The sequence below is a fragment of the Telluria sp. AIW5 genome (assembly GCF_056680575.1).
The window spans coordinates 5259666-5375008 of sequence record NZ_CM155289.1 but is presented as its reverse complement, the minus strand read 5'-3'; the positions used below and the strand labels follow the sequence as shown (position 1 = coordinate 5375008).

Annotated in this window: 95 protein-coding genes, 1 other RNA gene and 2 pseudogenes (2 of these 98 cut by a window edge); 62 read left to right on the top strand and 36 right to left on the bottom strand. The window is 63.5% G+C overall.

The features are described 5' to 3' along the window. Positions 1–2071, bottom strand: partial view of a hypothetical protein gene (locus AC1MEM_RS23615; protein ID WP_499474519.1) — the 5' portion only. It extends 197 nt beyond the left edge of the window; 2071 of the gene's 2268 nt are visible here — the first part of the coding sequence; the start codon lies at positions 2069–2071; the stop codon falls past the left edge of the window. Positions 2072–2417: 346 nt separating this feature from the next. Between AC1MEM_RS23615 and AC1MEM_RS23610 the strand changes: the two genes are divergently transcribed. From AC1MEM_RS23610 to AC1MEM_RS23580, 7 genes and pseudogenes are all read left to right on the top strand, one after another. Beyond that, positions 2418–2735 (top strand): H-NS histone family protein, encoded by a 318-nt coding sequence (locus tag AC1MEM_RS23610; protein WP_499474518.1) that lies wholly within the window; start codon positions 2418–2420, stop codon positions 2733–2735. Positions 2736–2869: 134 nt separating this feature from the next. After that, positions 2870–4297, top strand: a pseudogene (locus AC1MEM_RS23605) (IS1182 family transposase); the annotation flags it as partial. Between the two features lie 763 nt (positions 4298–5060). Then, positions 5061–5354 (top strand): DUF7684 family protein, encoded by a 294-nt coding sequence (locus AC1MEM_RS23600; RefSeq protein ID WP_499474517.1) that lies wholly within the window; start codon positions 5061–5063, stop codon positions 5352–5354. 135 nt (positions 5355–5489) lie between these two features. Further along, positions 5490–5855 carry a hypothetical protein gene (locus AC1MEM_RS23595; RefSeq protein ID WP_499474516.1) on the top strand — a complete coding sequence of 122 codons (366 nt, stop codon included), beginning with the start codon at positions 5490–5492 and terminating at the stop codon, positions 5853–5855. A gap of 648 nt (positions 5856–6503) precedes the next feature. Then, positions 6504–6911: a hypothetical protein gene (locus AC1MEM_RS23590; protein ID WP_499474515.1), complete on the top strand. Its 408-nt coding sequence runs from the start codon at positions 6504–6506 to the stop codon at positions 6909–6911. A gap of 239 nt (positions 6912–7150) precedes the next feature. After that, positions 7151–7672, top strand: a complete 522-nt coding sequence (locus AC1MEM_RS23585) for a hypothetical protein (RefSeq protein WP_499474514.1) — start codon at positions 7151–7153, stop codon at positions 7670–7672. A gap of 322 nt (positions 7673–7994) precedes the next feature. Beyond that, complete coding sequence (locus AC1MEM_RS23580; protein WP_499474513.1) at positions 7995–8525, top strand: GNAT family N-acetyltransferase; 531 nt, start codon at positions 7995–7997, stop codon at positions 8523–8525. A 239-nt stretch (positions 8526–8764) separates the two neighbouring features. Here AC1MEM_RS23580 and AC1MEM_RS23575 read toward each other — a convergent pair. Then, positions 8765–9647: pseudogene (locus AC1MEM_RS23575) on the bottom strand (dienelactone hydrolase family protein). Between the two features lie 128 nt (positions 9648–9775). Between AC1MEM_RS23575 and AC1MEM_RS23570 the strand changes: the two are divergent. The 3 genes from AC1MEM_RS23570 to AC1MEM_RS23560 are packed head-to-tail and all read left to right on the top strand — an operon-like array spanning position 9776 to position 12467. Then, the gene (locus AC1MEM_RS23570) at positions 9776–10174 is read left to right on the top strand and encodes a GntR family transcriptional regulator (RefSeq protein ID WP_499474512.1); all 399 of its coding nucleotides are present in this window, start codon (positions 9776–9778) and stop codon (positions 10172–10174) included. Further along, positions 10171–11043 carry an ABC transporter ATP-binding protein gene (locus tag AC1MEM_RS23565; protein ID WP_499474511.1) on the top strand — a complete coding sequence of 291 codons (873 nt, stop codon included), beginning with the start codon at positions 10171–10173 and terminating at the stop codon, positions 11041–11043. The genes AC1MEM_RS23570 and AC1MEM_RS23565 overlap by 4 nt, the downstream gene beginning before the upstream one ends. Beyond that, positions 11040–12467, top strand: coding sequence for a hypothetical protein (locus AC1MEM_RS23560; RefSeq protein ID WP_499474510.1), 1428 nt, complete (start codon positions 11040–11042; stop codon positions 12465–12467). The genes AC1MEM_RS23565 and AC1MEM_RS23560 overlap by 4 nt, the downstream gene beginning before the upstream one ends. Here AC1MEM_RS23560 and ggt read toward each other — a convergent pair whose 3' ends face one another. Continuing rightward, a complete protein-coding gene (ggt, locus tag AC1MEM_RS23555) occupies positions 12468–14225 on the bottom strand; it encodes a gamma-glutamyltransferase (RefSeq protein ID WP_499474509.1) in 1758 nt (585 codons plus the stop codon). It lies immediately after the preceding gene. Between the two features lie 17 nt (positions 14226–14242). Further along, positions 14243–14728 carry a hypothetical protein gene (locus tag AC1MEM_RS23550; protein ID WP_499474508.1) on the bottom strand — a complete coding sequence of 162 codons (486 nt, stop codon included), beginning with the start codon at positions 14726–14728 and terminating at the stop codon, positions 14243–14245. Between the two features lie 74 nt (positions 14729–14802). Here AC1MEM_RS23550 and pstS point away from each other — a divergent pair, with 74 nt between their 5' ends. Further along, positions 14803–15846: a phosphate ABC transporter substrate-binding protein PstS gene (gene pstS, locus AC1MEM_RS23545; RefSeq protein ID WP_499474507.1), complete on the top strand. Its 1044-nt coding sequence runs from the start codon at positions 14803–14805 to the stop codon at positions 15844–15846. A gap of 143 nt (positions 15847–15989) precedes the next feature. Here pstS and AC1MEM_RS23540 read toward each other — a convergent pair whose 3' ends face one another. The 9 genes from AC1MEM_RS23540 to AC1MEM_RS23500 form a co-directional block, all read right to left on the bottom strand. Next, positions 15990–17381, bottom strand: a complete 1392-nt coding sequence (locus tag AC1MEM_RS23540; protein ID WP_499474506.1) for a T6SS immunity protein Tli4 family protein — start codon at positions 17379–17381, stop codon at positions 15990–15992. After that, positions 17356–20394 carry a phospholipase D-like domain-containing protein gene (locus AC1MEM_RS23535; RefSeq protein WP_499474505.1) on the bottom strand — a complete coding sequence of 1013 codons (3039 nt, stop codon included), beginning with the start codon at positions 20392–20394 and terminating at the stop codon, positions 17356–17358. Before AC1MEM_RS23535 ends, AC1MEM_RS23540 begins: the two co-directional genes overlap by 26 nt. A gap of 33 nt (positions 20395–20427) precedes the next feature. Then, complete coding sequence (locus AC1MEM_RS23530; RefSeq protein ID WP_499474504.1) at positions 20428–23697, bottom strand: type VI secretion system Vgr family protein; 3270 nt, start codon at positions 23695–23697, stop codon at positions 20428–20430. A 376-nt stretch (positions 23698–24073) separates the two neighbouring features. Next, positions 24074–24967 carry an RNA polymerase sigma factor RpoH gene (gene rpoH, locus AC1MEM_RS23525; RefSeq protein WP_499474503.1) on the bottom strand — a complete coding sequence of 298 codons (894 nt, stop codon included), beginning with the start codon at positions 24965–24967 and terminating at the stop codon, positions 24074–24076. Positions 24968–25496: 529 nt separating this feature from the next. After that, on the bottom strand, positions 25497–26417 hold the full coding sequence (gene ftsX / locus AC1MEM_RS23520; RefSeq protein WP_499474502.1) for a permease-like cell division protein FtsX: 921 nt from the start codon (positions 26415–26417) through the stop codon (positions 25497–25499). Beyond that, the gene (locus tag AC1MEM_RS23515) at positions 26414–27088 is read right to left on the bottom strand and encodes a cell division ATP-binding protein FtsE (protein ID WP_499474501.1); all 675 of its coding nucleotides are present in this window, start codon (positions 27086–27088) and stop codon (positions 26414–26416) included. The genes ftsX and AC1MEM_RS23515 overlap by 4 nt, the downstream gene beginning before the upstream one ends. A gap of 20 nt (positions 27089–27108) precedes the next feature. Next, the gene (ftsY, locus tag AC1MEM_RS23510; RefSeq protein ID WP_499474500.1) at positions 27109–28218 is read right to left on the bottom strand and encodes a signal recognition particle-docking protein FtsY; all 1110 of its coding nucleotides are present in this window, start codon (positions 28216–28218) and stop codon (positions 27109–27111) included. 209 nt (positions 28219–28427) lie between these two features. After that, entirely contained in the window at positions 28428–29189 is a 762-nt protein-coding gene (locus AC1MEM_RS23505) for a DUF4261 domain-containing protein (RefSeq protein ID WP_499474499.1), read from the bottom strand. Between the two features lie 962 nt (positions 29190–30151). Further along, positions 30152–30544, bottom strand: a complete 393-nt coding sequence (locus AC1MEM_RS23500; protein WP_499474498.1) for a hypothetical protein — start codon at positions 30542–30544, stop codon at positions 30152–30154. Between the two features lie 315 nt (positions 30545–30859). On the opposite strand from AC1MEM_RS23500, the gene AC1MEM_RS23495 reads away from it, so the two are divergent. The 5 genes from AC1MEM_RS23495 (at position 30860) to AC1MEM_RS23475 (ending at position 35269) form a co-directional block, all read left to right on the top strand. After that, the gene (locus tag AC1MEM_RS23495; protein WP_499474497.1) at positions 30860–31480 is read left to right on the top strand and encodes a FapB/FapC family functional amyloid domain-containing protein; all 621 of its coding nucleotides are present in this window, start codon (positions 30860–30862) and stop codon (positions 31478–31480) included. Between the two features lie 97 nt (positions 31481–31577). Further along, complete coding sequence (locus tag AC1MEM_RS23490) at positions 31578–32339, top strand: FapB/FapC family functional amyloid domain-containing protein (RefSeq protein ID WP_499474496.1); 762 nt, start codon at positions 31578–31580, stop codon at positions 32337–32339. Between the two features lie 73 nt (positions 32340–32412). Next, on the top strand, positions 32413–33114 hold the full coding sequence (locus AC1MEM_RS23485) for a C39 family peptidase (protein WP_499474495.1): 702 nt from the start codon (positions 32413–32415) through the stop codon (positions 33112–33114). A gap of 13 nt (positions 33115–33127) precedes the next feature. Next, positions 33128–33913, top strand: a complete 786-nt coding sequence (locus tag AC1MEM_RS23480) for a hypothetical protein (protein ID WP_499474494.1) — start codon at positions 33128–33130, stop codon at positions 33911–33913. Between the two features lie 63 nt (positions 33914–33976). Further along, on the top strand, positions 33977–35269 hold the full coding sequence (locus tag AC1MEM_RS23475; RefSeq protein ID WP_499474493.1) for a transporter: 1293 nt from the start codon (positions 33977–33979) through the stop codon (positions 35267–35269). 124 nt (positions 35270–35393) lie between these two features. Here the strand turns inward: AC1MEM_RS23475 and AC1MEM_RS23470 are convergent, their stop codons facing one another. Next, positions 35394–37094, bottom strand: coding sequence for a thiamine pyrophosphate-binding protein (locus AC1MEM_RS23470; RefSeq protein WP_499474492.1), 1701 nt, complete (start codon positions 37092–37094; stop codon positions 35394–35396). Positions 37095–37245: 151 nt separating this feature from the next. Here AC1MEM_RS23470 and rnpB point away from each other — a divergent pair. From rnpB to AC1MEM_RS23455, 3 genes are all read left to right on the top strand, one after another. Continuing rightward, positions 37246–37598, top strand: an RNA gene (rnpB, locus tag AC1MEM_RS23465) — RNase P RNA component class A. A gap of 37 nt (positions 37599–37635) precedes the next feature. Next, positions 37636–39123, top strand: a complete 1488-nt coding sequence (gene glpK / locus AC1MEM_RS23460) for a glycerol kinase GlpK (protein ID WP_499477751.1) — start codon at positions 37636–37638, stop codon at positions 39121–39123. Beyond that, complete coding sequence (locus tag AC1MEM_RS23455) at positions 39124–39651, top strand: PH domain-containing protein (protein ID WP_499474491.1); 528 nt, start codon at positions 39124–39126, stop codon at positions 39649–39651. A 31-nt stretch (positions 39652–39682) separates the two neighbouring features. Here the strand turns inward: AC1MEM_RS23455 and AC1MEM_RS23450 are convergent, their stop codons facing one another. Then, positions 39683–40384 (bottom strand): fumarylacetoacetate hydrolase family protein, encoded by a 702-nt coding sequence (locus AC1MEM_RS23450; protein ID WP_499474490.1) that lies wholly within the window; start codon positions 40382–40384, stop codon positions 39683–39685. Between the two features lie 78 nt (positions 40385–40462). Then, complete coding sequence (locus AC1MEM_RS23445) at positions 40463–41419, bottom strand: AAA family ATPase (protein WP_499474489.1); 957 nt, start codon at positions 41417–41419, stop codon at positions 40463–40465. Between the two features lie 444 nt (positions 41420–41863). On the opposite strand from AC1MEM_RS23445, the gene mraZ reads away from it, so the two are divergent. From mraZ to ftsZ, 15 genes are all read left to right on the top strand, one after another. Continuing rightward, on the top strand, positions 41864–42292 hold the full coding sequence (gene mraZ / locus AC1MEM_RS23440) for a division/cell wall cluster transcriptional repressor MraZ (RefSeq protein WP_499474488.1): 429 nt from the start codon (positions 41864–41866) through the stop codon (positions 42290–42292). A 7-nt stretch (positions 42293–42299) separates the two neighbouring features. Continuing rightward, positions 42300–43262, top strand: coding sequence for a 16S rRNA (cytosine(1402)-N(4))-methyltransferase RsmH (gene rsmH / locus AC1MEM_RS23435; RefSeq protein WP_499477749.1), 963 nt, complete (start codon positions 42300–42302; stop codon positions 43260–43262). Then, positions 43259–43531: a cell division protein FtsL gene (gene ftsL, locus AC1MEM_RS23430; RefSeq protein ID WP_499474487.1), complete on the top strand. Its 273-nt coding sequence runs from the start codon at positions 43259–43261 to the stop codon at positions 43529–43531. The genes rsmH and ftsL overlap by 4 nt, the downstream gene beginning before the upstream one ends. Further along, positions 43528–45318 carry a peptidoglycan D,D-transpeptidase FtsI family protein gene (locus AC1MEM_RS23425; protein ID WP_499474486.1) on the top strand — a complete coding sequence of 597 codons (1791 nt, stop codon included), beginning with the start codon at positions 43528–43530 and terminating at the stop codon, positions 45316–45318. Before ftsL ends, AC1MEM_RS23425 begins: the two co-directional genes overlap by 4 nt. Continuing rightward, positions 45318–46877 carry a UDP-N-acetylmuramoyl-L-alanyl-D-glutamate--2,6-diaminopimelate ligase gene (locus AC1MEM_RS23420; protein WP_499474485.1) on the top strand — a complete coding sequence of 520 codons (1560 nt, stop codon included), beginning with the start codon at positions 45318–45320 and terminating at the stop codon, positions 46875–46877. Before AC1MEM_RS23425 ends, AC1MEM_RS23420 begins: the two co-directional genes overlap by 1 nt. Position 46878: 1 nt before the next feature. After that, positions 46879–48249: a UDP-N-acetylmuramoyl-tripeptide--D-alanyl-D-alanine ligase gene (locus tag AC1MEM_RS23415; protein WP_499474484.1), complete on the top strand. Its 1371-nt coding sequence runs from the start codon at positions 46879–46881 to the stop codon at positions 48247–48249. Then, positions 48250–49419: a phospho-N-acetylmuramoyl-pentapeptide-transferase gene (gene mraY / locus AC1MEM_RS23410; RefSeq protein WP_499474483.1), complete on the top strand. Its 1170-nt coding sequence runs from the start codon at positions 48250–48252 to the stop codon at positions 49417–49419. 3 nt (positions 49420–49422) lie between these two features. After that, positions 49423–50919, top strand: coding sequence for a UDP-N-acetylmuramoyl-L-alanine--D-glutamate ligase (murD, locus tag AC1MEM_RS23405; RefSeq protein WP_499474482.1), 1497 nt, complete (start codon positions 49423–49425; stop codon positions 50917–50919). Continuing rightward, positions 50919–52136: a putative lipid II flippase FtsW gene (gene ftsW / locus AC1MEM_RS23400; RefSeq protein WP_499474481.1), complete on the top strand. Its 1218-nt coding sequence runs from the start codon at positions 50919–50921 to the stop codon at positions 52134–52136. Before murD ends, ftsW begins: the two co-directional genes overlap by 1 nt. Positions 52137–52156: 20 nt before the next feature. After that, a complete protein-coding gene (gene murG, locus AC1MEM_RS23395; protein WP_499477748.1) occupies positions 52157–53227 on the top strand; it encodes an undecaprenyldiphospho-muramoylpentapeptide beta-N-acetylglucosaminyltransferase in 1071 nt (356 codons plus the stop codon). Positions 53228–53229: 2 nt separating this feature from the next. Further along, positions 53230–54624 carry a UDP-N-acetylmuramate--L-alanine ligase gene (gene murC / locus AC1MEM_RS23390; RefSeq protein WP_499474480.1) on the top strand — a complete coding sequence of 465 codons (1395 nt, stop codon included), beginning with the start codon at positions 53230–53232 and terminating at the stop codon, positions 54622–54624. Positions 54625–54698: 74 nt separating this feature from the next. Continuing rightward, positions 54699–55577: a D-alanine--D-alanine ligase gene (locus AC1MEM_RS23385; RefSeq protein ID WP_499477746.1), complete on the top strand. Its 879-nt coding sequence runs from the start codon at positions 54699–54701 to the stop codon at positions 55575–55577. Positions 55578–55581: 4 nt separating this feature from the next. Then, complete coding sequence (locus tag AC1MEM_RS23380) at positions 55582–56409, top strand: cell division protein FtsQ/DivIB (RefSeq protein WP_499474479.1); 828 nt, start codon at positions 55582–55584, stop codon at positions 56407–56409. A gap of 11 nt (positions 56410–56420) precedes the next feature. Then, complete coding sequence (gene ftsA / locus AC1MEM_RS23375) at positions 56421–57653, top strand: cell division protein FtsA (RefSeq protein WP_499474478.1); 1233 nt, start codon at positions 56421–56423, stop codon at positions 57651–57653. A gap of 182 nt (positions 57654–57835) precedes the next feature. After that, complete coding sequence (gene ftsZ / locus AC1MEM_RS23370; RefSeq protein WP_499474477.1) at positions 57836–59035, top strand: cell division protein FtsZ; 1200 nt, start codon at positions 57836–57838, stop codon at positions 59033–59035. A gap of 198 nt (positions 59036–59233) precedes the next feature. Here the strand turns inward: ftsZ and AC1MEM_RS23365 are convergent, their stop codons facing one another. Both AC1MEM_RS23365 and sigJ read right to left on the bottom strand, forming a co-directional pair. Then, on the bottom strand, positions 59234–59698 hold the full coding sequence (locus tag AC1MEM_RS23365; protein ID WP_499474476.1) for a carboxymuconolactone decarboxylase family protein: 465 nt from the start codon (positions 59696–59698) through the stop codon (positions 59234–59236). 64 nt (positions 59699–59762) lie between these two features. Beyond that, positions 59763–60653 carry an RNA polymerase sigma factor SigJ gene (gene sigJ, locus AC1MEM_RS23360; protein WP_499474475.1) on the bottom strand — a complete coding sequence of 297 codons (891 nt, stop codon included), beginning with the start codon at positions 60651–60653 and terminating at the stop codon, positions 59763–59765. Positions 60654–60799: 146 nt separating this feature from the next. Between sigJ and AC1MEM_RS23355 the strand changes: the two genes are divergently transcribed. The 4 genes from AC1MEM_RS23355 to lpxC all read left to right on the top strand — a co-directional run bounded on the left by AC1MEM_RS23355 (position 60800) and on the right by lpxC (position 63705). Beyond that, positions 60800–61303 (top strand): peroxiredoxin, encoded by a 504-nt coding sequence (locus AC1MEM_RS23355; RefSeq protein ID WP_499474474.1) that lies wholly within the window; start codon positions 60800–60802, stop codon positions 61301–61303. 68 nt (positions 61304–61371) lie between these two features. Continuing rightward, positions 61372–61821, top strand: a complete 450-nt coding sequence (locus tag AC1MEM_RS23350) for a GNAT family N-acetyltransferase (RefSeq protein WP_499474473.1) — start codon at positions 61372–61374, stop codon at positions 61819–61821. A gap of 44 nt (positions 61822–61865) precedes the next feature. Then, positions 61866–62708, top strand: a complete 843-nt coding sequence (locus tag AC1MEM_RS23345; protein ID WP_499477745.1) for a DMT family transporter — start codon at positions 61866–61868, stop codon at positions 62706–62708. A gap of 61 nt (positions 62709–62769) precedes the next feature. Beyond that, on the top strand, positions 62770–63705 hold the full coding sequence (gene lpxC / locus AC1MEM_RS23340) for a UDP-3-O-acyl-N-acetylglucosamine deacetylase (RefSeq protein ID WP_499474472.1): 936 nt from the start codon (positions 62770–62772) through the stop codon (positions 63703–63705). A 132-nt stretch (positions 63706–63837) separates the two neighbouring features. Here lpxC and AC1MEM_RS23335 read toward each other — a convergent pair whose 3' ends face one another. Then, the gene (locus tag AC1MEM_RS23335) at positions 63838–64308 is read right to left on the bottom strand and encodes a DciA family protein (RefSeq protein WP_499474471.1); all 471 of its coding nucleotides are present in this window, start codon (positions 64306–64308) and stop codon (positions 63838–63840) included. A 253-nt stretch (positions 64309–64561) separates the two neighbouring features. Between AC1MEM_RS23335 and secA the strand changes: the two genes are divergently transcribed. The 5 genes from secA (at position 64562) to AC1MEM_RS23310 (ending at position 71718) form a co-directional block, all read left to right on the top strand. Next, positions 64562–67342 carry a preprotein translocase subunit SecA gene (secA, locus tag AC1MEM_RS23330; protein ID WP_499474470.1) on the top strand — a complete coding sequence of 927 codons (2781 nt, stop codon included), beginning with the start codon at positions 64562–64564 and terminating at the stop codon, positions 67340–67342. 236 nt (positions 67343–67578) lie between these two features. Next, on the top strand, positions 67579–68817 hold the full coding sequence (gene argJ, locus AC1MEM_RS23325; protein WP_499474469.1) for a bifunctional glutamate N-acetyltransferase/amino-acid acetyltransferase ArgJ: 1239 nt from the start codon (positions 67579–67581) through the stop codon (positions 68815–68817). Next, a complete protein-coding gene (locus AC1MEM_RS23320; protein ID WP_499474468.1) occupies positions 68817–69707 on the top strand; it encodes an ATP-binding protein in 891 nt (296 codons plus the stop codon). The genes argJ and AC1MEM_RS23320 overlap by 1 nt, the downstream gene beginning before the upstream one ends. Positions 69708–69973: 266 nt before the next feature. After that, positions 69974–70384, top strand: coding sequence for an NUDIX domain-containing protein (locus tag AC1MEM_RS23315; protein ID WP_499474467.1), 411 nt, complete (start codon positions 69974–69976; stop codon positions 70382–70384). Positions 70385–70416: 32 nt separating this feature from the next. Beyond that, positions 70417–71718, top strand: a complete 1302-nt coding sequence (locus tag AC1MEM_RS23310; RefSeq protein WP_499474466.1) for a D-amino acid dehydrogenase — start codon at positions 70417–70419, stop codon at positions 71716–71718. Between the two features lie 255 nt (positions 71719–71973). Here AC1MEM_RS23310 and AC1MEM_RS23305 read toward each other — a convergent pair whose 3' ends face one another. From AC1MEM_RS23305 to AC1MEM_RS23290, 4 genes are all read right to left on the bottom strand, one after another. Continuing rightward, positions 71974–72165 (bottom strand): DNA gyrase inhibitor YacG, encoded by a 192-nt coding sequence (locus AC1MEM_RS23305; RefSeq protein ID WP_499474465.1) that lies wholly within the window; start codon positions 72163–72165, stop codon positions 71974–71976. Positions 72166–72183: 18 nt separating this feature from the next. Further along, on the bottom strand, positions 72184–72939 hold the full coding sequence (gene zapD, locus AC1MEM_RS23300; RefSeq protein ID WP_499474464.1) for a cell division protein ZapD: 756 nt from the start codon (positions 72937–72939) through the stop codon (positions 72184–72186). A 64-nt stretch (positions 72940–73003) separates the two neighbouring features. Continuing rightward, the gene (coaE, locus tag AC1MEM_RS23295) at positions 73004–73651 is read right to left on the bottom strand and encodes a dephospho-CoA kinase (protein ID WP_499474463.1); all 648 of its coding nucleotides are present in this window, start codon (positions 73649–73651) and stop codon (positions 73004–73006) included. Between the two features lie 3 nt (positions 73652–73654). Continuing rightward, positions 73655–74518, bottom strand: a complete 864-nt coding sequence (locus AC1MEM_RS23290; RefSeq protein WP_499474462.1) for a prepilin peptidase — start codon at positions 74516–74518, stop codon at positions 73655–73657. A 251-nt stretch (positions 74519–74769) separates the two neighbouring features. Between AC1MEM_RS23290 and AC1MEM_RS23285 the strand changes: the two genes are divergently transcribed. The 3 genes from AC1MEM_RS23285 to AC1MEM_RS23275 all read left to right on the top strand — a co-directional run bounded on the left by AC1MEM_RS23285 (position 74770) and on the right by AC1MEM_RS23275 (position 77277). Then, on the top strand, positions 74770–75444 hold the full coding sequence (locus tag AC1MEM_RS23285; protein WP_499474461.1) for a hypothetical protein: 675 nt from the start codon (positions 74770–74772) through the stop codon (positions 75442–75444). Between the two features lie 67 nt (positions 75445–75511). After that, positions 75512–76000, top strand: coding sequence for an RES family NAD+ phosphorylase (locus AC1MEM_RS23280; RefSeq protein ID WP_499474460.1), 489 nt, complete (start codon positions 75512–75514; stop codon positions 75998–76000). Between the two features lie 98 nt (positions 76001–76098). After that, positions 76099–77277 carry a pyridoxal phosphate-dependent aminotransferase gene (locus AC1MEM_RS23275; RefSeq protein WP_499474459.1) on the top strand — a complete coding sequence of 393 codons (1179 nt, stop codon included), beginning with the start codon at positions 76099–76101 and terminating at the stop codon, positions 77275–77277. A 37-nt stretch (positions 77278–77314) separates the two neighbouring features. On the opposite strand, the gene AC1MEM_RS23270 is transcribed toward AC1MEM_RS23275, so the two are convergent. The 8 genes from AC1MEM_RS23270 to AC1MEM_RS23235 are packed head-to-tail and all read right to left on the bottom strand — an operon-like array spanning position 77315 to position 86221. Further along, positions 77315–78892 carry an aldehyde dehydrogenase (NADP(+)) gene (locus AC1MEM_RS23270; protein ID WP_499474458.1) on the bottom strand — a complete coding sequence of 526 codons (1578 nt, stop codon included), beginning with the start codon at positions 78890–78892 and terminating at the stop codon, positions 77315–77317. 14 nt (positions 78893–78906) lie between these two features. Next, on the bottom strand, positions 78907–79839 hold the full coding sequence (locus AC1MEM_RS23265; RefSeq protein WP_499474457.1) for a dihydrodipicolinate synthase family protein: 933 nt from the start codon (positions 79837–79839) through the stop codon (positions 78907–78909). Between the two features lie 25 nt (positions 79840–79864). After that, a complete protein-coding gene (gene araD1 / locus AC1MEM_RS23260) occupies positions 79865–80863 on the bottom strand; it encodes an AraD1 family protein (RefSeq protein WP_499474456.1) in 999 nt (332 codons plus the stop codon). An 8-nt stretch (positions 80864–80871) separates the two neighbouring features. Next, a complete protein-coding gene (locus tag AC1MEM_RS23255) occupies positions 80872–82047 on the bottom strand; it encodes an L-rhamnonate dehydratase (RefSeq protein WP_499474455.1) in 1176 nt (391 codons plus the stop codon). Between the two features lie 28 nt (positions 82048–82075). Beyond that, positions 82076–83095, bottom strand: coding sequence for a 4-hydroxythreonine-4-phosphate dehydrogenase PdxA (locus AC1MEM_RS23250; protein ID WP_499474454.1), 1020 nt, complete (start codon positions 83093–83095; stop codon positions 82076–82078). Between the two features lie 13 nt (positions 83096–83108). Beyond that, entirely contained in the window at positions 83109–84626 is a 1518-nt protein-coding gene (locus AC1MEM_RS23245) for a tripartite tricarboxylate transporter permease (RefSeq protein ID WP_499474453.1), read from the bottom strand. Between the two features lie 12 nt (positions 84627–84638). Then, positions 84639–85163, bottom strand: a complete 525-nt coding sequence (locus AC1MEM_RS23240; RefSeq protein ID WP_499474452.1) for a tripartite tricarboxylate transporter TctB family protein — start codon at positions 85161–85163, stop codon at positions 84639–84641. Between the two features lie 53 nt (positions 85164–85216). Continuing rightward, positions 85217–86221 carry a tripartite tricarboxylate transporter substrate binding protein gene (locus tag AC1MEM_RS23235; RefSeq protein ID WP_499474451.1) on the bottom strand — a complete coding sequence of 335 codons (1005 nt, stop codon included), beginning with the start codon at positions 86219–86221 and terminating at the stop codon, positions 85217–85219. A gap of 125 nt (positions 86222–86346) precedes the next feature. On the opposite strand from AC1MEM_RS23235, the gene AC1MEM_RS23230 reads away from it, so the two are divergent. Beyond that, positions 86347–87315: a LysR family transcriptional regulator gene (locus AC1MEM_RS23230; RefSeq protein ID WP_499474450.1), complete on the top strand. Its 969-nt coding sequence runs from the start codon at positions 86347–86349 to the stop codon at positions 87313–87315. A gap of 394 nt (positions 87316–87709) precedes the next feature. On the opposite strand, the gene AC1MEM_RS23225 is transcribed toward AC1MEM_RS23230, so the two are convergent. Then, positions 87710–88717 carry a porin gene (locus tag AC1MEM_RS23225; protein WP_499474449.1) on the bottom strand — a complete coding sequence of 336 codons (1008 nt, stop codon included), beginning with the start codon at positions 88715–88717 and terminating at the stop codon, positions 87710–87712. A gap of 276 nt (positions 88718–88993) precedes the next feature. Here AC1MEM_RS23225 and AC1MEM_RS23220 point away from each other — a divergent pair, with 276 nt between their 5' ends. From AC1MEM_RS23220 to AC1MEM_RS23185, 8 genes are all read left to right on the top strand, one after another. After that, positions 88994–90187: an MFS transporter gene (locus tag AC1MEM_RS23220; protein ID WP_499474448.1), complete on the top strand. Its 1194-nt coding sequence runs from the start codon at positions 88994–88996 to the stop codon at positions 90185–90187. A 140-nt stretch (positions 90188–90327) separates the two neighbouring features. Then, entirely contained in the window at positions 90328–91755 is a 1428-nt protein-coding gene (locus AC1MEM_RS23215; RefSeq protein ID WP_499474447.1) for a homoserine dehydrogenase, read from the top strand. Between the two features lie 54 nt (positions 91756–91809). Then, positions 91810–92817, top strand: a complete 1008-nt coding sequence (locus tag AC1MEM_RS23210) for a tripartite tricarboxylate transporter substrate binding protein (protein ID WP_499474446.1) — start codon at positions 91810–91812, stop codon at positions 92815–92817. Continuing rightward, the gene (gene otnK / locus AC1MEM_RS23205; protein ID WP_499474445.1) at positions 92818–94104 is read left to right on the top strand and encodes a 3-oxo-tetronate kinase; all 1287 of its coding nucleotides are present in this window, start codon (positions 92818–92820) and stop codon (positions 94102–94104) included. After that, positions 94101–94763, top strand: coding sequence for a 3-oxo-tetronate 4-phosphate decarboxylase (gene otnC, locus AC1MEM_RS23200; protein WP_499474444.1), 663 nt, complete (start codon positions 94101–94103; stop codon positions 94761–94763). Before otnK ends, otnC begins: the two co-directional genes overlap by 4 nt. A gap of 13 nt (positions 94764–94776) precedes the next feature. After that, complete coding sequence (gene denD / locus AC1MEM_RS23195; RefSeq protein ID WP_499474443.1) at positions 94777–95751, top strand: D-erythronate dehydrogenase; 975 nt, start codon at positions 94777–94779, stop codon at positions 95749–95751. A 116-nt stretch (positions 95752–95867) separates the two neighbouring features. Continuing rightward, positions 95868–98252 (top strand): glucose/quinate/shikimate family membrane-bound PQQ-dependent dehydrogenase, encoded by a 2385-nt coding sequence (locus tag AC1MEM_RS23190; protein WP_499474442.1) that lies wholly within the window; start codon positions 95868–95870, stop codon positions 98250–98252. A gap of 86 nt (positions 98253–98338) precedes the next feature. Beyond that, the gene (locus AC1MEM_RS23185) at positions 98339–99673 is read left to right on the top strand and encodes a carbohydrate porin (RefSeq protein WP_499474441.1); all 1335 of its coding nucleotides are present in this window, start codon (positions 98339–98341) and stop codon (positions 99671–99673) included. A gap of 145 nt (positions 99674–99818) precedes the next feature. On the opposite strand, the gene AC1MEM_RS23180 is transcribed toward AC1MEM_RS23185, so the two are convergent. Further along, positions 99819–100154, bottom strand: a complete 336-nt coding sequence (locus AC1MEM_RS23180; RefSeq protein WP_499474440.1) for a hypothetical protein — start codon at positions 100152–100154, stop codon at positions 99819–99821. A 696-nt stretch (positions 100155–100850) separates the two neighbouring features. On the opposite strand from AC1MEM_RS23180, the gene AC1MEM_RS23175 reads away from it, so the two are divergent. Then, positions 100851–101471 (top strand): phasin family protein, encoded by a 621-nt coding sequence (locus tag AC1MEM_RS23175; protein ID WP_499474439.1) that lies wholly within the window; start codon positions 100851–100853, stop codon positions 101469–101471. Between the two features lie 565 nt (positions 101472–102036). Further along, positions 102037–103569 carry a DUF3943 domain-containing protein gene (locus tag AC1MEM_RS23170; protein ID WP_499474438.1) on the top strand — a complete coding sequence of 511 codons (1533 nt, stop codon included), beginning with the start codon at positions 102037–102039 and terminating at the stop codon, positions 103567–103569. 24 nt (positions 103570–103593) lie between these two features. Here the strand turns inward: AC1MEM_RS23170 and AC1MEM_RS23165 are convergent, their stop codons facing one another. The 3 genes from AC1MEM_RS23165 to AC1MEM_RS23155 all read right to left on the bottom strand — a co-directional run bounded on the left by AC1MEM_RS23165 (position 103594) and on the right by AC1MEM_RS23155 (position 107425). Next, positions 103594–104829, bottom strand: a complete 1236-nt coding sequence (locus AC1MEM_RS23165; RefSeq protein WP_499474437.1) for a type II secretion system F family protein — start codon at positions 104827–104829, stop codon at positions 103594–103596. A gap of 20 nt (positions 104830–104849) precedes the next feature. After that, positions 104850–106535 (bottom strand): type IV-A pilus assembly ATPase PilB, encoded by a 1686-nt coding sequence (pilB, locus tag AC1MEM_RS23160; RefSeq protein WP_499474436.1) that lies wholly within the window; start codon positions 106533–106535, stop codon positions 104850–104852. A gap of 332 nt (positions 106536–106867) precedes the next feature. Then, a complete protein-coding gene (locus AC1MEM_RS23155; RefSeq protein ID WP_499474435.1) occupies positions 106868–107425 on the bottom strand; it encodes an ATP-dependent Clp protease proteolytic subunit in 558 nt (185 codons plus the stop codon). Positions 107426–107784: 359 nt separating this feature from the next. On the opposite strand from AC1MEM_RS23155, the gene xdhA reads away from it, so the two are divergent. The 5 genes from xdhA to AC1MEM_RS23130 all read left to right on the top strand — a co-directional run. Further along, positions 107785–109302, top strand: coding sequence for a xanthine dehydrogenase small subunit (xdhA, locus tag AC1MEM_RS23150; protein WP_499474434.1), 1518 nt, complete (start codon positions 107785–107787; stop codon positions 109300–109302). Next, positions 109299–111638: a xanthine dehydrogenase molybdopterin binding subunit gene (gene xdhB, locus AC1MEM_RS23145; protein WP_499474433.1), complete on the top strand. Its 2340-nt coding sequence runs from the start codon at positions 109299–109301 to the stop codon at positions 111636–111638. The genes xdhA and xdhB overlap by 4 nt, the downstream gene beginning before the upstream one ends. Further along, positions 111638–112828, top strand: a complete 1191-nt coding sequence (gene xdhC / locus AC1MEM_RS23140) for a xanthine dehydrogenase accessory protein XdhC (RefSeq protein ID WP_499474432.1) — start codon at positions 111638–111640, stop codon at positions 112826–112828. The genes xdhB and xdhC overlap by 1 nt, the downstream gene beginning before the upstream one ends. After that, complete coding sequence (gene guaD / locus AC1MEM_RS23135) at positions 112828–114147, top strand: guanine deaminase (RefSeq protein ID WP_499474431.1); 1320 nt, start codon at positions 112828–112830, stop codon at positions 114145–114147. Before xdhC ends, guaD begins: the two co-directional genes overlap by 1 nt. A 223-nt stretch (positions 114148–114370) precedes the next feature. Further along, positions 114371–115343 carry the 5' portion of an adenosine deaminase gene (locus tag AC1MEM_RS23130; RefSeq protein WP_499474430.1) on the top strand. The gene runs 542 nt beyond the window's last position, so the window shows 973 of its 1515 coding nt (coding positions 1–973); it begins with the start codon at positions 114371–114373; the stop codon falls past the right edge of the window.

Genomic DNA, 115343 nt, shown 5'->3' with positions numbered 1-115343 from the left:
CAAAATAGAGAAATATCTGTACTTTAAAATCCCAGAATGAGGAGATAGTATAAAACTTGTCAAATATATAGCCGGAACAACCTACCCCTGCGGCAGATACGCCCATAAGCACAGCAAGGCGATAATCCCATTTCTTCTGAATGGCAGGAAATTGCGCCGCTAGATTTTTCATTATATCAATCCGCTCTTTTAAACGAGCTTCTGACAATGCACGTAACTGCGCGTTTAGTCGTGTCTGCTCTTCGGCAGCCAAATCCTGCTCTTCTTTAGCCCGGCGTTCTTTTTCTAAGGACTCGGCTTTACTCGCAAGCACCTCATCTGCTGTAGCACTGAATTTTACTTCTAACTCTGTGATCTGCTGAGCTTTACGCAAAAGCTCCGCTTCATGAGCCGCTGCTTGTGACTCAAGCTCAACTTTCTTTCGATTTCTTTCAGCCTCAGCAGCTTCGTCCCCCGCTGCCATCTTCACCTGATCGATAAATTCGCGAAGGTTATCGACTTGGATTAGACTTGGATCGCCGAGCGTACCCTGCACCATGACCTCCGCACCGCGAGGTGTTCTGGACCAGATATTAAATGATTTGGCAAGCTCAGAACCCTCATCAGAAAGCAGAGACACCACTCGCTCTCTGATGGCCTGGTCGGTCTGCGGAATTGCTGCACAGTTAGCGAGAAGTCGGTAGTACGGCAGATTAGATGCTGCGTCTGAGCCCAGAATTAGCCAAAGAATCGCAGCAAGTGCACTATCAGTTATCGCGGCAGGCATGTCGGTCTCGGAGTAAATCCGTTGGCTTATCAAAAAGCGCTCAGACAATACAGCGAGCCGATTGTTTCTAGTTACAAAAACGTATTTAGTCTTTGCGATATATTGTCGTTCAGACTTGTGGTTTCCGCGAAAGCGGACCACTCCTGCGATCGAGCTTGCATCTCTCAATCGTGCAAAGTCACTGGTATATCCACCAATATTATTGGAAAGATGATTCTCCATATCTTCGGAGAAGAAGGTCAGGGCTTGAACGGACTCAGGTGTTTCAAAAATGTTGAAACCTAGTTCTCGCACTTCGGTCTTAATGTTTTCCTTAACTAGGGAAATGCGCTTAACGAAGTCTGGACTCGATATCATTCGAATTCCAATGGCCCCGTGGCTATTCCTTTCTTCGTAAGACCGAAGCGCAGCCTTAATATTGTTCGCTGCCTCACGCACCGAGTGCTCAAAGACAGCGATTTTAGCACCGGCTTTCTTAAGCTGTGTCGTTAACTCTTTTGCGTAGAGGTGTCGCTCTGGAGAATCCAAGTCGAGCAGGTCCATAAGCAGAGGCGAATCAAGCATAAACCAAGTATTTTTGAGATCCTGGTCACGCTTTGGACCGCAGAAATTCAAAACAGCTTCGGTTACGATAGTCGCAGTAGCGATTTTATGGAAGGCGTTTAGTTTATCTTGATCCGCAGTGGCACTACTGATAACATAATTTGAAAAAATTGTGTTTAGCCATTGCTTTTTTCGCTCAGCTTCCGCTTTACTTGAAGTCTCGTTTCCAAAGCGGGGTAAAGCTAGCGTCTGACGGCCTGCTTCCTCTTGCCCTGTTCTTGGGTGATGCAGATTCGGCAAGGGCAGAGTCTGAAGTCTACTGATGAACGCCTCGTCTAGCTCGGTATCTCCTAAGGCCGCCAGGTCATGTTTTCGCAACTCCGAATTAACATAGTCGCGAAATGAAATAAACAACTGTTCCACAGAATCCTCGTTCACGCCCACGTGCATGTCGACGGGCGCTGCAACTGAATATAATGCCGAGTGAGTACGGGGGTCTTTTCCCGATGCGATTAGTGCACCGGTTGCCGCGAGCTTTGGGGCGATAGCGGCGATTGCATAGGGGTGTATTCGTAGACCATATCTGGTCCTGAAAGAGTCGGCAACCTTTTTGCAATCAAATATCTGGCCCACATGCTCTTTAAGCACAGGATTGAACATTGGAAGAAGACCGTCTAGAGTACTAATACCTGTGTCAAAACGGGTTTGTACCCCTATCAAGTATGAGAATGCAATTTTATTTCCAAATTCTTTATCACCCACTTATGCCTCCAAGAAATTTTCTGATATTATTGGCTATTTATTAGCTTGGGTCAAATAATATGCTGCTGTTGTGCGTTTTCGCGGTTTGGACTAGGACGTAGGCAAATTCGTGCGGTTTCACCGAATTGCTAGCGCTGTGTCGTGTAGGTCCGCAATGGGTCGATTGCAGTCGCCGGAGCCCGCCTGCTCGAAAACGTTACGTCCTTGCGCCATGCCGGCGTATCACCGCGATGTTCTATCAGCCTACGGCTCCAAGATACCGTGCGCCGCAACTTGCCTGGTGAGCTGACATTGGTCCTTCGTTCATGGTAGGGTGCGGCTCCATCCACAGAAGACACTACGCAAAATGCACGACCTATCCAAATATTCGCTTGCTCAGCTTCGTACCCTAGAAGTGCAGGTGATCGATGAGCTAAAAACGCAACATTTCCTTAGTATCAGTAAAGCGCGTGAGCAAATTCTTCACATTGCTCGGAACGCCGGACTGTCCGAAAAGCAGCTCCGCGCCATTAAAGTCGCTAAAACGCCAAAACAAGGCGACGTGCAGGCCAAGTACCGGAATCCAGAAGATCCGAACCAGCAATGGAGTGGTCGGGGACGCCAGCCGGCATGGGTCAAGGCATGGGTCGCATCTGGGAAGTCCCTCGAGGACGCGAAAGCGTAATTGAAAACTGTGGCGGCGGATTCAGGCATCTGAGTTAGGTCTGCAGTCGGCCCAGCCTGTGTAAAAACGTCAGGTCATGTAAACGAAACCGTGTCGGTAAACGTTGAGCCAGTATCTCATCCAACGGGTGCCATATGAAGCGCTTTATCGAAGGCGAAGAACGGGGACAAGGCACGTTGCTGCCTGAGCACCTGGACGATTACGTGACTGAGAATAATCCGGTCCGTGTAGTCGATGTGTTTGTCGAAGAGCTCGACCTCGCCGGCCTGGGATTCGCCCGCGTGCTACCGGCAAAGACGGGTCGACCTGCTTACCACCCAGCATTGCTGCTCAAGCTCTACATCTATGGCTATCTCAACCGTATCCAGTCGAGCCGGCGGCTTGAGCGCGAGGCGCAACGTAACGTCGAGCTGATGTGGCTGACAGGACGCTTGGCGCCCGATTTCAAGACGATAGCGAACTTCCGAAAAGATAACGGCAAGGCGATCAGTAAGGTCTGCCGGCAGTTCGTCGTATTGTGCCAGCAGCTCGATCTTTTCTCGGATGCGGTCGTCGCGATCGACGGCAGCAAGTTCAAGGCCGTCAACAGCAGCGACCGCAATTTTACCGATGCAAAACTCAAGCGCAGGATGGCAGAGATCGAGGCGAATATCGGTCGCTACCTGGCAGAACTCGATACTGCGGACCGACAGGAACCGACCACTGCAAAATCGAAAAGCGTTCGTCTGAACGACAAGATCGCAGCGATGAAATCTCAGATGGCGACGCTCAAGGAAATCGAAGCGAAGCTGATAAAGACTGGCGAAACGCAAATTTCATTGACTGACCCGGACTCGCGTTCGATGATGACACGTGGTTCAGGAATCGTTGGCTACAACGTGCAAACCGCCGTCGACGCCAAGCATCATTTGATCGTTGAGCACGAGGTAACCAATAACGGCAGCGACCGTGACCAGTTGTCGGGTATGGCCAAGAAAGCCCGCGCAGCAATCGGCACGACGACATTGACGGCAATTGCTGATCGCGGCTACTTCAAAGGCGAAGAAATCCAGGCCTGTCATGAGGCGGGCATCTGCACTTTGGTACCACCTACGAAAACCTCCGGCGCCAAAGCCGACGGCCGGTTCGACAAGGCCGACTTCATTTACGACCCCTCGACAAACGAATACCGCTGCCCAGCAGGCGAATCTCTCATCTGGCGCTTCGCGAGCGTCGAGAAAGGCATGACGAACCATCGGTACTGGAGCTCGAACTGCAAAGGCTGTGCTCTCAAGGACAAGTGCACGCCGAGTTCACAGCGGCGAGTGACCCGCTGGGAACATCAGGACGTGCTCGATGAGATGCAGGCGCGCCTTGAACAGACGCCGGACGCTATGCGAATTCGGCGCTCGACTGTCGAGCACCCATATGCGACGATTAAGGCCTGGATGGGAGCGACGCACTTCCTGACGAAAGGCCTGGAGCGTGTGAAAGCAGAGATGAGCCTGCACGTGCTTGCCTATAACTTCAGGCGCTTACTGGCAATTCTGGGCACCGAGAAGATGCTGGCAGCGATCAGGGCATACGCCCATATTCTGACGTTGCAAACCTTGTCTGAAGCGTTTTCTATGCTGGTCTTACTGAAAATTTCCAAGTGGGCCTACAAGGCCTGGAACGCTTCGTTATATTCAAGAATTAGCCTTAAACCGTACAATTCTGCTCCCGACTCTTCGTTTTGAGTTTTTACACGGGCTGGGCCAGAAGCGGACACCGGTAGCACATTCAACTTCATTCGATAGGCAGGAACGTGTGCCAGTGAAAAAAGCATCCATTTACAAGCTTCCGTCGCGGTTCATTGTCTGCCCAGTTAGCACGACAACAACTGGAATCGGCCTCACGTCCGAACCCTATATCGTGTTACCCACTTCGGTGTCTGCCGTCGAACTGAGTAAGGCTATCAATCAGGCTTTGGATAGCTCGCGTGATGGCGTCGCCCATCCCGTAAGCTGGAAGGGAGTGGCTGCCCCAAGGTTGGCGGCCGCTGGTGTCAAAAGCGAAGCGACATTTCAGAAGCAGGCTTCGCTAGTTTCCTTGATTACTGACGGGAAGACAGTCACCTTCACTCCGAACCGAAACGGGGGGGCGAACGGACCCGACAAGGGATTCTCGCCAATCGATGAGTGCACGGTCCGGGTAGCCCCGAAGACCCAACAAGTTTGCGGCGAGACTGCCTTTCAAGTCTTTGAACACTGCACTTGAACGAGCTGGAAAGGTCCGCTTCGGGTCGAGAGCTGTCGTACACTGAAAGATCGATCGGCCAAAAGTGGGCAGCTGAAAAAGGCAGGTATGACCTACTCTGGGAAAATCGTTTTGGTCTCAACGTCGGGCTATATGCCTGAGCGAGACGACCAGTTTTTGCGCGACCTGATAGCCGCGCGTATCGAGCTTTTCTGCGCAACCGGTGTGGGGGCCAAGGAATGGGAAGATGCTCTTGACTGGGCTTGCATTGGTGACGATTGGCTGGGTGAACACGTGATCGTCACCACATCGCATGAGGATGAGCCTCTTGCAGAAGTGATGGAATTTGCCGAGCACTTTTCAACGTCAGCGCAGTTCAGGCCACAAGTCATCCATCGGTAAAGTCATCAGCTTCAAGGTCCCTGTGGGTCGAGAGCGGAAATTGAGGGCCACGTCTAAGTAGAAATAATTTCTAATAGGCTACAATCTTATAGACTGATCGTCATACCCGTCTGCAACAAGCCATATGGAATTTAAGTGAAACAAAAGATGCGAGCGCTTCGCCAGAAGCTGGACTTGGCAACCTATTCCCAGGACAAGGTCACTCGATTTAAATTGAGTACCAATTCAGACCCTGACGACCGAGGTATTTCTGTGCCGTTACCGATCATGTATCGGTTTTACCATATCGGGCGAGCATATGACCTGCATCAGCTGAAGAACTTCATACCTACAGCGATTTCCGCTGTCGATTTCATCTCGATGAAACTGCTGGTTGCAGAACTTGAAGCGCTACAGGAGTTGATAGACGATCCAGTGCTTAAACATTACGGCGATCAACTTATAGACTATATCGGCGGGATTTCAGTCGACACGAAATCCCGCCTGATTGTCAGCAGCTGATCGTCTGCTCACGGCCCAGCCTGTGTAAAAACGCTGACCTATGCGAATTCACTGGCAAACTCGGCCGATCAAAACTGCCGCCACGACGTTTTCCAAGAGCCGGCAATGGTAAAGCGACCCTTCCAAATGTGTCGAGTCCGCGTTTTTACACAGCCTGGGTCAGGAGCAGACGTTCGCCACCAAGTGTTCGAAGAAACGGATAGATAACGAATAATGAAGACAAGCCGCATCGAAACTATCGTGGTGCTCTCGATTGCCCTTGCTGTTCTGTTTTTTTCAACTGCGCTTGGCGTTGTCGGCTACATGTACTTGAACTTGGATTCCCATCCACACACAGATTCTGGTGCGCCACTCGCTGCAGTACTGATGCTCTTTAATTCCTACGTTTTTCTAAGTGTCTGTAATTTCGTTGCTGTAGTAGTTCTACTTTGTAGCAAAGTGCCTGTTTTTCGAAGCACAAAATAGTCATGTACTTTGGAGGCGTCGCCCAAACAATCCCAGTTATCTACTGGATTTTCTATGACTAATTGTTTGCTGAACGACGTAATCTCCGGAACTCGTAGTTCCGCTTTGGGTCGTAAGCGGACACTACAATAGGGGCGTTACCGGCCACAAGCGGACGTTCGTATACTTGAGGAAAGTGAAGGTATGGACCTAAAAATGAGAGATGCCGATGAAGCATCTGGACTAATAATTGAACTTGCATCAACGCTCATCAAGACAATGCAGTCGATGCAAAAATCTTGGATCCGTGCCTTTATTCGCTTCGAAATGACCAGCTCAAACACCTGGGGCTGCAATGGTTCATATGAAACGCCTGTTGGGGTGGTGCTGTTTAATCCATTCAGCGACGGCAGAGAGCTATTTGCGGCTCTGAACGATCTAGGACCTAGACTTCGACAAGCTGCATCCACGCCCGAAAGAGAAATTCTGGTTTTTCTTGTCGTCGTGGATAGCGACTTCAACTACAACATACATTTTGACAGCACGGATGCGGACCGCTGGAAAATTTCAAAGCTGAACAGTGCTACTGGCATACCTTTAGGGCTCAGCTGACAATTGCAGGCAAAGTTTCGCCGTCTACCGCGACAGCCTTAATCCAAGCTCTGCTTTGGGTCGGGAGCGGACGTCAGCTCGCCTCGACCAGGTAAACGAAATTTTCCCAAGCAACAATAGGTTCGGTAGACTGATCATATTACAGCGTCCGCTACCGGCCACAAGCGGACAGTCAAATTATTCGTCTGAGCACACTGTAAGGCGCTACTGAAATTCCACATCGGTTAGAAGGATATTCGATGGAGCCAAAGCTCGAACGAAGTAACAAGGAGAAGATTTTACGGAGGCTGGCCAAGCTCTTGGCGCCTTCAGGTTTCGGACGGAGCAAACCTACCTTTTACACACGTATCCGGTTGCCGGTGATTGAATTCGTTCACATCCATAAATTCACGTTTACACCAAGCTTCCGGCTACATCTTGGGATTCGAGTCGTCAACGATCCTTTCAGGGCTGTTGCGCTTAATGGTCCCAGTTCGGATGAGTTCCAAGGGCCAGCTTCTGAGTTCGCGTCGAAACGCATATACAACTTTGATTATGACGAGTCGGACGATTCGGTGGAGCGTTGTGCCCTCGACATCAGTAACTTCGTTGCCGGGGCGGGAGAGGCATGGTTTGAATCGAACCGCGACCTAGAGCAACTTGCTATCTCTCCTGGATCGCCACTGTCGAGCGATGCACGTGCAGCATTACTCCGCGCATTGGCAGGAGAGATTGAGGACCATTTCGTCGCGCAGACTCGAACTGAGCTGAATGCACCGTAGTTCTTGATACTTGTGCTCTTCTGCGGTGCCGTACACTCATCCGAGTTTGGCTGTTGCCTGTGCAACGGCAGCTTTGGGTCGGAAGCGGACGGTCGTGACAGTCTGCCAGATTTTCAGGTTGGCAACATGCTCTGCTACTCTGAACGTCTGCAACCGGCCAGAAACCCGCCTTCGCAAAAACGCGCCAGCAAACTGACTATTTTCTTGCAATGACGCTTACTGCTACCGAGTCGAATTGGGTGAAAGAAGACCGTTGGCGCGAATCGGACCTTGGCGCCGGCAATGGACGGCATATCTGGCACCCGTACATGGAATCCAGCTCATGAATAGCGAATTCATCACTTCTGTTCCCTGCCTTCACACGGAACGACTCATGCTTCGTGAATATCGACGGGAGGACTTTGACCTGTTCGCAGCGCATCTCGCCGACCCTGTCAGCGCGGCCCACTTGGTCCCGGCTGACCGCCATGCTGCATGGCGAATCTTCTGTTCACAAGCAGGACTATGGCTCCTGCATGGCGCCGGATGGTGGGCTGTCGAGGAAAAGGAGACTGGTCAACTCGTCGGGAGTGTTGGCGCGTTCTTTCGCGAAGAATCCACTGTGATGGAGCTTGGTTGGAATACCTATCGTGCCCTTTGGGGCCAGGGATTCGCGAACGAAGCGGCAGCGGCAGCCTTGAACCATGCGCTCGAGATCCGACGCGAACCAAAAGTTCGGGCTCTCATCGCTTCAGCCAATGAATCATCGCTGCATGTTGCCAAGCGCCTTGGCCTGACTTATGAAGCGGAAACTGAGATATACGGCAAAGCGGTCGGCATTTATACGCGTGAGCGGGGAGGCTTAGTTGTTTAGGCCTACAGGACTGGACGGGAAGCTGTTTGTCAGGTCCGCAATGGGGTCGAAAGCAGACGGCCAGTCAGTACTCTGCGAGCCCATACGCTACATGTGCAAGCGCCTGGTTAGTTCAGGCGAATGCCAGAGTCGCCCTTTGGACCGTTCAATACCGACAGAAAGGTTTCCGTTGCAGCTGGCGTGCCCTTCGCTCCAGGCACGCCCGGCCGGCGCGCACGATTTACTGCGCGCCTCGGCAACTACGCCAGCTTTGCCTTGAAAAACCCGACAGTCCGGCTCCAGGCCAACTTTGCCGCCGCCTCGTCGTAGCGCGGCGTCGTGTCGTTATTGAACCCGTGCTCGGCGCCTTCGTAGACGAAGTGCTGGTACTCCACCTTGTTGGCCTTGAGCGCCGCCTCCCAGGCCGGCCAACCCGCGAGGACGCGTGCGTCCTTGCCGGCATCGTGGCTCATCAGGGGCGCGCGGATCTTCGCCGCCTCGGCCGCCGGCGGCTGGCTGCCGTAGAAGGGCACGACCGCGGCCAGATCCGGTATCACGGTGGCCAGGTAGTTGGCGATGCCGCCGCCATAGCAGAAGCCGACCACCCCGACCTTGCCCGTCGACTGCGCCAGTCCCTTGAGCGCGCCCGCCGCGGCGACGAAATCGGCACGCGTTTTGGGCTGGTCCAGCTTCTCGAACAGCGCGCGCCTTGTCCTCGTCGCCCGGATAGCCGCCCAGCGGATGCAGCGCGTCGGGCGCGAAAGCAATGAAACCCTCCAGCGCCAGCCGGCGCGCGATGTCTTCGATATGGGGATTCAGGCCGCGATTTTCGTGGACGACCAGGATCGCCGGCAGCTTGCCCCTGGCATTCGCGGGAACGGCCATGTAACCGCGGACCGTGCCGTAACCTTGCGGAGACGGAAACTCCTCGTAGCTTTTTTTCAGCCGGCTGTCGGACGAGGCAACCAGGGGCGCCGCGAAGGAGGGCGACAGTTGCGCCAGCAAGGTCGCCGCCGTCGCGCCACCGACCGCGTAGCGCGAAGCGCTGGCCAGGAATTCGCGGCGCGACAGGCGCCCATGCACGTAGCCGTCGAATAGTTGCAGAACTTCGGGGTCGAAATCGTTTGCTGTCAATCGCGTCATGTCAATGGCCTCTCCGGAGGGGGAATCGCCCCGCTAGCATACGCCCCGCCCGACCTTTGTTTAATATTTCTTGTTGACATCAATTTAAAACGCGTCTACTGTATTAATCAACTAATACACTACGCGCCATGACCACCCACTCCGCCCAGCTGTTTTCCATCTCGACCGGCTCCCCCGAGCCGATCTACCGCCAGCTCGTCGAGCAGGTGCGGCGCCTGGTCGCTGGGGGCCAGCTGGCGCCCGGTGACGGCATGCCTTCAGTACGCGAGGTCGCCCAGGCGCTCACCCTGAACCCGATGACCGTCTCCAAGGCCTATGGCCTGCTCGAAATGGAAGGTTTATTGACCCGCAAGCGCGGCATGGGCATGAGCGTGGCCGAGCGTCCGAAGACCGGCCACAGCGCCCTCGAGCGCGCCGGACTGCTGCGTCCCACGCTGGAACGCGCCGCCATGGAAGCACGCCAGCTCGAACTCGATCCCGACACCGTTGTTTCCCTCTTCATCCACATCCTGAAGGAACAGGCATGACCACACCGATCATCGAGATCGCATCGATCAGCAAGCATTTCGGCGGCACCGCGGTATTGAACTACCTGACCTGGCAAGTGATGCCGGGCCAGGTCGTCGGCCTGCTGGGCCGTAACGGTGCCGGCAAGTCGACCCTGCTCGAATGCCTGCTCGGCCTGCGCGAGACCAATGGCGGTTCGGTCAAGATCTACGGCGAGGACGTGGGCGCACTATCGGATGCGACCCGCGCCCGGATCGGCTACGTGCCGCAGAAGTCCGACCTGTTCGAGTGGCTCACGCCGCGCCAGATGCTGGACTACGTCAAGGCCCTGTACCCGCGCTGGAACGATGCCAGGGTCGATGCGTTGCTGGCGCGCTGGGGATTCGATGCGCGCATGCAGGACCAGCCGATCAGCAAACTGTCCGGCGGCGAGCAGCAGCGCCTGTCGATCATCCGCGCGCTCGGCCCCGATCCCGAACTGCTGATCCTCGACGAACCCGTATCGAGCCTGGACCCGGTCGGACGCCGCGAGTTCCTGCGCGAGCTGATCGACGGCGTCATCGAGCGCGGCACCACGGTCGTGTTCTCGACCCACATCCTGTCCGACCTCGAACGCGTCGCGCTCGACATCGCCTTCCTGAAGGACGGCCGCATCATGCTGCAGGGCCAGCTCGACGCGCTGCTCGAGGGCGCGCGCCGCGTGACCGGACCGGGGACAGTACTCGACGGCGTCGCGCTGGCGGGGGAGGTGAGGCGCCAGCGCAGTGCCGACGGGACCGTCAGCGTCGTCACGCACAGCGGCGCGGCGCTCGGCGCGGTTGGCACGCATGCCGGCGTGCGGGTCGAGCCGCTCAGCCTGGAAGACCTGTTCATCGAGGTGACGCAATGACCGCGGCCCTGCGCGACTATTACCTGCTGTGGCGCATGGCGCTCAGCATCCGCCACGCGCGTGCGAACGCCTTCGTGCTGGGCGTCACCGCGCTCGCCGTCCTGTGCATCGGTGCGCTGGTGCAGATGACGGAGGGCAGCCTGCTGCAGACCGCGAGCGTGTGCGTGCGCGTGGCGCTGGGCGGCTTGCTGGCCGGCTGGATGCTGTATTTCGTGCCCGGCGCGCTCAAGCTGAGTACTCCCCTCACGGCGCGCCTGGTACCGCGCATGCGCCGGCGGCTGATGGAGTTGACGGCGCTGGCGTGGGCGCTGGCAACCGTCTCGGCCACGCTGCTGTCGCTCGACACGCGTGCGGTACCGGCCTTTGTGTTCCTGGGAGCCGGGAGCTGGATTGCTGCCTACGGGCTGGGGCAGAGCGGCCATCGTGCGGCGGGGCTCGCCCAGTGCGCGCTCGTTTTCCCCATTGTCTTCAACAGCAGCCTGCCTCCCGGCCTGTTCGACGCGCTCAGGAGCGGGACCGGCTTTGCCGTCGCCGCTTTCCTGATGCTTGCCTTTGGCGCCTTCACGCTGCAAGCCATGTTCATGAACGGCGGCGAGAAGCATTACGCCGCCTGCGAGGCACGCGCCCTGCAGAGCGAGCGCCTGTCGGCCGCTGGCCAGTTCAGGGAGCGCAAGGGCCGCAAATTCGGCGCCGCGCTGTATCTGCGGGTACTGCGCCACGACTGCCGCACCCGCGACGGCGGCCGCCTGCTCTGCCACCTGCTCGGCGCATCGAACCACTGGGTCTACCGCGCGCTCATGCTGGCCGCCCTGGTGGCCGTCGTCGGCGTCGCGCTGCTCGCTCTGCCCCGCTTCGCAGGCGCCGAGACGCAGCGAAGGGTGGCGTCGATCGGCGCTCTGTTCGCCGGCGCGCTGCTGTTCGTGCCGCTCTTCGACAGCGAACGGCGCAACGTTCGCCTGAAGGACACCGCTGGCGAACAGTCCCTGTTGCGGCTGGTACCGGCGATGCCGGGCAATGCGCCGGCCTTCAACCGCGCCGTCAACCTTGCGCTGCTGCGCGGCGCGCTGCTCGAATGGGCCATGCTGGCCGCGACCGTCCTGCTGTTGACGGTGATGACGGGCGCCCCGGCATCGACCATCTTCATGCAGGCCTGTTTCTGCTTCCTGACGCTGCCGCTGGTGGGGACCAGCCTGCGCGACCACGCGCACCGCGCCGGGCTGCTCGGTTGGCGTTTGTTCCTCGGCACGGCGGCCTCGATTGGCCTGAGTGTCGCCGTCGGCGCCGCCCTGGAGCGCGCGTCCGGCCTGCCCTTGACGGCAGGGGCGGCGCTGACGAGCATCCTCATCACCCTGGCCATCGTCACCCGGGGCCTCGCGCGCGGCCGGACGGCGCCCTTCGCCTTCCCGGCCGGACGCCTGGCGTGATCAGTGCGCGCTCTTCTGGACGAGCGCGCTGCCCATCCCGTGACGCCGGCCCTCGCTGACCGCCGTCACGGTACCGTCAGGATTGAAGACGATCGCATTCGCCGCGCCGATTTCCTCGGCCGGCGCTTCCCATTTGTGGCCGAAGCCTTCCAGCGCGCGTGCCTGTGCGGAGCCCGTAAAGCCCGGTTCCACCGAGGTGGCGGCGCCGTTCCGCTCCGACAGGCGCGGCGCGTTGATCGCCGCATCCATCGGCATGCCGAAGTCGACGTAGTTCACGATGGTTTGCAGCACCGTGGTGATGATGGTCGCGCCGCCCGGGCTGCCGATCGTGAAGGCAGGCTTGCCGTTCTTGAGCGCGATGGTCGGCGCCATGCTGCTGCGCGGCCGCTTGCCGGCTTCCGGCACGTTCGGGCGCGGGCCGGAAAAGTCGAAGTCGGTCATCTCGTTATTCAGCAGGAAGCCGTAGCCCGGCACCACGATGCCGCTGCCGCCCCAGGACTCGATGGTGAAGGTGTAGGACACCACATTGCCGTCCTTGTCGGAGACGGTGAAGTGCGTGGTATGGGCGCCCTCGCGCTGTAATGGGCGCGTCTGCTGTGGGCGCAGCGGGATGCTCTGGTCTTGCTGGAAGCCGTACGGATCGCCGGCGGCGACGTTGGCGGCGGCGCGTTTGGGGTCGATCTGCGCGCGGCGCTGGGCGGCGAATTCTTTCGACAGCAGGCCGGCTACCGGCGCATCGATGTATTCGGGATCGGCCAGATAGGCGTTGCGGTCGGCAAAGGCGAGGCGGCTCGCTTCCAGGTAGAGGTGCTCGGCCTCTGGACGCGGCATCGACTTCAGGTCGTAGCCCTCCAAAATGTTCAGCGCTTCGGCGACGGCGACGCCGCCGCTGCTCGGCAGCGGCATGCCGTAGAGTGCATAACCGCGGTAGGTGCTGGCGACCGGCTGGCGGATGCGCGCTTCGTAGTTGGCGAGGTCCGCGAGGCTCATCTTCCCCGCGCGGACGTGCGCACCGTTGGCGACCGGCGGCTTGTTGACGGCGTCGACGATGGCGCGCGCCATCGGGCCTTCATAAAAAGCGCGCTGGCCGCGCGCGGCGATTTCGCGGTAGGCCTTCGCCATGTCGGGATTGCGCAGCACTGTGCCCGCCGTGACGGCCTTCCCATCGCGCAGGTAGAGCGCGCTGGTCGTGCCGAACTGCCGGAATTTGCTTTCGTTTTCGCGCGTCAGGTGCGAGAAGGTATCGCTCACCGTAAAGCCTTTGGTGGCGACATCGATTGCCGGTGCCAGCACCTGCTTGAAGTGCATGGTGCCGTAGCGTTCCAGGGCTTCGTGCCAGCCGCGCACCGTGCCTGGGACACCGACGGCCGCGCCGCTGGCCACTGCCATGTCGAAATCGATCTCCTTGCCGTTCTCCTGGAAGACCGCCGGGGTGAACGAGGCGGGCGCCGTTTCCCGGTGGTCGATCGTGATCACGCGTTTGTCCTTGGCGAGATAGATCACCATGAAGCCGCCGCCGCCGATGCCGCAGCTGAACGGATCGGTCACGCCCAGCGTCGCCGCCGCGGCGACCGCCGCATCGACCGCATTGCCGCCCTTGTTGAGAATGGCCAGCGCCGATTGCGAGGCCTTTTCGCTGATGGTGGCAACGGCGCCGCCGCTGCCGGTGGCGACCGGCGTTTTGGCAAGCGCGAGCGGCGCGTGCAGGATGATGGAAAGGGTCAGTGCAGAGGTGAGGGCGGTCGCGGATCGGGTCATGGAGTCGTGGGCAAGGGTTAACGAGGATCAGGCGGGACGATGGTGAAGGTGGCGCGGTAATCGATGGATGCGCCCTGGGCGGCGGCGGGGGGAATCGCGCTGTCGTCGAGCACGATGCGGCGTCCGTCCAGGACGGCGGGGGCCGCACCCGGCTGGGCGGGCGACAGTGTGAACGTTTCAGGCGCCTCGCTGCCGCGCCGGATGCTGAAGCGGTAGCTCAGCTTGCCGGCCCAGACGCACTGCACGCCGGGCGGGCAGCGGCTGTCGTCGACCGCCTCGAAGGCCACCATCACGCCGGGCGCCACTTCCACGCTCGCACCGCGTTCGAGCGTGAACGTGCCGCCGATGCGTGGCGCTGCCGGCGCGGCGCAGGCGACCAGCGTGGCACAGAAGATGGACAGGGCGAACAGGTGGCGCATCGGGACAATGGTCGTGTCGGCAGGTGCAGCATAACAAAAACGCCACGGCACCGGCGCATTCTGGAGCGACATTCGCAAGGTCATACAGCCGTCATATTCGATGGCTAGACTGCGCTCGTCACTTCGATAACCTGATCCACCCGGAGCAAAGATAAAAGATGAAAATCAAGCACCTGTTCAAAACGATGATCGCCGGCGCCGCTGCCTCGATGGTCATGTCCTCTTCCTTCGCGGCCGATGTGACGGGCGCCGGCGCGACCTTCCCGTATCCGATCTACGCCAAGTGGGCTGAAATGTACAAGGCGGCCACCGGCACCGGCATGAATTACCAGTCGGTCGGCTCGGGCGCCGGCATCAAGCAGATCAAGGCGAAAACCGTCGATTTCGGCGCCTCGGACATGCCCCTGAAGGCGGCCGAACTGGATGAAGCAGGCCTGATGCAGTTCCCGGCCATCATGGGCGGCGTGGTCGCCGTGGTGAACGTCGCAGGCGTCGCCGCCGGCCAACTGAAGCTGACCGGCCCGGTGCTGGCCGACATCTACCTCGGCAAGATCACCAAGTGGAACGCGCAAGAGATCGCCGCACTAAACCCGGGCGTCAAGCTGCCGGGTGACGACATCACCGTCGTGCACCGTGCGGACAGCTCGGGCACCTCTTTCCTGTTCACCGACTACCTGTCGAAAACCAGCCCGGAATTTCAATCGAAAATCGGCGCCGGCACGGCCGTGAAATGGGCGACGGGCGTGGGCGGCAAGGGCAACGAGGGCGTGGCCGCCAACGTGCAGCGCATCAAGGGCGCGATCGGCTATGTCGAGTGGGCTTACGCCAAGAAGAACAAGCTGTCGCACACCCAGTTGAAGAACAAGGACGGCCAGTTCCTGCAGCCCGACGACGACAACTTCAAGGCCGCCGCAGCGAGTGCCGAGTGGACCAAAACCCCGGGCTTCGCGGTGGTCCTGACCGACACCGCCGGCAAGAACAGCTGGCCGATCACGGGCGTGTCCTACATCCTGATGCAGCGCGCGCAGGCGGACGCGGCCAAGGGCAAGGAAGTCGTGAAATTCTTCGACTACGCCTACAAGCATGGCGACGCCGCCGCGGCCGAGTTGGACTACGTGCCGATGCCTGATTCCGTCGTCAAGCTGGTGCAGGGCGCGTGGAAAGCGCTGCTGAAGGATGGGGCGGGCGCGGCGATTTATTGATGTAACAGCGGGCACAAAGCCCGCGCAGCGTTACCGGCAGCTTGGCGGCGGTCTTGACAGACCGCCCTTTTTTTTAATGTCACGCGCGGGGGGCTCCGGTGAACAACGCATGCGCTCCCTGGAGCCCGCCTGTACTAATAGATTCACTTGCCCTCGAACTCCGGCATTGCCGGATTCGTCGGCCGCCAGCGCATGCTGCCCAACAAAATGTCGAGTCGCTCCTTGCTTTGCTTGAAGGGCGGTGGATTTTGTTTCAGTTCTTCGGCGTGCACTTTGGTGAGGGTATGCAGTTCGACCAGGATGTAGGGGAGGACGTCCGTGCCGAGCCAGCCGCTGTAGCCGGTGAAAACGCTGTAGACGTCGTAGGTCTCGTCCCCGGAACGCGCCTGCATCACGGTGCCGCCCTGCGGCGCGCTCAGCCCACCCAGCTTGACCATATGCGGCCCGATGCGCTGGATGACGACGGCGCTGACTTTGTCCTGCTCGGTTGCCGGCGGCGGAGACATGCTGGCGTCCGCCGCCGCCATCAGCAGCGGCGCCTTCGCGCGGCGCGGATCGACGCTGCCGGTTGCGATGGTGTACAGCACGCCCGGCGCGTCCGGGTAGCGCAGCGACTGCTTGAATTCGATCGGCGTCCTGCCGTCGTCGGGCAGGAATCCGAAGGGGATGCAGACGCCGGGTTCGGTCGGGATCTCGTTCGCGGCGCGCGGGCGGAATTTCGCCAGCATGGCGGAAAAATCGCGCTGGTGTTTTTCTCTGTCGGCCGGCGTATTCATTTTGACGGTGGATTCGAACACGAAGATGTGGTCGTCACGCGTCAGGTAGGCCCGCAGGATGGAGTAAAGATTCGTGTCGTCATTGCCTTCGGTTGTGCTCGTCCAGTAGCCTTGGCTGTCTGGTACTCCAGGGTCGAAAGGCTTGAAGGTTTCCCGGTCTTCTTTGAGTGTTTTTTCCCACCCGCGAATCCATTGTTCCTGATCCTTGATTGCTTCTTGGAAGTCCTTGACGTTTTTGACAGTTCGCCTCTGCTCATCAATAGAGGCGCGAGCTTCCCTTATGTTAGTTTCGAGGCCGGCATCAAGGGCAGCGGGCGTAACTTCGAATATCTCTTCCTTTTTAACTCCGCTAACTGATCCGATGACTGCAACGCGTGTCGTACCAAACCGCATGGTGTCGAACCGGGCGGCAACATTGGGGCTGAAAGATCGAGCGAAAAAGCTGCTGTAGGCGTCGGAGTAATAATAGAGGGGCCACTCGACGTGCGGTCCTACTTCAAAAATCAGGCGCCCCAAGCATTCCGATTTGGTCCCGGCTGCTTGCCTGAAACCGGGTGCCGTGACTTTCAGCATGTCGGCGGACGTCGGCTTACGAGAGGGCACAATGTCGTCGTCAGTTTGCGTCTGTCCCGGTTTGGCGTGGCACCCGGCAGCCAGGAGGGCACACAGGGACAGCGCCGCCAGTCGGGGCCGGCGGACATTGGACACGGAGCGCTGAGTCGGGAACAGGACGTCAGACAACAGGTTTCTCGCTTGCATTCTGGCTCCATTCAGTGGGGTTGGCGTTTCCATCCTCGCCTGCGTTTGCAAGATAGCGGCCATCGTTTTCGGGAGAAAGATTGTTCGCAAGTAAAGTCAGATTCATCTTCGACGAGTTATCTTCGCCAGCTGTCCAGGACACCGGAAGGGCGACGATAAAGCCTTGGATGTTGGCCGGTACGCTCTCTTGGGGGCGCCCCTTTGCTTCCCACGAAAGCGGTTCGTCCATCACTTCATCCGGGCGCCAGAAGCGTTCGTTGAAGGGCATGTGACTCGCTAGGCGGCGTATGCCCCTGTCCCAGGTCGGCCAGATCGGACTGGGTTTTCCCTCGACCTTCGCAAGAAACGGAAAGGCATGCTGGTACGCCAGGGCATTCGCATGTGCGACACGCTGAATCGCTTCCCACGTTTCCCTCTCGGCCGGCTTTTCGATTACCGCCGCCAGGGCGGCTGCGGGACGGGCACTCCCCATCAGCCCGAAGATCTTTTTCCACAACCGCACGCGCAGTTGATGGACGTTGGCGCTGACAGCGTCTTCGTGCATGCCATCGAGCTTGACCTTCAGCGCTTCGTCGTCGCGAACGATGACGGCCAGTTCCGAGTCGCGGTCTCCCAGCTGGCTGCGATCATTGATGTTGGCGCTGCCGAGAATGGCGACCCTGTCATCGGCAATCAGCAATTTTGAATGCACGTAGATTTGCTCGGTGACGGGGCGCTTTTCCAGGACCTCCCAGTTACGCAGGTTTAGCAATGTCAGATATGTTTTCCATAGATCGCCGCCGTCTTTAACAGTTTTTTCGATCGCGTAACTATTTACCAATACCATTGCTTCCGCCGGTCTCATTTTCTTATTTTTGATGAGCGCTGCAACCAATATCGCCCGTCTGATCCGGTTCACCAAGCTATGACTCCCAAACACCAGCGACTGCATGGTCAGATGCAGCTGGGTCATGATATTCAGGGTATTCAGTGCACCTTCCGGATGGACCGGCAGCACCATGTAGACGTGAAACGGCCGCTTGTCGTAAATCGCCTGTTCGATCCGGCGCGCGAGCGCCTCGCCGATCGGGTTCAGGAGTTTTTCCTGCGCGTGGCCCATCACCTGGGACGCCTTGGTGGCGGCCAGGTTGTTCAGTACCACTTTCAGGTCGCGAATGAAGGCGGCGCCCGCGCCTTTCGCATCGCGCTCGATGTCGTCGAACTGGGACCAGCGTATCGCGCCCGGCACTTTGTCGATCGGAAGCTGGTAGATGCCGAGTCGCTTCGCATACTTCTCATAGCCTGCCAGGGCGGTGAGGTCGGTCAGGGCCGCCATGGGGCTGGTGGCCGGATCGTTCGAATCGCCGATATGGTCGGCCCCATACGCCGACTGAAAGAACTGCCCCTCGATATAAATAAATTGTTGCGCACCGTGGATCGCCGTCAGCATCGCCTTCAGGCAGTTGTTCTGCACCTGCCCCGGGGCCGGGCCCGCCTGCTCGGCATGCGCCTCGTCGCGCTGCAGCGTGCGAGGCGCGCTGCGCAGCACTTGCACCCAGCTTTTCCCCGTCTTCGGCTGCACGGCCTTTGGCGGCGGCGCGGCCAGGCGCGGCAATTTCGGGCGCGGCAGGGGCCGCACCCCGAAGACAGCGAACAGGGCCGCCACGTCCTGCTGGACAGCCGTGCTCGATTTTTCATAGCGGCATGCGATGCCATTCCAGCGGCGCACGAAATTCCTGCTCAGGTCGCTCACCGCCGGGCCGCTGATCGCGCAATGCACGTCGTGCCAGGGCATGCGCGGTTGCGCCGGCGAGATCGTCTTGCCGCTGGCGGGCACTACCTTGCGCAACTTGCCCAGGTTCGGGTAGCGTTCCTTGCGCCTGGCGGCGGCATGGCTCAACTGGCTCAGGGTGGCGCTCGTAAACGCTTCGATGAGCGTGATGCTGCCCGCGCGCAGGTCGGCCGGGACCTGGTCCGTGCTGGCGTTGTTGAGCCACGCCAGCAGCACTGCGGCGGTGTTGGCCGCATGCGCGCTGCCGGTGGTGCGCAAACCCTCGAATTTGCCTTTCAGGTTCTGGTCGAGCTTGTGGTATGCCCAGCGCGATACTTCCTGCGCCGCGTCGAGCGGCATGTCCTGCCAGCGCCGCACGAAGTCGGGCATCAAATCTTTGGTGTCCCACCAGTCGCCCACGACCTTGCGCGCATCCCGGAGCGCGTCGCTGGCCGGTTTCACGCCATCACGCACCTGCGCGATCGGTACCGCCACTGCGGAGGTGGCGAACGTGGCCGCGCCGCCGGCGAATCCGTCGAAGCAGGCGCACAGGAGCTCGGCGCGAGTCAAATAACGCGTCTGCTCGACCTGCGTCAGTTCATGGATGGGGGGAATGCAGCTGTTATAGAGCTCGTTCCCTGCGCGCCCGTGCGCGGCCAGCGAAAAGCGGCCGTCGTCGCGCCGACCATAGGCCAGGTCGATACCGCCGACGAACGCGCGCCGGTCGTCGATCACCACCAGTTTCTGATGGTGCGAGAAGCCGATGCCGAGACCGCCCGGCATGTCGCTCTGGGCGATCGCGGGCAGGGCGAACGCGCGCGCGGGCGGCGGGTGCCCCGCATTCAGTTGAAAGACGGCGAGCATCGTCTCGAAGTCGCCGGTGTCGACGCCGACCTTCGGCGACAGCCAGGGCGTGACGAAGATGCGCAGCGCGGGTTTGGCGTCGATCGCTTTTTCCAGGTATTGGAACAGGGTTTTTCCGCCCGCGAGTTCGACATCGAAATTGACCTGCCAGCCGGCGATATAGATCGACTTGGCGGCCCCGTCGATGGCGCTGGCGACGGCCTGGAAATACTCTTCTCCCGTGACGTAGAAATCCACGCTGTTGCCGCGGCCTGGTTCAGAAAATGGACCTCCCCAGCACAGGTCGGGGTATTTTTCCAGCGCGACCCCGTCATGAATGAAACATCCAGGCGCGGAGGTCGCGGCGGCGATCGCTTTGCCATCGGCGGAAACCAGTTGGGCGATGTGTTTGTTGGTCATGGGCGCTTTGATGAATCTGGATCGAAGAGGGATTCAGGTTTTCACTTTGGGGAAGATGCCGTCCGAGGCGGGCGCCTCGAAAGCTTCTTTCGCATACCGGGTTTGCGGCAGTGCCCCGTCGCCGAACAGGGAGGGGTGCAGGTCTCCGCTGAAATCGGCCGCGTGCAGGGCATGCAGCAATTTCTTCTTCGCGTCCCAGTCCGGCGACTCGGTGCGCACGTCGACCCGCGCCACATGCCCGGGGTAGACCAGCCAGGTGCGGTCGGGATGCTGGGCATACGCCGCCGCGAGTCGTTCCTGCTCGTCTTTCGTCAGGGTGATGCTTCCCTGGTCGTCAGTGCGGCCTTGCGCGATCCGGTGTTCGTCGTCGATGGCGCCGAGGCCGTAAGGCATCTCGCCGTGGGCAATCGCCCACGGCGTATTCGCCAGCGGATGGCCGTTCGGACCTGGCGTGTCGGCCAGGCGCATCTTGAACTCCAGAGGTTTCTGTTCCAGTGCCGAGCGCGGCAGTTTAGGAAGGGGGTAATTCAGGCTTGCCGGATCGACCAGGCTCTTCTTTCCGGCATACACGCTGATTTTTCCAGGGCACTGGACCGTGATATTGCCGCCCTCGATCGTGATGTTCGCGCCGCCCGCCGTCGATAAACTGATGCGTTTGGCCGCGGCCCAGTCGATGTGGGCATTCGCGCTGATGACATTGATGTCGTCGCGCGCCTGCACCTTCAGTTCGTCGCCCTGCGCCTGGACGTCGATCGCATCCCTGGCCGCGATCATCTGCAAGCCGATGCCCCGGTCGCCGGCTTTGACCGCGCCGCCCAGCAGGCCGATCGCCTGCCCGGTGTGAACCCGCATTTGTCCGCCGGCGACAAACTGCGTATCGTGCCCGCTCATCAACGCGATGGTTTCGCCATTTGCAAGCTGCAGGCTTTGCCCGGCGACGGCGCCAAGCCCATCCTTTGCCGTAATCGCGATGAGCGGTTCGGCCAGGTGCGGCAGTTTTGTGTCGCCGGATGCCGTATTGCGCGCCGCCGCATCGCCCTTTGCTCCAGCGAGGCTGTTCTTGTCGACCGCACCCGATAGCGCCTGCGCCATGGCTGCGAGTGGACCATTGGCGCCATCCAGTACGCTCGCGCCGGCCTGCGCGGCGCCCAGATGCGCGGCCAGGCCGACTGTCTGGTGGGTCGCGGCGGCCAGGTGGAACGACTGCGCCAGCTTCACGGCCTGTTGCAGCATCGCGACCCCCGGCGCGTTCTCGCCGGCCGCGTCGCGCACCGCTGCGCTGTGAGCGCTCGCGTAGCTCGACACCAGCAGTCCGGCGCCTGCGCGGACGGCGCCGTAGGCATCGGTGCGCAATTCCGCGCCGAGGCCGCGAAAGCTGCCACGGTAGTTGTCGGCGGCGTGGACCAGGTGGCCCAGGTTCAGTTCGCTCGATGCATGGCTGCATTTGAGTTGCACCCGGCCTTGCGCATCGGTATCGTCGAATAGCAACTGGCTGTAGCCGGCCCCGCCGAACTCCTTGCTGCGAATGCCCCATTGCGCAGCGCCATTGCGGTGGCCGGCGCTGTCGCCGGACGCGCCGTGCCAGACCGGACTGTTGCCGCCTGCGAGGTTGCCTTGCGTCGAAGGGGCATGATCGTGCGCACGTGCGAACACGGTGCTGTCGCTCACGGTATCGCGCCGCCCGCCTGGCGTCGGCGCGGTGCCGCCTTCGCCCCGGCCGTTGTAGAGCGTCCCAACGATGATCGGCCGGTCGATGTCATTTTCGAGAAATTGCACCATTACTTCCTGGCCGATGCGTGGCAGGAACTGGCAGCCCATGCCGCCGCCCGCGGACCGCTGCGCCACGCGCACCCAGCAGCTCGCGTCGCCGCTGTCCTGCCAGTGGAAACGGATACGCACGCGCCCCAGTCGATCACAGTAGAGTTCATCGGCGCCCCTTGGCGTATCGCGGCCGTCCGGGCCGATGACGATTGCAGTCTGCGCACCGTGCGCCGTCGGTTTTGCACGGCTGCCGCCATCGCCTCCTGGCAGTTGCGGACGCCACGGGAATTGCACCGGCACCGCGTCGAAGCAGTTGGCATAGCCCGATTCGATGGCCTGTGCAACGGCCAGCGCCATTTCGTCCGGATGTTCGCCGAGCATGAATTCCTGCAGCAATTCGGGGATCGGGCCGAACAGTTCGGCCAGCGCATGCCGGACCGGGGGCGGCAGGTTGTTCACGCCGATGCTGCGCACGCGCAGGATCGTGAACGCTGGGGCCGGACCAGGCTTTTTCAGCGGCATGCCGGTGACGGTCACGCGTGTCCCGGCGCGCAGGGTACGCACCGTCGAACGGCCGCGCCAGGCTTGGCCGCGTGCTTCGAGTCCCTCCATATGCAGGTCTGCGTAGCGTGCAGCTTGTTCGCGGTTGGCGAACGCATACTGGCCGGGATGGTCATACGCTTCGAGCGTGGGCAGTGCGAGCATGCGTTTGATGCGGGTAGGAGAACTCGCGGCGACGGGCTGCCTGGAGTTGTAGTCCGGGCTGAGCACGGTCACAAGCGAGGCGTGCCGGCGCCGCTGTTCGATCAGCGCCTGTACCGTATCCTGCGCCTCGACGGCATGCGCGCCGTGGTAGCGCACGCCGGCGCCGCGCTTGCTGCTTGGGTCTTCGGGCACCGCGCTCAGCCGGTCGCTTTCGGCAAACAAGACCATGCCGGGGCCGTCGGCCGTTTGTTCGAAGCGCCAGCAGAGCCCTTCGTCGGCAAGCACCCTGCCCACGAAATCGAGATCGGACTCACGGTACTGGCAGCAATAGCTGCGCGGCAGGGCGCGCGCCATGAACGACCTTGCGTCGTCGCTCCAGCGCCAGCGCGCCAGTGGGAGGTAAGGCTGGAATACCGCGTCGACAATCTCGATGACGGTCTTGTCCTGCCATACGCGGCTGTTACGCACTTGGCCGAGACGCCAGAGCCACGGAGAAATCCGCACCCGGTAACGCGCAAATCCGCCGTCGCTGCCCAGCATCGCCACTTCGCTGATCTCGCCGCCAAAACTGGTGCGCGTGCCGTTGGCCAGGCTGATAACCAGGCTTGCCCGCTGCCAGAGCAAGGTTTCAAGCGCAATATGGACACTGGTGGACAAGACAATGACATCGCGCGCACCAATTTCCTGCACCGCGTCGTTGGCGAAAAAGGCTTCGACCAGCAGCCCGCCGGGGCAGGGCTCGGTGCCACTGTCCCCGACTGTCAGCGCATAGAGCCTGGTGGTGCTGGAAAATTGAACCAATGCGGAGGTGAGTTGTTTCACCAGGGTAGGCGTCATGACCGGTCGGCTCCGTTATCGCGTTAAACGATTGTGGCGGCGGTGAGGACGCATATCGCCGCCGCCGCCATCGCGTCCTGCGCCGTGCGCAAGAGCAAGCATCGATCAAGATAGCGCAGAGGAAACGCAAGGAGAACGTCAGTTCATGACGCTTGCGATACATCAATAATTTGCAGGGAATCAATGGCACAGGCGCGACGCGGCAGCGTCGGCGACAGGGCGGAGGGGACGGATGGGGCAGGATGCGCGGGGGCGGGGGAGAAAATTCGATCGTGACGGCGGCCCGCGTGGGTAGCGGTGCGTTGACGATGAACTGGTTCGGAAATAAAAAAGCGGCCCTCACGGGGCCGCTGTGTCCTGCCTGATGTCTGGCTGATCAAATAAACGCCGCCAGCGCACCTTTCATCTTCTTCAATGCCGCCGATTCGATCTGGCGAATCCGCTCGGCCGACACGCCGAACTCTTCGGCCAGCGTGTGCAGGGTCGCACCCGAGCCGTCGTCGTTCGCCAGCCAGCGCGCTTCGACGATGCGGCGCGAACGTGGGTCGAGCTTGCCCAGCGCCGTTTCCAGGCCTTCGGACTGCAGGCGCGTGACCTGCTCGGCCTCCAGCACCCTGGTCGGCTCCTGCTGGTCCGACGACAGGTAGGCGATCGGCGAGAACTTGTCGTCTTCGTCGTCGGTCGGCGCTTCCAGGGCGATGTCGCGGCCCGAGAGGCGGGTTTCCATCTCGATCACTTCTTCACGCTTGACGTCGAGCATCTTCGCCAGGTCGTCGACCTGGGTCGGGGTCATCGCGTCCAGGCCCACCTTGTTGCTGCGCAGGTTGAAGAACAGCTTGCGCTGGGCCTTGGTCGTGGCGACCTTCACCAGGCGCCAGTTTTTGAGGATGTATTCGTGCATCTCGGCCTTGATCCAGTGCATCGCGTACGACACCAGGCGTACGCCCTGGTTCGGGTCGAAACGCTTCACGGCCTTCATCAGGCCGATATTGCCTTCCTGGATCAGGTCAGCGTGCGGCAGGCCATAGCCGAGGTAGCCGCGCGCGATCGACACCACCAGGCGCAGGTGCGAGAGCACCAGCTTTTGTGCGGCGTCGAGATCGTTCGCTTCGCGCAGCCGCTTTGCCAGCGAGACCTCTTCCTCGTGGGTCAGCATCGGCAGGCGGTTCACGGCGGAAATATATGCGTCAATGTTGCCAAGCTGCCCGGTGAAACCGAGGTTCAGGGCACGATTGCTGGTCGGAACCAATGCGGATGGTGCGGACGTCATATTTTTTCCTCGTAGAGTAATCTTTGCTGCATCGATCAAGTCCACCGGACATCCCGGAGGCTGACTGCACAACGATGTGCAAGATGCGTATCAGACCTTGTTTACCTTCACTTGAGTACACATATTAGCACTCCCCATGGGAGAGTGCCAGCCACGCCCTTCCTGCGTCGGCGCGTTTAAGTTTCGTTAAAGTATTTCTGTGTGGAACAGAAAAATAGGATGATTGAATGTAAAGCAGCTTCCTGCATAACTGTTGAGATAGCTCAAACGTACGGGGCTTGCGGCAGCGGTCAGGGCTCAGGTTACGGGGGCGACGCGCCTGTTTTCTGTTAGCTGGCGCACGGAGCACAAGATTCGGCGGTCAGGTGCGACGATGTCTGGCGAGGTCGCGGCGTTCACGCCTACAAGGCAGGACGTGAAAATTTGCATCAAGGCACAACATAGGGCGTTCGGTCGTACGGTGGCCGCGCAAACAAAAACGGGTGATACAGCTGCGGCCATATCACCCGTCATGTGGGCCAGCAAGCCCTCAGCGCATCCGCGCCAGGTGCCGCTGCACCGACAGCAAGGCCCCGATCAGCCCCAGCGCGGCACTGATGGCCAGCAAGCCCGCCACCTCGAACACCCCAAGCGGCGCCAGCTGGAATTCCGATGCATACAGCCGCGCGAACTCGGCAATCGCCCCATTCAGCGGATGCAGGCCCAGCGCCACCACGCCCAGCGCAACGGCGCCGGCGCACAGCCCGAGCAGGGCGCCCGTGTAATAGAAGGGGCGATGGATGAAATTATCGGTCGCGCCCAGCAGTTTGGACACGGCAATTTCCTCACGCTGGGTCATGACTTGCAGGCGGATCGTATTGAACACCACTGCAATCACCACCACACCCAGCGTGACGGCCAGCAGCAGCAGGGCCAGGCGCAGGATGGCGAGCAGGGCGGCCAGGCGTTTCACCCAGGCCGAGTCGACCTGCACCGTGTCCACGTGCGCCAGCGCGCCCATCTGCTCGACGATGCCGTCGATGCGCGCGGCCTCGGCGGTGCTCTTGAAACCGTCCAGCGTCATCACATAGCTATCGGGCAGCGGGTTCTCGCCCAGCGTGTCGAGCGCGGCGGAAAGGCCGCTACGCTCTTTCAAATCGTCGAGCGCCTGTTCGCGCGGCACGAACGCGATGCGCGCGTTGCTGCCTTGCAGGATCTGGCGCAGCTGCGGCTCCAGCGCCTGGGCCTCCTCGCGCGTGGCGTCCGGTTTCAGGAACAGGCTCACTTCCGGATCGACCGACAATTGCTCCGACATCGGGCGCACGTTGTCGAGCAGGGTGATGCCGGCAAAGGGCAGCGCGAGCGCGACCGCGACGACCACCACGTTGAACAGGAAACTGCCGGGCGCCTTGCGCACGGTCGACATCGCCGCCCTCAAGGCGAAACTGTGCTGGCGCAACCACGGGCTCATGCCGCACCTCCAACACGGTCAGTAGGGACGAGTTCACCATGTTCGAGGCGAATCACGCGCGCCGCGGCGTCGAGCACCTGCTCGTCGTGGGTCGAGATCAGGCAGGTCACGCCCACCGAGTGAAACGCGCGCAGGGCGTCGAGCACCTTGTCCGCTGCCACGCGGTCGAGGTTCGCGGTCGGTTCGTCGGCCAGGATGATCTGCGGCCGGTTGACGATCGCGCGCGCGATCGCCACGCGCTGCTGCTCGCCGCCGGACAGTTCCAGCGGATGCGCCTTGGCGCGGTCGAGCAGGCCGACCTTGTCGAGCGCGGCCCGCGCGCGCTGCTCGGCCCCGGCCTTCGGCGCGCCGGTCACCAGCAGCGGCAGCATGGTGTTGGCCAGGATGTTGCGGTCGTTCAGCAGGCGCTGGTGCTGGAAGATCAGGCCGAGTTTGCGGCGCAGGAAAGGGATGCCGGGTTTGCCCAGCTTGCCGATGTCCTGGCCGAACACGATCACGCGCCCGCTGCTTGGACGCTCGATGGCGGCGATCATTTTCATCAGCGTCGACTTGCCGGCGCCGGAAGGGCCCGCCAGGTACACCAGCTCGCCCTTGTTGATGTTCAGGGACACCTCGCGCAGGGCGGTGGCGTCGGCGGAATATTTCTTCGAAACTGAGTGGAATTCGATCATCTGGACCTGGCTCTTGTTCTTTAACCCAGCAGCGCTTCAACGAACTCTTCTGCATTGAAAGGCTGCAGGTCGTCCAGCTTCTCGCCGACGCCGATGAAGTACACCGGGACCGGACGGGTGCGTGCAATCGCGGCCAGCACGCCGCCTTTGGCCGTGCCGTCGAGCTTGGTGATCACCAGGCCGGTCAGCTGCAGCGCGTCGTCGAAGGCCTTCACTTGTGCCAGTGCGTTCTGGCCGGTATTGCCGTCGATGACGAGCACGATTTCGTGCGGGGCGGCATCCATGCCCTTGCCGATCACGCGCTTGATCTTTTTCAGCTCTTCCATCAGGTGCAGCTGGGTCGGCAGGCGGCCGGCGGTATCGACCATGACGACATCGACGCCGCGCGCCTTGCCCGACTGGACCGCGTCGAAGGCAACGGCCGCCGGGTCGCCCGAGGCTTGCGAGATCACGGTGACGTTGTTGCGCTGGCCCCAGACCATCAGCTGCTCGCGCGCGGCGGCGCGGAAGGTATCGCCCGCCGCCAGCAGCACCGACTGCTCGGAACGCTGCATGTGTTTCGCCAGCTTGCCGATGGTCGTGGTTTTACCCGCGCCGTTGACGCCGGCGATCATCATCACCAGCGGCGCGTGGCGGCCGAGCTCCAATGGCTTTTGCAGCGGCGCGAGCATCTCGACCATCAATTCTTTCAGCGCGCCCTTCACGGCGGCGGCGTCGAGCAGCTTGTCTTCCTTGACCTTGCGCCGCAGGCCATCGAGCAGGAACTGGGTCGCATCCATGCCGGCATCGGACATCAGCAGCGCGGACTCGAGTTCCTCGTACAGGTCTTCGTCGATGCGCGCGCCGACGAACAGCAGAGATAAATTGCTCGAGGTCTTGGACAGGCCGGCCTTCAGGCGCGTCATCCAGGACTTTTTCTTTTCCGCTTCCGTGGTCGGGCGTTCGGCCGTTTCTTCGATGAAGAGGTCGGCTTCCGGCAGGGCTTGCAACACGGGAGGCGCAGCCGGCGTCAGTGCAGGGGCAGGGGGCGGCGCAGCTGGCGCCAGGACGGGGGCGGCCGGTGCTGGCGCAAGCTCGACCGGTTCCGGCGTCTCGGGAACGGCTTTTTTTCTTTTAAAGAAACTAAACATGGATTGAGTAATGGAGGGTAGTGCATGCACATGCCGGGACGACGCACCGGCACGACGAAAAGGGTCGCGCGTATTTTACCAGAGGGAGGTACTGACGAATCGGCAACGAATTGGTAAATACAGGAGGCCGTCGATATGCGCAAACGCGGCAGTTCGGCTGTGCGGCCGCCGGGGATGGGGAGGACCTTGGCCGGTCTTATTGACCGCTTTTATTGGCGATTACGGCGCCACCAGTTGCCCTTCTTTTCGGGCGCCACGGGGCTCAGGCGCCAGGCGCCGTAGGGATTGTTGAACAGGGAATCGGCGCCGTAATCGATCGCGCTCACCCGTTCGACCCGGTACACCGGCTTGCCTTCGCTGACCGAAAAGGTATGGCCGTCTTCCAGCTCCGGCGCGTATTCGAGCAGGTAGCGCGTGAAAAAGCGCAGCATGTCGGCCGCCTGCGCCTTGTCGCCGGCGCTGGTGATCGCTTCCGGCAAGCCGAAATTGTGCATCCCGCAGGAGTAGACGTCGGCGCCGGCCACGTACACCACCAGCGCCCGGTGCGCGGTCAGCTGCTCGAGCTGCTCGCACATGTCGATCCAGTAGGCCGGGGCGTGGGCGATGCCGGTGCTGTCGACCTTCACGCCCAGGCCGCCGCTGTCGATCAGGGCGGCGCCGGCGCGCATCATCCCCTCGGCCGCTTCGCGCGAGCCGCCCGGTCCCACCAGATAGGCGACCGATGCATGGGTGTCGATATCGCCCATCGCCTCGGTCGCCGCCCAGTGTGGACCGGCCTTGGCGAAGTCCGACGGCAGCTCCGGATCGGCCCCCTGCAGCACGAGTTCGCAGGCAAAGCCGGTCTCGCTGTCGCGCAGCAGGTTGCCGCAAAGCGAATAGCCGATGGCGCTGACGGCGATCTCATCGGCCAGGGCACTGCTGTCTTCCCATGGGCCGGGAATGCAGAGGACCAGTTCTGGGGTGGTGCTCACGGTGCTTCGTCTCCTTGTTGTTGTGCGATGGCGCCGGAATGCGCTGTTCCGGGTGCTTGGCGGGCCGACCGGGTTCCGGAAGAGCCATCCATGGAGCAGCATAGCGTGTTCAGCGGAAACCTGGGTTTGCCAATCGAGCGCGGGTAAAAAGCCGGGCCGGGCCGTTCGGTTAGGCTGGCGCAGTGCGTTCTGGCAGTGTTGTAAGGGCATCGGCGTTCGGCGTGGGCTACACCCAGCGGGTTCCGTTGTCGAGCCGGGCAACCAGGTCCGGATAGTGTCCAGCAGGCCTGTGCAGCAGTATTGTTTCGCTGAACATCCTGGAGTGATGGTTTCCATATGATTGCCACGGCGCACAGGTCGACCGGCCCTGCGCCGATGCTGCGGTCAGCAGCGACGCCGCGTCCGCAGCACGCGCGGACGACTCAAAATGCGCGCTTTGTCACGCTGGACGCAGTGGTACGTTGGAATCGACGGGTGCTGGCAACCTATACTGTGCGGGGCTTTTGCAACAACCGGTATAAAAAAATATCGCCAGCCGGGACCGGACATTTTGCACGCCGACGTTGCATTCTTGCGTACCGTCTACAACGATCCGGCCTGGATCGAGGTTTTCATGCGCAGGCACTTTACGCAAGTCGTTCATTATCTTCGGATTTTTTTGCCCCGGGTTGAATCCATGCGAAGATCGTGCACTTAAGCAAGACACAAAGTTTCATTATCGAAATTCTGGCCGCGCACTAATCGCTACTTTCCAAAAAAATATGTGTTGTGGGTACTCTTTCTGCATGCTACCTTTCAAACCATATTAAAAAACATAACGATTAAACGGGGATTTCTGGCGCCAGCGCCATTGCATGTACCACGTCCACTGGTATATCGCTCAAGATCACACACTAATTTTTTGCAATCATGCCGGAGGCGCGTACTGTGCTTGGTCGCTATTGCTCTTGTTACGTCCAGCGTTAATCCAGGGTGTGCAATGGTAATGGGTGAATCAGTGCGCCGAATTTGAATGCACGAAGGCGTTTTTTGGTGGCAGTTGCCAGGACGTTTGTCGTCATGATTAATGAAGTTGAAGTTGAAGTTGTTGAATAGCCAGGTTCAGGAATCCTTGACGAGGATAGAACTGCCAGGCACGCCTTGTTAACCGTATGTGGAGCAAAATCCATGAGTGCCACTTCAGGTCGGTCAGATAAAAAGTTGTCCACACGTTTGATATTGGCCTTGTTGATTTTTCCCTTGGGCGCACGCAGTGGCGACATCACTTTTTCCCCATCGGGGACTCTTGTCATATCGCGGGATGTGCCGCAACATAGCGCGTTCCGTAGTGGCGATACAGGGGTGCCTACGGTCATGGCCACTGCTCGGGAAGACTTGGTTCTGTCTGGTGTCGGCTTACTCACAAACAGGCCCATAGCGCTATCCGACTTTGCTCTCTCAGGCATTTCCAGCGATCAGAGTAAGTCGACCGCACTACAGGCCTCCACGGGTGAAAAAAATTCAATAGAGCATCTTGGTTCATCACTTTCCGCTACATCCGCTTTGACAGGTGACGGTGTGCGAGCACACGGGGCCGGTATGGGCGCGACAGCGAACATTGGCGGTGCATTAAGCAAAAACTTGGCGCCCATCGGAAGTATGATCATGTCGGCTTTTCCAACAGGAAAATAATGAGCCATCCGTGGAAACGCCTATTGAAATTAATAGTTCTTTGGGGTGTTGCGTTATTTCACAATGCGGCACAGAGCCAGGCTCAAGGATTGGCGAATGCGATCAACATTATTTCTGATGCCAGCGTTTCGAACGCGGCGGGAAATATAGCCGTTAATACCAGCGCAGGCAGCGGTAATCAGCAGTCAAACATCGCCGCAATTAGCGTCAGCAATAAGCTCGCGTCCACGTTAATTTCCAACGGTCAGAATCAGACTGAAATAAATTACACACGTGGCGGTACTGCAAGTACTATTGATTCAGGCGCACTCAGCAATGTGTCGGGGATTATTGCTATTAATCAGGTAAGCGGAAATAATAACATTCAAGCAAATTTGTTGGCTATTGCTGTCGGCGGTACTGCCGAGGTATCGAATGAACAGCTTGGTCAAATCGGTACGGCCGGAAAACGAAGCGATCCTGCGGAAAGCGAAACAGGCATACAGAAAATAAACAAGGCCACAATAGCTGATTCTGCGCTATCGAATGCGACTGGGATTGTACAGATCAATCAGATCGCTGGATCCGGAAACATTACCGCGAATATATTCACACTGGCCGTAGGAGTCCTGCAGCCTTAGGTTCATCCGAGTTGTTTGTTGTTGTAGCCTGTAGATGTTGTCGTTCGTTTGTACTTCCATGTCGTTGAACCCTTAATCCTAAATTTTGGAGTCCGAAATGAAATTTGCTAAACTCAGCATTGCCTCCGCCGTCCTTGCCATTTTCTCGGCGCCTGCATTCGCCGATCCTCCGCTTAACAGCGCATCGCTTTCCAATACGACGAGCATCAGCAATGACGTGAGCGTGAAGGGCAAGGTCGATGTCAGCGGCAAGATCAAAGTCGAATCGGAGGCTGGCGCGGTCACCGACAACAGCCAGGCATCGGTCGGCAATCTGGTCATTACCTTGGGTGGCTCCAACGACGCAAGTATGGCAAACAGCGGTAACGGCATCACGGGCAACGTCGGTGTCAACATTTCCTCGGGCACTGGCAATGCACAGGGCAATGAGGCGGCGCTTGCATCGCTGGCTGATGCAAATTCCGTGTTTGCCTCGGCTCAAACCTTCTCGTCGCAGGCATCGGCTGTCAATGCCAACCTGGCAGTGTTGACAGACAACAAAGCAAGCCTGGCCGGCTCCTTCAACGGCGTGTCGGGGAACGTTGGCGTCAACACGGCCGCTGGCTCGGGCAACATGCAGGACAACCAGCTTGCCGCAGCGACCCAAACGACCTCGCCTGCAAATGGCAACATCGTAAAAGCAACGGGCAGCAACCAGCAACTGGTTGCCCTGACGCTCAACGGCGATGTTGACTTCAATAACACCAACGTCGCCTCGATCGGGAACTCGCTGACTGGCAGCGGCAACATCGGTGTCAACATGGCCGCCGGTTATGGCAACTTGCAACATAACAGTCTGTCGATCGCTTCGGCGCAATAATTTGCCGCGTCGCTCGTAAATTTCCACCAGCGATGTCGCTGGCATCGCTGGTGGGGAATTGGCGTGAGATTCCATGGTTAAAATCTTTTCAATCGCACTCGTTTTGCTAGGGTACGGCTGCACACCTTTTTTTGCGGTCGCCGCCGAATCCAGCACCTCCGTGGAGATGGTGAACATGGTTCCAGGCTTGCCGGTGACCAGTAAAGTCAGATCGGTCCGCTTACTTCGATTCGAGAACGTTGTGCGTCAGGAAAGAGACTTCACCTGTGGTGCAGCTGCTCTTGCAACTATATTGAAGAATGTTTTCGGCAAAAGTACAACTGAGCTCGAAATTATCGAGGACATGCTCAAAAATACGGACGAAAAGATCGCCAGGGAACGCGGTTTCTCTCTCCTGGACATGAAGAACTACGTCGAGCGTGTGGGCTTGCGCGGACGTGGATATAAAATCGATACTGCCGGGCTCATCAGCACAAAGATCCCTGTTATTGCCCTTCAAGTGACGCGTGGAATTCCACATTTTGTGGTGGTACGTAAGGTGGTCGATGGAATTGTCTACGTGGCAGATCCAGCACTTGGAAACCGGATCATGCCGGTAGGAGAATTTGTCGAAGGCTGGAACGGCATCATCTTTGCGGTTCTGGGCTCTGGTCTGAATTCGGACAACGCGCTGGCAGCTCCCATGATCACGAGTCCTCTGCGGCTGCGTTCAGCTATTGTCACCCTCCCTTCTCTGCCCCTGAAGGATTTCGGTATCGGCATGGACTCATTCTGAGCGGTATTCCAAAATGACACGTTTATTTCACTGTTTAGCAATTGCTGGCGCCGCGCTATGCTGCGCTTTTCCAGCGCATGCCTCGCCGCTATTGGAGGTCTGTACCAGCGCCGGCGGGTGCGGCGTCGTTAGCGCTGTCACCGATGCCGAGCTGGCGAGCATCGCTGGGAAGTTCAGCATTAATGGTGGCGTGGTAGGTTTACGGCTGACCATGCTGTCTTCATGGCAGTCAGGTGGACAATCTTTACAGGCTTCAGCTACCGTGTCGCTGGACCTTCCCTCAAGTGGCCGTCCAGGCGCTTTCAGCACACATGCAACTGCCAGTGGTAGCGATGTCGGGGGGACGCCCGATGCGGGCCCGCTAACGAATGCTGCAAACTCAGTGATATCGAACGGCGCAAGAAATGTTGACGGTGTATCACAGGTAATCCAGGTGGCTGGAGACGGGAATGGCGCGGTCAACCGCGCGGATGTTTCGATGTCGACAGAAAGTCTCAGTGCGTTCCCGGGAGGCAACGTAGCAAGCGCTTCCTATAAATCTGGAGATGGTTCGGAGGCAAGGGTCGCCGTCAGCGGCAACAGCGCGCTCGTCCAGTTGACGATCGCACGTGGGGCCGGCACTGTTTCACAAGATATTAACCTTGTTAATAACAGTCTGCGCCAGAATATCCAGATTTCGGGGGCGCAGCAAAGTGTCACTAATGAAATGCGTCTGCAGCTTCAGGTAGCACCGATGACAAACCTTGGATTCGCGGAACAGGGTTTCGCCCGTGCTGTAGGCGCATTGCGTGGGCGCTAGCTTGCGTGTCGTGAAAATCCGAGCAACATCTTTTTTCAATTCTACCGACTGCGGAAATTACTCATGATGTTAAAGCGTCTGCTTTATATTGCTGCCATTCCAATAATCGCGTCACCTCATTCGGCGGCATTGCCAGCGACCGCAGCGGCGGCCATCGTCCCAGTTGCCGGATTGAATGATAACGAAAGAATTTCTTCAACTCAGGAATACACGAGCAAACTGGAAGAGCAGCAGCGCCGGATCATCGCACTTGAAAAAAGGCTGGCGGACCTCGAGAGGATTCTGCGTGGTTCTGATATGAATGACGTGCGTGGTCGAGGCGTAGCTCAAGATTCACCTGCCGTACCCCCAGCCGTCGCGACGGCCGCAGGCGCGCCGGCCTCCTCCGTGCAACCTGGAACTGCGCAAGCGCAGGCCGTCGCTAGTGTCCAGGGTAGCCCTCTCTTTGATCGCCGATTCTCTCTCGAGCAAGGTTTCACGTACACCCACTACGATAAACGCAGTCTTGTTCTGAGCGGTTTCCTGGCGCTCGATTCGATATTGCTTGGAAAAATCAATCTGCAGCAGATAAAAACCGAAAATTTGCAGTACGATCTTACAGCCAGGTCAAATTTGTCGGACCGGCTGAGCATCGACATGAATGTTCCGTTCGTCTACCGGCGATCGAATTATTTCTCGCCAGGTGTCGGCGGCTCCGCCGGAGGCATCAGCGACGGTTCAAACCATTCCAGAGCGATTGGTGACATAAATTCCGGGCTCTATTACCAGATCCAGAAATCGACAGCCCAGACTTCCGATTGGATCGCCAGCATTCGTGTCCGCGCGCCGACAGGCAAGCATCCGTTCGGCGTAAAATTAATCAAGAATTCCGACCCGGACAACAATAATCTCCTCATACCCACGAGCCAGCCAACAGGCAACGGTGTGTGGGCGACATCGATCGGGTTGGCTGTGGTGAAGTCTTATGATCCTGTAGTTTTATTTTCGAATATCGGTTACAACTACAATTTCAAGCGCCACTTCCCCGACCTGTCCAGCACCGAAACGACTACATCGCCAGGTGATGTGCGATTGGGAAATTCATGGAGTCTCGGTGCCGGCTTCGCGATTGCGCTTAACGACAAGACTTCTGTTAACTTCGCTTATTCCCAGTCCATTCAGCTGGCATCGCGCCTGCGGGGAGATGCCGGGCCCTGGATCCGCCAGGTAGGTAGCGAGTCGAACTCGGCGACTTTCAACACAGGGCTTACCCATCAACTCAACAAGCACTGGACGATGACATCCATGGTTGCGATGGGTCTGACTCCCGACTCGCCAAATGTTTCCTTCAGCGTCAAGTTTCCATATACGTTTTGATTTTTGGATTCTGCGCGGCGCCAACAGGTATGCCAGCCTGACTCAGCGAGGTAACCAGCCTGCAGCATCGATCGAGCCCGCCGACGCGTACGCGCGGCGGGCCTTATTATTCCCGGTCCACGTATCAGCCCGCCTTCGCCTCCTGCGCCGCCTTGCGCATTGCCTCCAGCGTCGCATTCGGCGTAATCAGGTTGCCGTCGTAACGCAACTCGATCAGCGCCGGCAAACTCTTCCCGTTCGCGTGCTCCAGTGCGCGCGCCAGGGCCGGGGCGAAATCCGCCGTCTTCTCGACCACTTCGCCATACCCGCCATAGGCCTGCGCCAGCGCCGCGAAATCCGGGTTGTGCAGGGTGGTGCCCGAGACGCGGCCCGGATAGGTCTTTTCCTGGTGCATGCGGATGGTGCCGAACATGCTGTTGTTGAAGACGATGATGACGACGCCGGCCTTGTACTGCACGGCGGTGGCGAGCTCCTGGCCGGTCATCATGAATTCGCCGTCGCCGGCAAAGGTGACCACGGCGCGCTGCGGGTTGACGATCTTTGCCGCCACACCCGAGGGCACGGCGTAGCCCATCGCGCCATTCGTCGGCGCCAGTTGGGTGCGCATGCCGCCGTAGCGGTAGAAGCGGTGCGCCCAGGAAGCGTAGTTGCCGGCGCCGTTGGTGAGGATGGTGTCGCGCGGCAGGGCGGCCATCAGGTCCTGCACCACCTGCCACAAATCGAGCGGGGCTGCGCCATTGTTGAAGATCGGCGGCTGCTGCTGGTAGGCGGCGAGATCGGCCTTCCCTTCGGCCACCGTGTGGCGCCAGGCGCTCGAATCGACCGGTTCCATCGCGGCCAGCATGGCTGTGATTTGCGGCGCGCCGCTGGCGATCATCAGGTCCGCCTGGTAGACGCTGCCCAACTCCTCGGGGTCGGCGTGGATGTGGACCAGGCGCTGGGCCGGCACGGGGGAAGCAAGCAGGGTATAGCCGCCGGTCGTCATCTCGCCCAGGCGCGGGCCGATCGCAATCACCAGGTCCGCTTCCTTGACGCGCGCGGCCAGCTTCGGGTTGATGCCGATGCCGACGTCGCCAATATAGTGCGGGTGGGTGTTGTCGAGCAGGTCCTGGAAGCGGAAGGTGCAGGCCACCGGCAGCATGTTCGCTTCGGCGAAGGTTTGCAGGTCGGCGCAGGCTTGCGCATTCCAGGTGCCGCCGCCGAGCAGCACGATCGGGCGCTGCGCTTCGGCCAGCATCGCACGCAGGGTGTCGATCTGGGTTGCAGACGGCGCGGCCTGCACCGGCTGGTAGCGGCGCGTGTCAAGCACGACAGCGGTATCGACCAGCATGTCTTCGGGCAGGGCCAGCACCACCGGACCGGGACGGCCGCTGGTCGCGACCTGGAATGCGCGCGCGATGTATTCGGGGATGCGCTCGGCGCGGTCGATCTGCGCCACCCATTTCGCCATCTCGCCGTACATGCGGCGGTAGTCGATTTCCTGGAAGGCTTCGCGGTCGACGAAATCGTTGCCCACCTGGCCGATGAACAGGATCATGGGCGTCGAATCCTGGTAGGCGGTGTGCACGCCGATCGAGGCGTTGGTTGCGCCCGGCCCGCGGGTGACGAAACAGATGCCGGGCTTGCCGGTCATTTTGCCGTAGGCCTCGGCCATGAAGGCCGCGCCCCCTTCCTGGCGGTTGATGACGAAGCGGATATCGGAATCGTGCAGCGCGTCGAGCACGTCGAGATAGCTTTCGCCGGGCACGCCGAAGGCGGTGTCGACGCCGTGGACGTGCAGTGCGTCGACCAGGATCTGGCCGCCGGTACGGGAAGGGTGCGTCATGTGTCGGTCATCCTTATCAAATGGCCCAGGCCGGGCATCGTGGCATTCTATGCAATCGCCTGGGCCAGGGCTTTTCAAATGGCGACACCAAATTTCAGAAATGGCGGCGCCTGGTCGAAAGGAACTGCGCCATCGGTTACAATGGCGCCGTGAAGCAGGCCAAGGCAGCCGCTGGCTGGCACTCTCAAGGTGCCGGCGGGAGGAAGGTCCGGACTCCATAGAGCAGGGTGACGGTTAACGGCCGTCCGCTGAAAGCACCTGGCGCAAGCCAGGGGTATAAGGCGAGGAACAGGGCCACAGAGACGAGCGTATTAAGTTACGGTGAAACGCGGTAACCTCCACTCGGAGCAATTCCAAATAGGCACGCGTTGATGTTGCTCGCGGAGCGTGCGGGTAGGAAGCTTGAGCGCCGGAGTAATTCGGCGCCTAGAGGAATGGCTGTCATAGGGGCGTCCCGCAAGGGAGACCACTACACAGAATCCGGCCTATCGGCCTGCTTTACACTGAATACATAGCGCAGGGGAGAGTTGTGCCTCAGAATCTGCCGCAATACATCCTCGCACTCGACCAGGGAACGACCAGTTCCCGCGCCATCCTGTTCGACCGCGACGGCCAGGTCTTCGCCTGCGCCCAGCAGGAATTCCCCCAGCATTTCCCCGAACCAGGATGGGTCGAACACGACGCCCTCGACATCTGGAACAGCCAGCTCGCCTGCGCGCGCCAGGTGCTGGCCGACAGCCGTGTGCCGGCCTCGCACATCGCGGCCATCGGCATCGCCAACCAGCGCGAGACGACCGTCGTCTGGGACCGCGCCACCGGCATGCCGATCGCGCGCGCCATCGTCTGGCAGGACCGGCGCACGGCAGGCGCCTGCGACCGCCTGCGCGAAGCGGGCCACGCGCGCCTGATCAGCCGCAGCACCGGCCTCGAACTGGACGCCTATTTTTCGGCCACCAAAGTGCAGTGGCTGCTGGAGAACGTGCCCGGCGCGCGCGAACGGGCGCTGCGCGGCGAACTCTGCTTCGGCACGGTCGACAGCTGGCTCGCCTATAAATTGTGCGGGCGCCACGTCACGGACGTGAGCAATGCCTCGCGCACGATGCTCTATAACATCCACACGATGCGCTGGGATCCGTTCCTGCTCGACCTGTTCGGCGTGCCCGAGGCGATGCTGCCGGAAGTGGTGCGCAGTTCGGGCCAGGTGGGCGTGGCGCGCGAGGAATGGTTCGGCCATCCGATTCCCTTATCTGGCATCGCCGGCGACCAGCAGGCCGCCACCTTCGGCCAGGCCTGCTACGACAAGGGCATGGTGAAAAATACCTATGGCACCGGCTGCTTCATGCTGATGCACTCGGGCTATGTGCCGCCGGTTTCGCGCAATCGCCTGCTGGCGACCATCGGCTGGAAGATCGACGGCCGCACCGACTACATGCTGGAAGGCAGCGTCTTCATGGGCGGCGCCACCGTGCAATGGCTGCGCGACGGCCTCGGCATCATCAAGAACTCGAACGAGGTCGAGGCGCTGTCGACCTCGGTGCCCGACAGCGGCGGCGTGATGCTGGTGCCGGCCTTTGTCGGCCTCGGCGCGCCGCACTGGGACCCGTACGCGCGCGGCACCATCGTCGGCATGACGCGCGGCACGACCAAAGCCCATATCGCACGCGCGGCCGTGGAGGCGATCGCCTACCAGAGCGCGGAATTGCTGACGGCGATGCAGAAGGATGCCGCCTGCCCGGTGATGGAAGTGCGCGCCGACGGCGGCGCGGCGCGCAACGATTTACTCATGCAGTTCCAGGCCGATTTGCTGGGCGTGCCGGTGGTGCGTCCGCTGGTGACCGAAACCACGGCGCTGGGCGCGGCCTATCTCGCTGGCCTGGCCCAGGGTTTCTGGACCTCACGCGAGGAAATCCAGGCCCTGTGGCGCGCCGAGTGCCGCTTCGAGCCGGCCATGGCGCCGGAGCGGCGCGCCGAGCTGCGGGCGCGCTGGGCCCGTGCGGTCGAGCACGCCAAGGGCTGGGTCGAGCATTAAGTGATGCTGTTCGCCATTCCCGCAGTCGACAGCAGGGTGTACGCGGCCCTGTTCGCGATCGCGCTGCTGGCCTGCACGTCGCCGTTGCTGGTGCTGCGCCGCGACGGTCCCGCGCGCACCCTGCGCAACGTGGCGCTGGCGGCGATCCTGATCGTGCCTTTGACGGCGGCCCTCGGCTTCACGATGTCGGACAACGCGCTGCGGATCGAGGGCGACCGTATTGTGCTGCACGCGGCGCATTTCTACGGGCATGAACGCCCAATTGCGGAGTTCGACCTGGAGCGCGCGCGCGCCGGCAGCCTTGCATCGATTCCCGAAGCGCGGCTCGGCACGCGCAGCAATGGCATCAGCCTGTCGGGTTACGCGGCGGGGCGCTTCGCCGGGCGCGCCGACGGCGCCCTCTTTGCGCTGCTCACCGACCGTAGCCGGGTCGTATTCCTGCCGGCGCGGAAAGGACCGTCGCTGTTGATCAGTGTCGAGCAGCCTGAGCGCTTCCTGGCCGCGTTGCGCACCGCGCAAGCCAGGTGATGTGCACGCTGTCCGGTGGCCGCAGCCGGGCTTACGGCTTCTCGACGATCTCGAGATCGAACTCGTCGACCCCCGCCACTTCGCCATGCACCCGGTCGCCCGGCTGCAAGGCGCCGACCCCGCCGGGCGTCCCCGTAAAGATCAGGTCTCCCGGCGCCAGCGTCACCAGGCGCGACAAATGGCTGATGATGTCGGCGATCGGCCAGATCATCTCGTTGAGACAGCCTTCCTGGCGCACTTCGCCGTTGATGGTGATGCGGATGGAAGCATCCTCGGTCGGATGACCAAAAGCGCTTACCGGGCGCAGCGGGCTGCAGGGCGCGGAGGCATCGAAGCCCTTGGCCATGTCCCAGGGGCGGCCGGCGTCCTTCGCCACCGCCTGCAGGTCGCGCCGGGTCAGGTCGATGCCGACGCCATAGCCCCATACCTTTGCCAGTGCTTCGTCGGCCGGAATGTCGGCGCCGCCCGAGCGCAGGGCGACCACCAGCTCGATCTCGTGGTGCAGCTCTTGCGTCGCCGGCGGATAGTGCAGGGCGCCCTCGGCCGGCACGACGGCGTCGGCCGGCTTGGTGAAGAAGAAGGGCGGCTCGCGGTCCGGATCGCTGCCCATCTCGCGCGCGTGGGTCGCGTAGTTGCGGCCGACGCAGAAGACGCGGCGGATCGGGAAGCGGGCGCTGCTGCCGAAGATGGCGAGCGAAGGCGTGGCGGGTGGCGTGATGGCGAATTCGGTCATGGAGCTCTCTGGTTGACGATATGACCTCATTCTAGCGCCGCGGCGCGATCTGCGAAGCGGCACGTGCTGCCCGAACCCCTAAAACCCGATCCGCGCCCGTCCCGGTACCCCGCGCAGCCGCACGTCCTCGACCGTCACGTGCGCCCGTCCATCGGCCACCGCATAGCCCAGGCTGTCGAGCAGGGTCTTGCGCAGGTCGCGCGGGGCGACCGGCGCCAGCTTGTCGAGCACGGCGTCCGCCAGGCGGGCATCGAAGCCGGCCAGGTTCAGTTCCACCAGCAGCGCCCCATACATGCGCTGGGCGATGCCGGCCGCCTGCTCGGGCGTCGGCGCCGGCACCTCGTACACGGCCATCCGGTTCAGCAGCGGCGCCGGGATGCCTTCGGTGGAGTTCGCGGTCAGCACCCAGAAGATCTGGCTGGCGTCGATCTCGACGTCGATGAATTCGTCGCGGAAGGCGCGCGAGGTTTCCGGTTCGAGTAGCTGGTACAGCGCGGCCAGCGGATCGGATTGCGAGGAGCCGCTCGCCTTTTCGACTTCATCGAGCACGACCACCGGGTTCGCGTACTGGCCGCGTACGAGCCGTTCGGCGACCTTGCCGCATCTGGCCCCGCGCCAGCTGGCCGAGCTGCCGGTGATGACGAAGCCGGCCGACAGGGCGTTCATGCTGATCAGCTCGCAATCGGTGCCCATGGCGCGCGCCAGGCGCTTGGCGAAATGGGTTTTACCCACGCCGGGGCCGCCCAGCAGCAGGATCGGCATCACATTGAAACCCTTGTTGCCGGCATGGGCCAGGCGCAGGTAGCGCGCCAGGTCATCGAGTACGGTATCGAAATTCGGACATTCCTCGAACAGCGGAGACAAGGCGTCGAGGGAAGAAGGGGTGGTCACGAAGCGCTCGGGACCGGTTTCGAGCATGCGTTCGTAGAAGGCCTCGAGCTCGGGCGAGCGGCCCCGGCTGCGGTCGAGGGCATCCTGCACGTCGAGCAGGTCGTAGACGGCGCGGGTACGCGCGATGGTCAAGCTCACGGTCATCTCCTTGCTATTACAGCAACCCGCCCCCGGCTTTTCGCCGAACTGTTGGGCGATGAGGAAATCCTAACCCGTCCCGCATGAATGCGCAATTTCCCGCTGTGCAGTGCGGCTTGACCACAAGCCTGCCAGGCGCCCACAAACCGAAAAATTTTCTAACAAGCAAAACTGTCAAGCAGCCCGCCAGATGAGGTAAGACATTCACTGTTGAAGCTAAGTACTTAATTTTCCGGGATATTTTGTCTTGACACTGCTTGAGCGTTGCGCGCTAAGTCCTTCATTTCATTAGCAAAATTCGGGTTTTTCCTACTGGAATTCGCTTGACCAGTAACAACGCTTCCTCTAAAGTGGGAAACAGTGTGAAAAAGTGCAGTTTTGTGGGAGAAGTTCAGGTCTCCCGGCGCGCAAAACAACTAAACTGATAACTCTCCAAAGCTAGGTATTTACGTGTTTCAAGGCGCGTCAGCGATCAATCTCGATGCGAAAGGCCGGATGTCGATTCCGGCAAAGCATCGTGACGCCCTCGCGCTGCAATGCGAAGGCCGCCTCACGCTGACCCGCCACCCGCACGGCTGCCTGCTGTTTTTTCCGCGTCCCGTGTGGGAGACCCACCGCGACCAGATCGCCGCCTGGCCCATGTCCGCGCGCGCATGGCAACGCATTTTCCTTGGTAACGCCTGCGATGTCGAGATGGACAGCGCCGGCCGCGTCCTGATCTCGCCCGAACTGCGCAGCGCCGTCGGCCTGGAAAAAGAAGTGATGATGCTCGGCATGGGCACCCATTTCGAAATCTGGGACGCCGCGAAGCTTGCCGCCGATGAAGCATCCGCCGTTGCCGGCGGCATGCCCGATGTACTTTCCAATTTCTCTTTCTGAGGCACGGATGACGATTGCCACTCCGGTGCCTGAATTGCAGCATCGCACGGTACTGCTTGACGAAGCGGTCGATGCGCTCGACCTGACGGGTGCCCGCGCCTCCGGCCTCTATATAGACGGCACCTTCGGGCGCGGCGGCCACAGCCGCCTGATCCTGTCGCGCCTGGCCCCTGAAGGCCGCCTGGTCGCCTTCGACAAGGACTTGCAAGCCATTGCAACGGCCGAACAGATCACCGACCCACGCTTTTCGATCGTCCACGACAGTTTCGCCACGATGGGGATGGCCCTGGGGGCCCAGGGTGTGCTGCACGTGGACGGCATCCTGCTCGATCTCGGCATTTCCTCGCCCCAGGTCGACGACGCCACGCGCGGCTTCAGTTTCCGCAACGACGGCCCGCTCGACATGCGGATGGACACGACACGCGGACTCTCGGCCGCCGAATGGATTGCCACGGCGACCGAACAACAACTGGAAAAGGTAATACGTGATTATGGGGAAGAACGGTTTGCTTTTCAGATTGCAAAGGCGATTGTTGCTCGCCGGGCAGTCGAACCAATTTCAAGCACACGCCAGCTTGCCGCAATCGTGGCAGACACGGTCAAGACTCGGGAAAAAGGCAAGGATCCGGCCACCCGTACCTTTCAGGCTATCCGGATTTTCGTCAATAAAGAGCTTGAGGACCTCGAGGCAGGGCTGAGGGCTGCCTACGCCATGCTCGCGCCCGGCTCGCGCATGTCCGTGATCAGCTTCCACTCGCTCGAAGACCGCATGGTCAAGCAATTTTTCGCCAGTAAGGCCAAGGTGCCGCAGCCGGACCGCCGCCTGCCGATCCGCGCCGTCGACCTGCCGCAGCCGCAGATGAAGCTGATCGCCAAGATCAAGCCATCCGATGAGGAAGTGTCCGCCAACCCGCGCGCCCGTTCGGCGGTGCTGCGCGTGGCTGAGCGCCTCGAGGATGCGGTGCGATGAACAACAAGGTCAATACCGTGCTGGCGGCCGGCCTGATCGCCTGCGGCCTGACCCTGGTGAACGCGCGCTACGAGTCGCGCCACCTGTTCATCGAGCTCGAGCGCCTGCAGCAGCAGTCGCGCCAGCTCGACATCGACTGGGCCCAGCTGCAGCTGGACCAGTCCACCCTCGGCAAGAATGAGCGCATCGAACAGATCGCGCGTACCCAGTTGAACATGACTCCCCTGACCCCGGCCCGTACCCAGTACCTGACGGAGGGCGCGCGATGAAGCGCGACAAGCCATTTAGTTCGAGCCGCGCGACCACCGGGCGCGTCGCCGCCTCGAAAGGCATGGCCTTCTCGAAAAGCCCGGTGCTGGCCGTGCGCCTGCCCGACTGGCGCTCGCGCGTGATGCTGTTCGTGCTGTTCGCCGCTTTTGCTGCGCTCGGCCTGCGCGCGCTCTGGCTGCAGGGCATGTCGACCGGCTTCCTGCAAAAGCAGGGCAAGAGCCGCTACGAGCGCACGCTCGAACTGCCCGCCACGCGCGGCAAGATCATGGACCGCAACGGCCAGGTGCTGGCGTCCTCGCTGCCGGTCAAGGCCGTCTGGGCGATTCCCGAAGACGTGCTGGCATCGCCGCCGGAAAAGCTGAAAGAGCTGGCACGCCTGCTCGAGATGCCGGAATCGGAACTGCGCAAGAAGCTCGATTCGGACCGCACCTTCGTCTACCTGAAGCGGCAAGTCGAGATGGACGTCATCGCCAAGATCGAAAAGCTGAAGATCAACGGCCTCGATACGCGCAAGGAATACAAGCGCTTCTACCCGCAGGGCGAAGTCATGACCCACATGGTCGGCTTCACCAACGTCGAAGACGTGGGCCAGGAAGGCATGGAACTGGCGCAGCAAAAATCCCTGGTCGGCGTGCCGGGCAGCCGTCGCGTGATCAAGGACCGCCTGGGCCGCATCGTCGAAGACCTGGGCTTTTCGCGCGAGCCGCACGACGGCAAGGACCTGACGCTGTCGGTCGACAGCAAGCTGCAGTACATCGCTTTCACCAGCATCAAGAACGCGGTCGAGAAGTTCAACGCCAAGGCCGGCGCCGCCGTCGTGCTGGACGTGCACACGGGCGAGGTGCTGGCGCTGGCCAACTACCCGACCTACAACCCGAACGACCGCACCAAGCTCACCGGCGAGCAGCTGCGCAACCGCGTGATTACCGACACCTACGAGCCGGGTTCGATCATCAAGCCGGTGACCGTGGCGCTGGGCCTCGACACCGGGCGCATCACGCCGAACACCACCTTCGACGTCTCGCCCGGCTACATCATGATCACCGGGAAGCGCATCCGCGACACCCACAACTACGGCGTGCGCACGGTCGGCGGCATCATCCAGAAATCCTCGAACGTCGGCGTCGTGAAGATCTCGCAGCTGATCCCGCCGCAGGAAATGTGGGAGATGTACACCAAGCTCGGTTTCGGCCAGGCCCCGCGCTTCGGCTTCCCGGGCCCGGCCGCCGGCCGCGTGCGTCCATGGAAATCCTGGCGTCCGATCGAATACGCGAACATGGCCTTCGGCCACGGCCTGTCGGTCTCCTTGCTGCAGATGGCGCGCGCCTACATGATCTTCGCCCGCAACGGCGACATGATCCCGCTGTCGTTTACGAAGGTGAACGAAGAACCGGTCGGCCAGCAGATCATCTCGCCCAAGACCGCGGGCCAGGTGCGCACGATGCTGGAATCGGTCGTCAGCCCTGAGGGCACGGCCTCGCGCGCCCAGGTGGCCGGCTACCGCGTCGGCGGCAAGACCGGTACCGCGCAAAAGCTCGTCAACGGCCATTATTCGCAGACGAGTTACGTCGGTTCCTTCGTCGGCATCGCGCCGATGTCGAAGCCGCGCTTCATCATCGCCGTGATGGTCGACGATCCGAAGGGCGCCGTCCACACCGGCGGCGGCGTCGCGGCGCCGACCTTCGCCGACCTCGCGGCCAATGCCCTGAGGGCCCATAACATTCCGCCGGATTCGTCGGTCACCGACATCATCATTCCGGAAGATCCACTCGAGGAGGGTTTGTGATGACGAACAGTCTGCCCAAATGTAATCCGGACCTGGCCCGGTGGATCGTTGCCGCCGCACCGGGCGGCAAGCTCGTTTCCGACTCGCGCCAGGTAAAGCCGGGCGACGTCTTCTTCGCCTATCCGGGCGAAGCCGCCGACGGCCGCCGCTATATCGCCGCCGCGATTGACGCCGGCGCCGCCGCCGTCGTCTACGAATCGCGCGATTTCGAGTGGGATGAAGCGCTGGCGGTGCCGCACCTGGCCGTGGCCGACCTGAAGCCGCAGGCCGGCATCATCGCCCATGCCTGCCTCGGCCAGCCCGACGCCGACATGTTCACCGTCGGCGTCACCGGCACCAACGGCAAGACCTCCTGCGCCTTCTGGCTCGGCCAGGCTTTTGCAAAACTGGGCGAGACGGCCGCCGTGATCGGCACGCTCGGCGTCGGCCTGTTCAAGGGCGGCAAGGAACCCGACTTCAACGTCACCGGCTACACGACGCCCGACGCCGTGCTGCTGGCCAGCCGCCTGTCCGCCGTGCGCGAAGCGGGCGCGCGCACGCTGGCGATCGAGGTCTCGTCGATCGGCCTGGAAGAACAACGCACCGCCGGCATGCATTTCGACGTCGCGATCTTTACGAACCTGACGCGCGACCACCTCGACTACCACGGCGACATGGCGGCCTATGAAGCCGCCAAGGCCAGGCTGTTCGCCTGGCCGGAGCTGCAAACCGCTGTCGTCAACCTCGACGATGCGGCCGGCCAGCGCCTGGTCGCGCAGCTGCGCGCCAGGCGGCCGTCAGTCGCCGTCATCGGCTACACCCTGCTGGATGAAGCGGCCCAGCCATCGATCGACGGCGTCGCGATGTTGCGCGCGTCGAATACGCGCAGCCGCCCGGCCGGCACGGAATTCCAGCTGACCACACAGGGCAGCCTGACTTCGGGCAGCCTGCTGGTCAAAACCCAGCTGGTCGGCCACTTCAACATCAGCAATGCGCTGGCCGTACTGGGCGCGCTGCTGGCGAAGGGGATTGAACTGAAACACGCGGTCGAAGCGATCGAGGCGCTGGTGCCGGCCCCGGGCCGCATGCAGCAGGTCGGCGGCCAGGATGCGCCGCTGGTCGTGATCGACTATGCGCACACGCCGGACGCGCTGGAGAAAACGCTGGGCGCACTGCGCCAGGTGGCGGATGAGCGCAATGGCCAGCTGTGGTGCGTGTTCGGCTGCGGCGGCGACCGCGATCCGGGCAAGCGTCCGCAGATGGGCGCGATCGCCCAGGCGGCCGACCACGTGGTCGTCACCAGCGACAACCCGCGCGGCGAAGAGCCGGGCGCGATCATCGAACAGATCCTCGCCGGTATGGATGGCGGCAGCGCAGGCTCTCACTATCAAGCGATCGAAGACCGCGCGACCGCGATCCTCGCCGCCGTCAAGCAGGCGAACAAACAGGACGTGATCCTGCTGGCCGGGAAGGGCCACGAGCCCTACCAGGAAATCAAGGGCAAGAAGCTGCCGTTTTCCGACGCCGACCACGCCGCGCTCGCCCTGAGCGCGCGTCTCACCATGATGAGGACCCACTAGCATGCGCGGTACGCTCGCCCAATTGATCGCGTCGATGCCCGGCTCGCAGCTCACTGCCGACGCCAGCTTCGACAAGGTCTCGACCGACAGCCGCACGGCGAATGCCGGTGCGCTGTTCGTCGCATTGCGCGGCGAAACCTTCGACGCCCACGATTTCCTGGCGCAGGTGGCAGACAACGGCGCCGCCGCGGTAGTCGCCGAACGCCTGCCGGAGGGCTGGACCCTGCCGGCCATCGTCGTGCCGAACACCTTGACCGCCCTCGGCCAGATCGCGAACGCGTGGCGCCGCCAGTACGCGATTCCCCTGATCGGCGTCACCGGCAGCAACGGCAAGACGACGGTCAAGGAAATGATCTCGTCCATCCTCGCCGCCGCCTTTGGCGAAGAAGCGCGCCTGGCCACGCAGGGAAACCTGAACAACGAGATCGGCGTGCCGCTGACGCTGATGCGCCTGGAAGCCTCGCACCGCGCGGCCGTGGTCGAACTCGGCATGAACCATCCGGGCGAGATCGGCCGCCTGGCCGCGATCGCCCAGCCCACCGTGGCGATGGTGAACAACGCCCAGCGCGAGCACCAGGAATTCATGCACACGGTCGAAGCGGTGGCGCAGGAAAACGGTTCGGTCTTCGCCGCCTTGCCGCTGGACGGCGTGGCCGTCTATCCGGGCGACGACATCTATACCCCACTGTGGCAGGGCTTATCGAGCCACTGCCGCAGCATCATGTTCGGCCTGAATGGCGCATGTCATGTGAGCTGCACCTACGCGAGCACGGGATTCGGTAACAATTTGAAAGTAACGACGCCGGGCGGCGCGTTTGAGCTGAAACTGGCCGCGGCCGGCGAGCACAATGTACGCAACGCCCTGGCGGCGATTGCCTGTGCGCTGGCGGCCGGCATCGAGCAAAGCATCATCGTGCGCGGGCTCGAAGCCTTTGCCCCAGTCGGCGGGCGCCTGCAGCGCAAGCAGGCGAGCAATGGCACGCTGGTGATCGACGACACCTATAATGCCAACCCCGATTCGATGCGCGCCGCGATCGACGTGCTGGCCGCCTACCCGGCGCCGCGCATCCTGGTCGTCGGCGACATGGGCGAAGTGGGTACCCAGGGACGCGAGTTCCACGAAGAGATAGGCGCTTACGCGCAAAGCCGCGGCATCGAGACGGTGCTGGCGACGGGTGAGCTGTCCCGCCATCTGGTGGCGAGCGGCGCACAACATTATGAGCAGTTTGACGATGTATTGGCAGCACTGGACAAGGAACTGGGCGGCAATTCTGATGCAACTGTGTTGGTGAAAGGCTCGCGCTTCATGAAGATGGAACGCGTCGTCGCTCACCTGATCGGATCCACACACACTGGCAAGGACGCCCACTAAATGCTTCTCTGGCTCGCCCAATACCTGCAGGACTATATCGGTCCGATGCGTGTCTTTAACTTCATCACCTTCCGCGCGGTGTTCGCCACGATCACCGCGATCGCGCTCGGCCTGTTCACCGGCCCGGCCGTGATCCGCAAGCTGACGGAAATGAAGGTCGGCCAGGCCGTGCGCACGCAAGGTCCGCAGACCCACCTGAAAAAACACGGCACCCCGACCATGGGCGGCGTGCTGATCCTGATTTCGATCGCGCTGTCGACGCTCTTGTGGTGCGACCTGTCGAATCGCCTGATCTGGCCGGTGCTGATCGTCACGCTCGGTTTCGGCGCCGTCGGCTGGGTCGACGACTACCGCAAGGTCGTCTACCAGGACCCGGAAGGCATGCGCTCGCGCGAAAAATACTTCTGGATGTCGCTGGTCGGCTTCGCCGCTGCGCTCTACCTGGCATTCTCGGTCTCGGCACGGACCCCGTGGGGCGTGGCCCAGCTGTTCTGGGCCTGGGTGCAATCCGGCTTCTCGATGGACCTGCCGCCGAAGGCCGACCTGATCGTCCCCTTCTTCAAAACCATCAGCTATCCGCTCGGCGTCTGGGGTTTTATTGCACTGACCTATTGCGTGATCGTCGGCACCTCGAACGCGGTGAATTTCACGGACGGTCTCGATGGCCTGGCCATCATGCCGACCGTGATGGTGGGCGGCGCCCTCGGCCTGTTCGCTTATCTCACCGGTAACGTCGCCTACGCGAAATACCTGTTCATTCCGCATATCGCCGGCGCCGGCGAACTGCTGATCTTCTGCGGCGCGATGGCGGGGGCAGGTTTGGCCTTCCTCTGGTATAACGCGCACCCGGCGCAGATGTTCATGGGCGACGTCGGCGCGCTGGCGCTGGGCGGCGCGCTCGGCACGATCGCCGTCATCGTGCGCCAGGAAATCGTCCTGTTCATCATGGGCGGCGTGTTCGTGGCCGAAACGCTGTCGGTGATCATCCAGGTCAGCTGGTTCAAGTACACCAAGAAGCGCTACGGCACCGGCCGCCGCGTGTTCCTGATGGCGCCGCTGCACCACCATTTCGAACAAAAAGGCTGGAAGGAGACCAAGGTCGTGGTCCGCTTCTGGATTATCACGATGGTCCTGGTCCTCGTCGGCCTGTCTACCCTGAAGCTGCGCTAACCGATGAACTACGAAGGCAAACTCGCCCTGGTGCTGGGGCTCGGAGAATCCGGGCTCGCGATGGCGCAATGGTTACATCGTTGCGGCGCGCGCGTGCGCGTGGCGGATACGCGCAGCGAACCGCAGCGCCTTGGCGCCTTGCGCGACGCCGTGGCGGATGCCGAATTCATCGGCGGCGAGTTCAGCGCGGCGCTCGTCGAAGGCGTGGATTTCGTCGCCGTCAGCCCCGGGCTGGCGCCGAACAAGGAATTGGCTGCCATCACGCCCGCCGCGCAGGCAGGGAACATTCCTGTCTGGGGCGAGATCGAGCTGTTCGCGCAAGCGCTGGCTGCCCTGAAGGCGGAACGCGGCTATGCGCCGAAAGTGATCGCGATCACCGGCACCAACGGCAAGACCACCGTCACCAGCCTCACCGGCCTGCTGTGCCGCCGCGCCGGTTTCGAGACCCGCGTGGCCGGCAACATCAGCCCGGCCGCGCTGGACGTGCTGCGCGAAGCGCTCACCGAAGACAAGCTGCCGCAGGCCTGGGTGCTGGAACTCTCCAGCTTCCAGCTGCACACGACTTTTACCCTGAACGCCGATGCGGCCACCGTCCTGAACATCACCCAGGACCACCTCGACTGGCACGGCGACATGGCGGCCTACGCTGCCGATAAAGCCCGCATCTTCGGCGCGGACACGACGCGCGTGCTGAACCGCGACGACGCGACCGTGATGGGAATGGCCGCACCGGGCGTCCCGCAGATCACCTTCGGCATCGGCGAACCGCAGGACGCCGGCAGCTTCGGCATCGTCAACGAACGCGGCGTGCTGTGGCTGTCGACCGCCGTCGCCGGCGAAGCGAGCGAGAAAAAGCTGAAGAAAGGCGAAGTGGCCGCACCCGTGGAAACGACGGTCAGCCGCCTGATGCCGGCCGACGCCCTGAAAATCCGCGGCCTGCACAACGCCTCGAACGCGCTGGCCGCGCTGGCCCTGTGCCGCGCCGCCGGCCTGCCGCTCGCGCCCCTGCTGCACGGCCTGCGCGAATACGCGGGCGAGCCGCACCGCGTCGAACTGGTCGCCTCCATTGAAGGCATCGATTACTACGACGACAGCAAGGGCACGAATGTCGGCGCGACCGTCGCCGCCTTGCTCGGCCTCGGTAAAGCCTTCACCGGCGAAGACCAGCAGATCCTGCTCATCGCCGGCGGCGACGGCAAGGGCCAGGACTTCAGCCCGCTGGCCGAACCCGTGTCGCGCTATGTGCGCGCCGTACTGCTGATCGGGAAAGATGCGCCGCTGGTGAAAGCGGCGATCGAACCGTCCGGCGTGCCGTGCTTCGACCTCGACGACTTGCCGCAGGCCGTGCGTCGCGCGGCCGGCCTGGCGCGTAACGGCGACAGCGTGCTGCTGTCCCCGGCCTGCGCCAGCCTCGACATGTTCACCAACTACGCGCACCGCGCGCAGGTGTTCGTCGATGCCGTGCGCGAGATCGCGTTGGAAAAAGGGCAGGAGATCTGATGGCCTTCCAGATTCCCTTTAAATTCTCCGGCTCGAGCAGCGAAGCGGCCATCGCCGAGCGGTCACGCCCGTCGAAGATGATGGACTATGACCAGCCGCTGGTCTGGGTCACCTTGATCCTGATGCTGTTCGGGATGGTGATGGTGTATTCGGCTTCGATCGCGCTGCCAGATTCGCCCAAGTTCGCCTACCTGCAGGGCAAGCACGAATTCTTCCTGTATCGCCAGGCCGGCTTCATCGCCGTCTCGGTGATCGTCGCCTTTTTTGTTTTCCGGATCCCCGTGATCGTGTGGCAGAAGATGGCGCCGATGCTGTTCGTCGCGACGCTGGTGCTCCTGATGCTGGTATTGATTCCAGGCGTCGGCGTCTCGGTCAACGGGGCGCGACGCTGGCTGTCGCTGAAGGTATTCAACCTGCAGCCATCCGAGATGATGAAGATCGTCGCCGTGCTCTACGCCGCCGACTTCACCGTGCGCAAGCAGCAGTACATGCACAAGCTGACCAAGGGCTTCATGCCGATGGCCTTTGCCATGGGTGTGGTCGGTATGCTGCTGCTGCTCGAGCCCGACCTCGGCGCCTTCGGCGTGATCGTCTGCATCGCCATGGGCATCCTGTTCCTGGGCGGCTTCAACATGATCTGGTTCGGCGGCATCGGCGCCATCCTGGTGCTCATTTTTACCTCGATCATTGCGCTCTCGCCGTTCCGGCGCGCGCGCATGTTCGCCTACCTCGACCCGTGGCAGGAAGACAATGCGCTGGACAAGGCCTACCAGCTGACCCACTCGCTGATCGCATTCGGGCGCGGCGAGATCGCCGGCGTCGGCCTTGGCAACAGCGTCGAGAAGCTGCACTACCTGCCGGAAGCGCATACCGACTTCATCATGGCCGTGATCGGCGAAGAGCTGGGCCTGGTCGGCGTGCTGGTGGTGCTGGCGTTGTTCTACTGGCTCGTGAAACGCGCCTTCGACATCGGCCGCCAGGCGATTGCGCTGGACCAGTTCTTCGCTGGCCTGGCCGCGAAAGGCATCGGCATCTGGCTCGGCGTGCAGACCTTCATCAACATGGGCGTGAACCTGGGCCTGCTGCCGACCAAGGGCCTGACCCTGCCGCTGATGAGTTATGGCGGCTCGGGCGTGCTGATCAACTGCGTGGGTCTCGCGATCCTGCTGCGCATCGACTACGAGAATCGCGTGGCGATGCGGGGAGGGCGCCAGTGACGCAGGTGAAAAATAAGCTCATGATCATGGCGGCCGGCACCGGCGGCCACATCTTCCCTGGCGTGGCGATCGCGCAGACCATGCGCGAACGCGGCTGGTCCGTCACCTGGCTCGGCACCGCGCACGGCATGGAGCGCGAGTTCGTGCCGAAGCACGGCATCGAGATGGACACCATCGATTTCGCCGGCCTGCGCGGCAAGGGTTTGAAACACACCGTCACCGGCGCCTTCAAGATGGCGGCCTCGTTCGCCGCCTGCCTGCGTTACCTGGGCCGGCGCAAGCCGGACGTGGTGCTGGGCATGGGCGGTTATGTCACCGTGCCGGGCGGGATGATGGCGCGCATGCGCGGCATTCCGCTGGCCCTCGTGAACGCCGACGCGGCGCTGCTGTTGTCGAACAAGACCTTGACGCCGATGGCGCAGCGCGTGCTGTTCGGCTTCCCGGCGGACTTCGGTAATGCCGCGGGCAAGGCCGTCGTCACCGGCAATCCGGTGCGCCAGGCGATCCTGGATTTGCCTGCGCCCGCTGAACGCTTCGCCGCCCGCAGCGGTCCTTTGCGCGTGCTGGTGGTCGGCGGCAGCCTGGGCGCGAAAGTGCTGAACGACAGCGTGCCGGCTGCGCTGGCGCTGATCGACGCGAACGTGCGTCCGATCGTGACGCACCAGTCGGGCAAGAAGAACATCGACGCCTTGCGCGCGGCCTATGCGCAGGCGGGCGTGGAAGCGAACGTGGTCGACTTCATCGACGACATGGCGGCGGCCTATGCGGCAGCGGACCTGGTCATCTGCCGCGCCGGCGCGATCACCGTGTCCGAGCTGACGGCGGCGGGCGTGGCCAGTGTGCTGGTGCCCTTCGTGGCCAGCACCACCAGCCACCAGCGCGACAACGCGGTCTGGATGGAACAACAACAAGCGGCGATCCACCTGGCGCAGGGCGATTTGTCGGCGGCGCGCGTGGCGCAGCTGCTGCAATCGACCAGCCGGGCGGATTGCCTGGCGATGGCGCAAGCCGCACGCGGCGTCGGCAAGCGCAACGCGAACGAGGAAATTGCGGACGTGCTGGAACAATTAGCTAACAAGAACAAACAATAAAAATGAAACACAAGATCAAACACATTCACTTCGTCGGCATCGGCGGCAGCGGCATGAGCGGCATCGCCGAAGTGCTGCTGAACCTCGGCTACAAAGTCTCGGGCTCGGACCTGGGCAGCAATGCGGCCAGCGGCCGCCTGAAGGACCTCGGCGCGCGCGTCTATCTCGGCCACGCGGCCGACAACATCCTCGGCGCCGACGCCGTCGTCACCTCGACCGCTGTGAACGAAGCGAACCCGGAAGTGATGGCCGCCCGCGCCGCGCAAATTCCCGTGGTGCCGCGCGCGATCATGCTGGGCGAACTGATGCGGCTAAAGCGCGGCATCGCGATCGCCGGCACCCACGGCAAGACGACGACCACCAGCCTGGTGGCCTCGGTGCTGGCACAGGGCGGACTGGATCCGACTTTCGTCATCGGCGGCAAACTGAACAGCGCCGGCGCGAACGCCAAGCTGGGCACCGGCGACTACATCGTGGCCGAAGCCGACGAATCGGATGCGTCTTTCCTGAACCTGTCGCCGATGATCGAGGTGATCACCAACATCGACGCCGACCACATGGAAACCTACGAGCACGACTTCGAAAAGCTGAAGGCCGCGTTCGTGCATTTCACCCACCGCCTGCCGTTCTACGGCCGCGTGATGCTGTGTATCGACGACCGCCACGTGCGCTCGATCCTGCCGCAGGTGACGAAACCCGTCACCACCTACGGCTTCGCCGAAGACGCGCAGGTGCGCGCGCTCGACGCCTATGCCGACGGCGTGCACATGCATTTCACGGTGCGCCAGGCCGGCTATCCGGACACCAGATTCGTGCTGAACCAGCCAGGGATGCACAACGTGCTGAACGCCTGCTCGGCCATTGCGATCGCACGCGAGATCGGCATCGATGATGCCGCTACCGCGCAGGGCCTGCTCGAGTTCCGCGGCGTCGGCCGCCGCTTCACGCGCTATGGCGAAGTGGAGATCGAGGGCGGCGGCAGCTTTACCCTGGTCGACGACTTCGGCCACCATCCGGTCGAAACCGAGGTGACCCTGGCTGCCGCACGCGCGGCCTATCCGGGCCGCCGTCTCGTGCTGGCTTTCCAGCCGCACCGCTACAGCCGCACGCGCGACCTGTTCGAAGACTTCGTCAAGGTGCTCTCAAGCCCCGACGTGCTGCTGCTGTCCGAGGTGTATCCGGCGGGCGAAGCCCCGATCGTCGCCGCCGACGGCCGCGCGCTGGCGCGCTCGCTGCGCGCAGGCGGCAAGATCGAACCGATTTTCGTGGAGACGATTGCCGAGATGCCCGCCGCGATCCTGCAGGCGGTGAAAGACGGCGACGTCGTGCTGACCATGGGCGCGGGCTCGATCAGCGGCGTTCCACACATACTCACTTCTGAAAAGGCTGCATCGTGAGCGACATCATCACCAACTTCGGCAAGGTCGGCGTCCTGTACGGCGGCCGTTCGGCGGAGCGCGACGTTTCCATCATGTCCGGCACCGGCGTGCTGCAAGCTTTGAAAAGCCGCGGCATCGACGCCCACGGCTTCGACCCTGCCGAGCGTTCGCTGGCCGAGCTGGCCGCTGAAAAATTCGACTGCGTCTTCATCGCGCTGCACGGCCGCTTCGGCGAAGACGGCAGCCTGCAAGGCGCCCTCGAGCAGCTCGGCATTCCCTACACCGGCAGCGGCGTGATGGCGTCGTCGGTCGGCATGGACAAGATCACCACCAAGATCATCTGGCTGTCGAAGAACATCCCGACCCCGCGCTACGCCACCGTGGCGCCCGGCGACGACCTCGACGCCGTCGTGGCCGAACTCGGCCTGCCGTTGATCGTCAAGCCGCCGCTCGAGGGTTCGACCATCGGCATCACCAAGGTGGAAGCCGCCGAAGAGTTTGAGGCCGCCGTGGCGCTGGCCGCGGGTTTCGACGAAACCGTGCTGGCCGAGGAATTCGTCACCGGCCGCGAGTTCACGGTCGCCGTGCTCGGTACCGGCAAGGGCGCGCGCGCGCTGCCGATCGTCGAGATCGTGGCCCCGCAAGGCAATTACGACTACCAGAACAAGTATTTTACGGACGATACCCAATACCACTGCCCGGCGCAGCTCGATGCCGCGCTGACCGAAGAGATCCAGAAGCAGGCCGTGGCCGCGTACCGCGCGCTCGGCTGCGAAGGCTGGGGCCGGGTCGACGTGCTGGTGCGCGAGAGCGACATGCGTCCGTTCCTGCTGGAGGTGAATACCTCGCCCGGCATGACGAGCCACTCGCTGGTGCCGATGGCGGCGCGCGCGGTGGGCATCAGCTATGAAGACCTGTGCGTCGAGATCCTGCGCTCGGCGCGCTGCAAGATGGTAAAGGCACAAGGCTAAAAGAATGTGGCATGACGTACGCGCCCTCAACGCTACCGCCAGCACCCTGCTGGCGGCGACGGTGCTCGCCGGTATTGCAACGGGCGTATGGTGGCTCTCGCAGCGGCCGATGTTTACCTTGCGCGAAGTACGCGTCGAAAGCCTGTACAAGATCGACCTGAAACACGTGAACGAACTGACGGTACGAAACAGCGTTCTTGGCAAGATCCGCGGGAATTTCTTCACCACGGACCTGGACCAGGTGCGCACGACCTTCGAGGCCGTGCCCTGGGTGCGCCGCGCAACGGTGCGCCGCGAGTGGCCCAACGGCTTGATCGTCGAAGTGGAAGAGCATGAAGCGCTCGGCACCTGGGGCGAAGGACGCCTGCTGTCGGTGAAGGGCGATGTCTTCACCGCCAACCTGGCCGAGGCCGACGACGACCATGAACTGCCGGCTTTCGTGGGACCTGCCGGCAGCGAGAAGGACGTGCTGGCGCGCTTTTCGGAGCTGCGCTCGTGGTTCGCGCCGGTGAAGCTGGTGCCGCAGGAACTGGCGCTGTCCTCGCGTTACGCCTGGACCGTCAAGCTGGACAACGGCATGAGCGTGGAGCTCGGCCGCGAGAAGGACAAGAATTCCGTCAAGGCGCGCGTGCAGCGCCTGGTCGGGGTCTACCCGCAGCTGGTCGCCCGGCTGCAGGAAGGCCGCATCGATACGATCGACATGCGCTATCCGAACGGGTTGGCGCTGTCTTCCGCGGCCTTGACTGTGCCGGCGGATGCCACCAAGCCTGTGAAGGCCGCGGCAAAGAAGAAAACAAAAACTCCTACTAACAAGCCAACAAAGCAAATCTAAGCAGGCGAGCAATGACAAAAGACGCGAAAAACCTGATCGTCGGCCTCGACATCGGCACCTCGAAGGTGGTGGCGGTCGTGGCCGAGGTGATGTCCGACGGACGCCACGAGGTCATCGGCCTCGGTCAGCACGAGTCGAAGGGATTGAAGAAGGGCGTTGTGGTCAACATCGAGGCCACCGTCGAATCGATCCAGCGCGCGCTCGAGGAGGCCGAGCTGATGGCCGACTGCAAGATCCGCAATGTCTACGCAGGCATCGCGGGCAGCCATATCCGCTCCTTCAATTCGAGCGGCATGGTGGCGATCAAGGACAAGGAAGTCACGGCGACCGACGTCGCGCGCGTGATCGAGACGGCCAAGGCGGTCAACATCCCGACCGACCAGCAGCTGCTGCACACGGTGCCGCAGGAGTTCATCGTCGACAACCAGGAAGACGTGCGCGAGCCGATCGGCATGAGCGGCATCCGCCTGGAAGTGCGCGTGCACATCGTCACCGGCGCGGTGTCGGCGGTGCAGAACATCGTCAAGTGCGTTCGCCGCTGCGGCCTCGAAGTGTCGGACCTGATCCTGCAGCCGATGGCCTCGGCCGACGCGGTGCTGACGAACGACGAGAAGGAACTCGGCGTCGTCATCATCGACATCGGCGGCGGCACCACCGACATCGCGGTGTTCTCCGATGGCGCGATCCGCCACACGGCCGTGATCCCGATCGCCGGCGACCAGATCACCAGCGACATCGCGATGGCCTTGCGTACGCCGACCGGCGAAGCCGAGGAAATCAAGCTGCGCTACGGCGTGGCCAAGCAGGTGCTGGCCGATCCGGGCGAGACGCTCGAGGTGCCGGGCCTGGGCGACCGCGGCCCGCGCGCACTGTCGCGCCAGGCGCTGGCCGCCGTCATCGAGCCGCGTGTGGAAGAGCTGTTCGCGATGGTGCACCAGGTGGTGCGCGAGTCCGGCTACGAAGGCGTGCTCTCGTCGGGCATCGTCCTCACCGGCGGCACCTCGATGATGCCGGGGATGATCGAGATGGCGGAAGACATCTTCCTGAAACCGACGCGCCTCGGCACGCCGGACTACCGCGGCCAGCTGGCCGACGTGGTGCGCAGCCCGCGTTATGCGACGGTGCTGGGCCTGTTGATGGAAGCGAAAAAACAGTATTTGCGGGGCCACATCGTCACGCGTCAGGATGGCTCGGTAAAGGCGGTCTGGCAGCGTATGAAGGAATGGTTCCTCGGGAATTTCTAAGCAGTTTTGAAGCAGTTTCCAAGCAGTTTCTAAGCAGCAATGAGAGCGGACTCGGCAAGCGTATTTGATTCGGTACAAAACACAGATTTTTTATATAACCAAGCAGTATCCAAGCGCTAGGCCTGATAACCTTATGAGGTTTGGTGCGTGGATACCGCACTTTGAAAATTAGGAGTCACATCATGGAGTTCGATATGGTCGATAACGCAGCACTGGGAACAGTGATCAAGGTCGTCGGCGTGGGTGGTGCGGGCGGCAACGCGGTGCAGCACATGATCAACAAAGGTGTGTCGGGCGTCGAATTCATCGCCGCGAACACCGATGCCCAGGCGCTGGCGGTGTCGAGCGCGCACAATATCATCCAGATCGGCGAGTCGGGCCTTGGCGCCGGCATGCGTCCTGAAATCGGCCGCCAGCTGGCCGAGCAGACCCGATCGCGCATCGAAGATTCGCTGCGCGGCGCGCACATGGTCTTCATCGCCGCCGGCATGGGCGGCGGCACCGGTACCGGCGCCGCACCGATCGTGGCCGAAGTGGCCAAGACCATGGGCGCCCTGACGGTCGCCGTGGTCTCGAAGCCGTTCTCGTACGAAGGCCAGAAGTGCATGGACGTCGCCGAGGCGGGCCTCGAAGAACTGTCGAAGCACGTCGACTCGCTGATCATCATCCTGAACGAAAAACTGGAAGACATCTACGAAGACGAATCGATGCTCGACTGGATGAAGCATGCCGACGATGTGCTGAACAACGCCGTCGCCGGTATCGCCGAGATCATCAACGTGCCGGGTCACATCAACGTCGACTTCAACGACGTCAAGACGATCATGAGCGAGCAGGGCAAGGCCATGATGGGCACCGCCACGGCTTCCGGCGTGGACCGCGCGCGCATCGCCGCCGAGCAGGCTGTCGCTTCGCCGCTGCTCGACGGTATCGACCTGTCGGGCGCCAAGGGCGTGCTGGTGAACGTCACCGCTTCGCGCGGCCTGAAGGGTAAGGAAATCAAGGAAGTCATGGCGGCAGTGCGCGCCTTTGCCGCTCCGGACGCATCGATCGCGCAAGGTATCGCCTACGACGACGAGATGGGCGACGAGATCCGCGTGACGGTTGTCGCGACGGGCCTGGGCAAAGCCAAGAAGATGCAGCTGGTGCAGCCGCAGCCGCAGCAGGTGCTGCGCACCGGTACCTACAACGCGCCGCTGATGGGCAGCGCGCCGCTGACCGGCGGCGTGACCATGGGCCACGCATCGACCGGCGGCGACGCCGGCATGAAGCAGCCGGCCGTGTGGCGCCGCGAGCAGGCATCGGAGCAGGTGCAGGCGATGCAGCGCAATGGCGTCGAGACCTACGACATTCCGGCTTTCCTGCGCAAGCAAGCCGACTAAGCTTTTTCAGGCTGAATCGATAACCGGGATCGTGGCGAAAGCCGCGGTCCCGGTTTTTTTATGCGCTGATCGCCGACGGCTCCGACATCGTGCCGGATGATTTCGCTGCCAACTATCACCGCGTGGGCGGAATTGGTCCCCCGGACCAATTCCCCCGCCCACCCTACGTCCCAGAGGCAAGCACCGCGGCCAGACGGGTCACATCCCCGGCGGCGGCACCTCGGGAATCTGCGTGTGCAGGCTGACATTGAGCATATTCCAGCCCCTGATCGCCGCGATCGCATAACCCAGCTGGACGATTTCTTCCTCGCTGAAGTGTTCGCGCAGTTCCGCGAAGTCCGCATCCGACGGCGACGAGAATCGAATCGCGTTGACGGCCTCTGCCCAGCGCAAGGCGGCCTTCTCGCGGCCGCTGAAGAAGGGCGCCTCGCGCCAGCCGGCGACCGCATTCAGGTGCCGCGGGTCTGCCTCCTGCTTCACCAGGTCGCGCCAGTGCATGTCGATGCACAGGCCGCAGCCGTTGATTTGCGAGACCCGCAAGTTCACCAGTTCCACCAGGCGCGGGCCGAGCGAACTCTCCTTCGCGCTGGCGGAGAGGGCGATCATCGCCTGGCGGCTTGCCCTGGCGAATCCGAAGAGGTTGATGCGTGCTGCGTGCGACATGGTGTGTCCTTTCAGGTGGAAGAGGCGCACCTCGCGCCCCCATGCCATCAAGACGGCGCGGCGTTCAGCTTTGTGACAGCGCCTGCGGCACGCCGAGCAGTTTGTCGGGATTGCGGATGATGAAGGCGGCGACGATGCGGCCCGCGTCCGCGATAAAGGCATGCGCCGATTCGAGCCTGCCGTCGACATAGCGCAGCAGTCCGGGCTCGCCGTTGACCAGTGCCTGGCGGTAGGCGACGCGGCCCGGAAAGGCATGTTCGAGCGACCAGTAGACGCCCGCCACGCGGCCGGCGCCGTGCAGCACGCGCAGGAACGAGCTGGCCTTGCCGCCGCCATCGGACACCAGGCTGACCTCGTCCGCCATCAGGCCCTTCATCGCAGCGCGGTCGCCGCTGGCGGCGGCCTGCATGAAGCGGCCGAGCAGCGCGCGATGGGCTTCAGGCGGCACGTCGAAGCGCGGCTGCTGCTCGCGCACCCGCACCTGCGCGCGGTGCACGAGCTGGCGGCAGGCCGCCTGCGTCTTGCCGAGCATGGCGGCGATCTCCGCATACTCCTGGTCGAAGACCTGGCGCAGGAGGAAGGCGGCGCGCTCTTCCGGAGCGAGCCGCTCGAGCACCCACATGAAGGCGACCGAGACATCGCTCGACAGCTCGGCGACGGACTCCGGCGTGCGTTCGTCGAGCTCGACCAGCGGCTCGGGTAGCCACCAGCCGATATAGGCTTCGCGCTCGCTCCGGCGGCTGCGCAGGCGGTCAATCGCCAGGCGCGTGGCGATCGTGACCAGCCAGGCTTCGGGCGACTGCACTGCCTCGCGCGCGCTGCCGTGCCAGCGCAGCCATGCATCCTGCACCACGTCGTCGGCATCGGCGCGCGTGCCGAGCATGCGGTAGGCAATGGCGAACAGGCGCGGGCGCACGGATTCGAAGCGGGCGGTATCGGACGGATCGGTGGTCATGATGGAGTCAGTGTAGAACAGGGATGACAGCAAGACGAGGCAGCGTGCGGTGTTGTGACAGCCGGCGTTGCGGAGGCTGCCGTGCAAGCCTTTGCCGCATCAGGCATACTGGCAAGGTTTTCAAATCACTATCAAGGATCAACCCCATGACCATCAAGATTGGCGAGCGCCTGCCGGAAGGCACCCTGGCTGAATTCATCGAGACCGAAACCGAAGGCTGCACGCTCGGCCCGAACGTATTCCAGGTCGCCGACCTCGCGAAAGGCAAAAAAATCGCGATCTTCGGCCTGCCGGGCGCCTTCACGCCGACCTGCTCGGCCAAGCACGTGCCGGGCTATGTCCAGAACGCCGACGCACTGAAGGCCAAGGGCGTCGACGAAATCTGGTGCATCTCGGTGAACGACGCCTTCGTCATGGGGGCCTGGGGCCGCGAGCAGAAGTCGACCGGCATCGTGCGCATGATGGGCGACGGTAACGCCGCCTTCACCAAGGCCCTCGGCCTGGACGCGGACTTCTCCAAGCACGGCATGGGCACGCGTTCGCAGCGCTACTCGATGCTGGTCGAAGACGGCGTCGTCAAGCAGCTGAATGTGGAGCAGGGCGGCTTCGATGTCTCCAGCGCCGAAACCATGCTGACGCAACTGGGCTGAAGGCAACTGGGCTGAATTCGGCCCTGTGATTCCAACGGCGCTGCGGCGCCGTTTTTCTTCTGTAGATCATGCATATCCAGTCAGAGACCCCCGACCAGCCGGAAGTGGCAGCCCTGCTCGCGCAACTGCATGCGCTGCATGCGGCGGCTTACCCCGAAGCCCGACTGACCCCGTTGCCGCTGGCCGCCTTGCTGCAGCCCGCCGTGCGCTTTCTCGTCGCGCGCGACGAGGCATGCCGCGCTGTCGGCTGCGTGGCCCTGGTCCGGCGCGACGGCTACGCGGAGATCAAGTGCATGATCGTCGACGAGGCGGCCCGCGGGCAGGGCATCGGCCGTGCGCTGCTCCAGCAGCTGGCGCTCCATGCGCTTGCCGGCGGTATGCACCTCCTGAAACTCACGACGGGCGTGCGTCAGCGCCCGGCGCTCGCGCTGTACGAGCGCTTTGGCTTTACCGTGTGCGCTCCCTACGGTGACGCTGCCGCCTACCCGATGGAAGTACCGATGGAGAAGACGCTGTGACTGGCGTAGGCAAGCTGACCGGCAACCTGCGCAGCATCCGCGCGATGCTGGCCGCGGTCGTCATGTTCTCCCTGATGGACACGGCGATGAAGCTGCTCGCCGCCCACTATCCGGCGATACAGGTCGCGGCCCTGCGCGCGCTGTCGTCCCTGCCGCTGGTGTGCGCCTATGTCGCCTGGCGCGGCGGCTTTTCGACCATCCTGAACATACGCCCCGGCCTGCACCTGCTGCGCGGTGGGCTGGGCATCGCGATGCTGGCGCTGTTCGCGTTCGGGCTGAAAAAGCTCAGCCTCGCCGAAGCCTATTCGATCTTCTTCATCGCGCCGGCGCTGATCACGGCGATGTCGGTGTTTTTTTTAAAAGAGACCGTCAACCTGGCGCGCTGGATCGCGATCTTTGTCGGCCTCGGCGGCGTGCTGGTCGTGCTGCGTCCGGAAGGCGAGGGCATGCTGACGCTGGGCGGCCTCGCGATCCTCGCCTCCGCCGTGTGCTACGCGGTCTCTGCGATCGCCGCGCGCGTGCAGGCGCGCACCAACAGCACGCGCCAGATGATGTTCTGGCTGATGCTGCTGATGGCGATCGGGGCAACCACGCTGGCGGCGCCGAACTGGGTGGCGGTCGATGCACGCCACGCCTGGCTGCTGGTCGGGCTGGCGATTTCCGGCTTCTTCGGCCAGCTGGCGATCACCGAAGCGTTCAGTCATGGCGAAGCCTCGGTGGTGGCGCCCTTCGAATATTCGGCCCTGGCCTGGGGCGTGGCGATCGACTGGCTGCTGTGGCAGACGCTGCCCGACCAGTACACCCTGATCGGGGCGGCCATCATCATCGGCAGCGGGATTTATCTGATTCGCCATGAAAAGGTGCACGCGGAAACGGAACATCCTTAGCATTGCCATACTGCAAGAGTCGAGCCCGGCAGCGATTTCCGGTCGCAGATATAATCGACCCATGCTCAAACAACGAACCATCAAAGAACTGGTGCGCACGACTGGCGTCGGGCTGCACTCGGGCCGCAAGGTCGAACTGACGCTGCGCCCGGCCGCCGTGGACACCGGCATCGTGTTTCGCCGCGTCGACCTCGACCCGGTCGTCGAATTCCCGTCGAGCGCCGAAGTCGTCGGCGACACCCGCATGGCCTCGGTCCTGATCAAGGGCGATGCCCGCGTCTCCACCGTCGAACACCTGATGTCGGCCTGCGCCGGCCTCGGCATCGACAACCTGTACATCGAAGTGACGGCCGAGGAAATCCCGATCATGGACGGTTCCGCGTCCTCCTTCGTGTTCCTGCTGCAGCAGGCCGGCGTGCAGGACCAGCCGGCGCAGAAGAAATTCATTCGCGTGCTGAAGGAAGTCGAAGTGCGCCAGGGCAGCGGCAACAACGAGAAGTGGGCGAAACTCAAACCCCACGACGGCTTCAAGCTCGACTTCTTCATCGAATTCAACCACCCGGCGGTGGACGGCACGATGCAGAATGCGACGGTCGACTTCGCCCACGTCTCCTACGTGCACGACGTGGCGCGCGCGCGTACCTTCGGCTTCATGCAGGACGTGGAAAGCCTGCGCGGGATGGGCCTGGCGCGGGGCGGCTCGCTGGAAAATGCGATCGTGATGGACGAATACCGCATCCTGAACGCGGACGGCCTGCGCTACGACGACGAATTCGTGCGCCACAAGATCCTCGATGCGATCGGCGATTTGTACCTGGTCGGGCATCCGCTGCTGGCGGCGTACGAGGCGCACAAGTCGGGGCATGCGCTGAACAACGAGCTGCTGCGCGCCTTGCTGGCGCGGCCGGATGCGTACGAGATCGTGTCGTTCGATGGCGCGGAGGGTGCGCCGGTGTCGTATATGAAGCAGATGCGCGAGGAGTGGGCGCAGATGTGATGTTGTTGCGTTTGCGGATCGCAAACGCCGGACCGCGTGGGCATGCCCACCCTACGTTACACCACCGTCTCGAAGAATACACGCGGCCGCGGCATGACGTAGGGTGGGCATGCCCACGCGTTCACCGTTCGATTACCCGCCACGTCGTTTCGCGGCCAGCCGTTTGATCGCCGCCACCAGCGCCGCGTTCTGCGGCGTGTCGGGCAAGGCCTCCCCCAACTCCTCGAACGCATCCACCGCCGTCGGCGGCAACTCCAATACACGCATCTCGACCCGCTCCGGCATCGCCCGCGTCACCTGCACCTTCAAGCGCGTCGATGTCACCTGCCAGCCGCGTGCCAATAAGCTGCTCTGCAACTTCGGCAACTGCTGTTTCAAGCGCGCCGCCACGGCCGAGCTCGGGACGGCAAGGGTCAGCACGCCCTCCTGGAACGACAGCACGTCGCAATTGTTCGCCACGGCCGGCAGCGCCTGGCCGACGTCGCGCTGCAGGTCGGCCATGCGCAGCGCGGCCGGCAGCAGGCTGGCCATGCGTTCGTTCGAACGCAGGAAGCTGGTCACCTCGAACGAAGTGGGGCGGTTGCGGGTGCCGTAGATATGCATCGAGCGTGGAAGAAGAGAGTGGGCTACAAGGGCGCAACATACCATAAGCGCGCGCCCGGGCGGGAATGTGTGGCGGGGAAGCCAATTTGACAACATTCTTTCGCGCACGACACTTGTTATCCTGCCTATCATCCCCAAGTGTGGCCGCATCGCATGATAAAATCACTCGCTTTTCGCCTCCGTCGGTCTTAGAGGGTATCTTTTTGATATCATCCCTGGCTCTTTTTTGCGGCGTCTTTTTAAGAAACTTAGCATGTCATTACTGACCCAGATTTTCGGTAGCCGCAACCAGCGGCTGCTCAAGCAATATCAAAAAACCGTGCGTCAGATCAACGCGCTCGAGCCGCAGATGGAAGCGCTGTCCGACGCCGACCTCCAGGCAAAGACCCCCGAATTCAAAGCGCGTATCGCCAAGGGCGAGACGCTCGACGCCATCCTGCCGGAAGCCTTTGCCGTCTGCCGCGAAGCCGCGAAGCGCGTCCTCAAGATGCGCCACTTCGACGTCCAGATGATCGGCGGCATGGTCCTGCACGAAGGCAAGATCGCCGAGATGGGCACGGGCGAGGGCAAGACCCTGATGGCAACGCTGCCGGTCTACCTGAACGGCTTGTCCGGCAAGGGCGTGCACGTCATTACCGTCAACGATTACCTGGCCCAGCGCGACGCCGATTCGATGGGCCGCCTGTACGGCTGGCTCGGCCTGACGACGGGCGTGAACCTGTCGCAGATGGACCACGACAGCAAGCAGATCGCCTACGCGTCCGACATCACCTACGGTACGAACAACGAATTCGGTTTCGACTACCTGCGCGACAACATGGTGTACGAAGCGCGCGAACGCGTGCAGCGCACCCTGAACTTCGCCGTGGTCGACGAGGTCGACTCGATCCTGATCGACGAAGCGCGTACACCGCTGATCATTTCCGGCCAGGCCGAGAACCATACCGACCTGTACCACCGCATGAATGAAGTGCCGCCGCAGCTGACCCTGCAGATCGGCGAAGAAACCCCGGACGGCAAGGGCGAGATCGAAGTCCCGGGCGACTACACGAAGGACGAGAAGGCGCACACCGTGCTCCTGACCGAAGCCGGCCACGAAAAGGCCGAAGGCATCCTCACGAAAATGGGCCTGCTGCCGGAAGGCGCTTCGCTCTACGACGCGGCCAACATCACGCTGATCCACCACCTGTATGCGGCGCTGCGCGCGCACGTCCTGTACAGCAAGGACACGCATTACGTGGTGCAGAACAATGAAGTCGTGATCGTCGACGAATTCACCGGCCGCCTGATGACGGGCCGCCGCTGGTCCGACGGCCTGCACCAGGCAGTGGAGGCGAAGGAAGGCGTGCGCATCCAGAACGAGAACCAGACCCTGGCCTCGATCACCTTCCAGAACTACTTCCGCATGTACACCAAGCTGTCCGGCATGACCGGTACGGCCGACACCGAAGCTTACGAGTTCCAGGAAATCTACGGTCTCGAGACCGTCGTCATCCCGCCGAACCGTCCGTCGCAGCGCAAGGACCGCCAGGACCAGGTGTACAAGTCGGCGCAGGAAAAGTACAACGCGATGCTGATGGACATCCAGGATTGCTACGAGCGCGGCCAGCCGGTGCTCGTCGGCACGACCTCGATCGAGAACTCGGAAATGCTGTCGGGTATCCTGACCGGCGCGAACCTGCCGCACAACGTCCTGAACGCCAAGCAGCACGCCCGTGAAGCGGAAATCATCGCCCAGGCGGGCCGTCCGAAGATGATCACGATCGCCACCAACATGGCGGGCCGCGGTACCGACATCGTCCTCGGCGGCAATGTCGAGAAGCAGATCCAGATCATCGAAGCGAACAACGAGCTGTCGGAAGCGGAAAAAGCGGCGCAGTCGGCGCAGCTGCGCGACGAATGGCAGTCGCTGCATGACCACGTGGTCGCGGCCGGCGGCCTGCACATCGTCGGTACCGAGCGCCACGAGTCGCGCCGCGTCGACAACCAGCTGCGCGGCCGTTCGGGCCGCCAGGGCGACCCGGGCTCTTCGCGCTTCTACCTGTGCCTCGACGACACGCTGCTGCGCATCTTCGCGGGCGACCGCGTACGCGCCATCATGGAACGCCTGAAAATGCCGGAAGGCGAGCCGATCGAGGCGGGCATCGTCAGCCGTTCGATCGAGACCGCCCAGCGCAAGGTCGAGGCCCGCAACTTCGACATCCGCAAGCAGCTGCTCGAATACGACGACGTCGCCAACGACCAGCGCAAGGTGATCTACACCCAGCGTAACGAACTGCTGGAAGCGGCCGACATTTCGGAGCTGATCGCCTCGCTGCGCACGGGTACCTTCACCGACGTGGTGCGTACCCACGTGCCGGCCGAATCGGTCGAAGAGCAGTGGGACATCAAGTCGCTGCAATCGGTGCTGGCAAGCGAATGGGCGCTGGACGTGCCGCTCGAGCAGATGCTGGTCGACGAGCCGAACCTGAACGACGACGACATCCTGGAAAAGGTGCTGGCCGCGGCCGACGCTTCGTACAACGCCAAGATCGACATCGTCGGCAAGGAATCCTTCGGCGGCTTCGAGCGCAACGTCATGCTGCAAAGCGTCGACACGCACTGGCGCGAACACTTGTCGGCGCTCGACCACCTGCGCCAGGGTATCCACCTGCGCGGCTATGCGCAGAAGAACCCGAAGCAGGAATACAAGCGCGAAGCCTTCGAGCTGTTCGGCAGCATGCTGGACCAGATCAAGAACGAAGTCATCCGCACCGTGATGACGGTCCGCATCCAGTCGCGCGAAGAAGTCGAGGCGGCGGAAGCGGCCATGGCGGCCCAGCAGGCGCACCTGGAAAACATCAACTACCAGCACGCCGACTTTAACCCGTCGGCCGCACCGGAAGAGCTGCTGGCGCCGGTCGCCAACCCGGGCACGACGCCGCTGGCGTCGGAAGACCACAGCACCTATATGGGTGTGAAGGTCGGACGCAACGATCCATGCCCTTGCGGCAGCGGCAAGAAGTTCAAGCAGTGCCACGGCAAGCTGGCGTAAGCCGGTTGACGTAGCGCGAAGAGGCGCCCCCGCGGGGCGCCTTTTTTTCGCCGGAAAGTAGGGTGGGCCGGGCCGCGTAGGACCCTGTGCCCACGCGTAAACCTTGCATTGTGTTGACCCCGTTTTGAAAAAGACGGGGCCAACATGGTGCCGGCTTCACGCGTGGGCACGGGGCGCCCACCCTACCCGCGTGCGCAGTACAATATCGGATTCGAAATCTTTCCAATGAGACCACCATGGCCGTGAATTCCCCCCTGCCTGTCGCCGCCGACCTGAAACCGGTTGCCGGCATCGACATCGGCTTCGCCCAAGCCGGCATCAAGAAGCCCAACCGCAAGGACTTGCTCGTCATGCGCCTGGCCGATGGTGCGACCGTCGCCGGCGTGTTCACGCTGAACCGCTTCTGCGCGGCGCCGGTCCAGGTCAGCAAGGCGAACCTGGCGGCGGTGCAGAATGGCGGCAAGCCGATCCGCGCACTGGTGGTCAACACCGGCAATGCGAACGCGGGCACGGGCGAACCGGGCCTGGCGAACGCCCAGGCGACTTGCGCCGAAGTGGCGAAGCTGCTCGGCTGCGACGCGCAGCAGGTGCTGCCGTTTTCGACCGGCGTGATCCTGGAACCGCTGCCGGTGGCGAAGATCGTCGCCGGCCTGCCTGCCGCCGTGGCGAACCTCACCGCTGACAACTGGTTCAATGCGGCCGAAGCGATCATGACCACCGACACCCAGCCGAAAGCGGCCTCGCGGACGGTGACCATCGGCGGCCACACCGTCACCATGACCGGCATCAGCAAGGGCGCCGGCATGATCAAGCCGAACATGGCGACCATGCTCGGCTACCTGGCCTTCGATGCGAAAGTGGCGCAGCCGGTACTGGACGAACTGGTGAAGTTTGCGGCCGGCCGCTCGTTCAACAGCATCACCATCGACGGCGACACCTCGACCAACGATTCCTTCATGCTGATCGCCACCGGCGCCGGCAGCCTGGTCGTGAACGAAGCGAGCGGCGCCGACTACGAAGCGCTGAAGGAAGCCGTGACGGACATCTCGCGCAACCTGGCGCAGCAGATCATCCGCGACGGCGAGGGCGCGACCAAGTTCATCACGATCACGGTGGAGCAGGGCCGTTCGCTGGAAGAGTGCCGCAAGATCGCCTACGCGATCGCCCACTCGCCGCTCGTCAAAACCGCCTTCTTTGCCTCGGACCCGAACCTGGGCCGCATCCTGGCCGCCGTCGGTTATGCCGGCGTCGACGACCTCGACGTGACGAAGCTCGATTTGTACCTGGACGACGTCTGGGTCGCAAAAGCGGGCGGACGCAATCCGGACTACCAGGAAGCGGATGGCCAGCGCGTGATGAAGCAGGCGGAAATCCTGGTCCGCGTGACGCTGGCGCGCGGCGATGCCAGCGCCACCGTCTGGACCTGCGACCTGTCGCACGACTACGTCAGCATCAACGCCGACTACCGCTCGTAATGAATCCACTGGAACAGTTCCTGCACCGCGCCGAAGGTTTGTTGGCGCGGGTCGAAGCCATCCTGCCGCCGCCGGCGGCGCGCGAACCTGACTTCCGGCACGCCTTCGCCTTCCGCTGGCGCCGCCGCCCGGCCGGCGGCGGCAACTGGCTGCAGCCGGTGCTGCACGCGTCCACCATCTCCTTTGACGACTTGCGGCACGTCGACGCCCAGAAGCGGCTGATCGAGCAGAACACGCGCCAGTTCGTGGCGCGCCGGCCGGCCAACAACGTGCTGCTGACGGGCGCGCGCGGCACCGGTAAATCGTCCCTGATCAAGGCTTGCCTGAACGGCTACGCAAGCCAGGGCCTGCGCCTGATCGAGGTCGACAAGGCGGACCTCGCCGATTTGCCCGACATCGTCGACCTGGTCGCGGCGCGGCCCGAGCGCTTCGTCATCTTTTGCGACGACCTCTCGTTCGAGGAAGGGGAGGCCGGCTACAAGGCGCTGAAGGTGGCGCTGGACGGCAGCATCGCGACCCAGTCGGACAACGTGCTGATCTACGCCACGTCCAACCGCCGCCACCTGATGCCCGAGAAAATGTCGGACAACACCGGCTACAAGCACAGCGACGATGGCGAGCTGCATCCGGGCGAGGCGGTGGAAGAGAAGATTTCGCTGTCGGAGCGGTTTGGATTGTGGCTGTCGTTTTATCCGTTCCGGCAGGAGGATTACCTGGCGATCGTGGCGCACTGGTTAAGCAGTTTTGGCTGCACACCGCAGCAGACCGAGTCCGCGCGCGGCGAGGCGCTGCAATGGGCGCTGGGGCGGGGCTCGCGTTCGGGACGCGTGGCGTGGCAATTCGCCAAAGATTACGCCGGCAAGCTCGCCACGGAATCCGATCACCAATGAATCGTAGGGTGGACTCTTGAGTCCACGCGGTGCAGCGCCCGATTTATCGAGCAGTTACCGTAAGCCGCGCCTTCTGCGCTTGGCGTTTCGACATCACTGCCGTGCGTACCGCGTGGACTCGGGAGTCCACCCTACGAACCCCGGCTAATCTCGCCCATTAATCCAGGTTATTCCACCCCTTCTTTTTGTAGCGTCCACTGTCACGCTGCCCATGCTTTAAGCATCAGCCTGGCGTACAATACTGGATTTTTCCGGACGGACCAGCAATGCAGCAGACGACAGCCCGGCCGATCGATGTGGCGGTCGGCATCTTGATGCGCCCGAACGGCGACGTGCTGCTCGGCCAGCGCCCGGCCGGCAAACCCTACGCGGGCTACTGGGAATTCCCCGGCGGTAAAGTCGAGGCGGGCGAAGACATCTTCACCGCCCTGCAGCGCGAATTCGTCGAGGAACTGGGTATCGGCATCGTCAGCGCCGACGCGTGGTGCTGCGTCGAACACGTCTACGAGCACGCCCATGTGCGGCTCCATTTTTATATCAGCCGCGACTGGCGCGGCGAAGCGCAAAGCCTGGAAGGCCAGGCCTTTGCGTGGCAAGGGACAGTCGGCCTCACCCCGCTGCTGCCCGCCACCATCCCCCTGCTCGCGTGGCTCGATCAGCTGCGCTATGCCGGGTAAAAAGCAGTCAACCAATCTGTTGAAGGACTCCTGTGAAAATCATCGTCTTGGGTAGTGGTGTCATCGGCACCACCACGGCGTATTACCTGGCCCAGGCCGGGCACGACGTCACCGTCATCGACCGCCAGCCGGCCGCCGGCATGGAAACGAGTTATGGCAACGCCGGCGAAATTTCGCCTGGCTATGCGTCCCCGTGGGCCGGCCCCGGCGTGCCGGCGAAAGCCGTCAAATGGCTGATGATGCAGCACAGTCCCCTGGTCGTGCGGCCGCAGCTCGACCCGGCCCAGTGGCGCTGGATGCTCTCGATGCTGGCCAACTGCAATCACAAGAGCTACGCCATCAACAAGGGCCGCATGGTGCGCCTGGCCGAGTACAGCCGCGACGTGCTGGTCCAGCTGCGCGCCGATACCGGCATCAGCTACGACGAACGCAGCCAGGGCACCCTGCAGCTGTTCCGCAACCAGAAGCAGCTCGATGGCGCCGCGACCGACATCGCCGTGCTGCAGCAGTACGGCGTGCCGTACAAGGTGCTCGATCCGGCCGGCTGCGAAGCCTACGAGCCGGCCCTCAAGAACGTACGCGGAAAATTCATCGGCGGCCTGCTGCTGCCGAACGACGAAACCGGCGACTGCTTCAAGTTCACGCAAAAGCTGGCCGAGATGGCCAAGGAACTGGGCGTGAAATTCCGCCATGGCATCGAGATCAAGCGTTTGTCGGTCGAAGGCGACAGGGTCACCGGCGTGGTCACCTCGCAGGGCGAGCTGAAGGCCGATTCCTTCGTGCTGGCGCTGGGCAGCTATTCGCCCTTCGTGCTGAAACAGATCGGCATCCACATCCCGGTCTATCCGGTCAAGGGCTATTCGATCACGGTGCCGATCACGGACGCTGCCGGTGCGCCGGAATCGACGGTGATGGACGAGACCTTCAAGGTCGCGATCACGCGTCTTGGCGACCGCATCCGCGTCGGCGGCACGGCCGAGCTCTCGGGCTTCGACATGAGCCTGCGCCAGGCGCGCCGCGACACGCTCGAGCACTCGGTGACCGACCTGTTCCCGCAGGGCGGCGATGTGTCGAAGGCCGAGTTCTGGTGCGGCCTGCGTCCGATGACGCCGGACGGCACGCCGGTGGTCGGTCCGACGCCGTACCGCAACCTGTTCCTGAACACCGGTCACGGCACGCTCGGCTGGACGATGGCCTGCGGCTCGGGACGCGTGCTGGCAGATATGGTGTCGGGACGCCAGCCGGAAATCGGCCTGGAAGGCTTGTTCATGGACCGCTATGGCCGCCGCAACAAGCCGGTGCTGGTGCCGGGCGGGATCAGCGTCACGGCGTAACGCATAGTGGACGGGGCGCTTTTGTAGGGTGGGCGCCCCGCGCCCACGCGTTACGGGAGTCTCCTTTCGCCCGCTGCGGTGAACCATCGCTCGCGAACAATGCTCGGGGCCCGGTACGTTTCCTTGCTGGCTTTGCGAGCGAGACCTCGCCGTTCCTGGCTACGGACGCGTACGTAACCGCGTGGGCACGGGGTGCCCACCCTACGTCAGATCATCGGTTGCGGCGCGTTCACGCGCCCGTGAGGCGCGGCGAGTTCAGTGCTTGCCTTCGTCGTCCAGCGGATTTTCCTGCGACTCGTTCGGCGCAGCGGCGGGGATGGTGTACTTCTCTTCGGCCCAGGCGCCCAGGTCGATCTGTTTGCAGCGCTCGGAGCAGAAGGGCCGGAACTTGTTTTCAGGCGTCCATTCGACTTTTTTGGCGCAGGTGGGGCAGGCTACAACGGTCATGGCAGTACTCGATCAACCTTAGAAATTACAGAGCGTCAGCTCGAACGGCACGTCTTCTTCCAGCGATTTCGGCTTCAAATCGCCGCCCTGGGTTGTGAAGCGCACCCACAGCATGTATTTGTTGGCCGAGATCTCGGGAATCGCACCGAGCGATTCGTCCAGGCCCAGGCGCAGCATGTGATACACCTTCCCTTGCAGCATTTGCTGGTAGCTGCCGGCGGTTGCGATCATTTTAGTCGGACGGCCGGAATCGCGCAGCAGGCGCAGCACGAGGGCGAGGGCGTCGAACAGCGGGGCCAGCGGGCCGAACCAGCCCATGATGTCGGCATGGCGCTGCTCGCTCGGCCGCTTCTGCCAGGCGTAATAGGAAGGCAAATCGAATTCGCAGGCGCCGCCGGGGATGATGGTGCGGCCGCGGATGCTCATCAGCCACTCGTTGTCGCGCACGTTCTGGCCGGTCTTGCCCTGGGTCGCCGCCAGCGCGCTGCTTACCTGGTCGAGTTCGCCAAGGATGGCGTCGAGTGCCTCGGCGGCCACGTTCGGATTGCTGCGGTAGGCCAGCAGGCTCTGCTTCTGGCGCTCGAGTTCCTGCAGCAGGTCGGATTTGAGGTCGGCGCGGCCGGCCACTTCCAGCATGTCGAAAATCGTCGAGAGCGCGACGTGGTGCTGCATGGCGTGCTCCTGGCGTACAAAGAACTTGAATTTCTCGTACAGGTCTTCCAGCCGCAACAACGTGCGTATGCGCTCGTTGAAAGGATATTCGTAGACGATCAAAGTAACATTCCCCTGAATGTGGGCTGGCGAGCAACTTCGTGATTCTGAACCATGCGGAGCAAAATTACAAACCCTGCATGGAGGAAGCGGCAATCCGCGCCGCCTCGGCCATGTAAAACGCGTGCAGGCGCGCGACCTGGGGCGCCAGTGCATCGAGGCCGTCCTCGTTCAGGACGACGTCGTCGGCCGCCGCCAGGCGCTGTTCGCGCGTCACCTGCGCCGCCATGATGGCGCGGACCTGCGCTTCGGATAAGTTATTTCGCGCCATGACGCGGGCCACCTGCGTCTCTTCGCTGCAATCGACGGCAAGGATGCGCGTCACGCGCTCGCGCCAGGTGCCCGATTCGATCAGCAGCGGCACCACGAAGATCACATACGGGCCCGTGGCGAGCGCCGCAGCGGCGGCGGTGGCTTCCCGGATGCGCGGATGCAGGATCGCTTCCAGGCGGGTTCTGGCGCCGCTGTCCGTAAACACCAGTTCGCGCATCTTCGCCCGGTCAAGGGCGCCGTCCGGCGTGGCGAAGCCCTCTCCGAATTCGGCCAGCAAGGCCGGCATGGCGGCGCCATGCGGGGCGGTGAGGGCGTGGGCGATGGCGTCGGTGTCGACCAGCGAAGCGCCGAGCGCGCCGAACATGTCGGCCACGGTGGTCTTGCCGCAGCCGATGCCGCCGGTCAGGCCGACGGAAAATGCGTGTGGCTGGTCTGGGTCCATGGCTTAAGCGATGAAGCCGCGGAAGATGCCGCCGATCTGCTCGCCATACAGCAGGGCGATCATGCCGGCGGCGGCCAGGTAGGGACCGAAGGGGATCGGCTTGTCGCGTCCGCGGCGCGCGAACACGATCAGGCTGATGCCGACAATCGCACCCACGACCGAGGACAGCAGGATGATCGTCGGCAGCATCGCCCAGCCGAGCCAGGCGCCGAGGGCGGCGAGCAGCTTGAAGTCGCCATAGCCCATGCCTTCCTTGCCGGTCACGAGCTTGAACAGCCAGTAGACGGCCCACAGCACCAGGTAGCCGGCCGCCGCGCCGATCACGGCGTCATGCAGCGGCACGAAGGTGCCGTTCAGGTTGACCAGCAGGCCGGCCCAGAGCAGCGGGAAGGTCAAATCGTCCGGCAGCAGCTGGGTGTCGACGTCGATGAAGGTCATCGCGATCAGCAGCCAGGCGAATAGCAGGGTCGCCATGCCGGCCACGCCGGACCCGAAGGTCCAGACCAGCAGGGCGGACAGGGCACCGGTCAGCAGTTCGATCGCCGGATAGCGTGCCGAGATCGGCGCCTTGCACTTGCTGCACTTGCCGCGCAGTGCCAGCCAGCTGATGACGGGGATGTTTTCCAGCGCCGTGATCTGGTGCCCGCAATGCGGACAGGCGGAGCGCGGCACCATCAGGTTGTAGCGGTCGGTATGCGGCAATTCCTTGCCGCTTTCGTGGGCCACGTAATTGTCGGACTCGCGCTGCATCATCTTCGGGATGCGGTGAATCACCACGTTCAGGAAACTGCCGATCAGGAGGCCGAGCAGGCCGGCGACCAGGGTGGGACCGAGCAAACCCGGTGCGGCGAAGAGAAGAGTGTCCAAAGGCTGGCTTCCGAAAGTGATAAATGGTTCCGTAGATCAACCTATTTTAGGGTGTTTCAGGCGTTTTGGCGAAGAGACCTTGCATTGCACGGCAATCAGCGCGTCCTCGCTGTCGCTCCCATGCCGCTATCTTGCCAGCTTGCCCATAGTGTGACTCCCTGCGCGCCTTCCTTGCGCACGCGCTGGCAAGCGGAGATGAGATGGGTTATGATGAATCCAAGCGTTTCGATGTAATCTCAACAGGAGCTGCCATGCATGCGATCGAGCACGAGCTACACGGTATCTCGACCCTGGCGGGGGACCCCGAAGAAGTGCGCCGCCAATTGCACAAGGTCGATGCCGAACAGGTTGTCGCCGTCGCCCTGGCCCATGCCACGCCGCGCGAGGCGGCGGCGATTGCCGAAACCTTTGCCAGCATTGCCGACCTCGTGAAAAACATCGTCGGCGAGCACCACCGGCAATCGCTCGAAGCGATCGTCGGGGCGCTGGTGCCGAAGGCGCCGCCGACACCGAACGAACTGAAGGAAGCGACGATGCTGGCGCGCGCCCGCACCGAAGTGCTGGGCAGCGGCGACTGGATGACGGCCGCCGAGATCGCCTCCGTCGCCGGTTTCAGCGCCAGCAACCCGAGCGCGCAGCCGAATAAATGGAAGCGCGAGGGCGCGATCTTCGCGATCCGCCACAACGGCATCGATTATTTTCCCAGCTACGGCCTCGATCCACAGTCCGGCTACCGGCCGCGCAAGGCCATGGCGCAAGTCCTCGCCGTCTTCGGCCACAGCAAGGACGGCTGGGGCCTGTCCTACTGGTTCATGTCGGCCAACAGTTTCCTCGGCGGCAAGCGGCCGCGCGACCTGATGGCGAGCGACCCTGACCGGGTTCTTGCCGCGGCCGCCGACGAACGCGAAGGCGTACTGCATGGTTAAGGGGCCGGACCTTGCCTCCCTTGCCTCATTTGCCATCGCCGGCCGCGCGATCCCGCCGCCACCCATCTTGCATATCACCCTCACCAGCTGGCCGGCCGGCGCCAGTTTCGCCTGCGCCGCCATGGAAAGCGTGTTCCACGACGTCCCCTTCGCCGCCGGCTTCAAGGCTTGGGACAAGGGCAAGCTCGAAGGCCACGGACATTCGCAGTTCACGGCCACGCAGGACCTGGTGCTGGCCGACCTTGGAAGCAGGTCGCTGCGCAAGCTCGGGGTCGAACGCAAGCAACTCATCGATACGGAAAAAGACCAGTATCCGGTAACCCGACAGTGGGCGGTGGCGATCCACGCGGCGTTTCCGCAGGTGCAGGGCCTGCACTGGATCTCGCGCCAGGACGACAGTGCGCGGGCGGTGGTGCTGTTCGGCGACCGCATCGCGGACGGGGTGCTGAAGCCCGCCGCATCGACGCGCAGCCTGGTGGCCGATCCGGGCGCTTACGGGGAGTTGCTGGTGCTGGCGGAGCAGATCGGGGTCGACATCGTGCCGGGCAGGAGCTGAACAAAAGCGCACGCTTCCCAAATCCGGGCGTGCTCCTGCGAGACCCGCGTCGCACCTATAAAATGCGTCACGCACAGTCTTCCATCGAAAACCCCACCATGAAAATTTCGCAACGCGCCCAGTCAGTCGATCCCTTCTTCGCCATGGAGTTCGGCAAACGCGCCGCCGCCCTGGAAGCGCAAGGGCACCAGGTTATCAAGCTCAGCCTCGGAGAGCCCGATTTCGGCCCGCCGCCCGCCGTGCTGGAAGCGGCGCGCACGGCGGTCGACGCCGGTTCGCTGCCCTACACCGCGGCGCTGGGCATCCCAGGCCTGCGCGAAGCGATCGCCGGCTTCTACCTGCACGAGCACGGCGTCACGCTCGACCCGAACCGGATCATCGTCACCGCCGGCGCATCGGCGGCGCTGCTGCTGGTCACCGCGGCGCTGGTCGATACCGGTGATGAAGTGATTGTCGGCGACCCCTCGTATCCATGCAACCGCCAGTTCCTCAGCAGCTTCGGCGCGCAGGTCAAACTCGTCAGCACCGATGCGGAGAGCCGCTTCCAGCTGGATAGCGCCAGCGTGCGCGCCAACTGGACGCCGCACACGAAAGGGCTGATGATCGCGACGCCCTCGAATCCGACCGGCACCTCGGTTCCTCCCGACGAGCTGCGCGCCATTTGCGAATGGGCACGCGAGAAGGGCGCATGGCGCATCGTCGACGAGATCTACCTGAACCTGGGCGACCGCGACGCCGACGGCCGGCCGCCGCAGACGGTGCTGGTCTGGGACGATGACGCCATCGTCATCAACAGTTTTTCCAAGTATTTCGGCATGACCGGCTGGCGCCTTGGCTGGACCGTGGTGCCGGAAGCCCTGGTGCCGACCATGGAGCGCCTGGCGCAGAACTACTACATTTGTGCATCGAACCTGTCGCAGCAGGCGGCCTTGGCCTGCTTTACGCCGGCCTCGCTGGCCGTCTGCGAAGAGCTGCGGGTCGAGTTCGCGCGGCGCCGCGAGCTCGTATTGAACGGTCTCGCGGGGATCGGCTTGCCGGTGCCGGTGCCGCCGGACGGCGCTTTCTATGTCTACTTCGATGTGAGCGGAACGGGCCTGAGTTCCTGGCAGTTCTGCGAGCGCGTACTGGAGGAGGTGCACGTCGCGCTCACCCCTGGCAAGGACTTTGGCCACTGCGGCGCGGATCGGTACGTGCGCCTGTCGTATGCCGCCAGCGCGGAGAATCTCCAGGAGGCGATCCGGCGGCTTGGGGACTTCATGGATCGCCTCGCCGGGTAAACGGTTCCGGCAGTCATTGCCGGCAGCCGGCTTCGCCTCACCCGAGCGCGAGCCTGCCGTCGACGCGGCGCAGCAAGTCCAGCGGATTCGCAGCTTGCAGCGCTGCCGGCAGCAAAGCGTCCGGCATGTCCTGGTAGCAGACGGGCCGCAGGAAGCGGAAGATGGCAAGGCTGCCGACCGAGGTCGAGCGGCCGTCGGCCGTCGATGGGTACGGACCGCCGTGTACCATCGCGTGTCCCACCTCGACCCCTGTACCGAAACCGTTGACGAGGATCCGGCCCGCCCGGCGTTCCAGGGCAGGCAGGACCGTGCGCGCGGCGGCATGGTCGGCTGCGTCGATGTGGACCGCTGCCGTCAGCTGCCCCTCCAGTGCTTCGACGATGCTGTTCATCGTCGCCAGGTCCGGACAGCGCACCAGCAGCGACGCGGCGCCGAATACTTCGCCCTGCAAGCGTGGATCGGCCATGAAAGCGGCGGCCGTGGTGGAGAACAGGGCGGCCTGTCCCTGGCCGAATGCGCCTGTGCCGCCGCGCGCCTCGGTACGCACCGCGTCGTGGCCGGCCAGGCCGGCGACGCCGGCTTCATAGGCCTGCAGGATGCCGGGCGTCAGCATGGTCGCAGCCGCCTGGCCCTCGAGCGCGGTGCGCGCTGCGGCCACAAAACTGTCCAGGCCGGGCCCCTCGACCGCCAGCAGCAGGCCGGGGTTGGTGCAGAACTGGCCGGCGCCCATGACGAGCGAAGCGGCGAAGCCCTTGCCGATCGCCTCGGCGCGATTGGACAGGGCGTGCGGGAACAGCAGCACCGGATTGACGCTGCTCATCTCGGCGTACACCGGGATCGGCTCGCGGCGCGCCGCCGCAATGGTCATCAGCGCGGTGCCGCCGGTGCGCGATCCAGTAAATCCCACGGCCTTGATCCGGTGGTCCGCCACCAATCCCTGGCCGATGGCCCGGCCGCTGTCGAAGAGCAAGGAAAACGTTCCTTCCGGCAGCCCGCACTGCTGCACCGCCTTCTGGATTGCGCGGCCGACCAGTTCCGAGGTGCCGGGATCGGCCGAGTGCGCCTTGACGATCACCGGGCAGCCGGCTGCCAGCGCCGAGGCGGTATCGCCGCCGGCGACCGAAAACGCAAGCGGGAAATTGCTGGCGCCGAAGACGGCAACCGGGCCCAGCGGAATATTCCGCAGGCGCAGGTCGACCCGCGGCAGGGGTGTGCGCCCGGGCTGGGCCGGATCGATGCGTGCTTCGAGGAAGTCGCCCTGGCGCACGACGCCGGCAAACATGCGCAGCTGACCGACGGTGCGTCCGCGCTCGCCTTCGATGCGCGCGCGCGGCAGGCCGGTCTCCATCATGCAGCGCGCGATCAGCGGCTCGCCGATGGCCAGGATGTTGTCGGCGATGGTGTCGAGGAAGGCGGCGCGCTCTTCCAGCGCCGTCTCGCGGTAGCCGTCGAAGGCGGCCCAGGCCAGGGCGCAGGCGCGCTCCAGTTCGGCGGCCGTGGCGCCGCCGAACGCGGGCGCCAGCACGGCGCCCGTGGCGGGATCGATGGCCTCGATGCTGCCGTTCTGGCCGCGCACTGCGGCGCTGCCGAGCAGCAGGTGTCCGGATACTTCCATGTCGGAGTCTTTCATCATTTCGCCCAGCGCAGCACCAGCGGATCGACACGGCGCGCCACCCTGAGCAGGCTCTCGCGCGTACTTGGGTGCATCTGCGGCAGCGGATGGCGCACGGCGTCGCAGGCGATCACGCCGCCTTCTTTCATGAGCACCTTGCAGGTGGCCAGGCCGCCCTGGCGGTTTTCCATATTGATCAGGGGCAGCCAGCGTTCGTAGTTGGCGGCGGCCAGCTCGGCGTCGCCCGCCTCCCAGGCGTCCATCACGCTGCGGATCCCGTCCGGGAAACCGGCGCCGGTCATGGCGCCGGTCGCGCCGGCCTCGAGGTCGGCCATCAGCGTGATCGCTTCCTCGCCGTCCCAGGGGCCGACGATGGCGTCGCCGCCGAGCGCAATCAGCTCGCGCAGTTTATTGGCCGCCTGCGGCACTTCGATCTTGAAATAGGACACGTTGGCGATTTCCTTCGCCATGCGCGCCAGGAACGGAGCGCTCAAGGGCGTGCCGGCGACCGGCGCATCCTGGATCATGATCGGGATGTCGATGGCGTCCGACAGCGTCTGGTAGAAAGAGTAGATCCCGCTTTCGGCCACGCGGAAGGTGGCGCCGTGGTAGGGCGGCATGACCATCACCATCGCGGCGCCGGCGTCCTGCGCGGCGCGGCTGCGCTCGGCGCACAGGCGCGAGCTGAAATGGGTGGTGGTGACGATGACCGGCACGCGGCCGGCGATGTGCTCGAGCGCCGTATGCATCAGGGTTGTGCGCTCTTCGTCGCTGAGGACGAACTGCTCGGAGAAATTGGCGAGCAGGCAGATGCCGTCGGAACCCGCGTCGATCATGAAATCGAGGCAGCGGCGCTGGCCGTCGAGGTCGAGTTCACCGCTGGCGGTGAAGATGGTCGGAGCGACCGGAAACACGCCGCGGTAGGCGGACGAAACGGACGATTGGTTCAAGCTGGTCTCCTGAGAGTAGAAAAATTTACAGTGGCAGCACGCCGCGCAGCGGTGCGTCGGGCGCTGCCTGGCCCACGGTATTTATGAGGGGCATGCCGAACTCGAAGGCATCGATCTCGAATTCGTCGCCCGCCCGGGTTTGCACGCCATCGGCGAACGACAGGGTCGCCGAGCCGAAGAAATGGACATGGATGTCGCCGGGCCGCAGGAACTGGCTGTATTTGAAATGGTGGTATTCCAGGTTGTCGATGCTGTGGCACATATTCGCTTCGCCGCTCAGGAATTCCTTTTCCCAGATCACGCGTCCGCCGCGCCGGATCCGGCTCATGCCCGACAGGTTCTCGGGCAGCGCCCCGGTGCGCAGCTCGGGCCCGAAGGAGCAATGGCGCATCTTCGAATGGGCGATGTAGTGGTAGTTCTTGCGCTCCATGACGTGGTCGCAGAACTCGTTGCCGAGGGCGAAGCCGAGGCGGTAGGGCCTGGCATCAAGCCCGACCAGGTAGATGCCGACGATTTCCGCTTCTTCTCCGGCGTCGTCGCCGAAGGAGGGCGCCGGCAGCGGCGCGCCGGGACGCACCACGATCGTACCGTCGCCCTTGTAGAACCACTCCGGCTGCACCCCCGGCCGGCCCGCCTTCGGGCGCCCGCCCTCGAGGCCCCATTTGAAGACACGCATCGAATCACTCATGTGCGTTTCTTCTTCCTGGGTCTTGCGCTGCACCTGGTCGCGGCTGGCCGCGCCGCCGAAGTGGGTCAGGCCGGTGCCGCTGATCGTCATGTGCGCCGGATCCGCATGGTCCACCGGGTTCAGGACGCGCAGGCCGGCCAGCAGTTCGTTGTAATCGAACTGTTCGCCGCCGGCCGCGGCCTCTGCCGCCTGCTGCTCGAGCGTGCGGCCGCTGGCGATCGCCAGCTGCGCCAGTTCGCGCATGCTGCCTGGGGCCGCGAGGGCGCGCACCAGTGCGCCTTCGACGATGCCGACGCGGCGCTCGCCCTGGACGGTTTCAAATTGGATCAGGCGCACGATGCTTCCTATTCGATGATGTTGAAGTCGTTCAGGTATTCATCCGAGATCGACAGCCCCAGGCCCGGCAGCTTGTCGTCGAGCTGGAGGAAGCCGCGCTCCGGCATCGGCTCGCCCTTGAAAATGTAGTAGAACAGCTCGTTGCCGACTTCGACCTCGGACACCGGGAAGAACTCCGACATCGGGCTGGCGGTCGAGGCCATCGTCAGGTGGTAGTTGTGCATCTGGCCGGCATGCGGGATGACCGGCACGCTCCAGGCTTCGGCCATGGCGTTGATCTTCTGCGCCGCCGTGATGCCGCCGACCCGGTTGGTGTCGTACTGGATCACGTCGACCGCACGGCGCTCGAGCAGGTCCTTGAAGCCGTAGCTGGTGAATTCGTGCTCGCCGCCCGAAATCGGGAAGGGGCTCATTTTCTTGAGTTCCGCATAGCCTTCGATATCGTCGGCGATCACGGGTTCTTCCAGCCAGCGCGGATTGAATTCGGCCAGGCGCGGGATCATGCGGCGCGCGTATTCCAGGGTCCAGCCCATGTAGCACTCGAGCATGATGTCGACGCCATCGCCGACGAATTCACGCAGCGCGCGCACTTGCGCGATGTTCTTGCGCATGCCTTCCGGGCCGTCTTTCGGACCGTAGCCGAAGCGCATCTTGACGCTGGTGAAGCCCTGGTCGATATAGGTCTTCGCTTCGGCCAGGAAGGCGTCGAGGTCGTCGTTGGCGTACAGCTTGGAGGCGTAGCACGGGATTTGCTCCTTGGTGCGCCCGCCCAGCAGCTTGAAGACGGGGCGCTTGACCGCCTTGCCCATCAAATCCCAGAGCGCGATGTCGACCGCGGAAATGGCCGCCATGCCGATGCCCTTGCGGCCCCAGGCCATGGTGCGGCGGTACATTTTCTGCCACAGGTATTCGTTGTCGAACGGGTCTTCGCCCATCACGATGGGACCGAGGTACTGGTCGATGATCTGCTTGGCCACGCGCGGCGCCAGCGCGCAGTTGCCGATGCCGACCAGGCCGGTGTCGGTTTCGATTTCGATCACCAGCCAGCCGTGGAAGCGGAACGAGCCCATGGCGTCGCCGCGCTCGAACAGGATGTCGCTGGCATTGGTGCAGAAGTGCGCTTGCGGCGGGACGACCTTGCCCTTCCATTCGAATACGCGGGTACGGACTTTCGTGATTTTCATTGTGTGCTCCTTGTCTGGGCGTTCGGTGTTATGTGTTTTTCGCTTGTTGTGCGCGGCCCATCCTGCAGGCCAGCTCGAAGGCCTGGCGCGTGGCGCCGGGATTGGCCTTGCCCTGGCCGCTGATGTCGAAGGCGGTGCCGTGCGCCGGGGTGGCGATCGGGATCGGCAGGCCGCCCTGGACCGTGACACCGCGCCAGAAGCCCATCAGTTTCAATGCGATCTGGCCCTGGTCGTGGTACATCGTGACGATGGCGTCGTAGGCGCGCTGTTCTCCCTGCACCTTGAGGAAGATCGTATCGGCCGGGAAGGGGCCTTCGACATCCATGCCCAGGGCGCCCGCACTGGTCACCGCCGGCGCGATCACGTCGATCTCTTCGCGCCCGAAAGAACCGTTGTCGCCGTTGTGCGGGTTCAGGCCGCACACCGCGATGCGCGGACGGGCGACGCCGCTGCGTTTCAGCTCGGTGTCGATCAGGCGGATCGCGTCGACCACGCGGTCATGGGTGATCATCTGCGGCACTTCGCTGAGTGCCACGTGCGAGGTGACGCGCGAGGTCCACAGGCCGTCCAGCACATTGAATTCGCAGAAGGGCCCCGTAAAACCGAGGCGCTCGGCGAACCAGTGCAGCTCGTCGTTGTGGTCCATGCCGGCCATGTGCATCGAACTCTTGTTCAGGGGGCCGAACAGGATCGCGTCCGTGGCGCCGGACTGGGTCTGGTCGAGGGCGACGGCGAGCGTGTCGAGGCAGTAGCGGCCGCCCTTGACGGTGGACAGCGCGCGCTCGAATGGTCCCTCGGTCGCGCCGCGGAAGTCGTAGAACAGCGGCTTGCCGCTTGAAAAATCGAGGGTGTCGAGCGAATCGACTTCGGTGACGGCGACATCGACGCCGGCGATGCGCATGCCCTCGGCGAATTCGGCGCGGTCGGCGATCAGGACGATGTCGGCGGCCTGCGTCGTGGCGGGTTCGGCCAGCAGCGAGGCGATCAGTTCAGGGCCGATGCCGGCAGGGTCGCCGAGCAGCATGGCAATGCGTGGTTTGCGGTTCATGGTGGGCTCCAGGTTAATTTTTGACAGTGCGGCCGTTGAAGCTTGACGCGACATACGTCAGGGCGCGCATCAGCAGCGGCCAGGTGGCGAGCAGGATGGCGCAGGTGGTCAGGGTGCCGACCAGCGGGTTCGACCAGAAGATCGACAGCGCGCCGTTCGAGAACAGCATCGACTGGCGGAACGCGCCTTCGGTCTTGTCGCCGAGGACGGCGGCCAGCACCAGCGGGGCGATCGGGTAGCCCAGCTTCTTGAACAGGTAGCCGAGCGCGCCGAAGCCGAACATCAGGGCGACGTCGAACATCGAGCCGTGCACCGAATAGGCGCCGATGGTGCAGACCATCACGATGACCGGGGCGATGATCGAAAACGGAATGCGCAGGATCGCGGCGAACAGCGGAATGGTCGAGAGCACGACGATCAGGCTGACCACGTTACCCAGGTACATGCTGGCGATCAGGCTCCAGACGAAGTCCTTCTGCTCGACGAACAGCATCGGACCGGGCTGCAGGCCCCAGATCATCAGGCCGCCCAGCATCACGGCCGCGGTGGCGGAGCCGGGAATGCCCAGGGTCAGCATCGGCAGCAGGGCGCTGGTGCCGGCCGCGTGGTCCGCCGTTTCGGGGGCGATGACGCCTTCCAGTTCGCCCTTGCCGAAGTTTTCCTTGTTTTTGGCGAACTTCTTGGCGGCGCTGTAGCTCATGAACGAGGCAGCGGTCGGGCCGCCCGGGGTGATGCCCATCCAGCAGCCGATGGCGGCGCTGCGCAGCAACGTCGCCCAGTATTTCGGCAGCGAGGCCCAGGTTTTCAGCACTGCCCTGACGCTGATCCTGGCGTGCTCGCCGCGGAAGACCAGTCCTTCCTCGACGGTGCAGAGGATTTCGCCGATGCCGAACAGGCCGATCACGGCGATCTCGAAGCTGATCCCCTTGAGCAGTTCCGGCATGCCGTAGGTCAGGCGCAGGTTGCCGGAAATGGTGTCCATGCCGACGGCGGCCATCGCAAAGCCGAGCATCAGCGCCACCACGGTTTTCAGCGGTGGGTTCTTGCTCATGCCGATGAAGCTGCAGAAGGCCAGCAGGTAGACCGCGAAGAACTCGGGCGAACTGAAGCTCATGGCGAATTTGGCGATATAGCTCGACAGGAAAGTAATCAGCAGCACGCCGGTCAGCGCGCCCAGCAGCGCCGAGCTGAAGGCGGCGGTCAGGGCCTCCGTGGCCCGCCCTTGCCGTGCCAGCGGGTAGCCGTCGAAGGTCGTCGCCACCGAGGAAGGCTCGCCCGGGATGTTGAACAGGATCGAGGTGATCGAACCGCCGAACAGCGCGCCCCAATACATGCAGGTGAGCAGGATGATGGCCGCGGTCGGCGGCATGGTGAAGGTCAGCGGCAGCAGCAGGGTGACGCCGTTCGGCGCGCCCAGGCCGGGCAGCACGCCGACCAGGATGCCGAGCAGGACCCCGGCCACCATCAGCAGCAGGTGGTAGGGCGTGGTGACGACCAGCATGCCGTCGAGCAGATAGGAGAATTCTTGCATGTTCTGTCCTGGTTACTGGCCGATGCCAAAGTGAGCGAGCAGGGGGCCGTTATAGAGCGGCACCTGGAACCAGCGTTCGAAGATCAGGTAGCTGGCCAGCACCACGGCCGCCGGCACCACGACGACCTTCCAGCGCGCATGCCGGACTTCGCCCTTGGCATGCCACATGAACCAGCCGATGAACAGCAGCGAGGCGATGTACATGCCGAGCAGGCGGATCGCGACGCCGTACACGCAGACCGGCAGGAACACGCTCATCACGTGGGCGAAGGGCGCGCGTTCGACGAAGGAACGCGCCAGGGCGCGCCAGTCCTTCAGGGTGAGCACGATGGTGCCCAGGCTGGCCACCAGCATGATCAGGCCGATATAGAAGGGGAAGTAGCCCGACTGCGGCCCGGAGTCTTCCCAGCCGATGCCCTGTTCATGGCTGCCGTGCATCACTACCGCGCCGACGATGGCCGTGAATGCCGCTACCGCGAGTTCGGCGGCGCGCACCGTGATGAAGCTGCGCCCGCCCGGTTCCTGATTCGTAGACATAGGTTCTCCATGGCGCCGTTTTCGAACGGCGCTCTTGTCGTTTGCGAAGGGAGTTACTTGACCAGCCAGCCAGCGTCGTTGAAGACCGCGCGCACGCGCTGTTCGTCAGCCTTGATGTAGCCCGTCAGCGCCGCGCCTGCGAGGAAGGTGGGCGCCAGCGCGTTGCGCTCGACGTACTCCGTAAACTCCGGGGTCTGGCTGATGCGCTTGAGCAGGTTCACGTAGAAAGCGAGCTGGTCGGCGCTGACGCCGCCCGGCATGAACACGGTGCGCGGGAAACGGTATTCCTCGATCGCCAGGCCTTGTTCCTTGCAGGTGGGGATGTCGGACCAGGCCTTGTCGGCCACCTTGGCGGTATAGCTCATGTGCGTCTTGCTGAAGACGCACAGCGGCTTGACCTGCCCGGCGCGCCATTGCGCGATGTTTTCGCTCGGGTTGTTCAGGTTGGCGGCGATGTGTTTGCCCGCCAGCTGGGTGGCCGCCTCGCTGCCGCTCTTGAACGGGATGTAGACCATTTTCGTGCCGTAGGTCTTGTTGATCAGCAGGGTCAGGGTCTGGTCGACGTCCTTCGACTGGCTGCCGCCGATGCGGAAGGCGGCCGGGTTGGCTTTGGCGGCGTCGAGGAACTGGCTCGCGCTCTTGTAGGGCGCGTCGGCCGCGGTCCACAGGATGAAGTCGTCCTGGGCGACCGCGGCGACCGGCGTCAGTTCGTTCCACTGGTAGCCGATCTTCGCGACCAGCGGCAGCAGGTAGGCGTTGTTGGTGCCGACGATCAGCTTGTGCGGATCGCCATGGGCCAGCTTGGTGTCGAGGAAGCCTTCGGCGCCGTTGCCGCCGCCCTTGTTCAGCACGACAGTGGCGACCGGCGCCAGCTTGTATTTCGTGATGACCGACTGGATCAGCCGCGCCAGCTGGTCGGTGCCGCCGCCGGGACCGCCGGCGACGACGAGCTGGATGGTCCTGGTTGGCTGCCAGGCGGCATGGGCGGGCGCGGCGGCGGCGCAGAGGATGGTGGCGGCCAGCGCCGCTGCGGGGGCGGTGAAACGGGGAAGCTTCATGCTCGGGGTCTCCATTGGGTATTTCTAATTATGAATATGATTGTGCGCCGCGGAGGCATAACTGTCTATCACGATCTCGGCAATTGGTGATAACATCCGGTTATCGTAAATTCGCCAGCAATTCGATGATCCCGACCGCCAAATCCATGCAGAACCGCCTGCGCATCAAGCAGTTGTCGCTCATCTCCGCGCTGGAGGAATTCCGTTCGCTGCGCAAGGTGGCCGAAGCGATGCACCTGTCGCAGCCGGCCGCCACCAAGATGCTGCACGAGATCGAGGAGACGCTGGGGGTGCAGCTGTTCGAGCGCCTGCCGCGCGGCATGCGTCCCACGGTGTTCGGCGAATCGGTGATCAACTACGCCCAGCTGATGCTGGCCGACCTCGACAACCTGCGCAAGCAGCTGGTGGCGCAGGAGGCGGGGGCGGTGGGCGAGGTCTCGATCGGCTCGATCATGGCGCCGGCGCCAGGCCTGCTGACCCGCACCATCATCGAATTGCGCACGCGCTATCCGCAGATCAAGATCAGCGTCCACATCGATACCAGCGACGTGCTGCTGCAGATGCTCGAGCAGGGCAAGCTCGACATCGTGCTGGGGCGGGTGCCGGACCCCGGCGAGCATCCGGAGATCGAGTTCGAAGTGGTCGACAACGAGGCCTTGTCCGTGGTGGCGGGCGTGCATCACCCGCTGAGCCAGACGCGGCGCCTGGAGCTGGCCGACCTGGCCGGCCAGGCCTGGATCCTGCAGCCGCCGAGTTCGCCCATGCGTAAACTCCTCGAACTGGCCTTCCAGGAAGCGAATATCCCGAGTCCATCGAACCTGCTGGAGACGGCATCGATCCTGGCGACGACGACCCTGCTGCAGGACACGGACATGATTTCGGTGGTGCCGACCACCGTCGCCAAGCATTACGCGACCAGCGGGATGATCTGCATCCTGCCGGTGCGCATCAAGCTGCAGCTCGAGCCTTTCGGCATCGTCACCCGCAAGGAGCGCATCGCGGCGCCGGCGGTGTCGGTGTTCAAGGAGTGTTTGCGCGGGCTGTCGGTGCCGGTGCACCTGCGGCGCAGTGATGGCAGCAGGGATGCAATGTAGGGTGGACTCTTGAGTCCACGCGGTCGTACTATCGCACGCCGCACTGCTGAAAACACCCACTGCGTACGCGCCACGGGTTATACGTGGCGTTTCGAGATGCGGGGTAGTACCGCGTGGGCCGTGCCCACCCTACGGTGCGCTACCGGCCGTGGCAAGTTCACGGAGCCGTTGTGGGTCGTACGGCCGCGTGGGCCGTGCCCACCCTACGGTGCGCTACGGGACGTGGCAAGTTCACGGAGCCGCTGTGGGCCGTGCCCATCCTACGGTGCGGCTACCGGCCTTGGCAAGTTCATGGAACCGTTGTGTAACGTAGGGTGGGCATGCCCACGCGGTTGTACGATGCATATCGCGGCGTGTCCGGAATCACACGCCGCCAATTACGACAAAGCCCCACTTAGAACAGGTGACGAATACCCGCGCTGAAGATGCGGTCGGTCCCGCCCAGCACCGCCGTCTGCAGCTTCGCCAGGCGGTCGTTATCGAGCCGCGCGTACGAGGTGTACAGGTTGGTGCGCTTCGACAGCTTGTACTTATAGCCGACTGCCCACTGGCGGGTATCGGCGTCGGCCAGGGCGCGGTTGTCGTGGAAAATATAGGTGGCGATCACACTGCTCGCACCAAAGGGCACGTCGACGCCCAGCAGGTAGTCGCGCGTGTCGAGCTCAACGGCCGCGTTGCTCGAATTGACCTGGGCCACGGCGTGCACCGCCAGCAGCGGGAACGCATACCTGCCGCCGAGTGCGGTGCTGCGCGTGGTCACGAGCGGCGCCGTGCCGGCCGGATTATTGTTTTGCGCATCCCACACCAGTTTGAAGTCGGCCGGGCCCTTCTTGTAGCCCAGCGAGAGTCCCATCTGGCGCGCGCGCGCGGCGTCGCCCGGCTGTTCGCCCAGCACGTACTGCGCTTCGACTTCAAAGCCGCCCAGCGCCGGCGCGTCGTAGACGACCGCATTGTTGGCGCGCTTGCCGCCCGCGAGGAAGATGCGGCCGTAGTCGCCGCCGAAGCCACCGTCGAACGGATCGTAGGCGTGGCGCGCTTCGTACATCGGGGTGTACATGCGGCCCATGCGTACCGAGCCGTACGGCGTTTGCAAGCCGACGAAGGCCTGGCGGCCGAACAGCAAGCCGCCCTGGTCGGAGGCGCCCGTGTCCATCAGGATGCCGGCCTCGAGCGTGAAGAAGGCGGCGTAACCCTTGCCGAGGGCCTCTTTGCCCTTGAACCCGATGCGCGAAGCCGACTGGCCGCCGCTGACGAGGCTGCTGGTGGCGCCGGCGGCGTTGGCGCCGATGTCGCGCACGAAGCCCATGTCGGCGATGCCGTAGATGGTGACATTCGAGTCTTGCGCCTGCGCCGTACCGGCGAGGCTCGCGAGGGCCGCGATGGCCAGGATGGTTTTCTTCATTGCTCGTCTCCGTCGTTGTAATGGATGATTGAGTCAGGCCCAATTTCCATAAATATTGCCTCGCGGCAGAGATAACTGTCTATTCAGGCTTTCTGAAGGATCGATAACTTTAAGTAATCGCGCTATATCCGGGGTTATCGTGCGCCCCGCAGCGCGCGGCGGGGTGGCGCCAGGGAGCGGCGCGATAACCTGACGTTAAGCGAACTTGCCGGAACGAAAACCTTTCCCGACAGGGCAGGGCCTACAATTTCCAGCCCTCTCATCTGCCGGGCTTCCATGCGCAACACTGTCCTTCCCCTCGCCGCCATGCTGGCGATCCAGTCGCTGACGGCGCTGGCCATGGTCGCCGTGCCGGTACTGGCGCCCGCGGCCGCGCCCGATATCGGCGTGCCGCTCACCTTCACCGGCATGTTCATCGGCCTGGTGTTCCTGGGGGCGATGTGGGCGACCCTGTGGAGCGGCAGCCTGGTGCGGCGCTTCGGCGCGATCCGCATCAGCCAGGCCGCGCTGCTGGCCTGCGCCGCCGGCATGCTGGTGCTTCTGTCGGCCTCGCCCCTGCTGTTGCCGCTGAGTGCCTTGCTGATCGGCCTGGGCTACGGGCCGATCACGCCGGCCAGCTCGCACATCCTGATGCGTACGACGCCGCCGCACCTGATGTCGCTGATGTTCTCGATCAAGCAGACCGGGGTGCCGCTGGGCGCGATGCTGGCCGGGCTGGTGCTGCCGCCGGCGATGCTCGCCTTCGGCTGGCGCGGCGGCGCGCTGGGCGTCGCGCTGGCCTGCGTCGGCGTGGCCGTGCTGGCCGAGCCGACCCGGCGCCAGCTCGATACCGATACCGAACCCGGCCTCGCGCTGTCGCTGCAACACGTTGCCGCGCCGCTGCGGCTGGTCTGGTCGGTGCCGGTGCTGCGCCTGCTGGTGATCAGCTCCTTCTTCTTTTCGGCCACCCAGGTCAGCCTGACCACCTTCCTGCTGCCCTACCTGACTACCCAGCTCCAGCTCTCGCTGGTCGCGGCCGGACTGGTTTTTTCGATGGCCCAGGCGGCCGGGGTGGCTGGGCGCATTGCCTGGGGCTGGCTGGCCGACCGCCGGATCCACCCGCCGATGTTGCTCGGCGCGCTGGCGATCGGCGGCGGTGTGGCCAGCGTCGGCGCCGCGCTGCTGGCGCCCCCCACGGGGACCGTGCTGCCGCTGTGCGTGTTCGTGCTGTACGGCGCCGTGGCGATCGGCTGGAACGGGGTCTACCTGGCCGCCGTGGCGCGCGAGGCGCCGCCGGGCAAGGCGGGCCTGGCCACCGGCGGTTCGCTGGCGATCACGTTTTTCGGCGCGGTGGTCGGCGCGCCGCTGGTTGGCCTGCTGGCCGAATGGAGCGCCTCGTACGGGCTCGGGTTTGTCGTCGTCAGCAGCCTGTCGACGCTGTGCGGGATCGCGCTGATCCGGCGCCGCAAGCATTTCCACGGTGCCGGATGATGATAACCATCAGTTATCAATCGTTCAGAAAGCCGAAATAGACAGTTATGTAAGTGCGGCACACAATCACTGCACAACATTAAAAAAACTGGAGACGACAACATGACATCAGGGATGCGCGCAAGCGTACTCGGGGCTCCGTGCGCCTGCAGTTTTCCAGCCGCTTCGGCGCCGACCACCTCGACCATCATCCTCATCCCATGAACTACGAACTGCTGTTCAATGAACTGCCGGAGCGCCGCGTCCGGATCGTCCTGACCGGCGCCAGGGGCGGCTTCTCGCGCACCCTGCTGGTACAGTGCCGCGCACTCCCGAATGTCGCCATTGCCGCCTTGTGCGACCTGGACCCGGAAGGCACGCTGGCGCTGCTGGCCGAACTCGGCTACGACACCGCGAAGGTCCGCATCTGCCACGGCGCCGCCGCGGTGCAGGACGCCGCCGCTGCACAGCAGATCGTGCTGGTAAAGGACCACCGGCTGCTGGCGCATGTCGCATGCGACATGCTGGTCGAAGCGACCGGCCAGCCGGAAGTGAGCGTGCAGATCGCCCTCGATGCGATCGAACGCGGCGTGCACGTCGGGATGGTATCGAAAGAAACCGACTCGGTGGCCGGCCCCTGCCTGAACCGGCTGGCGCAGGAACGCGGCGTGGTCTACACCACGGTCGACGGCGACCAGCCGAGCAACCTGATCGGCCTGGTCACCTGGGCCAGGGTGCTCGGTTTCGAGATCGTTGCCGCCGGCAAGTCGAGCGAATACGACTACGTGTATCACCCGGCCAGCGGGGAAGTCGAATACAGCGGGCGCCGTTACGAAGCGGCCGGCATGGCCGCGCTGTGGGGTATGGAGGGGGACCTCGCCGCCTTGTTGGCGCAGCGCGACGCCGTCATTGCCGAGATCCCGAAAAGCACCACGCCGGACTATTGCGAACTCAATGTCGTATCGAATTCGACCGGCCTGCTGCCCGCGCGCGGCGCGCTGAGCTATCCGATGTGCCACATCTCCGAGCTGGCCGATATCTTCGTCCCGGTCGAGGATGGCGGCATCCTCGCGCGTACCGGCGTGGTCGATGTCTTCAACTGCCTGCGCCGCGATGACGAAGCAAGCTTCGGCGGCGGCGTGTTCGTGGTCGTGCGCTGCACCGACGACACCGTCTGGGAACTGCTGGCGCAAAAGGGCCACGTGGTGGGCCGCAATCGCAAGTACGCCTGCATCTACCTGCCTTACCACCTGATGGGGCTGGAAAGCATGATGAGCATCTTCTCGGCCGTGCTGCATGGCCGCTCGTCGGGCAGCACCACGCAAGTGGCGCATTCGACCATGCTCGCCACCGCCGAGCGCGATTTCAAGGCGGGGGAAACCCTGGTCATGGGCGGCCACCACCACACGATCGCCGGCATGGCGCCCTCGCTGGTCCCGACGAATACGGCGCCCGGCATGGCGCCGTTCTATCTCGCCGCAAACAAACGCTTGCGCGCCGACGTGGCGCGCGGCCAGGCCGTATCGATCGACATGCTCGAGCTGGAAGGCTCGGCGCTGTACGCGGCATGGAAACGCAATCCCGCATGAACTGAATAGTACGCAGCACCGCCACACCACAATAAATCACAACAGGAGACAGCAATGATGAAACAAACGAGCACGTTCTTCCGATTCTCGGCCCTGGCTGCGCTCATCGGCGCGGCCGGCACGGCGGCTGCGGCCGATTGGGCACCCTCGAAGCCGGTGGAGTTCTACGTGCCCTCCGGCGCCGGCGGCGGCACCGACCAGTTCGCGCGGCTGGTGCAATCGATCATCATCAAGCACAAGCTGATGGACCAGAACATCGTCGTCCTCAACAAGGCGGGCGGCTCCGGCGCCGAAGCCTTCGTGGAAATCGCGTCGAACCCGGGCGATCCGCACAAGATCGTCTTCGGCACCAACAACGCCTACCTGTTGCCGATGGTCGTCAAGCTGCCCTACAAATTCGACCAGCTGATCCCGGTCGCCATGGTCGCGCAGGACGAATTCCTGCTGTGGGTGCCGAACGATGCGCCTTACAAGAGCGCCAAGGACTTCGTCAGCGCGGCGCGCGCCAATCCTTCCGCCCACGTCATGGGCGGCGCCCAGTCGAAGGACACCGACCAGACGCTCGCCGAACTGATCAACAAGGCGGGCGGCATGAAGCTGACCTATGTCCCATTCAAGAGCGGCGGCGAAGTGGCCAACCAGCTGGCCGGCAAGCACGTGGCGGCGAACCTGAACAATCCGAACGAGAACCTGTCGCAATGGCGCGCGGGCCAGGTGCGCCCGCTGTGCGTGTTCAGCAAGGAGCGCATCCGCTACACCGACAAGGTGACGGCATCGATGTCCTGGAGCGACATCCCGACCTGCGTGCAATCGGGGCTGGCGATCGAGGAATACCGCATGCCGCGCGCGGTGTACATGGCGACCGGCGCCACGCCGGACCAGGTCGCGTACTACGCCCGCCTGCTCAAGAAGGTATCCGAGACGAGCGAATGGAAGGCCTACCTGCAGGCGAACGCCCTGAACGCGCAGTTCGCCAGTGGCGACGATTTCAAGCGCTACATCGACAGCAACCAGGGCACGGTGCGCGAGATCTTCAGCAACGCCGGCTGGCTGGTGAAGTAAATGGCCATCCTCCTCGGGTGTATCGCCGATGACTTCACCGGCGGTACCGACCTCGCGGGCATGCTGGTGAAAGCCGGCATGCGCACGGTGCAGCTGATCGGCGTGCCCGCCGGTCCGCTGCCCTTCGATGCCAACGGCGTCGACGCGGTGGTGATCGCGCTCAAGTCGCGCACCAGCCCGCCCGCGGAGGCGGTCGCCGATTCGCTGGCGGCGCTGCGCTGGCTGCGCGAGGCCGGTTGCCGCCAGTTCTATTTCAAATACTGCTCCACCTTCGATTCCACCCCGCGCGGGAATATCGGTCCGGTGACGGAGGCGCTGATGGCGGCGCTCGGGACGGACTTCACGATCGCCTGTCCCGCCTTTCCCGCCAACGGGCGCACGATCTACCAGGGTTACCTGTTCGTCGGCGGCGAACTGCTGAACGAATCGGGCATGCGCCACCACCCGCTGACGCCGATGCTCGATGCCAGCCTGGTGCGGGTGCTGCAGCAGCAGGTGACGGGACGCGTCGGGCTCGCCGATGCCGGCGTGGTGGGGCAGGGCGCGGTCGCCATCCGGGCACGCTTTGCACAACTGCGCGAGCAGGGCTGCCGCTTCGCGGTTGTCGATGCGATCTCGAACCAAGACCTGGAAAGCATCGGCGCGGCCTGCGCCGACTTGCCGCTGGTGACGGGCGGCTCCGGCATCGCGCTCGGCCTGCCCGATAACTTCCGGCGCCGCGGCCTGCTGCAGCAACACGCCGCGGCGGATGCGCTGCCGGCCGCCGGCGGCGCGCGCGCCGTCATCGCCGGCAGTTGCTCGCAGGCGACGCAGAGACAGGTGGCGCTGATGCGCGAACAGGCCCCTTCGTTCCAGGTCGATCCGCTGGCACTGGCGAGCGGCGAAGACGTGGCCGGCGCAGCGCTGGCCTGGGCGGCGGATCACGTCGGCCAGCAGCCGCTGTTGATCTATGCGAGCGCCGCGCCGGAGGCCGTCAAGGCAGTGCAGGCCAGGCTCGGCGCCGAACGCGCCGGCGGTTTGGTCGAGGAGGCGCTGGCCGCCATCGCCCAAGGCCTGGTGGCGCTGGGCGTGCGTCAGTTGGTCGTCGCGGGTGGCGAAACCTCGGGCGCGGTGGTCAGGGCGCTGGGCGTGTCGGGACTGCGCATCGGCCCGGAAATCGATCCCGGGGTGCCGTGGACGAGTGCGCTGCAGGCCGATCCTGATGCCGCGCCGCTGGCGCTGGCGCTCAAGTCCGGCAATTTCGGCAGCGACGATTTCTTCCTGAAGGCATGGAGCCGGCTGTCATGAGCGCGGCGATCCACGCCCATCCGGAAGAAGCGCGCCTGCGCGAGCAGATGGCCGAATTCGGCCGCTCGCTGTTCGAACGCGGCCTGAGCGCGGGCAGCAGCGGCAACCTCAGCGTGCGTAGCGGCGACGGCTGGCTGCTGACCCCGACCAACGCCAGCCTGGGACGGCTCGACCCGGCCGCGATCTCGAAACTCGACTGGGACGGCCGCCTGGTAGCGGGCGAAGCGCCATCCAAGGAAGCTTTCCTGCACCGCGCCATGTACGGGCAGCGCCTTGGTGCCGGCGCGATCGTGCACCTGCATGCGACCCATTCGGCGGCCGTCTCGTGCATGTGCGGCCTGGACCAGGACGACTGCATCCCGCCGCTGACGCCGTATTTCGTGATGAAGATCGGCCGCCTGCCGCTGGTGCCTTACCACCGGCCCGGGGACCCGGCGCTGGCCGGCGTCATCGGCGCACTGGCGGCCCGGCACTCGGCTGTGCTGCTGGCCAACCACGGCCCTGTCGTGTCGGGCCCGACGCTGGAAGCGGCCGTGAACGCGGCGGAGGAACTCGAAGAAACCGCCAAACTATTCCTGCTGCTGCGGGGCACGCCTGTGCGTACGCTCGACGCCGCGCAAATCGATGAACTCAGGTCGACCTTCGGCCTCGACATCTAACGGGAGCACAAGCATGAAGGTATTGATTACCGGAGGCGCCGGCTTCCTCGGCCAGCGCCTGGCGCGCGCACTCCTCGCGCGCGGCGAACTGGGCGACAGCCAGGGCAGGGTGCGCCGCATCGAACAACTGGTACTGGCCGACCTGGCGCCGGCCGCGGATTCCGGCGATGAACGGGTGCGCATCCTGACCGGCGACATCGCCGACCCCGCCTTCCTGCGCCAGGCCATCGACACCGATACCGCATCGATTTTCCACATGGCGGCGGTCGTCAGCGGCCAGGCCGAAGCCGAATTCGAGCTCGGCATGCGCATCAACCTCGACGCCTCGCGCCTGCTGCTCGACACCTGCCGCGCGCTGGGCCACGCACCGAAAGTCGTCTTCACCAGCTCGGTGGCGGTCTACGGCGGCAGGCTGCCCGTGCTGGTGCGGGACGATACCGCGCTGAACCCGCGCTCCTCGTACGGCACCCAGAAAGCGATCGCCGAATTGCTGCTCAACGACTACAGCCGGCGCGGCTTCGTCGACGGCCGCGTGCTGCGCCTGCCGACCATCAGCGTGCGCCCGGGCAAACCGAACAAGGCGGCATCTTCCTTCGCCAGCGGGATCATCCGCGAACCGCTGAACGGACAGGAGTCGGTCTGCCCGGTGCAGCCCGAGGCGAAGCTGTGGCTGCTGTCTCCGGGCGCCGCCATCGAAGCACTGATTGCGGGACATGAGTTGCCGGCCGGGGTGCTGGAAGAGAGCCGGACGATCAACCTGCCCGGTCTGTCGGTCAGCGTTGCGGAGATGCTCACTGCGCTGGAAGCCCTGGCCGGACCGGAAACGGTCGCGCGTGTCCGCTTCGCGCCCGACCCGGGGATCGAGCGCATCGTCAGCAGCTGGCCGGCCGCGTGGGATGTGGGCCGGGCAAAAGCGCTTGGCCTGGCGGCGGACGCCGATGTTGCGAGCATCATCGAAGCCTATAGGCGCGAAACCGCCGGGGCCTGACGGCCCGCGCGCCGCAAGCAGCCGGCCTGCATGCGGCGCGCTGTGTTTTCACGTGTCGTGTATTCTGATCCGACCTGCATCGATGCGCGCCTTGCCGCCCGCAGGTGGAGATCATCATGTCCAGACAATCAGGATCGCTCGGATTCATCGATATTGTCAGCCTGCTGTTCGCCGCACTCACGGGGCTGTACCTGCTGATCGGCGGCGCGTGGCTGCTCGCGCTCGGTGGATCAGCGTATTACATCGTGGCCGGCCTCGCGCTGCTTGGCGTGGCGTGGCTGCTGTACCGCCGCCGGCCCGGGGCGCTCGCGCTGTATGCACTCGTACTCGTCGGCACGGCCATCTGGTCGCTGTCGGAGTCGGGTCCGGATTTCTGGGCGCTCGCGCCGCGCGCGGGGGTGCTGGTCGTTTTCGGCGCCTGGCTGCTGCTCGTGAACCTGCGCCACGCAACGGGGCGCAGGTTCGAGGTGCGCTCGCTGCTGGGCGCGCTCGTGATCTGGGCGGGCGTGCTGGTCTACGCATCCTTCAACGATCCGCAGACCGTCGACGGCAGCTTCGCCGCCGGCTCGGCTGCACCGGTCCCCAGGGCCGGCGCGGTCGCGCCTTCCGAATGGCCAGCCTATGGCCGCACCCAGGAAGGGACCCGCTATTCGCCGCTGCAGCAGATCACACCGCAGAATGTGAAGAACCTGCAGGTGGCCTGGACCTTCCGCACGGGCGACATGAAAGGGCCGAACGATCCCGGCGAGATCACCGACGAGGTCACGCCGATCAAGATCGGCAGGCTGCTCTATCTGTGCTCGCCGCACCAGAAGCTGTTCGCGCTCGACGCGAAGACGGGCACGCTCAAGTGGACATTCGATCCGGGACTGAAACCTGATCCGACCTTCCAGCACGTGACCTGCCGCGGCGTGTCGTATGTCGATCTCGCGGCAGGCGCAGGCGCAGGCCCGGCAACGGCAGATCCGGCCGCTCCGGCCGCCACCTGCACGCGCCGCATCTACCTGCCCGTCAACGACGGCCACCTCTACGCACTCGACGCGCTCACCGGCGCGCGCTGCGCGGACTTCGCCGACCGCGGCGACCTGAACCTGCAGCCGGCCGTGGCGATAGAAGGCCGCAACATGTACGAGCCCACTTCACCGCCGGTCGTGACGAGCAAGGTGATCGTCGTGGCGGGCGCGGTCGAAGACAACTACTCGACACGCGAGCCCTCGGGCGTGATTCGCGGCTACGACGTCCGTACCGGCGCCTTGCTGTGGGCCTTCGATCCGGGCGCGAAAGACCCCAACAAGATCCCGGGCCCCGGCGAACACTACACCTGGAATACGCCGAACTCCTGGGCACCCGCGGCCTACGACAAGGAACTCGACATCGTCTACCTGCCGATGGGGGTAGGGACGCCGGACATCTGGGGCGGCAACCGGACGCCCGACCAGGAGCGTTATGCATCGGGCCTGCTCGCGCTGCACGCATCGACCGGCAAGCTGGCCTGGTTCTACCAGACGGTACACCACGACCTGTGGGACATGGACCTGCCTGCGCAGCCGACGCTGGCCGACATCCCCGGCAAGGACGGCAAGGCGGTGCCCGTCGTCTACGTACCGACCAAGACCGGCAACCTGTTCGTGCTCGATCGCCGCACGGGCGCGCTGGTCGTGCCGGCGCCCGAAAGGCCGGTGCCGCAGGGCGCGGCGCCGGGTGACCGGGTCGCGCCGACCCAACCGTTTTCCGCGCTCACGTTCCGCCCGACGAAGCTGCTCACCGACGCCGACATGTGGGGCGCCACCATGTACGACCAGCTGGTCTGCCGCGTGATGTTCCACCAGCTGCGCTATGAAGGCACCTTCACGCCGCCCTCGACGCAGGGAACACTGGTCTTCCCGGGCAACCTGGGCATGTTCGAGTGGGGCGGCCTTGCCGTCGACACCGACCGCCAGATCGCGATTGCCAACCCGATCTCGCTGCCCTTCGTCTCGCGCCTGGTGCCGCGCGGCCCCGACAACCCGGTCGAGCCGAAGCCGGGGACGAAGAGCGGCGGTTCCGAGCTGGGCCTGCAGACGCAATACGGCACGCCCTTCGGCGTGATGCTCAACCCCTTCCTCTCGCCCCTGGGCCTGCCGTGCAGGCAGCCGGCATGGGGCACCATTGCAGCGATCGACCTGAAGACCAACAAGATCGTGTGGAGGAAGCGCATCGGCACGGTGCGCGACAGCGCGCCGCTCCCGCTGCCCTTCAAGATGGGCATGCCGATGCTGGGCGGCCCGATCGTGACGTCGGGTGGCGTAGCCTTCATCGGCGCGACGGCGGATAACTACCTGCGCGCCTTCGACGTGAATAACGGCGCGCAGCTCTGGGAAGCGCGCCTGCCGGCAGGCGGGCAGGCCACGCCGATGAGCTATTCGATCGACGGCAAACAGTATGTCGTGATCGCCGCGGGCGGACACGGTTCCTTCGGCACGAAGCTCGGCGACCATGTGATCGCCTACGCGCTGCCCTAGCAAGCTGGTAAAAAGCGTGGATGAACTCTGCGCGGCAATCCCACTCCAACGTTCAATGTCAACCCGGCTTGGATAGGGCTTCGAACATGGCAACGCGTAAACGATTTATTCTTTCCCGACGCTCCCTGGCGAGGCTGGTAGTCCTTGCCGCGGCAACATCTGCCCTGGGCGCCGCCAACGTTCATGCGGACGACGCTGCCGGCAGCCCCTACCTGTTCGGGGACTGGGGCGGCCAGCGCAAGCAGCTGGCGGACCAGGGCGTGGCCTTCAATCTCGGCTACGGGAGCCAGATCGCGCACAACTTCAGGGGCGGCAGCGACCACCTGACCCGCTATACGGACCAGTGGGTGTTCGGCACCGCGCTCGACCTGGACAAGCGCTGGGGGTGGAAGGGCGGCACATTCCAGTTCACCATGACCGACCGTAACGGACGCAATCTCGGGGCGGACGCCAACATCGGCAACAACATGCTGATCCAGGAAGTCTACGGACGCGGACAGACCTGGCACCTGACCCAGTTGTGGCTGAACCAGAAGCTGTTTGATGATCGCCTGGAGCTCAAGTTTGGCCGCCTCACCGTCGGCGAGGACTTTTTCAGCTTCTCCTGCGACTTCCAGAACCTGACGTTCTGCAGCGCCCAGCCGGGCAACCTGGTCGGCGGCTACTGGGTCAACTGGCCCACCAGCCAGTGGGCGGCGCGCCTCAAATACCACCCCTCGAGGGAGAGCTACCTGCAGCTGGGCGTGTACCAGGTCAACCCGCGCTACGTGGATGACAACTACGCGCGCCACAACGGCTGGAAGCCGAACAACCCGGGCGGCACGACCGGTGCGCTGATCCCGCTGGAAGCGGGCTGGCAACCGGACTGGCGCGGGCTGCCCGGATCGTACAAGCTGGGCGGCTGGTACAACACCTCGAACGGCGCCGACCTCTACCTCGACCTGAACCACGACCCACGCGGGGTCACCGGACTGGATCCGCTTCAGCGCAGCGGCCAGTTCGGCGGCTACCTGAGCTTGCAGCAGCAGGTGAGCGGCAGCGCCGACGGCCGCGGTGCAACGGTGTTCCTGAACTTCACGCAGGCCGACCGTAATACGGCGCAGCTGGATCGCCAGCTCGCGCTGGGCGTGCAATACAAGGGCCCGTTCGCAGGCCGCGCGCAGGACTCGCTCGGCCTTGCCGTGGGCGCTACCCATAACAACCGGCGCTTCGCCGATTTCACAAGCCAGGCCGATGTCCGCACCGGCCAGGACACCATCGCGGGCAGCAGCTACGAGTATGTGACCGAGCTTTATTACGCGTGGGACCCGGTGCCCTCGGTATCGCTGCGCCCGAACCTGCAGTACATCGTGCATCCGGGCGGTACGACGCGGAACAGTAATGCCGTCGTGGTCGGCCTGAAAGCCATCGTCGCGTTCTGAAGATGAGCAGCGCGCGAAGTCGTGGCGCTGGCACGCGATGAGATGGTGAACATGGTGAGGTTCAAGGCACGCCCCGGCGTTTGACATGCCCGGTTTGACATGCCCAGCGACTGGACTTGCAGGCAAACTATTATCTCTGCACGGATCAGCTTGCCTGGGACTGCTGGTACTCCAGCCTGGCAAACTCAAGCATTGTCCGCGCGTTCTCCGGGTTACGGGCCGGAGAAGTCTGCATCGCCTGCTCCTCGGGCGTCCCTTTGGTTGCCGCGTCTTGCCTGTCTGGCAGCGGCTTGGGAACCGAGCGGAGAGCCGGCAGGCTGAGCGGTACACCAAGCTCCTCCCATCGCACCTGCATCCGGCTGATGATTTCCCTGGCCTCCGCTGTCGTTGCTCCAAGCAGGCATAGGTAGGGGGTAAGTACCTGGGCGACTGCCCCCCATTGACGGAAGACTTTATCGGGAAATTCGATGACGTTGTTCATTGTGTCCTTTGATCAATTGAGGCACGCCTGTTGCAAATGCTCAGCCAGCGAGGATTTTGCTGCAGCGTGGATCGCGTACTAGTCCTAACCTGCGCGCGATCGCTGCGCAAGTCAATGTAAACGGAGGGCAGGCGCGGCCGATAGCGGCCAGGTATCGGGCTACCCGACAGCAGCGGACATGGACTGACCATCGACATCCGGAAGATCGCGTTCGAACGCATGCGCAAATATCGCGTCGACAACCATACCCCCGCAGGTGCTAGTGTATAACTGCCTTGCCATAGGTTCTGCGCTGGTCCGGTTGGTGCAGGACCCGGCGAGCCGTTCAAGCAGCACGCCGCGTTCACACAACAGGCGTGCCGCGACCTAGCTGCCATGCGATTGCTGCACGTCGATCGATGCGTCAATCAGCCTTGCGGTTTGATGATCACGGCGTGGTCTCATCCAGCCACTGTACTCGCAATCTGCTTTGCCGGGGCGGCACATCGAACTTGCCGAGAATCATTGCGCGTAAATACATTTTTTATTTTGTCCCGTGCGCCCTTCAACAAGCGCATAGTCGGCTTGTTCGCACGGTCCCTTCGAGATCCTGCATCCAGGCAGCGAGTCGCTGCTTCCTCCCTGGCGCGCCAGGCACCCCCAAGTTGTCCTTCAAGTGAGCGCATTTTGTGCGACTCAACACTAAAAAGGTACCTCATGTTTCCATTTGATCAATCCGTCAATCCGGCTCTGCGCTCGCACCTGGACTCCCAGCTCGCATTTTTCAACGATTTATCGCAGTCGCTGTCTGGTTCGTTTCAAAGCGTTTGCCAGGCGAATTTGAAGCTCAGCCAGAATATGCTTGAGGAGACCCTCAGCGCCGGCCGGCGCATGCTGACAAGCGGGCAAGCGAACGACCTGGCTGGCACCGTCCTGCCTGACACGCAACCGTCGTCGGAACATATGCGCACCTATCAGCAGCACATTTCCAGTATCGCGGCAGGGTCGCAGGTAGACCTGGCACGTGTCACCCATCAGCATGGGCGTGAAACGTCCCGTACGGCGCAGGTACTGGCGGACGAGGTGGCCCGTGCTTCGGTGGAAGCAGCAGAGCGCAACGTGCAGCAGAAAGAAGAATTTCTGAAGAATTTCCGCAATCCGCTCCAGCAGGATGGCGCGCAAGGCGGCAAAGCTGCTCGAGCCAATGGAGGTGCGCACATGCACTCTGAAGCCGCTGGCGCCAGCATGCAGTCTGAAAGCCGGGCCGAACGCGCCCCATCCCAAGGCAGCATGCAGGGCCAGGCAGTAGCGCCAGCGCAGAAACCAGACAAAAAATAGTCCGGAACACCAGCTGATACGGCCCAAGCGGCCGTCCTATCTGCTACGCAAGGCCGGCCTCGAGCCGGCCTTGCTACGAAAGCCAGATGCACACGTCGCTGGCCGGGAGCCAGGGAACCTGACAGGTGTACGTCCTCACTAAATTCCGCAGTAGTTTCCTCTGCTGTATAGGAACTTCTCCGCCATCTTGCAGCGCTTTTTCTTATCAAACTTCGTGGTTTTCCAGCAATGACGTTGCGAGCTGCGCTATCTGACGCCCAGGTTCAACATGTCGCAGCTTCCTCCCGTGCCTGGGGCGCGCGGGATTGCACAGGCACTCGTTGTGTCAGTCGCTACGCAAGCTCTCCCGAGATCACCCATCTGGACTTGAAGCAAGGTCAATCCCCTTGTTTGTCCGACAACATGACGGATATGTGACTGAAGCTGCCTCAGAGGCAATCCGTGCGACAAGATTTCCTGCGACTTGTTAAATTTATGCCAATACCTGTCGCCGGTGGCGTGCCTGGCATCGGTCAGTCACGTTCTTGACGACAGTGTGATCGCAGCGACTCGATTCAGGATATAGATGACCGCCTCACGATACGAATTCAAGCTGCGCCGGCCCGTCCATGCATTGCTGCTGGCGTTGGTCGCCGGCGCCGCCCATGCCTCACCAAACGCAGCTGTCGACCCATTCGCCGACCTTGCGCCGGTGCCCGCAACAGTACGGGATCAGGATCCGCTGCGCGAACGAGCCCCTGGCGTATCAGCAGCCACATCGCCGGCCGCTGCGCCGGCCGCACCATCGCCAATGCGCAATATGGATGCCCGGCTCTACAAGAGCTACGGCGCGGCCGCGCTGGAAATTCTCGCCTTCCAGGTCGTGCTGAACCGCGTTGATCACGCCTTCGTGAAGCCGGACGACTATCGCGTCACCATGGGTTCGGTCCGACGCAACCTGCACAGCAGCTGGGTGGAAGATCGCGACCCTTTCGAAATCAACCAGATGGGCCATCCTTACCAGGGTTCGGTGTACTTCAACCTGGCGCGCAGTAATGGGCTGACATTCTGGGAATCGCTCGGCTATGCCTTCGCCGGCAGCGCGGTGTGGGAAGTCGCGGGCGAGACGACTCCGCCGTCGCGCAATGACCAGATCACCACCAGCTTCGGCGGCAGCTTCCTCGGCGAGGCCTTGTACCGGATGGCGAGCCTGGCCCTGGATCGGGGCGGCGATTCGGCGCCGCTGTTGCGCGAGGCCGGCGCGGCGCTGGTGTCGCCGGCGCTGGAATACAACCGCCAACGCGGCATGAGCCGGCGCGCCGCCTCGCTGTGGGCCGGCGCCACTCCGGCCACGTTCGGACGCCTGCAGCTGGGCGCCAGCGCCCCATCGGACAGCAACGTGGGCCCTTCTCTGTCCACGAAGAGAAGGGAAGTGGCCGCCGATTTCGCGCTGGATTATGGCCTGCCCGGCAAAGCGGGCTACACCTACCACAAGCCTTTTGATTACTTCCTGTTCCGTGCCCGCGTGTCGAGCGTGAATGGCCTCGAGAGCCTCGCTACGCGCGGCTTGCTGTTCGGCGCCCCGTACGGGCCCGGCGAGCGCCTGCGCGGCATCGCCGGCCTGTACGGAAGCTATGACTTCCTGTCGCCGCAGCTGTTCCGGGTCGCGAGCACCGGGCTCTCGGCGGGCAGCAATGCACAGTGGTGGCTGGCCGACGGCCTCACGCTGCAAGGCCATGCCTCGGCCGGCGTCGGCTATGTCGCGACCGGAACGATACGCGCCACCTCGACCGGTCAATACCACTACGGTTTCGCGCCGCAGACCATGCTGTCGCTTCGCCTGATCTGCGGTGACAGGCTCTCGTTTGACCTGAGCTCGCTCGCCTTCTTCAACGGCAGGATCACCAGTCCCGACACCGGAGGGTCCGACCGGGTCCTGCGCGGCGAAGCGTCGCTGAACTACAGGGTGGCGGGGCCGCACGGCCTCGCGCTCAAGTACATCACGTCGCGCCGCAGCTTTTCGTTCCCGAACGTGCTGGAACGGCAGCAGCGGTTTGACTCGGTTGGGCTTTATTACAGCTACCAGCCGTCTCGCGGCATGGGGACCGTGAAGTGGTGAGATAGGTGGGCGGGACAGGATCGCCTAGACCACCGACCCCAGCTTGAAGATCGGCAAATACATCGCCACCACCAGCCCGCCGATCAGCACGCCCAGGATGACCATGATCATCGGCTCCATCAGCGAGGACAGGGCAGCCACGGCTTCGTCGACCTCGTCCTCGAAGAAATCGGCCACTTTACCGAGCATGCCGTCGAGCGCGCCGGATTCTTCGCCGATGGCGACCATCTGCGTCACCAGGCTCGGAAACACGTTCACGTTCTGCATCGCCACCGTCAGGCTGGTGCCCGTGCTGACTTCCGTCTGGATGCGCCGGGTGGCGTCGAGGTAGACCGCGTTGCCGGAAGCGCCGCCGACCGAGTCGAGCGCTTCGACCAGCGGGACGCCGGCCGCGAACATGGTCGCCAGGGTACGGGTCCAGCGCGCAATCGTCGCTTTCCTGATCACCTCGCCGAAGATCGGCAGGCGCAGCAGCAGGCGGTCCATGGCCTGCTGCATTTTCAGCGAGCGGCGCCAGGACTGGAAGAAGAAGTAAATGGAACCGAAAATCGAGCCGAAGATCAGGTACCACCACTGCACGACAAAATCCGAAATTCCCATCACGATCAGGGTCGGCGCCGGCAAGTCGGCGCCGAAGCTGGCGAACACGGATTTGAAGGCCGGGACCACCCAGATCATGATCACGGCGACCACGATGAAGGCGACCGCGAGGATGGCGATCGGGTAGGTCAGGGCGGATTTGATCTTCGACTTCAGCGCCAGCGTCTTTTCCTTGTAGACGGCCAGGCGGTGCAGCAGGTCTTCCAGGATGCCGGCCTGCTCGCCGGCGCCGACCAGGTTGCAGAACAGCGGGTCGAAATAGCGCGGGTACTTGCGGAAGGCGTTGTTCAGGCTGGTGCCGGTTTCGATGTCGCTGCGGATGTCGAGCACGAGTTTCGACATCGACGGGTTCGCATGGCCCTTGCCGACGATATCGAAGGCTTGCAGCAGCGGGACGCCGGCCTTCATCATCGTCGCCAGCTGGCGCGTGAACATCGTCAAATCCTTGTCGGTGATCTTCTTGCCGCTGCGGTAGACCCGTTTTTTGACCTTGGTGACCATGATGCCCTGGCGGCGCAGGGTCACGTTGACGATCGCCTCGCCGCCGGCGCGCAGCTCGCCGCGCACGGTCTTGCCGGACTTGTCCTTGCCTTCCCAGGCGTAGACAGATTCCTTGACTTGCGCGGCGCCGCGGCTGCGGGTGGTGAGGGATGTAGCCATAGTAGTTTTGTAAATTTCGCCTATTCGTTGGTGCAGCCGAGCACTTCTTCGAGGCTGGTCAGCCCCTGTTTCACTTTCATCAGGCCCGAGCGGCGCAGCGAGTTCACGCCTTCCTTCTCGGCCTGGGCGGCGATCTGCATCGCATTGCCGTGCGCGAGGATCAGTTCCTCGATCGCCGGCGAAATCGGCATGAGCTGGTAGATGCCGACGCGCCCCTTGTAGCCGGAACCGAGGCAGCGCTCGCAGCCGACCGGGCCGTACGGCTTCCAGTCGTCCTGCAAGTCGCCTTCGCGGTAGCCGGCCGCCAGCAGCGCTTCGCGCCCCATCTCGAGCGGCTGCTTGCAGTTGCACAGGCGGCGCGCCAGGCGCTGGGCGGTAATCAAAATCACCGACGAGGCGATATTGAAAGGCGCCACGCCCATGTTCATCAAACGCGTCAGGGTCGAGGGTGCGTCGTTGGTGTGGAGCGTACTGAACACCATGTGGCCGGTCTGCGCGGCCTTGATCGCGATGTCGGCCGTCTCCAGGTCGCGGATCTCGCCGACCATGATGATGTCCGGATCCTGGCGCAGGAAGGATTTCAGGGCCACCGGGAAGGTGAGGCCGGCGCGCTCGTTGACGTTGACCTGGTTCACGCCCGGCAGGTTGATCTCGGCCGGGTCTTCCGCGGTCGAGATGTTGATGCCGGGTTTGTTCAGCACGTTCAGGCAGCTGTACAGCGAGACGGTTTTGCCGGAACCGGTCGGACCGGTCACGAGCACCATGCCGTACGGGCGCGAAATCGCCTCGAGCAGCAGTTCGCGCTGGTCCGGGTCGTAGCCGAGCGCGTCGATACCCATCTGCGCCTGGGTCGCGTCCAGGATACGCATGACGGTCTTTTCGCCGAACAGGGTCGGCAGGGTGCTGACGCGAAAATCGATGGTGCGCGCGGCGGACAGGAGCAGGCGCATGCGGCCGTCCTGCGGCACGCGCTTTTCCGAGATGTCGAGTTTGGCCAGCACCTTGATGCGCGAGACCAGCTTGTCGCGGATCGAGAGTGGCGGCATCGCGTGGTCGCGCAGCACGCCGTCGACGCGCATGCGGATCCGGTAGTATTTTTCGTAGGGCTCGAAGTGGATGTCCGACGCTCCCAGCTGCACCGCGTCCATCAGGATCTTGTTCAGGAAGCGCACGATCGGCGCATCTTCCACTTCGTTGGTCGCTTCGACCGGCGTGGCCACCGGTTCTTCTTCGGCGAACTCGATCTCGGCGTCGTCGCCGGCCATGTCGCCCAGCGCCTGCTCGGCGCTTTTCGTCAGGTTCGCGAGCAGCGTGAGCAAGGCGTCGTGCGCGACGATCACCGGCTCGACCGCGGCTTCGCTCTGGAACTTGATCTGGTCCAGGGCTTGCGTATTGGTCGGGTCGGAGATGGCGACCGAGAGGCGGTTGCCGCGCTTGGCCAGCGCGATCACGCGCTGGGCCGCCATCAGCTTGGCGTCGATCGCGCCTTCGGGCAGCGACTCGATGCCGAAGGTCGACAGGTCGAGCAGCGGATAGCCGAAGGTCTCGGCGCAGAAAGCGGCCAGCGCGGCGGCGTCGAGCGCCTTGTCGGCGATGAGGGCGTCGATCAGCGGGGTACGGTCGGCAGTGGCCTTCTTTTGCAGTGCTTCGGCCTGCTGGGCCGTGAGGCGGCCCGCCTGCACCAGCGCGCGCGCAAGTCCGGACATCGGTGTGCCTGGGGTCGCGTGCGGAAGGACTGCTGCCATATGAGCCGTGTTATCAGAGGAACTACAAGAGGCCGCGCAAGGCTGTTTCGAGGCGGCATACTTCTCGGATGATGCCTACAGGCATCAACTTTGTAAAGCGTTTCAACAGGGGGCAGATGCGTGCGCGCCACGTAGACGAAATGCCATGACGCCCCGCGAACCGGAGTTTGTTGGCGTTTCGATTATGGGTGTTGGCGGTACGTCAACTCAGCTGTTCATCACTGGGGAAAAAAGGGCCGTGCACGATGCACAGACCCGTACGGCGGCGACTCGATGACGGTGCCACCGGAACATCAGTTCCACCAGTGCGTGGTCGTACCCATTTCCGGCAAACGGGCCTGCACCGCTTCGTGGATCAGGCCGGCGCGCACGGCCTGCGCGGCCGTGTAGATGCGCGCATTGCCGAACAGGTGAGGGCGGATGTCGTGGGCTTCCGGGGCGCCGCTTGTCGCTTCGTCGAAGATGCTGGCATAGCGTTCGGCGTCGAAGTCCAGGCATTCGCGCCACTCGGACACGCGCGAATGGTCGGCCGCCACCAGGTTGCCGAAGCCCCAGTGCAGCGGATGGACGAGAAAGCGTGCGCCCGGACAGGCGTAGCGCTTTGATCCGGCCAGGAAGATGACGACGCCGACCGACTCGATGCTGCCGATGTTGAAAGTGGTCAGCGGGATCGGCAGGGATTTCAGGAAGAAATACAGCGCGAAGCCGGCCGTCATGTTGCCGCCCTCGGTCGACATGTGCAGCTCGATCTCGCTGGCCCCGTTCTGCAGGGCCTGCAGGCACAGGTTGCGCACGCTGCAGGCGGAGTTGTGATGGATCGGTCCGATGAAATGAACGATATGCAAGGCCATTGGCGCTCCCGTCGTGAACGCTCAGGATAACGATTTCTTGCGAGCGCGTGCGCTCGCTTTCGGACCGGAGCGTCGTTTTCAGCTGCCGCGGTCAGTCGAGTATGACCAGGGGGTAAGGACCAGCGGCACGTGAAGGCGACCCGAATGGGCTGAACGCGCCTAAAATGCTCTCGAACGGGCTGCATTGCCGGATTGCCGGGTGGATGGCGCGTCGCAGCGACCTCGCCGCGCACTGGTGCACGGCCCATCCGTTCGCCGACCCATATATCAGCTTGATGATAATCAAAATCAGATTTCGCACATAGTTGGTCCCGGCCTGCGCAAGGTATCCTGTACGCTGGGTTAACACCGAGGCAAGCATGGCCGATCCGATCCGCTTTTATTTCCGCAAGGCCGTCCACGAAGTGAGCGACGTGGCACCGACGCAAACCATCCTGCAGCACCTGCGGGAAGACCTGCGCTGCACCGGCACCAAGGAAGGCTGCGCCGAAGGCGATTGCGGCGCCTGCACGGTGGTCGTCGGTTCGCTCGAAAATGGCGAGCTGGAACTCAAAGCGGTGAACTCCTGCATCCAGTTCACGCCCACGCTCGACGGCAAGGCCTTGTTCACCGTCGAAGACCTGCAGCTGCCCGACGGACGCCTGCACCCGGTCCAGCAGGCGCTGGTCGAGTGTCACGGCTCGCAATGCGGCTTTTGCACGCCGGGCTTTGCGATGTCGCTGTGGGGCATCTACCTGAAACAGGAAGGGCAGGCACAAGGCCAGGCGCCTGGGCGCCGCCAGGTCGACGATGCCTTGTCGGGCAACCTGTGCCGCTGTACGGGATACCGGCCGATCATCGAGGCGGCGGGGCGCATGATGGAATTGCCGCGCGCGGAATTCGACCGCGCCTTTGTCGCGGACCAGTTGCGTGCGCTGCAGCGGGGCGAGCTTCATACCTATTCGTTCGATGGCCGCAGTTTTCATGCGCCGCGCACGCTCGATGAACTCGTGGCGCTGCGCGCCGGGCATCCGCAAGCGCTGATCCTCGCCGGCTCGACCGACGTCGGCCTCTGGGTCACCAAGCAGATGCGCGAGCTGAACGACATCATTTATATCGGAAACGTCGCCGAGCTGAAGGCCGTGCGCGAGGGAGACGGCTGGGTCGACATCGGCGCCGGCGTCACGCTGCAGGATGCCTATGCGGCCGTGTGCCGCCACTATCCGGATGCGTTAAGCGAGATGTGGCAGCGCTTCGCTTCGCTGCCGATCCGCAATGCAGGCACGCTGGGTGGGAACGTCGCCAACGGTTCGCCGATCGGCGACTCGATGCCCTGGCTGATCGCGCTCGGCGCGCGCCTGGTGCTGCGCGGACCCGGCGGCGAGCGCGAACTGGCGCTGGAAGATTTTTATCTCGGCTACCAGCAGAAGGATCTGCAGGCCGATGAATTCGTGGCGGCCGTGCGTGTGCCGCTGCCGCGCGACGGCGTCCGTTTCCGCACCTATAAACTGGCCAAGCGCTTCGACCAGGATATCTCGGCCGTTTGCGCTGCCTTTGCACTGCGCTTCGAAGGCGATATCGTCAGGGAGGCGCGTATCGCCTTCGGCGGCATGGCCGCGACGCCCAGGCGCGCTGCCGGCGCCGAAGCAGTGCTGACTGGCCGCGCCTGGGACGAAGCTGCGCTACAGGAAGCCATGGCCGCGCTGGCGCAGGATTACGCGCCGCTGTCGGACATGCGCGCGTCCAGTGCCTACCGCATGAAGACGGCGCAGAACCTGCTGCGCCGCTTCTGGCTTGAAACCCGCCCCGACAATCCGCTGCCGCCGAGTGCAGTCAACGCATTCGCAGGCGAGGCATGCGTGCCAAGCGCTGCCGAGCGCATGAGGAGATCACCATGAACGACGCAGGCGCAGCAGCAATCAAGCAGGCGGCGTGGAGCGCGGTCGGCCGCGCCCGGCCGCACGAGTCGGCCACGCTGCACGTGCTCGGCCAGGCCACCTATACCGACGACATCGCGGAGGTGGCGGGCACGCTGCACGCGGCGCTCGGGCTCTCCGGCAAGGCCCACGCGAACATCGTCTCGATCGACCTGGCGCCCGTGCGCGCGGCGCGCGGCGTCGTGTCGGTGCTGAGCGTGACGGACATCCCCGGCACCAACGATTGCGGCCCGATCATCCACGACGATCCGATCCTGGCAAGCGGCAAAGTGGAATATGTCGGCCAGCCGATCTTCATCGTCGTCGCCGATACCCACGACAATGCACGCCGCGCGGCGCGCCTGGCGAAGGTCGACTACGAAGAACTGCCGGCCATCCTGACGCCGCAGGAAGCGCACGCCGCCCAATCCTATGTCGTGCCGCCGATGCGCCTGGCGCGCGGCGACGCCGAAACCGCTTTCGCGAACGCCCCGCACAAGGTGGCCGGCAAACTGCATGTCGGCGGCCAGGAACAGTTTTATTTGGAGGGCCAGATCGCCTACGCGATTCCCGGCGAGGACAAGGGCATGCTGGTCCAGTGCTCGACCCAGCACCCGAGCGAGATGCAACACGTCGTCGCGCACGCCCTCGGCCTGCATTCGCACCACGTGGTGGTCGAGTGCCGGCGCATGGGCGGGGGATTTGGAGGCAAGGAATCGCAGTCGGCCCTGTGGGCGGCGGCGGCCGCGATCGCCGCACACAAGTTGAAGCGTCCGGTGAAACTGCGCGCCGACCGCGACGACGACATGCTCGTCACCGGCAAGCGCCACTGCTTCTATTATGAATACGAAGTCGGCTACGACGACAGCGGCCGCGTGCTGGCCGCGAAAGTCGACATGGTGTCGCGCGCCGGTTTTTCGGCCGACTTGTCCGGTCCCGTCGCTACGCGCGCGGTCTGCCACTACGACAACGCATACTATTTGTCGGACGTCGATATCCGCGCCGCCTGCGGCAAGACGAACACCCAGTCGAACACGGCTTTCCGCGGCTTCGGCGGCCCGCAGGGCGCGATCGCGATGGAATACGTGCTCGACGAGATCGCGCGCAATCTGAAAGTCGATGCGCTGGACGTCCGCAAGATCAATTTTTACGGTAAAACCGAGCGCAACGTCACGCCCTACGGGCAGGCCGTGGTCGACAACGTCATCCACGAGCTGGTGGCCGAACTCGAGGCATCGAGCGAATACCGCGCGCGCCGTTCGGCGATCGCGCAATTCAATCGCAGCAGTCCCGTGCTGAAAAAGGGCCTGGCGCTCACGCCCGTGAAATTCGGCATCGCCTTCAACGTCACCCATTTGAACCAGGCGGGCGCGCTGGTGCACGTGTACGTCGACGGCTCCATCATGGTCAACCATGGCGGCACCGAGATGGGGCAGGGCATCAACACCAAGGTGATGCAGGTCGTCGCCCACGAATTGGGCGTGGACATGGATCACGTGCGCGCCACCGCCACCAATACCAGCAAGGTCGCGAACACCTCGGCCACCGCTGCTTCCACCGGTGCGGACCTGAACGGCAAGGCGGCGCAGGACGCGGCGCGCCAAATCAAAGAGCGACTGGCCGCCTTCGCCGCCGCGCAGTACGGCGGCGAAGCTGCCGACGTGCGCTTCGCAGCCGACACCGTCTTCGTGAACGAGATGGAAGTGCCGTTCCCGGCGCTGGTGCAAAAGGCCTACCTGGCGCGCGTGCAGCTCTGGTCCGACGGTTTTTATGCGACGCCCGGCCTGTCCTGGGATGCGAAAACCATGAACGGCCGGCCATTCTCCTACTTTGCCTATGGCGCGGCCGTCTCCGAGGTCGTGGTCGACACGCTGACGGGCGAATGGAAGCTGCTGCGCGCGGATGCGCTGTACGACGCGGGTAATTCGCTCAACCCGGCGATCGACATCGGCCAGGTCGAAGGCGCCTTCATCCAGGGCATGGGCTGGCTCACCACCGAGGAGCTGTGGTGGAACCCGGGCGGCAAGCTGATGACGCATGCGCCCTCGACCTATAAAATCCCGGGCGTGTCGGACTGCCCCCAGGATTTCCGGGTGCGCCTGTTCGAGAACCGCAACGTCGAAGACAGCATCCACCGCTCGAAAGCCGTGGGCGAGCCGCCGCTGCTGCTGCCGTTCTCGGTGTTCTTTGCAATTCGCGATGCGGTGTCTTCTGTCGGTGGCCACACCGTCAATCCGCCGCTGAACGCGCCGGCGACGAGCGAGGAGATCCTCGACGCGATCGCTGCTGTCGAAGCTGCCGTCTCTTCCCACGCGTGATGGACGACTGGCTGACAGCCGCGCATCACGCACCGGCGGCGGCCGTGCTGGTCACGGTCGCCATCGTCGAAGGCTCGGTGCCGCGCGAGGCGGGGGCGAAGATGCTCGTCACGGCCGATGGCTTTGCCGGGACGATCGGGGGCGGGCATCTGGAGCTCAGGGCGATCGAGACGGCGCGCGCGATGCTGATCGATGGCGGGGCGCAAGGGGCAACCAAGCTGGAGCGCTTTGCGTTGGGGCCGGGCCTGGGCCAGTGTTGCGGTGGCGTTGCGCACCTGGTGTTCGAGGTCGCGGATCGTGATCAGATGGCTTTGCTGGATGCGCGGCGTAATCAGGATACCTGGCGCGTAGGGTGGGCGGGTCTCCCGCGCACGCGTTCAGCCAGTGCCGGCGTTGACGCGCAATTTGACTCTGCTGTTTCAACGCCATCCGGCGTCGCCAGAAACGATGTCGCGGATGCTCGTGCGTGCGTTGAACGCGTGGGCGGGGGACCCGCCCACCCTACGGGTAGGTTGTCACATGGCGCGGCCCGGCAAACGTGGGCGCTGTTCGACGGCGGCGGCATGCAACTGGCCGGCGACACCGTCCCTGCCTTCGACCGCACCCTTGGCACCCATGTGTTCACGGATACCGATGGCCGCCGCTGGCTCGTCGACGCCATCCTCGCCCCGCGCGCCCATCTGATGCTGTTCGGCGCCGGCCACGTCGGCGCGGCCCTCGTGCGTGCGCTGGCCGAACTGCCCTGCCGCGTCACCTGGGTCGACGAGCGCGAAGACCTGTTCCCGGCCGATGTACCCGCCAACGTGACGATCGAAGCCACCGACATCCCGGAGGCGCTGGTTGAACAAGCGCCGCCCGGCACGACCTTCCTGGTCATGACCCACAGCCACGCACTTGACCTGCGCCTGTCAAACGCGATACTGTCCCGTCCCGGCCAGGATTGGTTCGGCCTGATCGGCTCAAGCACCAAGCGCCGCCAGTTCGAGCACCGGCTGCGCGAGCGCGGCATCGCGAACGATCGCATCGAGGCCATGGTCTGTCCGATCGGCCTGCCCGGCATTGCCGGCAAGGCCCCGGCCGTGATTGCCGCCTCCGTCGCGGCCCAGCTGCTTACCGTCTGGGAGGCGTGTGAAGTTTCAGCCACCATTGCCGCCACCAGCCACCTGCAAGTTTCTTCGGAATCCAACTGATGTCCACTGCACCACATACTGTGCAAGCCTACCGTGCGAGCTTGCTGCATTTTCACGCCGACCCGGCCTTTGCCGGGGACGCGTATTCCTGGTTCGAGGACGGCCTGCTCGTCATCGGGGACGGCCGTGTGCAAGCCGCCGGCGACTACGCGCAACTCGCCGCGACGCTGCCGGCCGGCGTGACGCCGCATGACTACCGCGGCCAGATCATCACGCCCGGCTTCATCGACACCCACCTGCATTACCCGCAGACGGACATGATCGCCTCTCCGGCGCCGGGCCTTCTGCCCTGGCTGGAAACCTACACCTTTCCGACCGAGCGCCAGTTCGCCGACCCGGTCCACGCCCGCGCCACCGCCGAGTTCTTCCTCGACGAGCTGACCCGCTGCGGCACGACGACGGCCGTGGTCTACTGCACCGTGCACCGCGAATCGGTCGACGCCTTCTTCGAGGCCAGCGAAGCGCGCAACCTGCGCATGGTAGCCGGCAAGGTGCTGATGGACCGGAACTGCCCGGACTTCCTGCGCGATGCAGAAGGGCAGGTCGGCGAGAGCGAAGCGCTGATCAACAAGTGGCACAAGCACGCGCGCTCGCTGTACGCGATCACGCCGCGCTTCGCGCCGACTTCGAGCCCGATGCAGCTGGGTGCGATCGCCGAACTGGCGAAGGCGTATCCGGACACCTTCATCCAGACCCACGTTTCGGAAAACCAGGACGAAGTGAACTGGGTGCGCGAGCTGTATCCGCAGTCGCGCAGCTACCTGGATGTGTACGACGGCTACGGCCTGATGCGCCCGCGCGCGCTCTTCGGCCACTGCATCTGGCTCGATGACGAAGACTTCGCGCGCATGGCGGCGACCGGCTCGGCGGCGTCGGTGTGCCCGACCTCGAACCTGTTCCTGGGCAGCGGCCTGTTCGATTTCGAAAAGGCCGACGGCGCCGGCGCGCTGGTGACGCTGGGCACCGACGTCGGCGCCGGCACCTCGTTCTCGATGCTGCAGACGATGAACGAAGCCTATAAAGTGGCGCGCCTGAAGGGCAGCTACCTGCCGGCGCTGCGCATGTTCTATCTCGCCACCCTGGGCGCGGCGCGCGCGCTGGACCTGGAAGGGACGATCGGCAGTTTTGCGGTCGGCGCGGAAGCGGACTTCATTGTCCTCGACCCGCAATCGACGCCGCTGCTGGCGCGCCGGAGCAGCCATTGCGATACGCTGGAAGAACAGCTGTTCGCGCTGGCGCTCCTGGGGGATGACCGGGCGATCCGGGCGACGTATGCGGCGGGTGTGAAGGTGCACGAGCGGGGCGGGGCTGGCGCCTGATCCGCTATTCGTGTTTTCAATCCGCGTGGGCATGCCCACCCTACGGTGCGCCACTGCCGACATCGGAAGTTGTTGACCGTAGCGTAACGTAGGGTGGGCATGCCCACGCGGAATGCAATACGCCGATAAAGGCAGCAAGCAACCGCCCTCCGCGTCACATTGCCAATACTGAACGAAGCCGTTAAAGTTGCGCGGCGACGTCAACCCAACACGAAAGACCCTCATGCAGATCACATTCAGCCGCAGCCTGCTGATCGCCCTGGCGATGGCCGCCGCGCCGCTGGCGTCGGCCAAGGAGCCCGCCACCGCATCGCGCCTGGCCAACGAAGCGGCTACCGCCCGCCACTACGCCACGCTGGTCGCGGGCACGGAGCCGAAGCTGGCCGAGCTGACCATGTTCTTCACGCAGATGCCCAAGGGCGGCGACCTGCACCACCATTACTCGGGCGCGCTGTATGTCGAGCAATACCTCGACTTCCTCGACCGCCAGGGCCTGTGCGTGAACAAGGGGACCTACCGCATCGAAACCGACAAGACGGCCGTCGCGACCGAACGCGCCAAACCGGCGAAAGAGCGCACCTGCCTGTCGAGCGCCGAAGTGTATGCGGACGACCACACCTGGCGCGAACTGGTGCAGCGCTGGTCGAACAAGGACTTCGACAACCACGGCGCCCTGAACCCGGCGCCGGACCGCCTGTTCTTCCAGACCTTCGGCTACTTCGGCCCGGTCTCGAACGCGAATTTCAAAGAGGGCCTGCAGGAGCTGAAACAGCGCGCGATCGCCGAGAACGTCAGCTATATCGAGACGATGTTCAAGATGGCGCCGGCCGTTCCCAACGCAGAATTCGACGCGCGCGCCTGGCAGCTGGCGAACGACGACGCAGCCTTGACGGTCGAGATGCGGCGCGCCCTGGACGCGCTGGACCGCGACCCCGCCTTCGCGAAATCGATCGCCGACTTCGTCGCAAAAATCGACGAAGCGGCCGAAGGCATCGACGACGAGCGCTTCACGATGCGCTACCAGACCTATGTGCTGCGCCTCCTGAACCCGTCGCAGGTGTTTTCCTCGATGGTCGCCGCCTTCAAATCGGCCTCGAACGGCGGCAAGGTGGTGGGCGTGAACATCGTCGGCCAGGAAAGCACGATGGTCTCGATGCGCGACTACGCGCTCCACATGAAGATGTTCCGCTTCCTGA

Bases quoted from the DNA above. Each gene is read 5' to 3' on its own strand.
- AC1MEM_RS23535 (WP_499474505.1), bottom strand. From the start codon at position 20,394: ATGACCAACAAACACATCGCCCAACTGGTTTCCGCCGATGGCAAAGCG.
- ftsX (WP_499474502.1), bottom strand. From the start codon at position 26,417: ATGAGCCCGTGGTTGCGCCAGCACAGTTTCGCCTTGAGGGCGGCGATG.
- otnK (WP_499474445.1), top strand. From the start codon at position 92,818: ATGGCCATCCTCCTCGGGTGTATCGCCGATGACTTCACCGGCGGTACC.
- AC1MEM_RS23490 (WP_499474496.1), top strand. From the start codon at position 31,578: ATGAAATTTGCTAAACTCAGCATTGCCTCCGCCGTCCTTGCCATTTTC.
- pilB (WP_499474436.1), bottom strand. From the start codon at position 106,535: ATGTCCGGACTTGCGCGCGCGCTGGTGCAGGCGGGCCGCCTCACGGCC.
- rpoH (WP_499474503.1), bottom strand. From the start codon at position 24,967: ATGACGTCCGCACCATCCGCATTGGTTCCGACCAGCAATCGTGCCCTG.
- AC1MEM_RS23270 (WP_499474458.1), bottom strand. From the start codon at position 78,892: ATGGAAGTATCCGGACACCTGCTGCTCGGCAGCGCCGCAGTGCGCGGC.
- AC1MEM_RS23275 (WP_499474459.1), top strand. From the start codon at position 76,099: ATGAAAATTTCGCAACGCGCCCAGTCAGTCGATCCCTTCTTCGCCATG.
- AC1MEM_RS23245 (WP_499474453.1), bottom strand. From the start codon at position 84,626: ATGCAAGAATTCTCCTATCTGCTCGACGGCATGCTGGTCGTCACCACG.
- ggt (WP_499474509.1), bottom strand. From the start codon at position 14,225: ATGACCCGATCCGCGACCGCCCTCACCTCTGCACTGACCCTTTCCATC.
- murG (WP_499477748.1), top strand. From the start codon at position 52,157: ATGATCATGGCGGCCGGCACCGGCGGCCACATCTTCCCTGGCGTGGCG.
- coaE (WP_499474463.1), bottom strand. From the start codon at position 73,651: ATGGACCCAGACCAGCCACACGCATTTTCCGTCGGCCTGACCGGCGGC.
- AC1MEM_RS23355 (WP_499474474.1), top strand. From the start codon at position 60,800: ATGACCATCAAGATTGGCGAGCGCCTGCCGGAAGGCACCCTGGCTGAA.
- AC1MEM_RS23470 (WP_499474492.1), bottom strand. From the start codon at position 37,094: ATGACGCACCCTTCCCGTACCGGCGGCCAGATCCTGGTCGACGCACTG.
- AC1MEM_RS23335 (WP_499474471.1), bottom strand. From the start codon at position 64,308: ATGCATATCTACGGCACCCGCAACCGCCCCACTTCGTTCGAGGTGACC.
- pstS (WP_499474507.1), top strand. From the start codon at position 14,803: ATGAAAATCAAGCACCTGTTCAAAACGATGATCGCCGGCGCCGCTGCC.
- AC1MEM_RS23190 (WP_499474442.1), top strand. From the start codon at position 95,868: ATGTCCAGACAATCAGGATCGCTCGGATTCATCGATATTGTCAGCCTG.
- AC1MEM_RS23225 (WP_499474449.1), bottom strand. From the start codon at position 88,717: ATGAAGAAAACCATCCTGGCCATCGCGGCCCTCGCGAGCCTCGCCGGT.
- AC1MEM_RS23210 (WP_499474446.1), top strand. From the start codon at position 91,810: ATGATGAAACAAACGAGCACGTTCTTCCGATTCTCGGCCCTGGCTGCG.
- AC1MEM_RS23320 (WP_499474468.1), top strand. From the start codon at position 68,817: ATGAATCCACTGGAACAGTTCCTGCACCGCGCCGAAGGTTTGTTGGCG.
- AC1MEM_RS23230 (WP_499474450.1), top strand. From the start codon at position 86,347: ATGATCCCGACCGCCAAATCCATGCAGAACCGCCTGCGCATCAAGCAG.
- AC1MEM_RS23165 (WP_499474437.1), bottom strand. From the start codon at position 104,829: ATGGCTACATCCCTCACCACCCGCAGCCGCGGCGCCGCGCAAGTCAAG.
- AC1MEM_RS23170 (WP_499474438.1), top strand. From the start codon at position 102,037: ATGACCGCCTCACGATACGAATTCAAGCTGCGCCGGCCCGTCCATGCA.
- AC1MEM_RS23155 (WP_499474435.1), bottom strand. From the start codon at position 107,425: ATGGCCTTGCATATCGTTCATTTCATCGGACCGATCCATCACAACTCC.
- rsmH (WP_499477749.1), top strand. From the start codon at position 42,300: ATGACGATTGCCACTCCGGTGCCTGAATTGCAGCATCGCACGGTACTG.
- AC1MEM_RS23600 (WP_499474517.1), top strand. From the start codon at position 5,061: ATGACCTACTCTGGGAAAATCGTTTTGGTCTCAACGTCGGGCTATATG.
- xdhA (WP_499474434.1), top strand. From the start codon at position 107,785: ATGGCCGATCCGATCCGCTTTTATTTCCGCAAGGCCGTCCACGAAGTG.
- AC1MEM_RS23475 (WP_499474493.1), top strand. From the start codon at position 33,977: ATGATGTTAAAGCGTCTGCTTTATATTGCTGCCATTCCAATAATCGCG.
- AC1MEM_RS23485 (WP_499474495.1), top strand. From the start codon at position 32,413: ATGGTTAAAATCTTTTCAATCGCACTCGTTTTGCTAGGGTACGGCTGC.
- ftsW (WP_499474481.1), top strand. From the start codon at position 50,919: ATGGCCTTCCAGATTCCCTTTAAATTCTCCGGCTCGAGCAGCGAAGCG.
- AC1MEM_RS23425 (WP_499474486.1), top strand. From the start codon at position 43,528: ATGAAGCGCGACAAGCCATTTAGTTCGAGCCGCGCGACCACCGGGCGC.
- xdhB (WP_499474433.1), top strand. From the start codon at position 109,299: ATGAACGACGCAGGCGCAGCAGCAATCAAGCAGGCGGCGTGGAGCGCG.
- AC1MEM_RS23240 (WP_499474452.1), bottom strand. From the start codon at position 85,163: ATGTCTACGAATCAGGAACCGGGCGGGCGCAGCTTCATCACGGTGCGC.
- murD (WP_499474482.1), top strand. From the start codon at position 49,423: ATGAACTACGAAGGCAAACTCGCCCTGGTGCTGGGGCTCGGAGAATCC.
- denD (WP_499474443.1), top strand. From the start codon at position 94,777: ATGAAGGTATTGATTACCGGAGGCGCCGGCTTCCTCGGCCAGCGCCTG.
- AC1MEM_RS23500 (WP_499474498.1), bottom strand. From the start codon at position 30,544: ATGACCGTAGGCACCCCTGTATCGCCACTACGGAACGCGCTATGTTGC.
- AC1MEM_RS23345 (WP_499477745.1), top strand. From the start codon at position 61,866: ATGCTGGCCGCGGTCGTCATGTTCTCCCTGATGGACACGGCGATGAAG.
- AC1MEM_RS23560 (WP_499474510.1), top strand. From the start codon at position 11,040: ATGACCGCGGCCCTGCGCGACTATTACCTGCTGTGGCGCATGGCGCTC.
- AC1MEM_RS23385 (WP_499477746.1), top strand. From the start codon at position 54,699: ATGTCCGGCACCGGCGTGCTGCAAGCTTTGAAAAGCCGCGGCATCGAC.
- AC1MEM_RS23565 (WP_499474511.1), top strand. From the start codon at position 10,171: ATGACCACACCGATCATCGAGATCGCATCGATCAGCAAGCATTTCGGC.
- mraY (WP_499474483.1), top strand. From the start codon at position 48,250: ATGCTTCTCTGGCTCGCCCAATACCTGCAGGACTATATCGGTCCGATG.
- AC1MEM_RS23610 (WP_499474518.1), top strand. From the start codon at position 2,418: ATGCACGACCTATCCAAATATTCGCTTGCTCAGCTTCGTACCCTAGAA.
- sigJ (WP_499474475.1), bottom strand. From the start codon at position 60,653: ATGACCACCGATCCGTCCGATACCGCCCGCTTCGAATCCGTGCGCCCG.
- AC1MEM_RS23415 (WP_499474484.1), top strand. From the start codon at position 46,879: ATGCGCGGTACGCTCGCCCAATTGATCGCGTCGATGCCCGGCTCGCAG.
- AC1MEM_RS23235 (WP_499474451.1), bottom strand. From the start codon at position 86,221: ATGAAGCTTCCCCGTTTCACCGCCCCCGCAGCGGCGCTGGCCGCCACC.
- AC1MEM_RS23515 (WP_499474501.1), bottom strand. From the start codon at position 27,088: ATGATCGAATTCCACTCAGTTTCGAAGAAATATTCCGCCGACGCCACC.
- guaD (WP_499474431.1), top strand. From the start codon at position 112,828: ATGTCCACTGCACCACATACTGTGCAAGCCTACCGTGCGAGCTTGCTG.
- murC (WP_499474480.1), top strand. From the start codon at position 53,230: ATGAAACACAAGATCAAACACATTCACTTCGTCGGCATCGGCGGCAGC.
- AC1MEM_RS23380 (WP_499474479.1), top strand. From the start codon at position 55,582: ATGTGGCATGACGTACGCGCCCTCAACGCTACCGCCAGCACCCTGCTG.
- AC1MEM_RS23550 (WP_499474508.1), bottom strand. From the start codon at position 14,728: ATGACCTTGCGAATGTCGCTCCAGAATGCGCCGGTGCCGTGGCGTTTT.
- AC1MEM_RS23480 (WP_499474494.1), top strand. From the start codon at position 33,128: ATGACACGTTTATTTCACTGTTTAGCAATTGCTGGCGCCGCGCTATGC.
- ftsA (WP_499474478.1), top strand. From the start codon at position 56,421: ATGACAAAAGACGCGAAAAACCTGATCGTCGGCCTCGACATCGGCACC.
- AC1MEM_RS23445 (WP_499474489.1), bottom strand. From the start codon at position 41,419: ATGACCGTGAGCTTGACCATCGCGCGTACCCGCGCCGTCTACGACCTG.
- argJ (WP_499474469.1), top strand. From the start codon at position 67,579: ATGGCCGTGAATTCCCCCCTGCCTGTCGCCGCCGACCTGAAACCGGTT.
- AC1MEM_RS23495 (WP_499474497.1), top strand. From the start codon at position 30,860: ATGAGCCATCCGTGGAAACGCCTATTGAAATTAATAGTTCTTTGGGGT.
- AC1MEM_RS23580 (WP_499474513.1), top strand. From the start codon at position 7,995: ATGAATAGCGAATTCATCACTTCTGTTCCCTGCCTTCACACGGAACGA.
- ftsL (WP_499474487.1), top strand. From the start codon at position 43,259: ATGAACAACAAGGTCAATACCGTGCTGGCGGCCGGCCTGATCGCCTGC.
- AC1MEM_RS23420 (WP_499474485.1), top strand. From the start codon at position 45,318: ATGACGAACAGTCTGCCCAAATGTAATCCGGACCTGGCCCGGTGGATC.
- AC1MEM_RS23590 (WP_499474515.1), top strand. From the start codon at position 6,504: ATGGACCTAAAAATGAGAGATGCCGATGAAGCATCTGGACTAATAATT.
- ftsZ (WP_499474477.1), top strand. From the start codon at position 57,836: ATGGAGTTCGATATGGTCGATAACGCAGCACTGGGAACAGTGATCAAG.
- AC1MEM_RS23175 (WP_499474439.1), top strand. From the start codon at position 100,851: ATGTTTCCATTTGATCAATCCGTCAATCCGGCTCTGCGCTCGCACCTG.
- AC1MEM_RS23220 (WP_499474448.1), top strand. From the start codon at position 88,994: ATGCGCAACACTGTCCTTCCCCTCGCCGCCATGCTGGCGATCCAGTCG.
- AC1MEM_RS23350 (WP_499474473.1), top strand. From the start codon at position 61,372: ATGCATATCCAGTCAGAGACCCCCGACCAGCCGGAAGTGGCAGCCCTG.
- AC1MEM_RS23185 (WP_499474441.1), top strand. From the start codon at position 98,339: ATGGCAACGCGTAAACGATTTATTCTTTCCCGACGCTCCCTGGCGAGG.
- AC1MEM_RS23530 (WP_499474504.1), bottom strand. From the start codon at position 23,697: ATGACGCCTACCCTGGTGAAACAACTCACCTCCGCATTGGTTCAATTT.
- xdhC (WP_499474432.1), top strand. From the start codon at position 111,638: ATGGACGACTGGCTGACAGCCGCGCATCACGCACCGGCGGCGGCCGTG.
- ftsY (WP_499474500.1), bottom strand. From the start codon at position 28,218: ATGTTTAGTTTCTTTAAAAGAAAAAAAGCCGTTCCCGAGACGCCGGAA.
- AC1MEM_RS23570 (WP_499474512.1), top strand. From the start codon at position 9,776: ATGACCACCCACTCCGCCCAGCTGTTTTCCATCTCGACCGGCTCCCCC.
- AC1MEM_RS23255 (WP_499474455.1), bottom strand. From the start codon at position 82,047: ATGAAAATCACGAAAGTCCGTACCCGCGTATTCGAATGGAAGGGCAAG.
- AC1MEM_RS23180 (WP_499474440.1), bottom strand. From the start codon at position 100,154: ATGAACAACGTCATCGAATTTCCCGATAAAGTCTTCCGTCAATGGGGG.
- AC1MEM_RS23315 (WP_499474467.1), top strand. From the start codon at position 69,974: ATGCAGCAGACGACAGCCCGGCCGATCGATGTGGCGGTCGGCATCTTG.
- AC1MEM_RS23285 (WP_499474461.1), top strand. From the start codon at position 74,770: ATGCATGCGATCGAGCACGAGCTACACGGTATCTCGACCCTGGCGGGG.
- secA (WP_499474470.1), top strand. From the start codon at position 64,562: ATGTCATTACTGACCCAGATTTTCGGTAGCCGCAACCAGCGGCTGCTC.
- lpxC (WP_499474472.1), top strand. From the start codon at position 62,770: ATGCTCAAACAACGAACCATCAAAGAACTGGTGCGCACGACTGGCGTC.
- AC1MEM_RS23250 (WP_499474454.1), bottom strand. From the start codon at position 83,095: ATGAACCGCAAACCACGCATTGCCATGCTGCTCGGCGACCCTGCCGGC.
- AC1MEM_RS23305 (WP_499474465.1), bottom strand. From the start codon at position 72,165: ATGACCGTTGTAGCCTGCCCCACCTGCGCCAAAAAAGTCGAATGGACG.
- AC1MEM_RS23540 (WP_499474506.1), bottom strand. From the start codon at position 17,381: ATGCAAGCGAGAAACCTGTTGTCTGACGTCCTGTTCCCGACTCAGCGC.
- AC1MEM_RS23365 (WP_499474476.1), bottom strand. From the start codon at position 59,698: ATGTCGCACGCAGCACGCATCAACCTCTTCGGATTCGCCAGGGCAAGC.
- otnC (WP_499474444.1), top strand. From the start codon at position 94,101: ATGAGCGCGGCGATCCACGCCCATCCGGAAGAAGCGCGCCTGCGCGAG.
- AC1MEM_RS23585 (WP_499474514.1), top strand. From the start codon at position 7,151: ATGGAGCCAAAGCTCGAACGAAGTAACAAGGAGAAGATTTTACGGAGG.
- AC1MEM_RS23450 (WP_499474490.1), bottom strand. From the start codon at position 40,384: ATGACCGAATTCGCCATCACGCCACCCGCCACGCCTTCGCTCGCCATC.